Here is a 110,419-nt window from a genome sequence, read left to right as displayed (position 1 = left end):
CACCATCACCACCATCAGCACCAACACCCGCGACACCGTCGCCGCCCTTGGTGCCGGTGGCGCCCCCACCGGCACCGCCGCTGCCGCCTGCGCCCACCGCACCGGCGTCGCCGCCCTTGCCGCCGGCGCCGCCGTCGAGCACACCGGAAGTCGCGCCGTCCGCGCCGCGGCCACCGTCGCCGGCGGTCCCGGCGTCGCCGCCGGCTCCACCGGTGCCGCCGTTGCCGTCGGCACCCTTGCTGCCGGTAGCGCCACCGGCCTTGCCGCCGGTCCCGCCGGCGCCGCCGTCGCCGCCCTTGCCACCGGCCCCGCCGTTGCCGCCGGAGTTGCCGGCCGCACCGGCAGCCACCGCGTCGGCACCGGTCAGGCCGGCCCCGCCGGAGCCTGCCGCGCCGCCGGCGCCACCGGAGCTCGCCGCCCCGCCGTTGCCGTCCTTGCCCGCACTGGCGCCGGTACCGGCACCGGCCTGGCCGCCGACCCCGCCGTCGCCGCCGCTGCCGCCCTTGCCGCCGGCGCCACCATTGCCACCGGCGAACCCGTGGCCCGCGCTGGCCGCGGTTCCGTCATGACCCTGGCCGGCGGCGCCGCCCGCGCCCGCGGTGCCGGCCGCGCCACCGTTGCCGGCCGCGCCACCACTGCCGGCATTACCGTCCTTGCCGCCACCGGTTCCGCCGCTGCCGGCGTCACCGCCCTTACCGCCGGCCCCACCGTTGCCGCCGTTACCGGCGTTGCCACCGGCCTGCCCCGCCGTACCGGCCCCACTGGTGATCTTGCCGTCGGCACCGCCCACACCGGAACCGCCGGCACCGCCGGCCCCGCCCTGACCACCGGCACCGCCGTTACCGCCCACGGTGCCCGCACCGCTGGCGGTACCACCGGCGCCACCTTCGCCACCACGACCGCCGGCAGCACCGTCTTTACCGCTGGCACCCGCACCGACGCCGTTGTCGCCGTTGGCGCCGGCCGCGCCGTCGCCGCCGGCGCCGCCGTGCCCGCCGTTGGCGCCGTTGCCGTCCACACCGGTCGCGCCCTTGCCGCCGGGTCCGTCTCCACCCGCACCGCCCTGGCCGACCGCGCCAGCGTCGCCGCCCTTACCGCCCGCGCCGCCGTCGAGGACTCCGTTGGCGACCCCGTCGGCGCCCCGACCACCGTCACCGGCGGTGCCCGCATTGCCACCGGCGCCACCGGCTCCGCCGCTGCCGTCCTTGCCGGCGTTGGTGCCCGTTCCGCCGCTGCCGCCCTTACCGCCGGCGCCACCGGTACCGCCGGCACCGCCGTCACCACCGTCGGTTCCGGCCGCACCCGCGGCCGCCGCGTCGGCGCCTTCGAGGCCGGCGCCGCCCGCACCGGCCGCGCCGCCGGCGCCACCGCTGCTGGCGTTGCCGCCGTCGCCGGTCTTGCCGGCAACACCGCCGGTGCCGGCGCCTGCTTGCCCACCGGTACCGCCGTTACCGCCGTTGCCGCCGTTACCTCCAGCACCGCCTTGGCCGCCGGCGTAGCCGTCGCCGCCGTTGCCCACCGTGCCCACCGCACCGGCCGCGCCGATACCGCCCTTGCCGGCGGTGCCGGCGTCGCCACCGTTGCCACCGGCGCCACCGGATCCGGAGTTGCCCGCGTTGCCGCCCTGGCCGGTGCCGCCGGCCGCGCCGCCTTTACCACCGGCGCCACCCTCGCCGCCGCTGCCCGCGTTGCCGCCGGCCGTGCCGGAACCGCCCGCACCGGCGGTCGCGGCACCGTTCTCGCCGTCGAGGCCGTTGCCACCTTTACCGCCGGCGCCACCTTTACCACCGGCGCCGCCGTCACCGCCGACGGTGCCTTTGCCGCCGGCCGCGCCGCCCGCGCCGCCCTCGCCGCCCTTGCCGCCGGCCAGGCCGTCGCCGCCGTGCCCCCCCGCGCCGGCCCCGTCGGCGCCGGTTGCGCCTGTCGCGCCGTCACCACCGGCCCCGCCGGTACCGCCGTTACCGATGCTGCCGCCGGCGCCACCGGCCCCGCCGTCACCGCCGTCGGCGCCGGGAGTCGTCGCGGTGAAGCCCGCACCACCGTTGCCGCCGTTACCGGCCGGCCCGACCACCGAAGCACCGCTCTTCCCGTCGGCGCCGGTGCCGACGGTGCTGCCGTTCAGGCCGCCCTTGCCGCCGCCACCCGCGGTTCCGGCGTCACCGCCGGCGCCACCGGCACCGCCGTCGATATGAGCGGCGTTGCCGTCGGCGCCCGTGCCACCTTCACCGGGCCGCCCGGCCGCACCGCCGTCACCGCCGGTGCCTCCCGCGCCGTCGCCGGCCGCGGCGCCTTTGCCCAGCACCTGTCCGGCCTTGCCGCCGGCGCCACCGTTGCCGCCGGATCCGCCGTCACCGCCGTCGCCGCCCGCCAGACCTGCCTGCCCGGCGGCGGTGCCGTCCTTGCCGTCGATGCCGAGCCCGCCGGTGCCGCCCTTACCGCCCGCGCCACCGGCGCCACCGGCGCCGGCGTTACCGCTGATCGAACCGCCATTACCGCCGACACCGCCGGAGCCACCGCGACCGCCGTCGGTACCGTTGCCGCCGCTGTCACCCGGGTTGGCGCCCGCGGTGCCGTCCGCACCGGCCGCGCCGTTGCCGCCGGCCCCGGCGGCGCCACCGTTGCCGTAGTTGCCGCCGTTACCGCCGTTACCGCCGTTGCCGCCGCTGGCGCCGGCCACGTTGCCGGTCGAGGCGTCATAACCCGCCCCGCCGTTGCCGCCGTTACCGCCGGCGAGGAGGGTCCCGCTGCCGGACTTGCCGTGCGCACCGATGACCGAGCCGTAACCGCCGGTGCCGCCGGCCCCGCCCGCGCCCTGGCTGTTGCCGCCGTTTCCGCCGTTGCCGCCGTGCGGATTGGCCGCGTTGCCGGCCGCGCCGTTGCCGCCGTTGCCCGCGCCGCCGCCGGTGCCACCGTCACCGCCGGCGCCACCGCGCCCGAGAATGCCCGACTCACCGAAGAGCAGACCCCCGCGGCCACCGGCCCCACCATTGCCGCCGTTACCGCCGGTCGCACCGGCCCCGCCGTCACCGCCGTCACCGCCGTCGCCGCCGGGGAAGGTCCCGTCCGCTCCGTTGGCGCCCTGGATCCCGGTGCCGCCCCTACCGCCGATGCCGCCATTGCCGCCGTTGCCGCCGTCGCTGAACAGCAGGCCGCCTCGACCGCCGGTGCCGCCGTCGCCGCCGTGCCCGCCGTTCACACCGAGGGCGCCGATGCCGCCGTTTCCACCGTTGCCGCCAACCCCGCCCTGGCCGTACAGCCAGCCAGCGCTGCCGCCCGCGCCACCGGTGGCGCCGTTGTAGCCGCCGCCACTGGTGCCGCCGGTTCCGCCGGAGCCACCGGTGCCCAGCAACCAGCCGGCATTGCCGCCGCGACCGCCGACACCGCCGATCGCGGCACCGGTCCCACCGGTGCCGCCGGCCCCGCCGGGTCCGTACAGGCCGCCCGAGCCGCCGGCCCCGCCGAGGCCGCCGTTGTCGACGTTGCCGATGCCGCCGACACCCCCGGCGCCACCCGAAGCGCCGGAAAGCCATCCCGCGTCGCCACCGGCACCGCCGCTACCGCCGATGCCCGCGGTGCCGCCCGCACCGCCGGCACCGCCCGCACCGGCGAACAGACCGCCATGACCGCCGGCACCACCGAAGCCGGCTTGACCACCGCCGGACGGACCGGTGCCACCGGCACCACCGGTGCCGCCCGCGCTGATCAGCCAGGCGTCGCCACCGCGTCCGCCGGTACCGCCGTAGCCGGTGGGACTCGTGTTGCCGCCGCCGGCCCCGCCGGCGCCACCGTCGCCGTAGAGCCAACCGCCGGCGCCGCCGGCCGCGCCTGTCCCGCCGTTGGCCCCGATGCCGCCGGCTCCGCCGATCCCGCCGGCGCCGAGTAGCCAGGCACGGCCACCGGCACCGCCGATGCCGCCGGTGCCCAAACCGTTGAGGTTGGCGCCGCCGATGCCGCCGGCGCCGCCGCTGCCGTACAGCCATCCGCCGTTGCCGCCGGCCCCGCCGGCTCCGCCGTTGGCGATCGTCGAGGCCCCGCCGGCCCCGCCGACACCGCCGTGTCCGATCAACCCGGCGTTACCGCCGCGCCCGCCGGCCTGTCCGGCCGCGCCGCCGGCGCCCGCACCGCCGTTGCCCCACAGCAGACCGCCTTCCCCGCCGGCCTGGCCGGGCAGAGTTCCGTTGGCGCCGTCACCGATCAGCGGACGACCGAGCAGCACCTGAGTGGGGGTGTTGATGACTCCGAGCACCGCCTCGCCCAGTCCGGCCAGCGGCGCCGCGTTAGCGGCCTCGGCCAGGGCGTAGGAACCCGCGCCGGCCGACAAGTTCTGCATGAATTCGCTGTGGAAGGCCGCGGCCTGGGCGCTGATGCTCTGATAGGCCTGCCCGTGGGTGCCGAACAGCGCCGCGATGGCGGTGGACACCTCGTCCTGCGCCGCGGCGAGCAGGTTGGTGGTCGAGGCTGCCGCAGATGCGTTGGCCGCTTCCAGAACGGCGCCGATACCGGCCAGGTCCGAAGCCGCGGCATTCAGGACGCTCGGCGCTGCGATGAAGTACGACATAGGAAACCGCCATTTGCTAGGTCACGGCCTGTTAAGGCCGACGTTCGCATGTCCCCCAGTCATGCTGATCATCAAAGCCGATACGAACGATAACTCGACTTGTGTCTAATCAAACTATGTTTCCGTCAAATTCGCCAAAACTCATACAAAAAGTCTCCGAAAGAGCCCGTTGAAGCACTTCGAGAGCGACAATCGGCGGTTTGCAGTGGCCTGCGTCACGCTTCCGCCGGACGGATGATGACTGTCGGTCGTGAACTTGGCGCGTTATCCGGATAGGCCGGCGGTCCCGGGCTGGCCGAAGAACCCGCCGCGGCCGCCGTCGCCACCCGTACCGTCGGCGCCATCGGGGTTGCCTTTGCCACCGGCTCCGCCGACACCGCCGTTGCCGCCGTTGCCGATGAAGGTGGCGTTGCCGCCGTTGCCGCCGCCCCCGCCCGGTCCACCGGCCGCGCCACTCGGGTTCTCGCCGCCGGCACCTCCGGCGCCGCCGACTCCGCCGTTGCCGTAGATGAACCCGCTGTTCCCGGCCGCTCCGCCGTGGCCGCCGGCCGCACCGACTCCGGCGACGCCACCGCCACCGGCTCCGCCGGACCCACCGGCACCACCATGGCCGAGCAGCAGGGTCGATGCGCCGTTACCGCCGGCCCCACCGGCCCCGCCGGCCGACAATTGCCCGCCGGTTCCGCCGTAGCCGCCGGCCCCGCCGGCCGCACCGTTGCCGTAGAGGAACCCGCTGCCCCCGGCGTGACCGCCCTGACCACCGGTTCCGCCCGAGGTTCCGGCCCCGGCCTGGCCTCCGGTCCCGCCGCTGCCGCCGGCGCCGCCGCTGCCGAGCAGTACCGCCGTGCCACCGTTGCCGCCGGTACCGCCGGCGCCGCCGGTCGCACCGGCGATCCCGACACCGCCGGAGCCGCCGTGCCCTCCGGCACCGCCGCGACCCCAGATCCACCCGGCGTCACCGCCGGCACCGCCACCGCCGCCGTTGCCGTAACCGGCCGCCGCGACCAACCCGCCGCCTCCGGCTCCGCCGTCGCCACCGAACCCGAACAGGATCCCGGCGTCGCCGCCGTTGCCGCCGTACCAGCCGTTCCCGTCGGCGATGGCGGCGATTCCGCCGCTACCGGCACCACCGTGACCGCCGCTGCCGAGCAGCCAGGACCGGCCGCCGTTACCGCCGTGGGACGGAAGCTCGAAGCCGCCGTCGCCGCCGTTGCCGCCGTCGCCGAACAGCAGGCCACCGTTGGCGCCCGGACGCCCGGTGCCGCCGTCGCCTCCGTGGCCGATCAGGAACCCGGCCCGGCCGGCGGTCCCACCGATCACGCCGGTGCCGCCGTCGCCGCCACTGCCGAACAACCAGGCGTTGCCGCCGCCGCCGCCGATCCCGTCGCCGATACCGGCCACCCCGGTGCCGCCGTTGCCGCCGTCGCCGCCGCAGCCGAACAGGAATCCGCCGGTGCCGCCGTTGGCGCCGTTGGCGGCCAGCCCGCCGCCGGGGGCGCTACCGCCGCTGCCGCCGTGGCCGCCGTGGCCGAGCAGCCAGGCGCTGCCGGCGGTGCCGCCGCTGCCCGCGGCGCCGGTGGCGAAGGCGGTCGAGCCGCCGGCGCCGCCGGACCCGCCGGAGCCGATCAACACCCCGCCGTTGGCTGCGGTACCACCGGCACCGCCGTCACCGCCGACGCTGGATCCTCCGGCTCCGCCGCTGCCGCCGTTGCCGAGCAGCCAGGCGTTGCCGCCGGTGCCGCCAGCCCCGCCGTTTCCGCTGCCGCCCAGGCTGTGGCCGCCGGCCCCGCCTGCTCCGCCGCTGCCGATCAGCAGTCCGCCGGTGGCTCCGGCGCCACCCGCCCCGCCGTACCCGATCGAGCTGGTGCCGCCCGCGCCGCCGCTACCACCCGGGCCCAGCAACCAGGCCGCGCCGCCGGCGCCGCCGGCTCCGGCGTCGGCACCCAGGCTGTTGCCGCCGTTGCCACCGTTGCCGCCGTGACCGGCCAGCCAGGCGTTGCCGCCGACTCCCGCGGCGCCGCCGGCGCCGGTACCGGTGGCGTTACCGCCGTTGCCGCCGGCCCCGCCGTGGCCCAGGAACAGCGAATTGCCGCCGTCACCGCCCGCGCCGGCAGCGCCCAGACCTGCGGAGTCTCCGCCATTCCCGCCGAAGCCGCCGGGGCCCAGCAGCCATGCATTGCCGCCGTGGCCGCCGGCGCCACCGGTCCCGCTGCCGCTGGCGTTGCCGCCGTTGCCGCCGTGACCTGCGTGGCCCCACAGCAGACCGGAGCCGCCGCCGTCCCCGCCGGCCGCACCGGCGCCGCTGGCGCTGGACCCGCCGGCACCGCCGAACCCACCACTGCCGATCAGGCGTGCGCTGCCACCGAGACCGCCCAGGCCACCCGCTCCCAGGCCGCCGGTGTTGGCGCCGCCGGCCCCGCCCGCACCGCCGTTACCCCACAGCCAGCCGCCGTTGCCGCCGGCGCCGCCGAACCCGCCGGTGCCGGTCGGCGAAGCCCCGCCCGCACCGCCCACGCCACCGTTGCCGATCAACCCGGCCGACCCACCGGCCCCGCCGGCCTGACCGGCCGCACCGGAACCGCCGCGGCCGCCGTTGCCGTACAGATACCCGCCAGGCCGGCCGGCGGCACCGGTTCCGTCCAGGCCGTCGGCGCCGTCGCCGATGATCGGACGTCCGAACAAAGTCTCGGTGGGCCAGTTGATCAGGTCGATCAAGGGCTGCAGCGGACCGGCGGCGGCCGTCTCGGCCAGCGCATACGAGTTCGCGCCGGCCGCCAGCGCCCGCAGGAACTGGGCCTGGAAGGCCTCCGCCTGTGCGCTGATGCTCTGGTAGGCCTGCCCGTGGGTGGCGAACAGCGACGCGATGGCGGTGGAGACCTCGTCCTGCGCCGCGGCGAGCACGTTGGTGGTCGAGGCTGCCGCTGCGGCATTGACCGTTTCCAGCGTGGCGCCCAGACCGGCCAAGTCGGAAGCCGCGGCACTCAGCACGTCCGGCGCTGCAAGAAGATACGACATCGGGGAACCATCCACTAGCTGGGTCACGAACCTGTTCAGGCCGCGTTTACATGTCCCCCGGTCATGCTGGTCGGCAAAGCCGATACGAACGATAACTTGATTTCCGTCAAAACAAACTGCATTCCCGTCAAAAACTTAGAAATCATCCGGATAGTCTCTGCATACTGGCACTTCTTGTACCCCAGTCGGTCGCGCAGGACCGGCCCCGCGCCCACCTCCAGCGGGATGCGCGCAACCATGGTGTGGTGAGTGTCCAATGGGCCGGCAGCGGGCTGGCCTGCCTGACCGGTCCGGCCGACGGGCCACCCGACTTCTCCCGGGCGGCCGTGTTGGACCGCGCCAGCCAGATCGCCCCCGACGCGGCCACGTTGCTGACCGGGCGGGCCGCACTGCTGGGTCTGACCCGCGCCGGTCGGGTGTCGGCCGGCGGTGCCACCCGGCTGCTCGCGGCCCGCGACGGTTGGTGCGCGCTCACCCTGTCGCGTCCCGACGACGTCGCCGCCGTTCCCGCGCTGCTGTGCGTCGACGTGCCGCCCGCCGACCCGTGGCCGCCACTGGGCCGCTGGGCCGAGGCGCGGCCGGTGAGCGAGATCCTTGAGCGCGCCGAACTTCTCGACCTTCCCGCCGCCGCACTGGGCGAGGCCGCCGCCGCGCCGCCGGTGGTGCGTCGCATCGCACCGCGGGTGTCGGCGCGCTCGCCCGCCGGACTGTTGGTCGCCGATCTGACGTCGATGTGGGCCGGCCCGCTGTGCGGTCGGCTGCTGGCCCGGGCCGGGGCCACCGTGGTCAAGGTGGAAAGCCCCGCCCGCCCGGACGGGACCCGGGCCGGCAACCGGGTCTTCTTCGACTGGATCAACGGCGCCAAGCTGTCCTACTGCCTGGATTTCGACCGCCACAGCGTCGAGCTGCGCGAGTTGCTGACGGCCGCCGATGTCGTCCTGGAGGGATCCCGGCCCGACGGACTGGCGCGACGCGGACTCGGGCCCGACGACCTGGCCCCGCGGGCCGGACGGATCTGGCTGCGGATCTCCGGGCACGGCGCAGGGTCCCGGCGTCCGGCGTTCGGCGACGACGCCGCGGTGGCCGGCGGGCTGGTGGGTCGCGGGCCGGTGTTCTGCGGCGACGCGATCGCCGATCCGCTCGCCGGGTTGGAGGCGGCGCGCGCGGTGACCGATTCGCTGCAGCGTGGCGGCGGGGAGTTCATCGAGGTCGCGATGGCCGCCGTCGCCGCGACCTACGCGGCACTCCCGGCCAGCGCGGCGGAGTCGGACCTGCCCGCCGCACCGCCGCGGCCACCGGTGGTGACGACGGCGGCCGCCGACCTCGGTGCCGACAACGACGCCGTCCGCCGCCTGGTCGCCGAAAGGTTCCGCGTGCCATGTTGACGTCGCCATGTTGATCCAGAGGGCGACCCTGTTGAACGGCAACAGCGTCGACATCCGGGTGAGCGCGCGCATCGAAGAGGTCGGCACGGCGCTGCGGCCCCGACCGGGGGAGGGGGTGCTCGACGCCGGCGGCGGGACGGTACTGCCCGGACTGCACGACCATCACGTCCATCTGCGCTCGGCGGCCTCAGCGCTGGACTCGCTGTCCGTCGGTCCGCCCACGGTGCATACCAAAGAGCAACTGGCGCAGGCATTGTCGACGGCCGTGCCGGGACCCGACGGCTGGATTCGCGCCGTCGGCTACCACGAATCGGTTGCCGGCGAACTCACCCGCGCCACGCTGGACGCCGTGCTGGCGCACGTGCCGCTGCGTGTCCAGCACCGCAGCGGCGCCCTGTGGGTGCTCAACTCGGCGGCGTTGGGGCGCGTCGGGCTGGCCGCGCATCCCGACGGCCGGCTGCGCAGCGCCGACCCGTGGACGCAGGCGCTGGCGCGGCGCGAGACCGATCTGGCCGAACTGAGCCGCCGGATCTCCGCGCGGGGCGTCACCGGGGTCACCGACGCCACCCCGGACATCGACGCCGGCGACTTGATCTCGCTGATGATGGCGCATCGCAACGGCGAGTTCCGACCGGGCGTGCGGCTGCTGTCACCGGGCAAGAGGATCCTGCACGACGACCGACTGGACCTCTACGCCCTGACCGGGTGGATCGCCGAGCGGCACGGGCTGGGTCAACCGGTCGCCGTGCACTGTGTGACGGCGGCCCAACTGGTGGTGACCATCGCCGCGTTGCGGGCGGCAGGCAGTCATCCGTTCGACCGGATCGAACATGCCGCCGTGGTGCCCGACGACAACCTCGCCGACCTGGCCGAGCTGGGCGTCACGGTGGTGACGCAGCCCAACTTCGTCGCCGAGCGCGGCGATCAGTATCTGTCCGACGTCCCGGTCCACGAACACGACCAGCTCTGGCGGGTCGCCTCGTTGCTGCAGGCCGGCATCCCGGTGGCGCTCTCCACCGACATGCCGTTCGGCAGCGGTGACCCCTGGGCGGCGATGCGGGCCGCGGTATCGCGCGCCACGCCCAGCGGGGCGGTGCTCAATGCGGCCGAATCCGTCTCGGCGCGAACCGCTTTGACGATGTTCCTGGGTTGGCCCGATCGTCCCGACCGGCCGCGGACCGTCGAGATCGGGGAGCCGGGAGACCTGTGCGTGCTCTCCGAGCCGCCCGAGGTGGTGCTGGCGGAGTTGGATGCCGCGTTGGTGGCGGCCACCCTGATCAAAGGCGAACTCGTCTACTTCGCGACGTGACCCGCCAGCGCAGGTCGCAGCGCGTCACACTGCATGGCGAAAAACTGTTGTGACACACCAACTTTCGGTGCCACCAAGTCGAATCCGTGGAACGCGCCCGGAATGGTTTCGAGCCGGCACGGCACCCCGGCCTCGGTGAGCCGTCGCGCATATTCGACGTCCTCGTCGTGGAACAGGTCGTGGGTGCCGACCCCGATCCATGCCGGCGGCAGCCCGCTCAGGTCGGCGCGCCGTGCCGGGACGGCGATCTGCGGGTCCGCGGTGCCCAGATAGGAGTCCCAGCCGAACCTGTTGGCCGCCGGGTCCCACAACCGGAAATTCGGGCTGGCCGGCGACGACGCGCTGCGATCGTCCAGCATCGGGTAGACCAGCAGCTGGAACACCGGCGTGATCTCGCCGCGGTCGTGGGCGAGCAACGCCAACGCCGCCGCCAGACCACCGCCGGCGCTGGCGCCCCCGATCGCCACCCGGTCGGGATCCACCGCGGGCAGCCCGGCCAGCCAGGTCAGCGCCGCATAGCAATCTTCCAGCGGCGCCGGGTAGGGATGTTCGGGCGCCAGCCGGTATTCCACCGAGGCGACGGTGATGCCCAGGGCCCTGCTGAACCCCAGGCAGATCCGGTCGTCCTGCTGCGCCGAACCGAACAGGTACCCGCCGCCGTGAATCCACAACAGCGCCGGCGCGGCCCCGGTGACCCCGACCGGCCGGTACAGCCGGACACCCACCCCGGAGGGCAGCGTGAGCACCTCGATGTCGCGGGGCACGCGGCTCAGCCGGGTGCGCAGCCCGGTCAGGCCGCGCATCGCCCGCAACGTCCGGGGACTGACCAATCGCGACGGCGCCAGGCGGGCGATCCGGCGCAGGTCGGGGTGGACGGCAACGTCTGGGGCATCGGCCATCGGTCCAGTATCCAGTTCCGCCCAACCTAGCGGGCCGGGGTACCGAATCACTTCGGTGAGCCTTTTACCGACGGTGAGCGAAACCGTTGACAGCGGGCGGTGTAGAGCGCTCGGGAACGGGGTACCGGGTGGGTGCCGGGAGCGGCGGATGTTGCCGGCGAGCGGCGCGTCTTCGCGCGACGTGGTCGAGCGAGTGCGAGGAGCGTGACGATGCTGGGGCAACTGTACGACCGTGCGCTCGGTGGTGAGCGATGTTGGATCCGCCACGACGACGACGACGGCGAGGTGTGTCAGCTGCCGGCCCAGCGTTGGCTCAGCGACCGGGTTCCCGACGCTTGTGACGACGCGTTCGACGACGCGGTCGCCCGGATGTGTGACGGCCCGACCATCGAATTGGGTTGCGGCCCGGCACGATTGGTGGCGCGGCTGGTTCAGCTCGGTATCCCCGCGCTGGGTATCGACCGGTCGGCGACGGCGATCCGGCTGGCCGCTTGTGGCGGTGCCCCGGCCATTCTGGGCGACGTGTTCGATCCACTGCCCGGCATCGGGCGCTGGCAGACGGTGCTGTTGGTGGACGGCAACGTCGGCCTGGGCGGGGATCCGCGCCGCATTCTGGGCCGGGCCGCGCAGCTGTTGCGCCGCGGTGGTCGCTGCGTCGCCGAGTTCGACGTCCGCGCCATCGGCGTCCAGGGCCGCCGGGTCCGACTGGAGTCGGGTCGCGAGGTCGGGCCGTGGTTCCGCTGGGCATCGGTCGGGGTGGACAGCGCCGCAGCGCTGGCCGCGCAGGTCGGTTTCAGCCTGACCGGGGTCTCGGTGATCGGCGGGCGAGCGGTCGCGACGTTGACGCTGAGATGACCCGGATCCGTTGCCGCACAATCTCGCCGCACTCTGTCGCGCCGAGATTTGCAGGTCGGTAGGTTTTCAGTCGAACTTCGGCTGCAGAGATTCGATGTGGCTCAGAAAAGATAGGGATTCGATGTTTTCCGCTGCCCGACCGCGACCCCCCGGGAATGCTGGGTTATTACCCGGCGGTAGGGGTACGCTCCCCTCCATGACGGCGACTGGACAGTCCAAATCCTGCGTCAAGCGGTTCCTGCGCGCCAGTCCTGCGGACCGGCTGCTGGCATTGACCCGCGCAAGTGCATCGCTGCCGGTGATCGGCAAACGCCTCGAGCCGCTGGGCACCGTCGCGGCCATGAGCGTGTGGGGCATGCGGATCGCGCCGGAACTCGTGTCGGAATCAGCCAAGAGCTGGTTTTCCTCCGGCGGTGGTGACGTACGCCGACAGGACCGGGAAAGCACCCACGAGGTGTCCATCGCGGCCCTGCGCGGCACGGTGTCGGCGGCCGAACTGGACCTGGAGTGGCCCGTCGCGGACCGCACGCCGCCGGTCTGGGCGGCGCTGCGCGGCAGCCGGTTCCTGCACCGCCGTGGCGTGCACTACGGCGACAATCCCGCCCAGAAGCTCGACGTGTGGCGCCGTGCGGATCTGCCTGTCTCGCCCGCCCCGGTGTTGATCTTCGTGCCCGGCGGCGCCTGGGTGCACGGCAGCACCACGATGCAGGGCACCGCCCTGTTGTCCCGGCTGGCCGAGCAGGGCTGGGTCTGCCTGGCCATCAACTACCGGGTCTCGCCGCACAACCGCTGGCCCAAGCACATCACCGACGTCAAGACCGCGATCGCCTGGGCACGTGCCAACGTCGACAAGTTCGGCGGCGACCGCAATTTCATTGCCGTCGCAGGTTGTTCGGCGGGTGGGCATCTGGCCGCGCTGGCCGGGCTGACCGCCAACGACCCGAACTTCCAGGCCCCGCTGCCCGAAGGTGCCGACAGCTCGGTGGACGCCGTGGTGGGGATCTACGGGCGCTACTGCTGGGAGGATCGTTCCACTCCCGAGCGGGAGCGGTTCGTCCAGTTCCTGGAGCGCGTGGTGGTGCAGCGCTCGATCGACCGTCGCCCCGAGGTGTTCCGGGACGCCTCGCCGCTGGCGCGCGCGCACCGAAATGCGCCGCCGTTCTTGGTGATTCACGGCAGCAGGGACAGTGTGATCCCGGTGGCTCAGGCCCGCAGCTTCGTCGAGCGGCTGCGTTCGGTGTCGGCCTCGCTGGTCAGTTACGTGGAGTTGCCGGGGGCGGGCCACGGTTTCGACATGCTCGACGGCCACCGTGCCGGCGCGATGGCGCACGCCACGGCGTTGTTCCTCAACCAGGTGCACCGCACCCGCACGCAGTTCGCCCAAGAGGTCATCTGACAGCGCTACGCTCACTCAATGAAGAGGGGACTGCGGTGAAACGGCTCACCGGCTGGGACGCGGTGCTGCTGTACAGCGAGACGCCGAATGTGCACATGCACACCATCAAAGTCGCGATCATCGAATTGGACCCGGACAGACGTGGATTCACCGTCGACGCCTTCCGCCAGGTCATCGCCAGCCGGATGGACAAGCTGGTACCGCTGGGTTATCAGCTGATCGACGTCCCGTTCAAATTCCATCACCCGATGTGGCGGGAGAACTGCGAAGTCGACTTCACCTATCACGTCCGGCCGTGGCAGCTGAGTGCCCCCGGGGGCCGTCGTGAGCTCGACGAGGCGATCGGCGAGATCGCCAGCACACCGCTGGATCGCACCCGGCCACTATGGGAGATGTACTTCGTCGAGGGCCTGGCCAACGACCGGATCGCGGTGGTGCTCAAAATCCATCACGCCCTGGCCGACGGGGTCGCCTCGGCGAACCTGATGGCGCACGGCATGGACATGATGCCGACCCCGCAAAGCTCTTCCTACACAACCGATCCGGCGCCCACCAGGCGCGAACTGATCAGCACGGCGTTCGTCGACCACATGCGCCACATCAAACGCATCCCGGGCACCTTCGCCTACACCGCCCAAGGCATCCGGCGGGTGCGCAGCAGCTCGTACAAGTTCTCCACCAAGCTCACCCGCCCGATCGACCCGCCCCCGTCGTTCATGAACCACAAGATCACCCCGGAGCGCAGGTTCGCCACCGCCACACTGGCGCTGGCCGACGTCAAGGAGACCGGTAAGAAACTCGGCGCGACGATCAACGACATGGTGTTGGCCATGTCCAGCGGCGCCCTGCACAACCTGCTGTTGCGCTACGACGGCAAGGCCGAGCCGTTGCTGGCGTCGGTGCCGGTCAGTTATGACTTCTCCCCGGAACGGATCTCGGGTAACCAGTTCAGCGGGATGATGGTGGTGCTGCCGACCGACCTGGACGACCCGCTGGAACGGGTGCGCGCCGCCCACGACAACGCCGTCTCGGCCAAGGAGAGCCACCAGTTGCTGGGACCGGAGTTGATCAGCCGCTGGGCCGCCTACTGGCCGCCCACGGCAACCGAAGCCATGTTCCGGTGGCTGTCGGGCCGCGACGGGCAGAACAAGGTGCTGAACCTGAACATCTCCAACGTGCCCGGGCCCCGCACCCGCGGCCAGGTGGGCGGCGCGCTGGTCACCGAGATCTACTCGGTGGGCCCGCTGACCGCCGGCAGCGGCCTCAACATCACCGTGTGGAGCTACGTCGACCAACTCAACATCTCGGTCCTGTCCGACGGATCGACCCTGAAAGACCCGCACGAGGTGACCGGGGCGATGATCGCCGAGTTCGTCGAAATACGTAGGGCCGCAGGGATTTCCGAGGAACTGACCGTCGTCCCGGAGGCGATGGCGCCGGCCTGAACCGACGTTACACACACCGGCCGATTCGTCACGCGCACCGGCGGCTACCATCTGCACTGTGAGCGACGAAGCCAACGAACCCGAGGTCCTGGTCGAACAGCGCGACCGGATCCTGATCATCACCATCAACCGGCCCCGGGCCAAGAACGCCGTCAACACCGCCGTGGCCCACGGGCTTGCCGACGCCATGGACCGTCTCGACGGCGACGCCGGCCTGTCAGTGGCGATCCTCACCGGTGCCGGCGGCTCGTTCTGTGCGGGCATGGACCTCAAGGCGTTTGCCCGCGGCGAACTGCCCATCGTCGAAGGCCGCGGCATGGGCTTCACCGAGCGACCCCCGGACAAGCCGCTGATCGCGGCGGTCGAGGGTTACGCCCTGGCCGGCGGTACCGAGCTGGCCCTGGCCACGGATCTCATTGTGGCGGCGCGGGATTCGGCGTTCGGCATCCCGGAGGTCAAGCGCGGTCTGGTGGCCGGCGGCGGGGGACTGCTGCGGCTGCCCGAGCGCATCCCGTATGCCATCGCCATGGAGTTGGCGCTCACCGGTGACAGCGTCTCGGCCGAGCGCGCGCACGAGTTGGGTCTGGTCAACGTGCTGGCCGAACCGGGTGGCGCGCTGGATGCCGCGGTGGAGCTGGCCGAGAAGATCGCCGCCAACGGACCGCTGGCGGTGGCCGCGACCAAGCGGATCATCGTGGAATCGCGCAGCTGGAGCCGCGAGACGATGTTCGCCGAACAGACCAAGATCCTGGGTCCGGTGTTCGCCTCCAACGACGCCAAGGAAGGCGCCATCGCCTTCGCCGAGAAGCGCCCGGCGCGCTGGACGGGTACCTGAGCACCCGCGACCCGCGGCCGGGGGCCCCTGGCACCCATCAGTTACACTACGGGCAAGATTTGTAAAGGGCGGGGCTGCGGAGAAGGATCGAGGATGAGCGTTTCGTTGCTTCTCGAGATGGCTGCGTCGAGCAACCCTGACCGCACCGCCGTGGTATCCGGCGAGCTGCGCCTGACGACGCAGCAGCTCAGCGACCTGGCCGACGGCGGCGCCGGCGTCATCGCGACATCGGGCGCCCAGCACGTCGTCTACGTCGGCACTGGCGGCGCGATGCTGCCGCTGCTCATCTTCGCCAGCGCCCGCGCCGGCTTGGCCTTCACCCCGATCAACTACCGACTGTCCGCCGACGGCATCCACGCCCTCATCGACCGGCTGCCCGACCCCCTGGTGGTCGTCGACGAGCGCTACCGGGAGATGCTCGGGGACGGGTCGAAGCGGCTGGTCACCTCCGACGATTTCGTGGCCGCCGCCCGCACCGCAGAGCCCGCCGCGGAATTCGCCGATCCGGACTCGGTCGCGATCGTGCTGTTCACCTCGGGCACCACGTCGGCGCCCAAGGCCGTCGAGCTCACCCACAACAACCTGACCAGCTACGTGATGGGGACGGTGGAATTCGAGTCGGCCGCACCCGAGGACGCCGCGTTGATCTGCGTGCCGCCCTACCACATCGCCGGCGTCGGGGCCGCGTTGTCCAACTTGTACGCGGGCCGAAAGATGGTGTACCTGCCCAACTTCGACGCCCACGAGTGGGTGCGGTTGGCCGACGACGAGAAGGTCACCACCGCGACGGTGGTGCCGACCATGCTGGACCGCATCGTGACCGTGCTGGAGACCGGCAAGCATCGCCCGGCCGCGTTGCGCAACCTGGCCTACGGCGGTTCGAAGGTGGGGCTACCACTGGTCCGCCGGGCCCTCGAGTTGTTGCCGGGAGTCGGATTCGTCAACGCCTACGGCCTGACGGAGACCAGCTCGACGATCGCCGTGCTCACCCCCGACGACCATCGGGACGCGATGAGCGCCACCGATCCCGCAGTGGCCAGGCGACTGGGCTCGGTGGGACGGCCGGTGCCCGGCATCGAGCTGCAGATCCGCGACGAGGACGGCACGGTGCTGGGACCCGGCCAAACCGGTGAGCTGTTCGTGCGGGGCGACCAAGTGTCGGGCCGCTACACCGGGATCGGCTCGGTGCTCGACGAGAACGGCTGGTTCCCCACCAAGGACATCGCCGCCCTCGACGACGACGGCTTCCTGTTCATCGGCGGCCGCAGCGACGACACCATCATCCGCGGTGGCGAGAACATCGCGCCCGCCGAGCTGGAAGAGGTGCTGATCGAGCATCCGCACGTGCACGACGTGGCCGTGGTCGGGGTCGAGGATCCGCAGTGGGGCCAGGCCATCGTGGCCGTGGTGGTGCCGCGCGCCGGTGCCGAACCCGACCCCGACGAACTGCGCGAGTATGTCCGAAAGAGTTTGCGGGGGTCGCGTACTCCGGATCGAGTAGTGTTTCGCGACGAGCTGCCGACCACCGCCACCGGCAAGATACTTCGCCGGGAGATCATCGAAAACCTAGCAGGGGCGCAATCATGATCAAGAACGGAACCCGCCTGGCCAGCCAGGTGTGTGACACCCAAGTCATCGTCGTCCGCAGCGCCGACAGCCTCGACGACCTGCGCTGCGGCGGCGCACCGATGGTCGAGATGGGTGGTGAGCGTTCGGGGGAGATCGACCCGGAGTTCGCCGACGGCAGCGTGATGGGCAAGCGCTACGTCGACGAAACCGGTGCCGAGTTGCTCGTCACCAAACCGGGCCAGGGCAGTCTCAGCGTCGGCCAGACCAAACTGGCGCTCAAAGAGGTCAAGCCGCTGCCCGCCAGCGACTGACTAGCGCTGCTCGCCCAACCCGGTGCGGCGCACGAATTCCCTTGCCTTGAACAGGAATTCGAGCTGATCGGCGACCTCGCGCAGGGGTGTCGCGGTGCGCGTCGAGCGGCACAGCATGATGGCGCCTTCCAGGGCGGCGATCGACGTCACGGCCAACGACGCCGCGCCGTGTTCGTCAAAACCGTCGGCGACGAAAGCGCGGGTCATCGCGCCACACCAGCGGTCCAGGATCTCGCCGGCCTCGGCCTTCAGTTCGAGTTCGTCGTCGGCTGACCCGAGCGCGGCGGCGGCCACCGGGCAGCCGGCCGTGAATCCGCCCTCGTTGAGCAGATGTTCCCAGAACTCGACGAACTCGCGCAGCAGGGCGCGGGCGCCACGCTCGGCGGCGCGGTCGATGACGGAGGTGATCGAGTCGCCGGCGTAACGCAGCGCCTCGGTCAGGATCTGGTTGCGGCCGTCGGGAAAGTGGTGGTACACCGAACCCCGCGGAGCGCCGCTGCGGGCGAGTACGGAGTCGATGGTGACCCCGGCGGCGCCGCGCTCACGCATCACTTCAGCGGCGCTGACCAGCATTTTGTCCCGGGTGCCGCCCCGCTTCGTGGTGGCCGGCGTCATGCGGCGTGCGACGGCTCGGGTGCGGGTCCGCCCGAGGCCCAGTGCAGGTGGCGCGGGGTGAGCCGGGGCCGTCTGCGACGCAGGTCGGGCAACTCACGCTTGTATCGGAGGCCGGCGATGTTGAGCTCGATAATCCACATGGTTTCTCCCGGCAGTGCTCTCATGCGCCCTGTCGCCCGCATGTTGGAGGCTGTGGCCCATGAATATGTTAAGTATCATATAAGACGGTCGTTTAGTAAGCAACTGCTCACTATCTAACTGTGACTTACGCCGCATCCAGTTGGAAAGAATCAGTAATGTCTCTATGTACTATTGCATAATCCATAAAACTACCGTTCAATGGGCCGATGACAACCGTGTCTCTCGAGCGGGATGGCCATGTCCTGCTGATCGGCCTGAACCGACCGCACAAGCGCAACTCCTTCGACCGGGCATTGCTCGCCGACCTGTCCCGTGCCTACGCGCTGCTGGAATCGGACGACGAGCTGCGCGCCGGCGTACTGTTCGCCCACGGCGAGCATTTCACCGCCGGACTGGACCTGGTCGACGTCGGCCCGGGCATCGCCGCCGGGGAATCGCCGATGCCCGAGGACGGGCGCGACCCGTGGCGGCTGGACGGCTCCTGGACCACTCCACTGATCGCCGTCGCGCACGGCTGGTGCATGACGCTGGGCATCGAGCTCCTGCTGGCCGCCGACATCCGCATCGCCGCCGCCGGAACCCGGTTCACGCAGCTGGAAGTGCAGCGCGGCATCTATCCGTTCGGCGGCGCGACCATCCGGCTGCCCCGCGAAGCGGGTTGGGGCAACGCGATGCGCTGGCTGCTCACCGGCGACGAGTTCGACGCCGCCGAAGCGCACCGCATCGGTCTGGTCCAGGAGGTGGCCGACGACGGCGCGGCCGCGTTGGGGCGGGCCCGCGAGATCGCCCGGACCATCGCCGAGCACGCCGCGCCGCTGGGAGTGCGGGCCACGCTGGCCTCCGCGCAGCTTGCCCGCGCCGAAGGTGAGGCCGTTGCCATCGAGCGGCTGCGGCCCGTGGTCACCGAGTTGTTCGCCAGCGCGGACGCCGCCGAAGGCGTGCGGTCGTTCGTCGAGCGTCGCCGGGCCCACTTCCGGGGTTGCTAGCTTCGCGCGGTCTCGAAAACCGTTGTCTCGCAGAAGTTGTGGATTACCCCGAGCCACATTTATTGCGTTCGTTCCCCGAGGGTGCTTGACTGGTTGATGCTGAGAGGGTGCTCAGCATCGCGTCTAAAGCTGAGACCGATCTGTCTGCGCAGTTCGTCCGGGGGGCAAAGGTGCGTGAAGCCGAGACATGGGCAATACCGGCACGATTCGCTCGGGGCTGGCATTGCCTGGGCCTGGAACGGGATTTCAGCGACGGCCAGCCGCACGCGGTCGACGCGTTCGGCACCAGGCTGGTGGTGTTCCAGGACAGCCGCCGTCAGTTGCGCGTCCTCGACGCCTACTGCCGCCACATGGGCGGCGACCTGAGTCGTGGTTCGGTGAAAGGCGATGCGGTCGCATGCCCGTTTCACGACTGGCGATGGAACGGTGCCGGTCGCTGCGAGTTGGTGCCGTACGCCAAACGCGTCCCGAAGCTCGCTCGCACGCGGGCGTGGACGACCTGCCAGCGCAACGGTTTGCTTTTCGTGTGGCACGACCACGAGGGCAATCCCCCACCTGCGGACGTGGAGATTCCTCGCATCGACGAAGTCTCGACCGATGACTGGACCGACTGGTCGGTGAAGGGCTGGCTGATCGAGAATTCGCACAGCCGCGAGATCGTCGACAACCTGGCCGACACCGCGCACTTCTTCTATGTCCACGACGGGTTTCCTACCCGCTTCAAGAATGTGTTCGAGGGACACGTCGCCAGTCAGTACCTGACCAACCGTGGTCGCGGTGACACAAACCTGGGACCGGGGTTCGCGAAGTCTGTCCTGCAGAGCGAATCGTCTTACTACGGACCGGCTTACGTGGTCACATTTCTGCACAACAACTACAGCGGTTATCGCACCGAGGCGATCCTGATCGCCTTTCACTACCCCGTGGACCACGACTCGTTCATGGTGCATTCCGCTGTCTCGGTGCAGAAACCGCAGGGCCTCGACGAGCAGACCACCGCCAAACTCGCCCATATGGTCGCCGACGGCGTCACGGCCGGGTTCGAGCAGGACATCGAAATCTTCAAGCACAAGGCCAAGATCGACGATCCGCTGTTGTGCGACGAGGACGGCCCGATCAGCCAGTTGCGTCGCTGGTATTCGCAGTTCTACGTCGACGTCGCCGACATCACGCCGGAGATGACGGCGCGCTTCGAGTACGAACTCGATACCAGCTACCCCGTCTCGGTGTGGACCCGCGAGGTGGCGGACAACGTGGCCCGTCAATCCATGGCTGCTGCCGGCGTTTCCGCAACTCAGACCTAGGAGTCAGGCGTGCACAGGCTCGGTGGGTTCGACGCGACCATGCTGTTGTTCGAAAGTTCGGTGCAGCCCATGCACGCGTGTTCGCTTGCGGAACTGGACACTTCGACCATGCCGCAGGGATACAGCTTCGAAGCATTCCGCGACATGCTGGCGCAGCGGACCCACGCGTTGCCGGAGTTCCGCGCGAAACTGGCCGACAGCGCGCTGAATCTGGATACCCCGGTGTGGGTGGAGGATTTCGACTTCGACATCGATCGGCACGTGCACCGCATCGAGTTGCGCGCCCCGGGTGGTCGCCGTGAATTGTCCGACGTGGTAGCGCATTTGGCCGCCACCCCGCTGGACCGCTCCAGACCGCTCTGGGACATCACGCTGGTAGAAGGCGTGTCGGGGGCCGACGCGCAGACTCGGATCGCCGCCGTCATCCGAACGCACCACGTCTTCGCCGACGGCTTGACTGCTGGGAATCTGTGGGCTCAGTTGTATGCGGCGGATGCGGTTACGGCACCGGCGCATCACGTCGAGGGCTTCGGGGACATCAGCAGGCGACAGATCGCGGTCGACGGGTTGGCGCGATTAGTCCGCCGACCGTGGTATCTGGTCTCTCGCGTCGTGCCCGCGATGTTCCTGGCCCTGCTCCGGACCATCGTCCGGGTCGCGCGCGGACGGGCGATGTCGGCACCGTTCACGGCTCCGCGAATCCCGTTCAACGGCAACCTCACTGAGCGGCGGACCATTGCCTACACCCGGCTGGACCTGCAGGACGTCAAGGCCGTCAAGGACCGGTTCGGGGTCAAGGTCAACGACGTGCTGTTGGCGGTGGTGGCCGGTGCCGCGCGCGAGTTCCTACTCGCCAGATCCGCTCTGCCGGATGCCCCGCTGATCTCGTTGATCCCGATGTCGGTCTACGAGGAGAGCAGTCCCAGCCGTAACCAGTTCGCGCCGATATGGTCGAGTCTGCACACCGACATCAGCGATCCGGGGGAACGGCTGCGGGCGATCGCCGCTTCGAGCGCGATTGCCAAGGAACACAGTTCGGCAATCGGATCGACCCTGCTGATCGATGTCGCGCAGTTCTCTCCGGGGTTGCCGCCGGCGATCATGCGTCTTTACACGCTGATCGGTCTCAGCGGCCGACGCCCCGTCTACAACGTGTCGTTGTCCAACGTGGTCGGCGTGCAGGAACAACTCCTCGGTGCGAGGATCATCGCGAACTACCCGTTCGGCCCGGCGATGAACGGTGCAGGGCTGAACGTCACCGCGGCCTCACTCAACGGCAGCATCGACTTCGGGTTGATCTCGTGTCCCGAATTGCTGCCCGACCTATGGGATCTCGCGGAGGGCTTCCCCGTCGCGCTCAAAGAGTTGATGGATGCGGTTTGACGAAATCGTACATCCGGTAGGAGACTTCGCCGCTGTCCAGCGCTTCGTGCAGTCGTCCCGCGCCGAGCTTGACCAGTCCGCGGAAAGCCGCGGGCGTGCGGCGATCCACCAGATTGTTCTTTTCCGTTGCACTCCAGAGCTTCTCGAGCCCACGCACAACTTCCCGATGGATGTCGTGTTCGGCGATCACGGTCAGCGGAGCCGCGGCCAGATCGGCTTCCCAGGCTGGAACGTGACTGCGGTTGCGGATGTCGGCGTAGAGGAAATGCCCGCCCGGCGTGAGCACCCGGGCCACCTCGCGCAGAAACCCCGGAAAATCCGAATAGCAGTGTGAGGACTCGACATTGAGCACCGCGTCGAACGATTCGTCGGGAAAGGGGAGGTCCTGGGCGTCGCCCTGCACGAAGTCCAGTCCTGGGATTTCGTGCAGTCGTCTGCATAGTTCGATACCGCGCGGATTCAGGTCCATCCCGGTGTAGGACTTCGGGTGCAGGTAGCGGGTCAGATAGGAGGCGCCGCCGCCGTGCCCGCAGCCGACCTCCAGCACCCGCTTGCCGCCGATGTCGGTCTGGGCGGCGACCCGGTGATACAGCTGGATGGACGCGCGATTCGGTTCGTCGACCTCCTGCAGCGGTACGTTCATCGCCGGATCTTCTTCATAACCGAAGTTGAAGAACGCTACGTCGTCTGCTTCCATCCACCGGGTGGCCAGGGGGTAGATGAACTTCGCCGAAATGCGGAAGGCGAGCGGGTTGAACGCAACGCGAAACAGCACACCCATGTTCGAACCCTAGCAAACGGCCCGGTTGCGGTCACCGAAACAGCAAGCGGGCAAAGGTATTTCAAGCCGCCCGGACCGGCCCCGGTAGACACTCACGGTTTGACGAAGTCGTCGATCCGGTAGCACAGGGTCCCATCCTGCACGGCACGGTAGAGTCCCGGACCGGGCGCGCCCATCGCCCCTTTGATGGCACCGCGCAGCGGCGCCGGCACTACGCGTTTGAACACTTCGCGGGTCTTCGGCGAAACCCACCATTGGTCGAACCCGCGGACCACCTCGGCGTTGATGTCCTGCCGGGTCAGCATCTCCAGCGGGGCGGCGGCCAGTTGGGCTTCCCATTTCGCGACGTGGTTGCGGTTGCGGAAGTCGGCGTAGAGGAAATGGCCGCCCGGGGTGAGGACGCGGGCCACCTCGTCGAGGAATCCCGGAAAGTCCGGATACCCGTGCGACGATTCGACATTGACCACCGCATCGAAGGATTCGTCGGGAAACGGCAGGTCCTGGGCATCGCCTTGAACGAACTCGACACCCGGCACCCGGTGCTGCCGTTGGCAGAACGCGATACCGCGGGGATTGAGGTCCAGCCCGACGTAGGTGGCCGGGTTCAGGTAACGACCGATGTAGGCCGCCCCGCCGCCGTGCCCGCAGCCCACCTCCAGCACGCGCTTGCCGCCGATGTCGGTCTGGGTGGCGGTGCGGTGATAAAGCTGGATACAGGCACGATCCGGCTCGTCGGCCGCGTCCAGCGGCAGACCCAGCGGGGGATCTTCCTCGTAGCCGGCGCTGAGGAAGGTCACGTCGTGGTCGGTGCCGATACGACGGGTCAACCACGGATAGTGGTATTTCGGCGAATGTTTCAGGACGAAACGGCTGTAGCTCAGCCGGAAGACCAAGTCGGCGGGAGCGACCTTCATCCGGCGAAAGCTGCTCTGCCGGGCGGACACTGAATCGGGCATCCGGGAATTGTGTTGTACTCGTGCGAAATAAGAACGAACGGTATGTCCACCACGGCCCTTCTGGTCCCCAGCGCGTCCGGTCCGGTCCATCCGCGCTCCTCGCCGAAACCAAATCTTAGTCCCGACCGACGCACCACGACAATGCGCAGACGCACAAATGTTGCGGCAGGACGCAATTGGACAACCGCCGGTACAACACGCTCGACCGGGCCGGGCGGACAAACGGTAGAGTCGTCGGCCATGACGGCATTGGCGTATCGCCGGGCGTGGGTGCGGGCGCGGTGAGTATCGATGCGTTGCCGCCCGGGCCGCGGCTTCCGGTTGCTGTTCAAACCGCCGCATGGATAACCCGCCCTTGGGAATTCATGCAGCGGTCGGCCGCGCGCTACGGCGACATGTTCACCTTGCGGCTCGCCGGCGAGTGTCCGTGGGTGATGGTGTCGCATCCGGACGTGGTGAAGGAAGTGTTCACCGGCCCGCCCGAACTCCTGCACGCGGGGGAAGGGAAAAACATCCTGGTGCCGGCGCTCGGGACCAACTCGCTGCTGCTGCTCGACGACGACGCGCATCGGCAGCAGCGCCGCCTGCTGATGCCGCCGTTCCGGGGCAACCATTTGACGTCCTACGCCGACAAGATGACCAGTGTCGCTCAGGCCGAGATCGCGAGCTGGCCGCGCGGCAAGCCGGTCCGGCTGCATCCGCGGATGCAGGCCCTGACGCTGGAAATCATCCTGCACACCGTGTTCGGGCTCAGCGAGGGTAAGCGGCTGGATCGGTTGCGCACCGAGATGATGCGGATTTTCACCAGGACCTCCGGCGTCTCGACGCAACTGTTCCTGGTGGCGCTGGGACCCCAGCGGATCCGGGCGGAGCTGGTGCGCAGGCTGCTTCTCGGGGTCGACCGGTTGCTCTACGCCGAGATCGCCGAACGACGCCGGGCCGACGACCTCCAGGAGCGCTCGGACGTGCTCTCGGTTCTGCTGCAGGCCAGACACGAAGACGGCCGGCCGATGAGCGATGTCGAGATGCGTGACGAACTGATGACCCTGCTGTTGGCGGGACACGAAACCACGGCGACCGCGCTGGCCTGGGCCGTCGAACGGCTGATCCGCCACCCCGATCATCATGCCCGACTCGCCGCCGAAATCCGTTCCGGCCAAGAGCAATTCCTCGACGCCGTAGTCAAGGAGACATTGCGGCTGCGGCCGGTGATATCGGTGGTATCCAGGCGACTCAAAGCGCCGCTGCGTATCGGCGGCGTGCCGCTGCCCGCCGGGGTGAACATCATGCCGTCGATCTATCTGATGCACCGGCGGCCGGAGATCTACCCCGACCCCGAGCAATTCCGGCCCGAGCGCTTTCTGGAGAAGCGCGGCGGCACCTACACCTGGATTCCCTTCGGCGGGGGCGTACGCCGTTGCATCGGCGAGGCATTCGCCGAATACGAGATGCGCAAGATCATTGCCGCGCTGTTCGATCAATGCGAGGTGCGACCCGCCGACGAGCGACCCGAACGGGTGCGGCGCGGCGGGATCAGTCCGGTGCCGGCCCGAGGTGCCACGGTAATCCTGACGTGAAGCGCGCCTGGGCCATTCATCTGGCCACGAGGCGAACGGGAAGCCCGTCGGCCAGCGCGGTGGAGATTCGGAGCTTGGGCTTCGGAGTCCAGCCGGGCTGGAACTCGAACTCGTAGCGCTGCAGGATCGCGGCCAACGTCATCACCCCGTCGATGTAGGCCATTCGCCAACCCATGCACTTGCGTGGCCCGATGCTGAACGGAATGTAGGCGTTCCGGTTGATCTTGTCGTGCAGGAAGCGGCCGGGTTCGAATTGCTCTGGCCGCCTCCAGAATCGCGTGTCCCGGTGCAGCCGGTACGGCGATATCAGGACGTGCGAGCGCGCCGGGATGAAGTATCCGTCGATCTCGTCGTCTTCGTTGGTGGTGCGCAGCACGCCCATCGGCGCCGCGATCCGCAACGCTTCGTCGAAGCAGGCGCGCAGATACGGCAGCCGCTCCAGGTGTGCGTACTTGATCGGGGCGCCGCCCAGCGCGTCGACCTCCGCGTACGCTTGCGCGAAAGCTGTTGGATTACTGTGCAATAGCGCGAGGGTCCAGGACACCGACTCCGCGGTGGTCTCGAAGCCGGCGAACACCAGCGAAGACAACTCGGTGCGAAGCCTGCGATAGCGCGTGTCGGCGGGCCATTCCAGCGACATCCCCAGCAGCGCGTCCAAGACGTCGGGTACCGGCCGCGGACCGTCGGCGCTGCGCCGGGCGATGATCTTGTCCAGCTCGCCGAGCATGAAGGCCTGCGCCGCCTCGCCGCGTCGCTCGAAGGGGCGCGGCAGGAACTTCGGGAAGGACGACAGGAAGGCACGACTGATCGTGTAGGCGCCGACATTCCGCGCGGCAACGACGTAGCGGCTCAGCGCTTCTGGCTCCAGTGCGGAGCTGAACATGGACCGCATCAGCGAATCCATCACGACCATGCCCAGTTCCTGTTCCAGATTGATCCACTGCCCGGAGGCGGTGTACTGCGCCCAGGCCTCCATACCCGCAGCGACCGCCGCCGACATCGCATCGCTGAGCGCCGCCAGCGAGCTCTCGGTGAAGAACGGGTTCAGTACCCGGCGCCACCGCTTCCATTCCTCGCCTTCCAGGACGGGCAACACGTCCGGTTCGCCCGGGACCAGGTCGGCGGTCAATTCGTTGCGCAGGTAACGGGTGTGGTTGCGGACCATCACGTAGTCGACGTGGTCGGGATGACTCAGCATGGTCATCGTCCAGCCCGGGATCGGCAGTGGAATGTCCGCCACGTCGCCGAACTCGTCAGCGATCTTGGGCACCAACGCAAATGGATTCGGTCCGTGCCGCAGGCACCAGGAGCCCATCCGCAGCAATCCGGGTCCGGGCGGGCGGCCCTTACTCGACGTACGTGCGATTGTCGGCATCAGGTGAGTTCCCGGGCCACGATCTCGTCGTAATCCCACCGCGTCGCCGGCCGCATTCCCGGCGGGGTCCATCTGGTGAACCACACGCCATCGGGATGCGCCTCCCGCGTCGGGGTCACCCCGAGTCGGGCGCGGACTTCGTCGAGGGGTTTGTCGAGGAGTTGTTCCCACGGTGCGGCCATGATCTTGTCGGCGCGGCGGCCACGGTCGACCGCCTGCCGGTAGACCCGCAACTTGTGCCGTAGCGGAGCGCCCGGGAGACTGGCCGCTACGGCCAAGCCGAGTTGCTCCAGCGCCCCGGCGGGTTCGTTTTGGCCGCACTGGAATCCGATGCCGATGATCTCACCGGCCAGGTCCGGGCCATAACCGGTGATGACGTGTTGCAGGTCGTGCACCGTGTTGCAGCGCAGCAAAAAGTAGTAGTAGTCCTCATGCCAGTTGCGCGACTCGGCGTAAGGACGTACGACGGCGGCCTCGTCGAACACTCCCGCGTCGAGCCTGTTGGTGGTCAGGAACGAGCGGTAGGCGTGCCCGACGGTGCCGATCGGCAACGATGCCAGGTAGGCGTCGTCGCGCAGCAGCGCCAGCAGGTCGGGCTTGTCTTTCAGGACCTTGGCGCCCTCCGGATGAGCGCGAACCTGGTGGAACAGGCGCGGGGTGGCGGGTATCGAGATTTCCAGGGACGCAAGGTAAAAGGTCTCGTACATGCGCTTGCCCCTGCGGGTGAAACCGCGTGCGGCGCCGACGATCGTGCGCCACGAGCGTCGCTCGGGCACGACGCCGTCCGGGCGGCGGTACTGCGCGAGTGGTGTTTCTTGTTCGGGCATGGAACTCCCCTCCCGGTCCGTCAAGAAATCCTCGACCCCCATGGAATCTTAGGGTGATTCAGACCCGTCGGTGCAACAGTAGGGCTTGCGAATTGGTCCGCCGCACGTTTGAGTTAGACGCGGGAGGAGGTCGCTATGGCCACAGAGGCCGACGTGAAAACAAGTTTCGAAGCCCAATTGCCGTTCGAGCAGGACGGGCCGTTTCAGATCGCCCCGGAACTGCGCGAGCTGCAGGCCCGAGGTCCGATCCATCGGGTGCGTACCGCGTTAGGTGATTCGGCGTGGCTGGTCACCCGTGACGCCGACGTACGGCGCCTGCTGGCCGACGAGCGCCTGGGACGGGGCCATCCCGAGCCGGAAACCGCACCGCGGCTGGGCGAGTCGTTGTTATTCGGCGGGCCAGTAGGCAATTTCGACACCGAGAAGGCCGATACCGCACGCATGCGCGAACTGCTGCAACCCCATTTCGCCCCGCGGCACATGCGCGCGCTCGCCCCGCGGATCGAGGCCCTGACAACGCAACTGCTCGACGAACTCGAACAACACGGATCCCCGGCCGACCTGCACGCGATGCTGGCGGTGCCGCTGCCGATCCTGGTGATCTGCGAATTGCTCGGCGTGCCGTACGAGGACCGCGACAAGTTCCAGGGCTGGGTGGACGACGTCGCCAACACCGTCGACCGGGCACGCTCCGAACAGGGTGTATTCCAGCTCTTCACCTACGGTCAGCAGTTGGTGACCGCCAAACGCGAGCACCCGACCGACGACGTGATCTCCCGGCTCGCCGCCGTGGACGGGGTATCCGATCTGGAAGTGGCCGGGATGTCGATGGCTCTGCTGTTCGCCGGGCACGAGACCACCGTGGTCCAAATCGGGCTCACCGCAATGCTGTTGCTGGCCGACCCCGCCCAATGGCAGGCACTGGTCGACAATCCCGCACTGGTGCCGACCGCGATCGAGGAAACCATGCGGGTCGCACGCACCCGCGGCTTTCCGGTGCCACGGTACGCGCGCACCGACTTCGAAACCGACGGCGTCCAGATCAAGGCGGGGGAACTCGTGCTGCTCGATCTCGGCGCCGCCAACCTCGATCCCAGAACCTTTGAAGACCCCGGCCGCATCGATCTATCCCGTTCGGGCGCAAGCCATCTCGCGCTCGGCTTCGGAATCAGGTACTGCCTCGGCGCGCCGCTGGCGCGTGTCGAATTGCAGACGGTGTTCAGTCAGTTGGTGTCGCGGTTTCCGACGTTGCGCCTGGCCGTGGACGTATCGGAGCTGAAGTTGTCGCCCGACGCGCTGACCGGCGGGCTTACCGAACTCCCGGTGCAGTGGTAGTCGGCTGACGGTGCTGCGAGGCATCGCCCGGTCGGCGATCGCGGCGCCACGCTGGATCGTTTTCGTGGCCGCGCTGCTCACGACGGGACTGGGCGTGCTCGCCATCCCGGTGACCCAGAGTCTGTCAGCGGGCGGCGTCTACGATCCGGAGTCGCAGTCGGCCCGGGCGGACGGCATCATGGCGCAGAAATTCGGTCAGAGCCAGCAGCAACTGCTGATCACCGTGACGGCACAGACCGGCTGGATCACCGGCCCGGCCCGTGCGGTCGGTCTGGACATAGTCGCCGGCCTGGCCCGGTCGCCCCATGTGGCAAGCGTGACTTCGGCATGGACCGTGCCGACCGGCCAGGCGGCGGGCCTGATCAGCGACGACTACACGTCGGGACTGATCGTCGCCAACATCACCGGCGACGAGAATCACGCGCCCCGCTACGCGAGCGAGTTGGCCGAGGAGTTCGCACACGACCGCAACGGGGTGACGGTGCGCGCCGGCGGGGTGTCCATGCTTGCCTCGCAAGTCACCGACACGGCCGCCAAGGATCTGGTGGTGATGGAGTCGGTCGCCATTCCGTTGAGTTTCCTTCTGCTGGTGTGGGTATTCGGCGGTCTGCTCGCCGCCGCGTTGCCGATCGCCGTCGCGATGATCGCGGTCACCGGTACGCTCGCCGCGCTGCGGCTGATCTCGCTTGCCACCGAGGTGTCGACATTCGCGCTGAATATCAGTGCCGGCCTGGGTTTCGCGTTGGCGGTCGACTACACCCTGCTGATCGTGAGCCGTTACCGCGACGAAATCGCCGACGGGGCCACACGCGACGACGCCGTCGTCACCACGATGGTGACCGCCGGCCGAACGGTGCTGTTCTCGGCCGCCACGGTCACCTTGGCGACGGCGTCGATGGTGCTCTTTCCGATGAGTGCGTTCAAATCGCTTGCCTACGCCGGGGTTGCGACGGTGGGTTTCGCCGCCCTGGCCGCGCTGACGGTGACACCCGCGGTCATCGTGTTGCTGGGAAACCGGTTGAACTCACTGGATGTGCGCCGGTTTGTCTCCAGGCTGCTGCGTCGCCCACATCCGGCGCACCGGCCGGCCGAAGAACAATTGCTGTACCGATCGACGAAATTCGTTATCCGCCATGCGATCCCGTTGAGCATCGGTGCCACGGCAGTGTTGGTGTTATTGGCGCTGCCCGTCACCGGCCTGAAACTCGGGGTCGCCGACGACCGGATACTGCCGACGTCCGCGTCGGCCCGCCAAGTGGGCGATCAACTCCGAAACGAGTACCCGCGCGAGGGATTCGACGGTGTCACCGTCGTCATTCCGGACGCCACCGGGTTGTCGCCGCAGGACCTGGATCGCTACGGCGCCGCATTGTCTCGGGTACCTGGCGTGACGAGTGTGTCGGCGCCGGGCGGCAGCTACGTCGACGGGCTCCGCAGCGGGCCGGCGTCGGGGGCCAGTGCGATGAGGGACGGGGCCGCGTTCCTGACCGTCGCCAGCAGCGCCGAACTGCTGTCCGCAGAGTCGGACAGGCAACTGGACCGGCTGCACGACGTCGCACCACCAAACGGGCGGTCTGCGGTCTTCGGTGGGCTCCCACAGATCAACCGCGACAACATCGACGCGATGACGAAACCGCTGCCGTGGGTGCTGGGGATCACGGTGGTAGCGATGCTGGTCCTGCTGTTCCTGCTCACCGGAAGTGTCGTCGTTCCCCTGAAAGCGTTGGCGCTCAACGTGTTGTCCCTGACCGCCACCGTAGGTGCGTTGGTCTGGGTGTTTCAGGATGGGCATCTGGGTGGGCTGGGGACGACCTCGATCGGAGCGCTGCCCAGCGTGGTGCCCCTGCCGTTGTTGTGCATCATGTTCGCGTTGTCGATGGACTACGAGGTGTTCCTGGTTTCCCGGATCCGCGAGTACTGGTTGGCATCTGGGCGCACCCAGGCGGACAGCGACGAGAGCGTGGCGCTCGGGCTGGCGCGCAGCGGCAAAGTGGTCACCGCAGCCGCGATCTTGATGGCGGTTCCGTTCGCCGCGCAGATCGGCACCAGCGTGCTGCGGATGTTCGGGGTGGGACTCACCTTGGCGATCCTGGTGGACACCACTGTGGTGCGGATGGTGCTGCTGCCGGCCTTGATGCACCTACTCGGCCGGTGGAACTGGTGGTCGCCTTTCGGGCGGCGCGAAGCTACTCGACCGTGTAGCCCATCGGCATCAGCACGCTCTTCTGCTGCGTGAAGTGCTCGACACCCTCGGGCCCGTTCTCCCGCCCGATGCCGGAGTTCTTATAACCGCCGAACGGACAGCACGGGTCGAAGGCGTACCAGTTGATGGCGTAGGTCCCGGTTCGGATCTTCTCCGAGATCTCGATCCCCTTGGGCACGTCGGACGTCCACACGCTGCCGGCCAGCCCGTACACCGAGTCGTTGGCGATCTTGACCGCGTCCTCCTCGGTGTCATACGGGATGATGCTCAGCACCGGCCCGAAGATCTCTTCCTGAGCGATGGTCATCTTGTTGTCGACGTCGGCGAAAACCGTTGGCTGCACGAAGAATCCGTTATCGAGGCCCTCGGGACGGCCGCCGCCGCAGACCACCCGGGCGCCTTCCTCGACGCCCTTGGCGATGTAGCCCTCGACGCGTTCGCGCTGCTTCTCCGAGATCAGCGACCCGATCTGAGCGGTCGGGTCCGACGGCGGCCCCACCGGCAATGCCTGCACGAAAGTGCTTACCGCATCGACGATCTCGTCGTACCGGGAGCGCGGCGCCAGGATGCGGGTCTGGCCCACGCAGGCCTGCCCGGTGTTCATGATCCCGGAGAACACCATCATCGGGACCGCGGACGCCAGGTCGACGTCTTCGAGGACGATGGCCGCCGACTTGCCGCCCAGTTCCAATGTGCACGGCTTTAGCAGTTCGGCTGCGCGCTTGCCGATCTCCTTGCCGACCGCCGAACTGCCGGTGAAGGTGAACAGGTCGACGTCGGGATTGGCGGTCAGCGCCTGGCCGGTCTCCACGCCGCCCGGCACCACCGACAGCACCCCCTCGGGCAAACCGGCGTCTGCGAACACCTCCGCCAAAGCGTTTGCGGTCAAAGGCGTTTCGGCCGCCGGCTTGAGCACCACCGTGCAGCCGGCCAGCAACGCCGGGCCCAGCTTGTTGACCGCCAGGAACAGCGGCACGTTCCACGCCACGATGGCCGCGACCACGCCGATCGGCTCGCGATGCACGATGGTCTGACCGTAGGAGCCGGTGCGGACCTCACGCCACTTGACCTGCTCGACCGCCGGTCCGGCGAAGAAGTTCAACGCTCCCATCGTCCCCAGCCAGTGCATGGTCTCGATGGTCATCGGCGGCTGGCCGGTCTCGTCGGCGAGCAGCTTGGCGAAGTGCTCCTTGCGCTCTTCGAGTAGCTGCAGCGCCTTGGCGATGACGGCGGCGCGCTCCTGGGGCGGGGTGGTGGGCCAGGGGCCGCTGTCGAAGGCCGCCCGGGCCGCGGCGACCGCGGCATCCACGTCGGCCGCCGTCGCCAGTGGCACCTTGCCGACGTAGTCGCCGGTGGCCGGGCAGTGCACCTCGATGACCTCGTCGGTGGCCGGCTCGGTCCATTTGCCGCCGATGAAGAGCTTGTCGTACTCGGTTGTAGCGGTTGTAGCGTTAGTCACAGCCGCCACCCTACCCAAGCCGGCGCGGAATTAGAACATGTTCCATTATCGCGGTGACAGGACCAGCACGAGATTGCTCACCAGGAACTCCCGCAGCACCGGCACCGACGTCAGCCACCACGCCCATCTCGGGTGGTAGCGCGGGAAAGTCGTGATCAGAGCCCCCGTGCCGGCGGCCCAGTCCAGGCCGTCGGCGGCCGACACCGCAAACAACGACGACCCGTAGTCGTTCTTGGCGCGATGCCCGTGTTTGCGCGCGTATCGGGCGGCCGCGCGCGTTCCGCCGAGGTAATGGGTCAGACCCATCTCGTGCCCGCCGAACGGTCCGAGCCAGACCGTGTAGGACAGCACCACCAGCCCGCCGGGTCTGGTCACCCGCAGCATCTCGTTGCCGAGCTGCCAGGGCCGCGGCACATGTTCGGCGACGTTGGACGACAGGCAGATGTCCACCGAGTCGTCGGCGAACGGCAGGGCCATGCCGGAGGCGCGGACGAACGCACCGCAAGCGCGTCCCCAAGCCGGTCCGGCAGCATGCATTTCGGCCGGGTCCGGTTCCACGCCGACATACCGCGCGCCGGCATCGGTGAACGCGGCCGCGAAGTATCCGGGTCCGCCGCCGACGTCGAGCAGGGTGACGCCGGTCAGGCCGCGGCCTTGTCGGGACAACCACAGGTCGGCGACCATCGCCGCGGTGTCGGCGGCCAAAGCGCCGTAGAACCGCGCCGGGTCCGGCTGTTCGTAGCGGAACTCCGAGAGCAGTCGTACCGACCGGCCCAAGGTGGCCCGTCGCGCGAAGATGTCGGTGACTTCCACGCCGGAAACCCTACGGTCACCGACTACTTGGACACCTTGGCCGCGATCGCCTCGGCGATGACAATCCCCTCGTCGGTCAGATTGGTGTGGCACGCCTGCACGTTGACGACGACGTTGTTGGCCGCCCGCAACGCTTGCTGGCAGCGCCAGCTGCCGCCGGTCACGACGCTGTGCAAGGTGCCGTTGGTGACGCTGACCGGCCCTGCCGACCATTCTTTGGCCTCGCCGGACGGCTTGGTGACGGTATAGGTCCGGTTCACGCAGGCGGCCCATTTGGGCCGGGCTTCGGTCACGAAGGCTGAAGCAGCCTGCGCGGTCGGGAACCGCGCGACGGCCTGGTCGAGCCAGTGATAGGCCGGATTTTCGGTGACCTGTTCCTCGACCGAGTCGGTCATGCCGCTGCCCGCGTAGGTGTCGGCTTCCACCGTGTCCACGACGCGACATTCGGCCGGCGACACCTGGTACGGGTTGTTGGTGATCGGGTGGGGGCCCCCGGACGAGCTCATCCCGCTGGTCGCCATCGTCCGGTTGACCTCGGCCACGGTGAGCAGCAACCCGTTCAATGCCGACGCGGAGACGGGTTTGACCGTTTCGCTCGTGGTGGTCTCACTGGAGCTGGCCGTGGTGAAATCCTCGTCGGAGCCGCCTGAAAAGGCGAGGACGCCGACGATGGCGATCACCAGGACGACCGCGGCCGCCACTCCCGCCCACAGCCATACGTTGGTGTTTCCCCGCCGGGGCGGCGGGGGACCCCCGAAACCACCGCTCATCGGCGGCGGGCCCGCGAACGGCGCGGCCCCGGCCATCTGTGTGGGACCGCTCGCGTACGGGTTCGGTGGCGGTTGCTGGTGCGGTGGTGGCGGATAGGCCGGGCGGGGAGGCTGGTGGATGGGGCCGGACGGCACCGGTGCCTGCATAGTGGGGGCCTGGGTCTGGGGCTGAGGCTGGCTCGGCGACGGTGGGGGCTTGGGTATCGGGCTGGTGATGGCGCTGCGCGCCGCGGTGGTCAGTTCTTTGGTGGTGTTGTAGCGGTCGTCGGGGTTCTTGGCCATGCCTTTGGCGACGACCTGGTCGAGTTGGGCGGGGACGCCGGCGCGCAGCGCGGACGGCCGGGGCGGCGGCTGGGTCAGATGCCCACCGAGTTGCTGTTCGAGGCTGTCGCCGGGAAAGGGTTGGCTGCCGGTCAGGCATTCATGCATCACGCAGGTCAGTGCGTAGATGTCGACGCGGTGGTCGGTGTTGTCCCTGGTCATGCGTTCCGGCGCGAGGTATGCCCAGGTGCCCATGACGCTTCCGGTGCTGGTGAGCGAGGTCTCCCCGGAAGTACGGGCGATACCGAAGTCGATCAGGTAGGCGAAGTCGTCCTCGGCGACCAGGATGTTGGACGGCTTGACGTCGCGGTGCACCAGGTTGATGCGGTGCGCGGCGTGCAGCGCCGAGGCCACCTGGTCGATGATGTGGACGGCGCGGGCGGGATCCAACGGCCCGTCGGCCAGGATGCTCTGCAGGTCGCGGCCCACGATCAGGCGCATCGTGACGAACAGCCGTCCGTCGATCTCGCCGAAGTCGTAGATCGGGACCACATGGGGTTCGTCGAGCCCGGCCGCCGATCGGGCTTCGCGCCGGAACCGTTGTTGGTAGGTCTCGTCGTCGGCGAGCTGCGCGGGCAGCACTTTCAGGGCGACCACGCGCTCGGTGACGGTGTCGAACGCCCGCCAGACCTCGCCCATGCCGCCGCGGCCCAGCAACTCGATCAGGCGGTAACGGCCAAAGGGTGTTCCGTCCACAGCAACTTCTCCTTCTGCGCTCAACCCTAGGAGCTGTTGACGTGTTAGCCGAGCGATTCGCGGAATTGGTGCGCCGCAGCGCCCGGCTCCGCCGTGCTCGCGATCGCCCGGCTCCGCCGCGCTCGCGATCGCCACCTAGGCTGGTGGGCGATGTCTGAGCTGCGCGCCGTACTGCTGTTGTGCTGGCGCGATACCGGGCACCCCCAGGGCGGTGGCAGCGAGACCTATCTGCAGCGCGTCGGCGCGCAGCTGGCCGCCGGCGGCATTCGCGTCACGCTGCGCACCGCGCGCTACCCCGGCGCCCCCCGCACCGAAGTCGTCGACGGCGTGCACATCGACCGCGCCGGGGGCCGTTACACCGTCTACGTCTGGGCGATGCTGGCGATGGCCCTGGCCCGACTCGGTCTGGGACCGCTGCGCCACGTCCGTCCCGACGTGGTCGTCGACACCCAGAACGGCCTGCCGTTCCTGGCGCGACTCCTCTATGGACGGCGGGTCGTGGTGCTGGTGCACCACTGTCACCGCGAGCAGTGGCCGGTGGCCGGACCGGTGCTGTCCCGGGTCGGCTGGTTCGTCGAGTCGACGCTGTCACCGCGGCTGCACCGGCGCAATCAGTACGTGACGGTGTCGCTGCCGTCGGTGCGGGATTTGGTCGCACTCGGCGTCGACAGCGAGCGAATCGCGGTGGTACGCAACGGCCTCGACGAGGCACCTGCGCAGACGTTGTCGTCCCCGCGTGCGGCCGCGCCGCGCGTGGTGGTGTTGTCCCGGCTGGTGCCGCACAAGCAGATCGAGGACGCGCTGGAGTCGGTGGCGGGATTGCGGGCCCGGATCCCGGATCTGCACCTCGACGTCGTCGGCGACGGATGGTGGCGCCGGCGGCTCGTCGACCACGTACACCGGCTCGGCATCTCCGATGCGGTGACTTTCCACGGCCACGTCGACGACATCACCAAACACCTTCTGCTGCAACGTGCCTGGGTGCATGTGCTGCCGTCGCGCAAAGAGGGGTGGGGCCTGGCAGTGGTCGAGGCGGGACAGCACAGTGTCCCCACGATCGGGTACCGATCCTCCGGAGGTCTGTCCGATTCGATCATCGACGGGGTCACCGGCATGCTGGTCGACGACCGGGCCGGGCTGCTCGATCGGTTGGAAGAGTTGCTTCGCGATCCGGTGCTGCGCGACCAACTGGGCGCCAAGGCACAGGCGCGCAGTGTGGAATTCTCCTGGCGGCAAAGTGCCGACGCGATGCGCACGGTGCTGGAGGCCGTGCAGGCCGGCGGACGGGTCAGTGGTCTGGTCTAGGACCTAGCGCCCGTCGGCCTGGGATTCACGCACTGGCCGTGGCCATTTCGGCGATTCGTCGCACCGGGAAGGCGGCCCGGACCCGCCGCGTGTGCAGCGAATACGACGTCGCGATGACGACGCAGAACGCCGCGGGCACGAGCAATGCGTAACCGCCGACCCGCGCTCCGATCAGGATCCCGGCGGCGCCACCCACCAGGAAGAGCACCAGCGTCGCGGTCAGGACCGCCGCCTTCCACTTCTCCACACCGTGCCGGCGGATGCGTCCGAGCATCAGGCCGAGGTCGGTGACGGTGCCGGTGAAGTGGGTGGTGCGGATGGCCATCCCGCGGAAGCTGGACGTCAACCCGTTCTGCATGCCGAGCGCTGCGGCGGCGAACAGCGCCTGTATGACGGGTTGTTCGACACCCAGTGCGTCGATACCCGCCTTCAGCGGGGTCTCTTCGACCCCGAAGGCGGCCATGATCAGCAGTATTGCCTCCATGGTCAGCACGGTCGCGTGGTGCGGCGCCCGCGGGTGCTGCGCGGTGCCGAGTGCGGCTCCGGCCGCGATGGCACCGAGCCAGAAGCCGATCAGGATCGCTACCAGCAGGTGGCCTTCGTAGAGCCACGGGTTGGCGGTGTTCATACCCAACTGAGTCGTCACCCCGGTCAGGTTGCCGACCGGGAAAGCAAGGATCGAGATGGCTACGGCGTTGACGAAACCCGCGATGAAGGCCAGGGACGCGCAATAGCCGAGCAGCGTCCGTGGCGACGAGAACGGACGCTCGCGGTCGGTGTCGATGGTCATCGGAAGGTCGCTTTCAGCGTCGGTGTTCCGGGGAGTGGTCAGCGGGCTTCGGCGCCCTGAACGAAGGCTATTGAACGAAATTTTCTTCATCAATACCTTTTCGTATGAGTCTGGCAAGAGTCGCGACCCGTGAAAACGCACGATGTTTCGGTTGTATGAATTAACGAAGTCATTTACGCGAAAACTCACCGCGAGTAAAATGGTGGGCGTGCCGAGCAAACCCGGTGGCTCCGACCGTGGTTGGACATTTTTGACCAACCACGGCCATGTGCTGCTGTGTGTCTCGGCCGGTCAGTCCCTGACCGCGCGGGAATTGTCACTGCGCATCGGCATCACCGAGCGGTCCGTCCAGACGATCCTGGCGGACCTGACGGATGAGGGTTACCTGGTCAAATCCAAGGCCGGCCGTCGCAACGTGTACACGCTCAATCCCAAGGGGCGGTTGCGTCACCCGCTGGAAGCCAGCCACACCGTGGGTGAACTCATCGAGGCGCTGTCGTAGCCACCCGCCGCCGCGTCCACAGCGCGCCCGCCCCACCCACCAGCAACATCGCCAGCCAGGCCAGATGCGCGGTCACGACGGCACCGCGGCGGGCAGCAGGCAAAGGTGCGCTGCTCCCGCCGATCCGATACAGCGTCAGGTCCCGGTCCTGGAACACCGGTGTCAGCTGCGCCAGGGTGCGATCAGCAAACCCCATGTCGCCGGGGGTGCCGGATTCCACGACCAGCCACGCCACCCCGGCCGATGTCAGGGCCGACGGTTCCGGCCCGGACAGCAGCAACTCCTGCACCCGCCGCGCGTGCGCGCCCTCCCCAGGCACCGTCACCCCGGAGATCACCAGATCGCCGGTGGTCAACACCTCGGAGCGAACCCAGCGGGGCAGCGGGTCAAGCACCGGCGCCGGCCCCGACCATGCGAAGCGCCGCATGGTCCCGGCGGGTAGCACCGCAACCGGCCCCCGCTCGCTGTCGATCCGTGCGGCCACCGCCGCCCAAGCCCGCGGGTAGTGCACCGGCGTCACCTTTGCCCACACCCCCCACGCCAGGTCGGGTAACGCCAGCAACAGAGCCAGGCAGCACACCAGCGCCGCCACGCCGGGCCGCAACCAGCGCCGCAACGTCACCACCGCGCCCGCACCGGCCAGCGCGTACCCCGGCATCGCCAGCGCCACCCACTTCTGGCCGTCGCGCAACACCCCCGAGGGCGGCACCGCCTCGATCAGCGACCGCAACACATGCAGACCCAGACCGGTGGCCAACAAGGCCGGCACCAGCACCGCCGCCCCGGCCAACACCAACAACGGAATCACCGCCGGTCGTCGCGCCACCACCGGTAGCCCGGCCGCCACCACGCCCAGCAGCACCGCCGTCGACACCACAGCGAAAAGCGTTGTCCGCGAAGCGGGTACCGCTTCGCCGTTCCAGATGCCACCCAGGCTGGCGAGGCTGCCCAGGGTGCCCAGAGCCGGCTCGGCGCGCGGGGCGAACACGTCGACCCCGGCCGTATCGGTGCCATCCAACGACGGGCCCAGCACCGCGGCCGTCAGCCACGGCAGCGCGACCAGCACCGCACAGCCCAAGGCCGCTGCCCCGCACCACCACCGCGGACGTCCCTGCCCCGGGACCGTCACACACACCAACGCCACAACCGCGGCCAGCAGCAACCCGGTCGGGGTCAACCCGGCCAGCGCGATCCAGAACGCCAACCCGAACATGCCCCGCCACCCAGCGTCCGAGCGCAGCTCCATCATTGCCGAGGCCACCCACGGCAGACATCCATAGCCGAGAAGCAGACTCCAATGACCCTGCAGCAACCGCTCGCCGACATAGGGATTCCACACCGCCAGCGTGCAGGCCGCGAAGCCGCCGGCCAGCCCCGCCTCGGGCAGCACCACGGCCACCAGCCGCGCCGCTCCCCAGCCCGCCAGCCACAGCCCCAACACCAGCAGCGCCTTCACCAGCACACCGCCGTCGACAGCGCGAGAGGCCAGCGCCAGCGCGAAATCCTGCGGCGTCGCGCGCGGGGCCGCGGTCAGCCCCAGCGCGGCGTCGGACAGATACGACCGCGGCGTGGACACCGCGTCGCGCAGCAGCAGGTAGCCGGGCCGCAGCAACGGCGCGGCCACCAACAGCGCCAGCAGCAACGCATACGCCGGCCGGGCCCCGCCGGCCCGCACGGCGATTAGCCCCGTTCGGTCGGGCCCGGCGGTGGCGGCTCGGGTGGTCCCGGCTCGGTCGGGGCCGACGCACCCGCATCCAGCTGGGGCGGATCCGGCGGCGGCTCACCGGGCGGATCCGGCCGCTGAGCGGGAATCTTCTCCGTCACCGCTTCCGCTCCGGGCACCGGTGGCTCGAGGCCGACCCGGCGCAGGAAGTCGGTGTCGTCGCGGTCCAGGCCCGGATCGGTCAGGGCGCTCTCGGTGCGCAGGCTGAACGAAGCCAGCACCCCGCCGCCGATCAGCGCGATCAGCCCGGTCGCGGTGAGCGTGATCGGCAGCACCCGTGACCACAACGCCAGCCGGTCGCGCTCGTCACGGGCCGAGTTGACCTGGGATTCGACGGTCTCCGGGGTCGAGGTCACCTTGTAGTCGACCAGCGTCACCTCGGGCTTGAGCCCGTCGCGGGCGTAGTAATGGTGGGCCTGGTCGCTCTGCTTGACGATCGTGCCGGTGACCGGATCCACCCAGAAGACGCGCTTGGCGGTGTAGTAGCGGGTCATGGTGATCTGCTCGGCCGGGTCCCCGGGCACACCCCACATGCCGGCGCTGGTGGTGATCTTGCGGTCCTCTTCGCCGGCATACAGCGACGGGTAGGTGACCGGAGCCACCGGCTTGCCTTCGGAGTTGACCCCGACGGTCTGGGTGAAGCGATAGGTCGTCAGACCGTTGACGTCCTCTTCGCCGTCGTAGTTGGCGTCGAACGCCTTCTGTGCGATCGGGTCGAAGTACGGGTAGGTCTTGCGCTCGGTGTTGAACGGGAATCGGTACGACAGGCCCTCGTGGCGCAGCGGGATCGGTGTCGGCGGGCTCTCGTCGCCGAAACCGCGTGGTTTCTGCACCGAGCCGCCCGGATGCGTATCGTCGGCGACCGCGACGGCGCTCTTACGGTTCAACGTCACGTTGTCGACGATGGCCAGCAGCAAACCGCTGTCCTTCTGCTTGTCGCTGCGCCGCAGCGACGACCCGACCTGCAGGGTGACCACCTGCGCGTTGGCCGGCAGCTCGACACTGACCTGCTGCTGGGACACCAGCGGCACGTTCTGGTTGACCACGACGCGCTCACCGGACAGCGACGCCGCGTCCAGCGCGGTTCCGTTGCCTTCACTGATCAGCGTCGCGTCGATGTTGAGCGGAATCTTCTCGATCCTGCTGCTGGTGTAGGTCGACAGCAGCAACGCCGCAATCAGCAGCGCGGCTCCGAGTCCGATGGTGCCGCAAGCGGCGATACGCAACATGACTGCTCGATTCACGTTGCAGTGACCTCCTATAGGTCCAGGGATTCGCAACCAGTGCGGCAGACTTGATTGACCCTAACAGCAGCGGTTAAGGGACAACCGGACCGAAGGCAGACTGTGACCGTGACCGATGCCCAACAGGTCGGCGGCACCCGCAGTTTCCTGCCCGCCGTCGAAGGTATGCGCGCCTGCGCGGCGATGGGCGTGGTCGTCACGCACGTCGCCTTCCAGACCGGGCACTCCAGCGGGGTGGACGGCCGGTTGTTCGGGCGGTTCGATCTGGCCGTCGCGGTGTTCTTCGCGTTGTCGGGGTTCCTGCTGTGGCGCGGGCACGCGGCGGCGGCGCGCAACCTCAAACCCCGCCCGCGTACCGGTCACTATCTGCGGTCGCGGGTGGTCCGCATCATGCCGGCCTATCTGGTGGCGGTGGTGGTGATCCTGACCCTGCTGCCGGACTCCAATCACGCCAACCTCACCGTGTGGCTGGCCAACCTGACGCTGACCCAGATCTACGTGCCGCTGACGCTGACCGGCGGGCTCACCCAGATGTGGAGCCTGTCGGTCGAGGTCGGCTTCTATCTGGCTCTGCCGGCTCTGGCGTTGTTGGCGCGCCGGCTTCCGGTCGCCGCGCGGGTGCCGGCGATCACGGCGGTAGGCGCGCTCAGTTTGGCCTGGGGGTGGTTGCCGCTGGACGCGCTCGGACGGGGCCCGGGCGCCAATCCGCTGAACTGGCCGCCGGCGTTCTTCTCCTGGTTCGCCGCGGGCATGGTGCTGGCCGAGTTGGTGCACAGCCCCATCGGTCGGGTGCACCGGCTGGCCCGCCGGCGGGTGCTGATGGCGGTGCTCGCGGTGGGCGCCTACCTGGTGGCTGCCTCCCCGCTGGCCGGCCCGGCGGGCCTGGTGACCAGCACCGCGTCGCAGTTCTCGGTGAAGACAGCGATGGGTGCGATGGTGGCGTTCGCGCTGGTGGCGCCGCTGGTCCTGGACCGGCCCGACACCCCGCACCGGCTGCTGGGCAGCACGCTGATGGTCACGCTGGGCCGCTGGTCGTACGGGTTGTTCATCTGGCACCTGGCCGCGCTGGACATGGTGTTCCCGGTGATCGGCGCGTTCGCGTTCGACGGGCGGATGCCGACGGTGCTGACGCTGACGCTGGTGTTCGGCTTCGCGATCGCGGCGGTGAGCTACGCGCTGGTCGAGTCGCCGTGCCGGGCAGCGTTGCGCCGGTGGGAGAAACGCGCGAAACCGGGGGAGCCGCAAGACCGCGAGGCGGACGCGATCGCGCCCTAGCTGTGAAGAACACCTAGCCACACCCGGCGCCGAGCGCGCTCATATGTACGCCGAAACACGGCTTTCCGCGTACATATGAGGACTCTCGCGTCCCCCTAAGCGGCGGGGGACACGTTGATCACCAAAGCGGTGATGTTGTCCGGCCCGCCGCCTTCCCGGGCCGCGGCGATCAACGCCGCGCAGGCGTAACCGGGAGCGAGGTTGTCGTCCAGGATCCGGCCCAGCTCCGGCTCCTTGACGACGCCGTGCAGACCGTCGCTGCACAGCAGGATCCGGTCCCCGGCCCGCAGTTCCAGAGCGCTGGAATCCGCCCGCGCCGGTGGCTTCATCCCCATGTACTTGGTCACCACACTGCGCGCCTTGTGCCGCCCGGTGTCCGCGGCGTCGACCTGGTGCGCGTCAACCAGCGCCTGGACCAGGGTGTGGTCGCGGGTGAGCCGTTGCAGCTGGCCGTCGCGCCGCAGATAGGCGCGGCTGTCGCCGAGGTGGGCCACCAGTGCGCGCGGACCCGCGATGACCACGGTCACCAGCGTGCTGTTGGCGCCCTGGTAGCGCGCGTCGGCCTGCGACTTGGCGTGCAGGTGATCGGAGAGCTCGGAGACAGCGCGCCCCAGCCGCTCCGGAGCATCCGGCTCGTCGCGCTGATCCAGCGGAATGTGGTGGGAGACGTAGTTGGGCAGTACGTCGACCATCGTCTGGGCGGCCAGCGCACCGTCGCGGCTGCCGCCCACGCCGTCGGCCACCATGAACAGGAACTGGTCGGCATCGGCCCCCCAGCGGTCCTGGTTGTTGCTTCGTTCGCAACCGACGTCGCTGAGCGCGGAGTATTCCAGGGCAAACATGGTCTAAGTCTGCAACCGCGCGACCACGACGTCACGTACCGCCGTGCGACGCGCCTTGCCCGCGTCGTCGCGCAACGGCGTGTCGACGAACTCCACGGTGCGCGGCACCTTGTAATGGGCGAGCCGTTCGCCGACGAACGACTGCACACCCGCCTCGTCCAGACCCGAACCGGGCACCGTGTGCACCAGCGCGTAGGGCACCTGTCCTAGATCCTCGTCGGGAACGCCGACGACCAAGCAGGACAACACATCCGGGTGGGCGGACAGCGCGTTCTCGATCTCGGCCGGGTAGACGTTGCGGCCGCCGACGGTGAACATGTCGACCCGCCGATCGGACAGGTACAGGAAGCCGTCGGCGTCGAAATAACCCAGATCGCCCAACGAATCCCAGCCGTCGCGGCTCTTGGCCCGGACGCCGACGTAGCGGTACGTCGCGGCACTGCCCGGGTTCGGCCGCATGTAGATCTCGCCGACCACCCCGGGCGGGCACGGGTTGCCGTCGTCGTCGAGCACCTTCATCTGCCCGGTGACCACCTGCCCGACCGAACCCGGGTGGGCCAGCCACTGCTCGCCGTTGATGAACGTCAGCGCCTGCAGTTCGGTGCCGCCGTAGAGCTCCCACAGCGCCTCGGGTCCCAGCAGCTTGATCCAGGCTTCCTTGACCGCCGGCGGGCACGGGGCGCCGACGTGCCAGAACCGCCGGATCGAGGACAGGTCGTAGGCCTCCGGGTCGGCGTTGTAGACCGGTAGCGCCCGCTGCATGATCGTGGGCACCGCGGTGACGAACGTGACCCGGTACTCGGCGATGAGCCGCAGGAACTCGTGCGGATCGAACCGCGGCAGCAGCACCAGGTGGTGGCCCATCAGCAGCGCGATGGTCGCGGTGCTGAACCCGGTGTTGTGGCTGAGTGGCACCGGCACCAGGTTGACGTCGCCCTCCTGCACGCCCAGCGGATGGCCGATCGCCGGCGGGATCCGGCTGTCGCTGCCGGCCTCGATCAGCTTGGGTCGTCCGGTGCTGCCGCCCGAGGCCAGCGACTTCCAGCACGGCGACACCGCTTCCGGCAACGGCTCGTCGGAGCATCCGTCGGGTATGAAACCGGTTGGCACGCTTGGAATCCGGCCGCCGGGATCGTCCCGGCCGATCAGCAGCGCCCGCGGCTTGAGCGCCAGCAGACCTTCGAACTCCGCGTCCGGCATCCGCGGCGACAGCGGCTGCGGGACGGCACCCAACTTCCAGCACGCCACCGTCGCTTGTACCCACTCGATCGAGTTGGGCAACACGATGCTGACGTAGTCGCCGACGCCGACGCCGCGTTCGGCATAGGCGCGGGCCAGCCGGTTAGTCAACGTGTCGAGTTCGGCGCGGGTGATGGTCCGCCCGCCGCAGCTGACGGCGGGCGCATCGGGGGCGAGCGCGGCCAGCCCGGAGAGCTGGGTTCCGATCGGTGGGACGCTCACTGATAGGCGCCCTGCCGGTCGAAGATCTTGCGCGGGTTGTCGACGAGCATGGTGCGCAGCTGCTCGTCGGTGACGCCGCGCTCTTTCAGCGCCGGGATGACGTCGTTGTGGATGTGCAGGTAATGCCAGTTCGGGGCGGCGACGGCGAGCATGTCCTCGGGCAGCGCGTCGAAGTAACAGTTGGCGTCGTGGGAGAGCACCATCTTGTCGGCGTGCCCGCGCTCGCACATCTTGGCGACGATGTCGACGCGCTCCTCGAACGGCAGGATGACGTCGATGCCGAATCGGTCCATGCCCAGGTAGGAGCCGGCGGAAATGAGCTCTTCGAGGTAGCCGACGTCGGTGCTGTCCCCGGAGTGCCCGATGACCACCCGGCTCAGGTCCACGCCTTCCTCTTCGAAGATGCGTTGCTGTTCCAGCCCGCGCCGTAATCCGGCGTGGGTGTGGGTGGAGATCGGCACCCCGGTGTGCTTGTGCGCCTGGGCAACCGCGCGCAGTACCCGCTCCACCCCCGGGGTGATGCCGGGTTCGTCGGTGGCGCACTTGAGGATTCCGGCCTTGATGCCGGTGTCGGCGATGCCCTGCTCGATGTCGCGGACGAACATGTCCACCAGCACGTCCGGACCGTCCAGCAGCGTGCCCGGGCCGGTGTAATGGAAGCGCAGCGGCAGGTCGTTATAGGTGTAGAACCCGGTCGCGACGACGATGTTCAGCTCGGTCTGTGCGGCGACGCGGGCGATGCGCGGGATGTAGCGGCCCAGCCCGATCACGGTCAGGTCGACGATGGTGTCCACGCCGCGGGACTTGAGTTCGTTGAGCCGGGTGACGGCGTCGGCCACCCGCTGGTCTTCGTCGCCCCAGGCTTCGGGATAGTTCAGCGCGATCTCGGTGGTCATGATGAACACGTGCTCGTGCATGAGCGTGACGCCGAGGTCGCCGGTGTCGATGGCGCCGCGGGCGGTATTGAGTGCTGACACGTCACTGATGCTAGGTCGCCAAGCCGGTCCGCCGACAGAGGCGTTTGCAGTACGGTGCGCTCATGCTGCTCAACCCCAATAACCTGCAACGCAAGTATCCGGACGCCCGCTCGGGCGAGATCATGCAGGCCACGGTGGACTTCTTCGAGAACCGCGGCAAGGCGAAGCTCAAGCACGACGACCACGAACGTGCCTGGTACTCAGAGTTTCTCGACCACATCGCCCGCGAGCGCATCTTCGCCTCTCTGCTGACCCCGTCCGAGTACGGCGCGGACGACTGCCGTTGGGACACCTACCGGATCAGTGAGTTCGCCGAGATCATCGGCTTCTACGGGTTGAGCTACTGGTACCCGTTCCAGGTGACGGCGCTGGGTCTGGGCCCGATCTGGATGAGCGACAACGAGGACGCCAAGCGCAAGGCCGCGGCGCAGCTGGAGCAGGGTGAGGTGTTCGCGTTCGGCCTGTCCGAGCAGACCCACGGCGCCGACGTCTATCAGACCGACATGATCCTCACCGAAGCCGAACACGGCTGGGTCGCCAACGGCGAGAAGTACTACATCGGCAACGCCAACGTCGCGCGGATGGTCTCGACGTTCGGCAAGATCGACACGGCGTCGGGGGATGATGCAAAGGATTACGTGTTCTTCGCCGCCGACTCCCAGCACGACCGGTACGACCTGAAGAAGAACGTCGTCAACTCGCAGAACTACGTCGCCAATTACGCGCTGCGCGACTACCCGGTCACCGAAGCCGACCTGTTGCACCGCGGCATGGGCGCGTTCCACGCGGCGCTGAACACCGTCAACGTCTGCAAGTACAACCTGGGCTGGGGCGCGATCGGCATGTGCACCCACGCCTTCTACGAATCCATCACCCACGCCGCCAACCGGCACCTGTACGGCACCGTCGTCACCGACTTCAGCCACGTGCGACGGCTGCTCACCGACTCCTACGTCCGGCTGGTCGCGATGCGGCTTGTCGCCACCCGCGCCAGCGACTACATGCGCAGCGCCTCGGCCGAGGACCGCCGCTATCTGCTGTACAGCCCGCTGGTCAAGGCCAAGGTCACCGGTGAGGGCGAGCGGGTGATCACCGCACTGTGGGACGTGATCGCGGCCAAGGGTGTGGAGAAGGACACCTTCTTCGAGACCGTGGCCCGCGAGATCGGGCTGCTGCCCCGGCTGGAGGGCACCGTCCACATCAACATCGGGCTGCTGGCCAAGTTCATGCCCAACTTCCTGTTCGCCCCGGACACCGCGCTGCCGCTGATCGGTAGGCGTGACGACGCCGCCGATGACACGTTCCTGTTCAACCAGGGACCCACCGGCGGTCTGGGTAAGGTGCGCTTCCACGACTGGCGAGCGTCATTTGCCAGCTACGCCCACTTGCCGAACGTCGCGCTGCTTCAGCAGCAGATCGACGTGCTGTCCGAGATGCTGGCCTCGGCCACTCCGGATGCTCGGCAGCAGAAAGACATCGACTTCGCGTTCGGCGTGGTTCAGATCTTCGCGCTGGTGCCGTATGCGCAGCTGATCCTCGAGGAGACCGCGGTTTCGGGTGTGGACGATGCGTTGCTGGACGAGATCTTCGGGATCCTGGTACGCGACTTCAATGCCTATGCCGTCGAATTGCACGACAAGGCGGCGACGACGGACGAGCAGGCCCGCTTCGCGCTGCGGATGATCCGGCGTCCGGCCCACGACCCGGCGCGCTATGAACAGGTCTGGACCCAGCACGTCCTGCCGCTCAGCGGCGCGTACCAGATGCGCCCCTGACACCGTCCGTACCCTTGACTGTGAACTGGCTCACAGTAAAATGACCAGTGGTCATATCAGCAAGGGGGATGCATGCCGACCGTTACCTGGGCTCGTGTCGACCCGGCTCGTCGAGCGGCCGTCATCGAGGCCGCCGAGGCCGAGTTCGGCGCGCACGGGTTCTCCAACGGCAGCCTGAACGTCATCGCCCGTCGCGCCGGGGTCGCCAAGGGCAGTCTGTTCCAGTACTTCGCCGACAAGCGCGACCTCTACGCGTTCATCGCCGACGTCGCCAGCCAGCGGGTGCGTGCCTATGTCGAGTTGGTCATCCGCGAACTCGACCCGGGTCGGCCGTTCTTCGACTTTCTTACCGACCTGCTCGACGCCTGGGTGGCCTATTACGCCGAGCACCCCCGGGAGCGTTCGTTGCACGCCGCCGCGACCCTGGAGGTCGACGCCGACGCCCGCGTCAGCGTGCAGAAGGTGCTGCACCGCCACTATTTGGAAGTGCTGCGTCCGCTGGTCTCCGAGGCGCACCGGCGGGGGGATCTGCGTGCGGACGCGGACACCGACGCGCTGTTGTCACTGCTGCTGATGATCTTCCCGCACCTGGCGCTGGCCCCCTACATCCACGGCCTGGACCCGGTGCTCGGTCTCGACGAGCCATCGCCCGAACAGCCGGCGCTGGCGGTGCGCAGGTTGGTCGCGGTGCTGTCCGCGGCGTTCTCGCCCGTCCCAGCCCCAGCCCGATCAGAGGAGATTCCATGACACGCACACACTCCGGCTCGATGGTGGCGGGCGGTCTCAACTGGGACAGCCTGCCGCTCAAGCTGTTCGCCGGCGGCAACGCGAAATTCTGGAATCCGGCCGACATCGACTTCTCCCGCGACCGGGCCGACTGGGAGAAGTTGACCGACGACGAGCGCGACTACGCCACCCGGCTGTGCGCCCAGTTCATCGCGGGCGAGGAGGCGGTGACCGAGGACATCCAGCCGTTCATGGCGGCGATGCGCGCCGAGGGCCGGCTGGGCGACGAGATGTACCTGACCCAGTTCGCGTTCGAGGAAGCCAAGCACGTCCAGGTGTTCCGGATGTGGCTCGACGCGGTCGGGATGACCGAGGATCTGCACCCGTATCTGGACGGACTGCCCACCTACCGGCAGATCTTCTACGACGTGCTGCCCGAGTGTCTGAACGCGCTGACCGACGACCCGTCGCCGGCGGCCCAGGTGCGGGCGTCGGTCACCTACAACCACATCGTCGAAGGCATGTTGGCGCTGACCGGCTACTACGCCTGGAACAAGATCTGCGTCGAACGCGGCATCCTGCCCGGCATGCAGGAGTTGGTGCGGCGCATCGGGGACGACGAACGACGCCACATGGCGTGGGGCACGTTCACCTGCCGTCGGCACGTGGCCGCCGACGACAGCAACTGGAGCGTTTTCGAAGCGCGGATGAACGAGCTGATCCCGATGGCGCTGCGGCTCACCGAGGAGGGTTTCGCCCTCTACGGTGACCCTCCGCCGTTCGATCTGTCGCCCGAGGACATGCTGGCCTACTCCACCGACAAGGGCATGCGCCGGTTCGGCACCATCAGCAGCGCCCGCGGTCGCCCGCTCGGCGAGATCGACCTGGACTACTCGCCCGTGCAGCTCGAGGACGACTTCGCCGACGAGGACGAGCGCGCGCTGGCCGCGGTCTGATCCCCTAGTACCGCGAACCGCGTACCGCGTACCGCGAACCGCGTACCGCGAACCGCCTACCGCGAGCAGACGCAGAATCGCATAAAAACGCGAGTTCGCGTGCGATTCTGCGTCTGCTCGCGCCGAGGGCCTCAGCCCACCCACACCGTCTTGGCGTTGACGAACTCGCGGATGCCCAGCCCGGCCAGCTCGCGGCCGTACCCGGAGCGCTTGATGCCGCCGAAGCCGAGTTCGGGGTAGGACACCGTCATGCCGTTGATGAACACCTGACCGGCCTCGATCTCGTCGACGAAGCGCTGCTGCTCGGCTTCGTCGTTGGTCCACGCGTTGGACCCGAGGCCGAAGCTGGTGGCGTTGGCGATCTCGATCGCCTCGTCGATGTCGGCGGCGCGGTACACCGAGGCCACCGGGCCGAACACCTCCTCTTTGTACAGCGGCATGTCCTTGCTGATGTCGGTGATGACCGTCGGCGGGTAGAACCAGCCCGGGCGGTCGGGGCGTTCTCCGCCGCACCGGACCTTCGCACCTGCCTTGACGGCGTCCTCGACCTGCTGGGCGATCTCGTCGCGGCCGGACTCGGTGGCCAACGGACCCACGTCGGTGTCCGGATCGGTGGGGTCGCCGACCTTGAGCGCCTGCATCTGTTCGACGAACTTGTCCACGAACGAGTCGTAGATGTCGGTGTGAATGATGAAACGCTTTGCGGCGATGCAGGATTGGCCATTGTTCTGCACCCGGGCCTTGACCGCGGTGGTGACGGCCTCGTCCAGCTCCGCGGACGGCATCACGATGAACGGGTCGCTGCCCCCGAGTTCGAGCACGGTCGGCTTGATCTCGTCACCACAGATGGCGGCGACGGACTGCCCGGCCGGTTCGCTGCCGGTCAGGGTGGCGGCCGCGACGCGCGGATCGCGCAGGATGCGCTCGATCGCACCCGACGGGACGAGCAACGTCTGGAAACAGCCGTCCGGGAAACCGCCGCGGGAGATGACGTCGGCCAGATACAGCGCGGACTGCGGCACGTTCGAGGCGTGCTTGAGGATCCCGACGTTTCCCGCCATCAACGCCGGCGCGGCGAACCGGACGGCCTGCCAGAGCGGAAAGTTCCACGGCATGATGGCCAGCACCACGCCGAGCGGTTGATACCGGACGTAGGCCTGCTTCGCGCCGACCTTCGAGGCTTCGGCCGGCTCGTCGGCGAGCAACCTTTCGGCGTTGTCGGCGTAGTAGCGAAAACCCTTGGCGCACTTCAACGTTTCGGCTTTGGCCGAGGACAGCGTCTTGCCCATCTCCTGGGTCATCATCGCCGCGACGTCGTCGGCCTCCTTCTCCAGCAGGTCGGCGGTGGCGTTCGCCCATTCGGCGCGCTGCGCGAAGGTGGTGGAGTGCCGGTAGTCGAGGAAGCGCTCGTACGCGCGGGCGATCGCTGCGTCGACGTCGTCGTCGGTGGCCGGGTCGAAGGTCTTGACTGTCTCCCCGGTGGCCGGGTTGATGGTGGCGATAGGCACGCTGAATCCTTCGTCTGGTGGGTACAAGAAACCTGTCCTATATCTAGCCTGCCACTAACAGTGGCGAAGTGGAGACGGGGAGGTCCAGCGGATGAGCACAGCGGCTGAGCTGATCGTGAAGTGCCTGGAGAACGAGGGAGTCCAGTTCGTCTTCGGGATACCGGGGGAGGAGAACATCCGTCTCATCCAGGCGCTGGCCGCGTCGGACATCCGCTACGTGCTGACCCGGCACGAGCAGGCCGCGGCGTTCATGGCCGAGATGTACGGCCGCGTCACGGGTCGCGCCGGGGTGGTGTCCGCGACGCTGGGGCCGGGGGCGATCAACATGCAGCTCGGCGTCGCCGACGCCACCACCAACAGCACCCCGGTGGTCGCGATCTCGGCGCAGGTCGGACAGGACCGCGAGTACAAGGAGTCGCACCAGTACGTGGACCTGGTGTCGATGTACGCGCCGATCACCCGGTGGGCCGCCGACATCCCGACCGCGCGCGCCATCCCGGAGATGGTCCGCAAGGCGTTCAAGACCGCCGAGACCGAACGCCCGGCCGCGGTCTACCTGGCGGTGCCCGAACACATCGACCAGGACGAGGACGACTACGACCTGACGCCGTTGCCGCGCAGGGTCGTTCGCGCCGACGCACCGGCGCCGCGGCAGATCGCCCGCGCGGTGGACATCCTGCGCAACGCGCAGCGTCCGGCGGTACTCGCCGGGCATGGCGCCGCCCGCAGCGACGCCACCGAGGCGCTGGTCCGCTTCTCGGAAAAGACTGGCATCAAGGTGGCCAACACCTTCCACGGCAAGGGCGTGATGCCCGACGATCACCCCAACAGCATCGGCACGCTGGGCTTCATGACGCACGACTACGTCAACTTCGGATTCGACAACGCCGACGTCGTGATCGCGGTCGGATACGAACTGCAGGAGTTCGATCCGGCCCGCATCAATCCCAAGGGCGACAAGAAGATTCTGCACGTCCACCGGTTTCCCGCCGAGGTCGACGCGAACTACACCGTCGAGGTGGGGATCATCGGCGACATCACCGACTCGCTGAACGAACTCACCGATGCCCTGGACGGGAAGCGCTTCGACGACAACGAGGTTCCCGGGTCCGGACTGCTGGAAGAGGAATTCGCTCGCGGACAACAGGATTCGCGTTTCCCGGTGACGCCGCAGCGGCTGGTCGCCGATACCCGGGAGGCGCTGGGGCGCGACGACGTGGTGCTGGTGGACACCGGAGCCACCAAGATGTGGATGGCCCGCCTGTATCCGACCTACGAACGCAACACCTGCCTGATCTCGAACGGCTTGTCCACCATGGGCTTTGCGCTGCCCGGGGCGCTGGGGGTGAAGCTCGCCCGGCCCGACGCGAAGGTGCTGGCGGTAGTCGGCGACGGTGCGTTCCTGATGAATTCGCAGGAGATCGAAACCGCGGTGCGGGAGAAGATTCCGCTGGTGGTGTTGATCTGGGACGACGGCGGCTACGGGCTGATCGAGTGGAAGATGGACCTCGAGCTCGGTGAGCACCACCACGTCTCATTCGGCAACCCGGACGTGGTGCGTTACGCAGAAAGCTTCGGCGCCAAGGGGTATCGGATCGAAAGCGCCGAGGATCTGCTGCCAACGCTGCGGACGGCGCTGGAGGACGACGGCGTGTCCATCATCTCCTGTCCGGTGGACTATTCGGAGAACCTGCGGCTCACCGACCGGCTCGGGGAGCTGGACGAGACGCTGTAGCTTTCTCGGCATCCGACTTGTCCACAGTCAGAGGTCTATGCACAGGAGCGTCGTCGGGGCCGGGGAGTTGTCGGTGCCGGTTCCTAGAATCTGAGGTATGGCAGCGAGCACGCGTGAAGAGATCGTGGAGGTCTTTGACGCACTCGATGCGGATGTGGATCGTCTGTGCGCGTTGTCCTTTGAGGTGTTCACCACCCCGGAGCGGATGCGGGCTCTGCAGCGCCTGGAACGGGCAGCCCGCCAACTGCGCACACCCCAGCACGCGGTGATCAACCAACTCGCCGCCCACGCCGCCGAGGAGGAGTTGGGCGGCAAGCTGCGCAGTGCGTTGGCGGATCGGTTGCGGATCTCTAAAGCCGAAGCCGGCCGCCGTATCGCCGAAGCCCACGATCTGGGGCCGCGGCGGGCGCTGTCGGGGGAGGCGTTGGCGCCGCTGCTCACCGCGACCGCGACCGCCCAAGGCGCCGGACTCATCGGTGATGAACACATCCGATTGATCCGCAAATTCCTGGCCCATCTGCCCGACACGGTCGATGCGTTGACCCGGCAGGACGCCGAAGCCGACCTGGTCGACAAGGCCACCCACTTTCGCCCCGAACAAGTGCAGACCTATGCCCAGGAAGTGATGGCCTATCTGCACCCCGACGGCAACTACAGCGATGACGAACGCGCCCGCCGGCGCGGCCTGATGCTGGGCAAGCAGGAGTTCGACGGGATGTCGCGCCTGAGCGGGCTGGTCACCCCCGAGCTGCGGGCCGCGATCGAAGCGGCGTGGACGAAGTTGGCCGCACCGGGGATGTGCAACCCGACCGATGAGGCACCGCGCGTGGACGGCGAACCCGATACCGAGGAGGCGCAGCGCGATACCCGCTCGGGACCCCAACGCCAGCACGACGCGCTGCTGGCCGGGCTACGCGCACTGCTGGCCTCCGGGAAGCTAGGCAAGCATCGCGGGCTGCCGGTCACCATCATCGCCACCACCACCGTGGCAGAACTGGAAGCCGCCGCCGGGTGGGCGCGCACCGGCGGCGGCTCCCGCCTACCCATGAACGATCTGATCCGCATGGCCGGCGGCGGCGCCAACCACTATTTGGCGATCTTCGACGGCGCCAAACCCCAAGCCCTGTATCACGCCAAGCGGTTGGCCTCCCCGGCCCAGCGGATCATGCTGTGCGCCAAAGACCTCGGCTGCACCAGACCCGGCTGCGACGCCCCGGCCTACCACTCCGAAGTCCACCACGTCACCGCATGGCGCAAAACCGGGCGCACCGACATCAACGACCTCACCCTGGCCTGTGGCCCCGATAACAGACTGGCCGAAAAAGGCTGGACCACCCGCACCAACACCCAAGGCCACACCGAATGGATCCCCCCAGCACACCTCGACCACGGCCAACCCAGAATCAACACCTTCCACCACCCCGAGAAACTGCTGATCCCCGAGGACGACGACGAACCTTAGTGGCGCAGTGACATCGGCGGCACATAGCTCCCGATCAGCGTCCGATGCCACCACGCGCGATCGCGCCGCAACTCAGCCGGCGTAGTGAACCGATACACGTAAAGCTGCGCACGCACATACCGCGGCGGCGCATCCGGAAATGGGTTGTGCCGCAACAGCCGTAGCGTCGCTGCGTCATTGCGTAACAGCCGGTGCAAAAACGGTGTCATCCACGCCAGCGCGTAACCGGGCGAGATGGCGGCGAACCACATCAGCCAGTCCAGCCGCAGATGGTAGGGCGCGAATTGCCTTGGCAGCCGCCGCAGTCCGGTGGGCTTGCCCTCGAACTCGTACTCGCGCCACACCGCATCGTCGGTGGGATCGGCAGAATCGGTGCCCTCGATCACCACCTCATGCCGGGTGCGGGAAATGCTGCCGAAGGCACCATAGGTGTTGCCCAGGTGAAAGGCGTTGAACGAGGCGTTCATCCGTTGCCGCGCCGACAGCATGTTGCGCGTCGGCCAATAACCCAAGACCACCATCGCCGCGGCAGCGACGATCACCACGGCAACAAACCACATCGGCGGCGTTGGCAAGTCGGGATGCTCGGGCACCGCGACCGCACTGAACGCCAACAGGATCGTCACCCAGTTGAGCCAGGCGAAGTTCCCCGACAGCACCAGCCACAATTGCGTCAAGATGATGATCGCCGCGGCAATCCCGGCCACCGGCTGCGGCGCGAACAATCCGAACGGCACCACCAGCTGCGCAAAATGATTGCCCGCCACCTCGATCCGATGCAACGGTTTGGGCAGGTGATGGAAGAACCAGCTCAGCGGACCGGGCATCGGCTGCGTCTCGTGGTGGTAGTACAGGCACGTCAAGTCCCGCCAGCAGCGGTCGCCGCGCATCTTGATCAAGCCGGCCCCGAACTCGACCCGGAACAACAGCCAGCGCGCCAGCAACAGCGTCAGCAGCGGCGGCGCCACCCGCTCGCCGCCGAGAAAGATCATCAGGAACCCCGCCTCCAAAAGTAGGGACTCCCAACCGAACCCGTACCACGTCTGCCCGACGTTGACGATCGACAAATACAGCGCCCACAGCACTAGCCAGACCAGCATCCCTGCCCACAACGGCGCGACCCGCGTCACGCCGCAGACCACCGCCGCCGACAACACGGCGCCCGTCCAGCACACGAAGGCGAAAAGCCGGTCCGAGTAACGGAAGTGGAAGATGCTCGGCGCGCGCCAGAACGACCGTCCGGCCAGATATCGCGGCACCGGAAGCATGCCGTCTTCCCCGATGAGTGCCCGGAACTGTCGCGCCGCCGCCACAAAGGCGATCAGATAGATCAGCGCCACGCCACGCTGCAGCACCGTAGTGCCCAGCCAGTATTCGGGCGCCGAAAACCATCCCATGGCGGTATCCAGTCAACCAGCCCCGAACTACTCGTCGCCACCCTGTCGCAACACCACCACCGAAGCGGCCACCGTGGCCAACGAAATCAGCGCCAGCAGTTGGACACCCGCGGAGTGACCCGCGTACCCGTCCACCGAGCGCCACGGGTGCCGCGACAACACGGCCCCGGCCGCGATCAACCCACCGGCACTGAACGCCACGGTGAAGCGATCCCGCAACGCGTACCGCACGGCCAGTGCTGCTCCGAACACCACGACTCCCACGAGACCGGAGATCAACGCCCCGGCCCCTAGCACGGGAATCGCCGCCCATCGTCCAGGTGTCCACGGCACCGCGGCGGGATCCCCCGGATCGCCGCGCCGGCGCCAGAATGCCAGCATGGCCAGCAGCGGCAGCAGAGCAAGGCCGCCGAAAAGTCCGGCGCGGTAGAGGGTGTCGGCGGCGTACGTCAGCGTGATGGTGCCGGGATCCCCCGCCGGCACCACCCAACCCTGCTGCCACCCGTTGACCGCTACCGGTGTCAGCCGCGCCCCGCTACCGTCCCGCGCCACCCAGCCGGGGTTGATGCTCTCCGGAATCACCAACACCCGAGACGTGCCCGACGCCGCCGCCCGCACCTCGCGACGGGACGGACCCCAGTCCCCGACGGGAGCGAAAGCAACTGCGGCACCGGAAGTTTCGGGACCAATCGCCAACTGGACGCCGTCGACGACGAACGCCGCGCCCGGACTGATCAGCAATTCCTGCTGTCCGGCCGGCAGTGCGATCGGTTCGGTCTCACACGGTTGCGCCACCACCGGCCGGCCGTCCAACAGCGCCCCCGCGGTGGTCCGGACGGAGGTATGCACGAACCGGCCCGCCACCGCGATCACCGGCCCGTGCTCACAGTCGACGAAAACCTGCCGGTCCCGGTCCGGGGCGGCCGGCGCGATCGGCCCACCGTCGGTGCCCAACGCGACGATCTCGGCCAGCCCGGGGGGCTTGAGCTGGTCGAAGCCCAGCGCGTTGCGGTCGATGATGTCGTCCCAGTCGAGGAGGCTGACGGTGACGGTGTCGGTCACCTTCGGCTGCAACGACAGGTCGCCACCGGAGAGCGCCCGCACCTGCGGGCCGTCACCCAGGTCGACGGCCACCAGCGTCGGGTGCGCCGGCAGCACCGACCGGCTGGGGGTCAACCGCAGCCCGGCCACCTCGGTGGGCCGCGGCAGCGTCAAAGTGAGCGTCGGCGGCGTCTTGTGCTGCACCACCCGTTGCGGGGCCGTCCACGCGGTGCCCGGATCGCCGTCGGTGGCCGCGTACGCCGAGCCGAGGATCTCGACCACATCGGAATCACCGCGGGCGCGGGCGGTGCCGGGTTCGGCGATCAGGTCGGCCAGCTTGGGGCCCTGCCGCGGGCGCACCCACACCGTCGGCCGCACCGTAACCGGCCCCGGCACGGTCAGCGTGCGGCTCAGGTTGACCGGCTCCTCGGGCGTCAGCGCCATCGACGACGCGCACCGCACATTGTCCGGCCCCGCCGCACACCCCGGCCGGCCCAGCAGCTCGGCGCCCAGATCCCAGCCCGCAATCGCGGCACCCGGCGGCGGCCCGGGCACTGACACCGTGTGCCGCAACGTCACCGGATGGGCGAACCCGGACGCGTCGTACTGGGTGACGCTCAGGTCGGTGATGCCGAACTGGACGCCGGGTGAGCCGTCGTCGGTGGCGGCAGCGGTGATCTTCACCCACGGGGTTTCGCCGTACGGCAGCGCGGCGGTCAACGGTTCGCCGGCTTCGTCGAAGCGCAGCGTGGTGCTGCCGTTGGCGGTCTCGACCAGGATGCGTCGCACCTGGGCGCCGACGGCCGTCGCGCTGGGAGTCAACGTGAGGACGGCATTCGTCACCGGATGGTCGAAGTCGACCCGCAGCCACTGCCCGACGGCGGCCTGCAGCGCGTTGGACACCCAGGCGGTCGCCGGGTCGCCGTCGATCGCGGCGGCCGGTGCGGTGGCCGGTGCGACGTCGGGCAGCGCGGTGGCATCCGAGGACGAGCTGGACGCCGTGATGCGCCCGCCCGTCCAGGCTCCGTAGACCGTCTGCGCGCCCGGGACGGGGTAGTCGGGCACCCGGTTGTAAGTGTGCCGGGCGTCGTCGGGCGCGCGGATCGCCGACGAATGCAGATCCACTCGGCCGTAATCGGTTTCGCGGGCCAGCGGGGTGTCGGTGACGGTGACGAGCGGCGTCGGCAGGCCGGCGGTCTGAGCGTCCGCGGTCATCAGCACCGGCCCCAGCGGCGGCTGGCCGAGCAGGCGCCGCCGCTCGTCGAGGCGCAGCAGCACCTCCGGGCCGCCGTCGACGCGCGCGAGTCGGTCGGTGTCGACGAAGTAGGGCGCACCCGGCCCACCCGGCCCACCCGGATCGCCGCCCGAACCGACCCGGTAGATCTCCACCGCCGGATAGCGTGGCCGCAGCCCGCTGTCGTTGACGAAGCCGGCCAGTGTGCCCGGTCCCACCGGCGCCCCGAACTCGGCCACCTTGTCCAGTCCCGGCGATCCCGTGACGGCGCGATGCACCAGAATCGGTCGCGCCGACCGCGACGACTCCGGGTCCAGATCATTGCGCACCACGACATACGAAATACCTTGGCGGGCAAGGGTATCGGCCAGCCCGGCGGACGGGCGCCCAGCGGCGAACAAGCGTTGCACCGAGTCCAGCGCGCGGATGGTCTGCGGCGGCGTCAGCGGGATCGAGTCGCGCACCCCCCACGGACCCGAACTCAGCACCTGCAACGGCTCGTCGTGGCTGGTACCCCACACCTGGGTCGCAAACGGTGCGCCGGGCACCACCAACGCCCGGCCGCCCGGGTGGCCGGCAAGCCAGTTGGCGGTCTGATGCCAGTAGTCGGGTATCGCGCGGAACGTTCCCGGCGGCGTCAGCCGGCCGGTCCACGCCAGCGAGGTGCTCACCATCAGCGCGACGAGCGCCACGATCCCGACGGCGACCCGCCGGTCGCGCTCCGGGTGTGCGAACGCGCGCAGCCACACCGGCCTGGGCGCACTGCCCGGTAACGGGATCCGGCCCAGTAAGTGCGCGAAGCCCAGCACCAGCGGGATCCGGATCACCGGCCCCAACTTGTGCACGTTGCGCAGCGGCGTGCCGGCCGCGTCCAGGAACGCCTGTACCTGATGGGCGATCGGCGAGCCCAGCCCGCCGCTGTAGCCGATCGCCAGCAGCACGACCCCGACCAGCAACATCGTCACCAATCGGCCGCGCGCCGGCATCCCGGGCAGGGCCAGCCCGGCCAGCCCGACGGCCGCGACCAGACAGGTGCCCAGGATCGCCACGGTCCCGGTGACCAGCGGCGCGCCCGCCGTCGCGGTCGGCGCCACGAACGGCGTCCAGCTGTCGGTGCCGCGCAGCAGCTCCACCAGCGACGACCATTGGGTGGTCACCCCGGAGGATTCGATGAAGTCCAAAAACGGCGGACTGACGTCACGCAACTGGCTGAGCGCCACCGCCCACCACAGCACCGCCACGGCCACCGCCGCCAGCAACCAGCCGACGTAACGCCACCACCGCCGGTTCGGCCGGTGACAGGCCAGCCAGATCAACGCCGGCAGGCAACCCGCGGCCGTCGCGATCGCGTTCACCGCGCCCATCAGCGCCACCGCCAGCCCGGCCTGACCGGCCAGCACCCGCGCCGATCGGCCGGGATCCGAACGCAGCGCCAGGATCGTCGGCAACAGCACCCACGGCGCCAGCATCATCGGCAACGTTTCCGACGAGATCGACCCGATCGTCGTCAGCACCCGCGGCGACAACGCGAAAGCGACCGCGCCCAGCACCCGCGACGATGGGCTCCCGATGCCGAGGGCCTCGGCGACGCGCAGCAACCCCCAGAATCCGGCCGTCAACAGCAGCGCCCACCACAGCCGCTGGGTGACCCAACCGGGCACCCCCAGCAAATGCCCGGCCACAAAGAAGCTGCCGTGCGGAAACAGGTAGCCGTAGGCCTGGTTCTGCGACTGCCCGAACGGCAGGTCGCTGTTCCACAGGTGGGTGGCGCGCGCCAGAAACCGCAGCGGGTTGGCGGTGAGGTCGAGTTTGGTGTCGGGGGAGACCTGCCCGGGAGATTGGGCGAAGCTCAGGACGAGCGAGACGGCCCCGACGAGCAGCAGCCAAAGACGCGACAGGGCCGACTGGCCGGTCACACCCTGACTAGCTGCGGTTGCCGTACTCGACCCGGTTGAGCACCGACGACGACGGATCGCCCCCGGGCAGTGGCGGCTTCGTGTCCTGCTGGACCATCAGCGTGATCCCGAAGATCGCGGCCGCACCGAGCAACAGACCCACCACCACACTTGCGGCGGCTGGCGCGACGATCCGGTTCATAGTGATCGAACCTAGCAGAACGGCCCGCGCCCCCCGCACCTCGCGGCGAAACGCCCCGTGACAGCATGTCCGGATGGCTTTTCCCCGTACTCTGGCCGTCCTTGCCACCGCGTCGATGCTGGTGGCGGCCTGCAGTGACAGCGGCACCAAACACGGGCCGGCATCGTCGACCAGCACGCCCACCCCGGCGCCCACCAGCTCGACCCCGGCCGCGGCACCCGGCAACAAGTTGTGTGTCGATCCCCGCGAAGTGCCGGCGAAGATCACGAACCTGCGCGACAAGCTGGCCCAGCTGCTGATGGTCGGGGTCAAAGACGCGGCCGACGCCAAAGCCGTCGTCAGCCAGTTCCATGTCGGCGGCATCATCATCGACAGCGACACCGACCTGACCATGCTGCCGGGCCCGCTGACCGAGGTCGCCAATGCCGCGGCGCCGCTGCCGCTGGCGGTCGGCGTCGACGAAGAGGGCGGCCGGGTGTCCCGGTTGCGCACGCTGCTGGACGGCAGGGGGCCGACGGCCAAGGAGATGGGCCAGACCATGACGCCGCAGCAGGTCCACGACCTGGCGCTGACCCGCGGCCGCAAGATGAAGGACCTGGGCATCACCGTCGACTTCGCCCCGGTCGTCGACGTCACCGACGCCCCGGACGACACCGTGATCGGGGACCGCTCGTTCGGCTCGGACCCGGCGAAGGTGACCGAATGGGCCGGGCAGTACGCGCAGGGTCTGCGGGACGCGGGTTTGCTGCCGGTGCTCAAGCACTTCCCCGGGCACGGGCACGGTTCCGGGGATTCCCACACCGGCGGTGTCAGCACGCCACCGCTGGGCGAGCTCATCGCCAACGACCTGTTGCCCTACCGGACGCTGCTGGACAAGAGCCCGGTGGCGGTGATGATCGGCCACATGCAGGTGCCGGGCCTGACCGGCACCGAGCCGGCCAGCCTGAGTCCGAAGGCCGTCGAATTACTGCGTACCGGAACCGGTTACGGCGGCCCGGCGTTCGACGGCCCGGTGTTCAGCGACGACCTGTCCAGCATGGCCGCCATTTCAGACCTGTTACCGGTGACCGAGGCGGTCTTGAAGACGCTGCAGGCCGGCACCGACATCGCGCTGTGGATCACCACCAAGGAGGTGCAGGCCGTCCTGGACCGCCTCGAGCAGGCGGTGAACACCGGTGACCTGCCGGTCCAACGGGTCGACGCATCCCTGATCCGGGTGGCCGCCATGAAGCACGTCACCCCGACGTGCGGTCGTTAGCTCTAGAGTCGGAAGGACAGGCGAGAGAGGCGCAGGACCAATGGCCGGTGGCAGCAAACGGTTACCGCGTGCTGTGCGCGAGCAACAGATGCTCGACGCTGCCGTCCAGATGTTCTCGGTCAACGGCTATCACGAGACCTCGATGGACACCATTGCCGCCGAGGCGCAGATCTCCAAGCCGATGCTGTATCTGTACTACGGCTCCAAGGAAGACCTGTTCGGCGCGTGCCTGAACCGGGAGATGGGCCGGTTCATCGACGCGCTGCGCGCCGACATCGACTTCACCCAGAGCCCAAAAGACCTGCTGCGCAACACTATCAGCTCGTTCCTGCGTTACATCGACGAAAACCGCGCCTCGTGGATCGTGATGTACACCCAGGCCACCAGCTCGCAGGCGTTCGCCCACACGGTGCGCGAGGGCCGCGAGCAGATCATCGAACTGGTCGGAGGTCTGGTGCGTGCCGGCACCCGCAGCCCCCGCACCGATTCCGAGATCGACGTCATGTCAGTCGCTTTGGTGGGGGCGGGGGAGGCGATCGCGAACCGGCTCAGCACCGGCGACATCGACGCCGACGCCGCGGCACAGCTGATGATCGACCTGTTCTGGGCGGGTCTGCGCGGGGCGCCCGCCGATCGTGACGTGGCGTCCAACACCGCGACGGGGTAGATCCCGGTGCCTCGCCGGAACCTCGAGTTCTTCTGCGCGACAGTCATTACCGGCCTGCTGGCCGGCCTTGCCGGATTGGCGACGACGGTCGTGCTGCGCTCCGTCGAACACCTCACCTATCACTACACTTTCGGCTCGCTGCTCGACGGCATCACCGCCAGCAGTCCCATCCGCCGCGCGCTCGGGCCGATGGTGGGCGCCGCGCTGGCCGGTCTGGGGTGGTGGCTGCTGCGACGCCGGGCGGACGTGCCGCCGCTGGCCGGAACCATTGCGAACCGGCAGCCGATTCCGCGGGCCGCCTGGAGCGTCGACGCGGTGCTGCAGGTGCTGCTCGTCGGATCCGGTGCGTCGCTGGGACGCGAAGGTGCGCCGCGTCAATTCGCCGCTGCAGCAAGCGATTTCGGCACCGGATCGCTGCGCAGGCTGTCGCGCGACGATCGCGAGATCCTGCTGGCCTGCGCGGCCGGTGCCGGGCTGGCCGCGGTCTATGCCGTTCCGACTGCCGGCGCGCTGTTCGCCCTGCGGATTTTGCTCAACACCTGGCGCCTGCGGGCGGTCGGTGCGGCGCTGATCACCTCCAGCCTGGCCGTCGCCGTCGCGTCGGTGATCACCCACGATCACCACGAATTGCAGTGGCCCAGCGCCGAACAAACCCCTTTGCTCAGCGCGCACGGCCTGGCCCTCGCGCCGCTGGCGTTCGGGGTGGGGTGGGCGTTCAACAAGATCATCGCGGCCGCCCGGCCGGCCGAGCTGATGCGGTCCTGGGCGGTGATCCCGGCGCTCGCCGCGGCCGGCCTGCTCACCGGCATCTGCTCGCACTGGTGGCCCGAACTGCCCGGCAACGGCAAGAGCGTGCTCACCGTCAGCCTGGCCGCCGGCATGACGCTCACCTCGGCGGCGGTGATTCTGGTGCTGAAGCCGCTGCTGACCGCGCTGTTCCTGCGGGCCGGCGGAGCGGGTGGTCTGCTCACGCCTTCGTTGGCAACCGGCGCCGCGGCCGGGTCGCTGTTGGTGCTGGCGCTCAACCAGGTGGCCGGCACCCATCTGCACGGACCGGTGATCTCGCTGGCCGCGGCCGCCGGCGTGCTGGCGGTGACGCAGGGATCGCCGGTGTGGTCCGCGATCTTCGTCTGGGAACTGGCCCGGCCGCCGATCTGGATGCTGGTGGTCTTCGCGGTCACCGCCGTCGGCGCGCACGAGATCAAGACACTCGTCCTCGGCCGCCGCCCGCCGCCCCACGACCACCGGGCCGGGTGAAAACTACAGCGGCTTGACGCTCCCGGTCAGGTGCGGATAGCCCTTGGAAAGGTTGCGCAGCGACAGATCCCAGCCGCCGTCGGCCTGCTCGACGTACAGTCCCACCTTCGCCGGCAACAGGATCGGCTTGCCGAACCGCACCGAATACTGCACCGCGTCCGGCAATTTGCCCTCGATGTTCGCCAATACCGCTGCGGCACTGAACATTCCGTGCGCGATCGAAGTCGGGAAGCCGAACAGCTTCGCGGCGACACCATTGGTGTGGATCGGGTTGAGGTCACCGCCCACCACGGCGTACCGACGAATCTGTGCCGGCGAAATGCTCAGCACGGTCGACGGCGGCGGCAGCTTGGGTTCTTTTTTCGGCGGCGGCTTGGGTTCGTCGGACAAGCTGGTGCGTTGCTGGTGCAGGAAGGTCGTCACCTGCTGCCAGGCCAGGTCGTTGCCGACGTGCACGTCGGTCAGCAGGTCGACCAGCAGGCCCTTGCGATGCTCGCGCAGGTTCTCGGCATGAACCTGCACACTGACCGTGTCGGTCACCGCGATCGGCCGGTGCTGGGTGATCTGGTTCTCGGTGTGCACCGAACCCATTGCGGAGAACGGGAAGTCGAACCCGGACACCAGCGACATGATCGACGGGAACGTCAGCGCGAACGGGTAGGTCAGCGGCACGTTGTTGCCGTAACTCAGCCCGGTGACCGCGGCGTAGGCGGCGACGTTGGCCTGGTCGATGGGCAGCTCCTCGACCGTCACCGTGCGGGTGGGCAGCTTGTCCGATCGGGGCACCACGGGTAGCGCCCCGGCCACCGCGCGCAGCATGTTGCGAAGCCCGCTGGGTTGACCCATCTCAGGCCCCGATCATGGCTTGGCCGCAGACCCGAACGACGTTGCCGGTCACCGCATTCGACGCCGGGCTGGCGAAGTAGGCGATGGTCTCAGCCACGTCGACGGGTTGGCCACCCTGCAGCAGCGCGTTCAGCCGGCGACCCACCTCGCGGGTGGCCACCGGGATCGCCGCCGTCATCTGGGTCTCGATGAATCCCGGTGCCACGGCGTTGATCGTGATGTCCTTCTCGGCGAGCACGGGCGCCAGTGCCTGGGTGAGGCCGATCATCCCGGCCTTGGTGGTGGCGTAGTTGGTCTGCCCACGGTTACCGGCAATCCCGGCCATCGAGGACAGGCCGATCACCCGGCCGCCCGCGCCGATGGTTCCGTTGTCCACCAGGCCCTCGGTAAGACGTTGCGGGGCAAGCAGATTGACAGCCTGCACGGAGTCCCAGCGGCCGTCGTCCATGTTCGCCAGCAGCTTGTCGCGGGTGATCCCGGCATTGTTGACCAGGATGTCGGCCTTGCCGCCGTGGTGGTCGCGCAGGTGCTCGGTGATCTTGTCCACGGCGTCCTCGGCGGTCACGTCCAGCCACAGCGGGGTGCCGCCGACATTGTTGGCGGTCTCCGACAGCGCGTCTTCGGCGGACTCGACGTCGATCGCCACCACCTTCGCGCCGTCCCGGGCGAACACCTCGGCGATGGTGCGGCCGATGCCCCGGGCCGCGCCGGTCACGATGGCGACCTTGCCGTCCAGCGGCTTGTCCCAGTCGGCGGGCGGCGTCGCGTCCTCCGCGCCGACATAGAACACCTGGCCGCCGACGTAGGCCGACTTGCCCGACAGGATGAAGCGCGCGGTGGATTCCAGCCCCGTGGCCGCCGGTTTGGCGTCGGGGGCCAGGTACGCCAAGTTCACCGTGGCTCCGTTGCGAACTTCCTTGCCCAGCGAGCGGGTGAAGCCCTCCAGCGCGCGCTGCGCGATGCGCTCGTCGGTGCTGCCCGCGGCCTCCGGCGTGGTGCCGATCACCAGCACGCGCGCGTTGGGCTCGAGGTTGCGCAGCAGCGGCGTGAAGAATTCGTGCAGTGCCTTCAGCCCGGCCGGGGTGGTGATCCCGGTGGCGTCGAACGCCAGCCCGGCGAACTTGTCGGCCCAGCGTCCGCCCAGGTTGTTGCCCAGCAAGTCGTAGTCGTCGGCCAGCGCCGCACGCAGCGGCTCCGCCACCCGGCCCTCCCCACCGATCAGCAGCGATCCGGCCAGTGGGGGCTCGCCGACGCTGTAGCGCCGCAACGGCTGAGGTTGCGGGACGCCCAGCTGTTTGGCCAGAAACGATCCGGGTCCGGAGTTCACGACCTGCGAGAACAGGTCGGGCGCGCGCTTGGTGGCCACTGAGTTGCCTTCCGTGTCAGGGACGAACTTACTTCGGAGTAAGAACAGTGGGTAGTATTGCCTGCCGAGGCGGGTACCCCAAAATCATCCCCGACCAAGCGGCGACACACGGAGAATAAATTGGCCACTGGAAGTTCAGAGTCAAGGCGGCGCGTCGCCGTGCTGGGCGGCAATCGCATCCCGTTCGGCCGATCGGACCGCAGCTACGCCGAAGCCTCCAACCAGGACATGTTCACCGCCGCCCTCGGCGGGCTGGTAGACCGGTTCAACCTGTCCGGTGAGCGACTCGGCGCGGTGATCGGCGGGGCGGTGCTCAAGCACAGCCGCGACTTCAACCTGATGCGCGAATGCGTGCTGGGATCGGACCTCTCACCTGACACTCCTGCCTTCGATATCCAGCAGGCCTGCGGCACGGGTCTGCAGGCGGCCATCGCCGCCGCGGACGGCATCGCCGCCGGCCGGTACGAGGTAGCCGCCGCCGGCGGGGTGGACACCACCTCCGACGCGCCCATCGCGCTCGGCGACGACCTGCGCCGCACCCTGCTGAAGGTGCGCCGCGCCAAGTCCAACGTGGAACGTCTCAAGCTGGTCGGCACGCTGCCGGCCAATCTCGGCATCGCGGTGCCGGCCAACAGCGAACCCCGCACCGGACTCTCGATGGGTGAGCACGCGGCGCTGACGGCCAAGGAGATGGGCATCAAACGGGTCGATCAGGACGAGCTGGCCGTTGCCAGCCATCGCAACATGGCCGACGCCTACGACCGGGGCTTCTTCGACGACCTGATCACCCCGTTCCTCGGCCTCTACCGGGACGACAACCTGCGCCCGGACGCCAGCGTGGAAAAGCTGGCCAAGCTCAAGCCCGTCTTCGGCGTCAAGGCCGGCGACGCGACGATGACGGCCGGAAACTCGACGCCGCTCACCGACGGCGCTTCCGTCGCTTTGCTGGCCACCGAGCAGTGGGCCGCCGACCATTCGCTGACGCCGCTGGCCTACTTCGTCGACGCGGAGACGGCCGCGGTCGATTACGTCAACGGCAACGACGGTTTGCTGATGGCACCCACCTACGCGGTACCGCGGTTGCTGGCGCGCAACGAGCTGACGCTGCAGGACTTCGATTTCTACGAGATCCACGAGGCGTTCGCCTCGGTGGTGCTGGCGCATCTGCAGGCGTGGGAGTCCGACGAATACTGCAAGGGCCGGCTGGGTCTGGACGCCGCGTTGGGTTCGATCGACCGGTCCAAGCTCAACGTCAACGGATCGTCGCTGGCCGCCGGGCACCCGTTCGCCGCCACCGGCGGACGGATCCTGGCGCAGGCCGCCAAGCAGCTGGCCGAGAAGAAAAAGGCAACCAAGGGGAAGGGCACGGTGCGGGCGCTGATCTCGATCTGTGCGGCCGGTGGTCAGGGCGTAGCGGCGATCCTGGAGGCCTGACCCGCGGTTTTCGCCCGCCCGGAAACATCCCAAGGGAATTGAAATCGGGTGGTTTGGTACCGGAGCGTTTGGGTATCCGTGAGTCCGGATGGCCCCGTGTTGTGGTCTGACCCCCCGACCCCGACGGCAACGCGGGGCAATCCCTGGTCGACCGCCGGTCAGCGGAGACGGGCGAACGAAAAGGGCCGCCGCTGGTTTGAGGGGATCCAGCGGCGGTCTTTTTGGTCGTTGTCAGCGTACGCGGCGCGATTGGCCCACCGAGTGCGATCGGCCCACTGAGTGGGAATCCTGCGACGCGACACGCGGTGTATGCGTCGCAGGATTCACAGTCGCGGCAGTCGGCGTGAGCCGGCTCAGAAGGCGGCTTCGTCGAGCTCCATGATGTCGTTGTCCAGCGTCTCGATCACCTCGCGGGTGCTGGCCAACAGTGGCAGGAAGTTCTTCGCGAAGAACGACGCCACCGCGATCTTGCCCTCGTAGAAGGACCGCTCAGACCCGGTCGCACCGGCGTCCAGAGCCTCGATCGCCACCGCTGCCTGACGCTGCAGCAACCAGCCGATGACCAGGTCGCCGACGCTCATCAGGAAGCGCACCGAGCCCAGACCCACCTTGTAGAGGCTGGTGACGTCCTCCTGCGCGGCCATCAGGTAGCCGGTCAGCGAGGCGGCCATCGCCTGCACGTCGGTGAGCGCCTTGGCCAGCAGTGCCCGCTCGCTCTTGAGTCGGCCGTTGCCGGACTCGCTGTCGACGAACTTCTGGATCTCGCCGGAGACATGCGCCAGCGCCACACCCTTGTCGCGGATGATCTTGCGGAAGAAGAAGTCCTGCGCCTGGATGGCGGTGGTGCCTTCGTAGAGCGAGTCGATCTTGGCGTCCCGGATGTACTGCTCGATCGGGTAGTCCTGCAGGAAGCCCGAACCACCGAAGGTCTGCAGGCTTTCGGTGAGCTTGGCGTACGCCTGCTCCGAGCCGACACCCTTGACGATGGGCAGCATCAGGTCGTTGATCTTGGCGGCCAGCTCAGGCGTGACGTCGTGCACCACCTTGGCCACCCCCGCGTCCTGGAAGGTGGCGGTGAACAGGTACAGCGCCCGCAGCCCTTCGGCGTAGGCCTTCTGGGTCATCAGCGACCGACGTACATCGGGGTGGTGGGTGATGGTGACCCGCGGTGCGGTCTTGTCGGTCATCTGGGTCAGGTCGGCACCCTGCACCCGCGACTTGGCGTACTCCAGCGCGTTCAGGTAACCGGTCGACAGGGTGGCGATGGCCTTGGTGCCCACCATCATCCGGGCCTGCTCGATCACCTCGAACATCTGCGCGATGCCGTCGTGCACCTCGCCGACCAGCCAACCCTTGGCGGGCACGTCGTGCTGGCCCAGGGACAGCTCGCAGGTGGTCGAGACCTTCAGGCCCATCTTGTGCTCGACGTTGGTGACGAACACGCCGTTACGTTCGCCCAGCTCGCCGGTCTCGGGGTCGAAGTGGAACTTGGGCACGAAGAACAGCGACAGCCCCTTGGTGCCGGGGCCGGCGCCTTCCGGTCGCGCCAGCACCAGGTGGAAGATGTTCTCGAACAGGTCACCGGAGTCGGCGGAGGTGATGAACCGCTTGACGCCGTCGATGTGCCAGGAACCGTCCTCCTGCTGCACGGCCTTGGTCCGGCCCGCGCCGACGTCGGATCCGGCGTCCGGCTCGGTGAGCACCATGGTCGAGCCCCAGCCGCGCTCGGCGGCCAGCACGGCCCACTTCTTCTGCTCCTCGGTGCCGAGGTGGTAGAGGATCTGGGCGAAGCCCGCGCCACCGGAGTACATCCAGACCGCCGGGTTGGCGCCGAGGATGTGCTCGTGCAGCGCCCACATCAACGATCGTGGCATCGGCATGCCGCCGAGTTCCTCGTCGAGGCCGGCCTTGTCCCAACCGGCGTCCATGACCGCGCGGACCGACTTCTTGAACGACTCGGGCAGCTCCACCGAGAAGGTCTTGGGGTCGAAGACGGGCGGGTTGCGGTCACCGTCGACGAACGATGCGGCGACGGGTCCCTCGGACAGCCGCGCGGCCTCGGCGAGCATCTCGCGAGCGGTGTCGGCGTCCAGATCGCTGAACTCGCCTTGGCCTAAAGCCTGGTCAACGCCAAGTACCTCGAACAGGTTGAATTCCTGGTCACGGACGTTGCTCTTGTAGTGGCTCACTACGGGTCCTCCTCATTGAGAATGCCACCTGTGGTTGGGTACTAGGGCTAAGTTACCCACCAGTAACACGTTAAAACTATACCGATCAGTAACTTGACGCAAGCCAGTGTGAGCTAAATTGCACTGTCTAACTAACCAACCGGTTGGGATGCCGGTGAGCGAATCCCTGGCAACCCCGCTCACCTGCGGCGATGATGGGCATGTGGGGAGCGTCACGACACCACCGGTGGTGGATTTGCGCGCCGATCCCACCCTGCTGCGCGAAGCTCTTCGCGACGTGGCCCACCGGGTCGGCTTCTTCTACCTGACCGGCCACGGGGTGCCGGAAGCCTTGACCGGCCAGGTGCTCAGCGCGGCGCGCCGCCTGTTCGCGCTGCCGCAGGCCGACAAGGACGCGGTGGCGATGGTGCACAGTCCGCACTTCCGCGGCTACACCCGGCTGGGCGGTGAGTACACCCGCGGCGAGGTCGACTGGCGTGAGCAGATCGACATCGGTCCCGAGCGACCCCCGATCGGCGGCCCCGGCCGACCGGACTACCTCTGGCTGCAAGGGCCGAATCAGTGGCCCGCCGGTCTGCCTGAGCTACCAGGGATCGTCGCCGAGTTCGACGCCGCGCTGTCCCAGGTGTCGCGCAGCTTGCTACAGCACTGGGCGGCGTCGCTGGGCAGCCCACCCGAGGTGTTCGACGCGGCCTTCGCCGACGCACCCGCGACGCTGATCAAGGTGATCAGGTATCCGGCGTGCCCGGCCGGCCCGCAGGGTGTGGGCGCGCACCAGGATTCCGGGGTGCTTACCCTGCTGCTTGCCGAACCGGGCAGCCGTGGGTTGCAAGTGCGTCCCCCAGGTTGCCGGGACTGGATCGACGTGCCGGCGTTGGACGGCGCGTTCGTCGTCAACATCGGGGAGCTGCTGGAGTTCGCGACGGGCGGTTACCTGCGGGCCACCGAGCACCGGGTGCAGCTGGACGAGGCCGGCGCCCAGCGGATCTCGGTGCCCTACTTCTTCAACCCGCGGCTGGACGCCCAGATACCGGTGCTCGACCTGCCTGCGCACCTGCGTGCAGGCCCGAAACACGATCCGAGAGATCCGATCTACCCCGTCTATGGACGCAATGCCTGGAAGAGCCGGCTGCGGGCGCACCCCGATGTGGCTTCCCGGTATGGCTACGTGCCGGGGGCCGGGTAGGCTGCGGAAGCGAGAATCCCGTTCTCGGCTCGAGGAGCGAATGAAGTCCGGTGAATTCGAACAACAAGCTGACGCCGACGTCGCTGCGTGAGGCTTTCAGCCACTTCCCCACCGGGGTGGTGGCCATCGCTGCCCAGGTCGACGGAATCCGCCACGGTCTGGCGGCCAGCACTTTCGTCCCGGTGTCACTGGACCCGCCGTTGGTGTCGTTCTGCGTGCAGAACACGTCGACCACCTGGCCGAAACTCAAAGACGTGCCGACGCTGGGCATCAGCGTGCTGGGAGAGGCCCACGACGTCGCCGTCCGCACCCTGGCCGCCAAGACCGGCGACCGGTTCGCCGGCCTGGAGACCGTGTCCAGCCAGACGGGCGCCGTCTTCATCCAGGGCACCGGCCTGTGGCTGGAAAGTGCGATAGAGCAACTGATCCCGGCCGGAGATCACACCATCGTGGTGCTGCGGGTCAGCGAGGTGACGGTGGATGCGGGCATCGCGCCCATCGTCTTCCACCGCAGCGAACTGCGCCGCCTGGGCGTCTAGGTCGGCGAGCGCTCGGCGAGCCGTTCCCGCAGACCCTGCATGTGCTGCTCGATCTCGGTCGCGTCGTCGTTCCGGCCCTCTTTGCGCGCGAGTTCCGCGCGCTGCGTCATCTCGTCGATGGCCGTCTTGAGTTCGTCAATACTGGTGGGATCTAGCATCAATTTCGGATACCCGATCCCGCCGCCGGCTTAACGTCAGCGCCGGAACAGCTTGTTTCCCAGCCACACCACCGGGTCGTACTTGCGGTCGGCAACGCGTTCCTTCATCGGGATCAGCGCGTTGTCGGTGATGGTGATGTGCTCCGGGCACACCTCGGTGCAGCACTTGGTGATGTTGCAGTAGCCCAGACCGAAGTCCTCCTGAGCCATGTCGCGCCGGTCCACCGTGTCCAGCGGGTGCATCTCGAGCTCGGCGATCCGCATCAGATAGCGGGGGCCGGCGAACTCCTGCTTGTTCTCGTCGTGGTCGCGGATCACGTGGCACACGTTCTGACACAGGAAGCACTCGATGCACTTGCGGAACTCCTGTGAACGCTGCACGTCGACCTGCGCCATCCGGTACTCACCCGGCTGCAGTTCCTTGGGCGGGGTGAACGACGGGATCTCGCGGGCCTTCTCGTAGTTGAACGACACGTCGGTCACCAGGTCGCGGATCACCGGGAACGTCCGGATCGGGGTAACGGTGACGACCTCGTTCTCCTCGAACGTCGACATCCGGGTCATGCACATCAGCCGCGGCCGGCCGTTGATCTCCGCCGAGCAGGAGCCGCATTTACCCGCTTTGCAGTTCCACCGCACCGCGAGGTCCGGCGTCTGGGTCTGCTGCAGGCGGTGGATGACGTCGAGCACCACCTCGCCCTCGTTGACCTCGACGGTGAACTCCTGCAGCGCACCGCCGCTCACGTCGCCGCGCCATACCCGCATGCTCGCGTTGTACGCCATTACGCTCTCCGTTCCGGATGCTCGGCCAACTCGTCGTCGGTGTAGTACTTCTCCAATTCCGAGAGCTTGAAAAGCTCCAGCAAGTCCTGGCGCATCGGAATCTGCTGCTGCCGCTCGATGGTGATGTGGTTGTCCGGATCGTCCTGCGCCTCGCTGCACACCAGCAACGTGTTGCGCCAACCGGAGTCCATGCCGGGGTGGTCGTCGCGGGTGTGGCCGCCGCGGCTCTCGGTGCGCTCCAGCGCCGCCTTCGCCACGCACTCGCTGACCAGCAGCATGTTGCGCAGGTCAATCGCCAGGTTCCAGCCCGGGTTGTACTCCCGCTGCCCGTCGACCTGCACGTTCTTGTACCGCGCCCACAGCTCCTTGAGCAGCGTCAGCGCCTTGGAAATCTCGTCCTCTTTGCGGATGATGCCGACCAGGTCGTTCATCACGTGCTGCAGGTCCATCTGCAGGGCATACGGGTTCTCCGGCGCCGAGCCGTCCGTCGGGCCCTCGAACGGATGCAACGCGAACTCGGCGGCGGCATCGACGGCTTCGGACGAGACCTTCGGCCGGTTGTCCAGCGCGGCCACGTACTGCGCGGCCCCCAGGCCGGCGCGGCGGCCGAACACCAGCAGGTCGGACAACGAGTTACCGCCGAGCCGGTTGGAGCCGTGCATGCCGCCGGAGCACTCGCCCGCGGCGAACAGCCCGGGCACCTTGGCCGCGCCGGTGTCGGCGTCGACCTCCACCCCGCCCATCACGTAGTGACAGGTCGGCCCGACTTCCATCGCCTCCTTGGTGATGTCGACTTCGGCCAGCTCCATGAACTGGTGGTACATCGACGGCAGCCGGCGCTTGATCTCGGCCGGGGTCAGACGCGAGGCGATGTCCAGGTAGACCCCGCCGTGCGGGGTGCCGCGACCGGCCTTGACCTCGGAGTTGATCGCCCGAGCGACCTCGTCACGGGGCAGCAGGTCCGGGGTGCGACGGGCCGAGTCGTTGTCCTTGAGCCACTGGTCGGCTTCCTGCTCGGTCTCGGCGTACTGACCTTTGAACACCGGCGGGATGTAACCGAACATGAACCGCTCGTTGTCGGAGTTCTTCAGGACGCCGCCGTCACCGCGGACACCCTCGGTGACCAGGATCCCCTTCACACTCGGCGGCCACACCATGCCCGTCGGGTGGAACTGGACGAACTCCATGTTGATCAGCGTGGCGCCGGCCCGCAGCGCCAGCGCGTGTCCGTCGCCGGTGTACTCCCACGAGTTCGAGGTCACCTTGAACGACTTGCCGATTCCGCCGGTGGCCAGCACCACCGCCGGGGCCTCGAACAGCACGAACTTGCCGGTCTCGCGCCAGTAGCCGAACGCTCCGGCGATGGCGTCACCGTCTTTGAGCAACTCGGTGATGGTGCACTCGGCAAACACCCTGATTCGGGCCTCGTAGTCGCCGAACTCGGCGAAGTCCTCCTGCTGCAGCGAGACGATCTTCTGCTGCATGGTGCGGATCAGTTCCAGGCCGGTGCGGTCGCCGACGTGCGCAAGCCGCGCGTAGGTGTGCCCACCGAAGTTGCGCTGGCTGATCCGGCCGTCCTTGGTGCGGTCGAACAGCGCGCCGTAGGTCTCGAGCTCCCACACCCGGTCCGGGGCTTCCCTGGCGTGCAATTCGGCCATCCGCCAGTTGTTGAGGAACTTTCCACCGCGCATCGTGTCGCCAAAGTGGGTCTGCCAGTTGTCTTTCGGGTTGGCGTTCCCCATCGAAGCGGCGCACCCGCCCTCGGCCATCACCGTGTGGGCCTTGCCGAACAGGGATTTGGTCACCACCGCGACCTTCTGGCCCTGTTCCCGCGCCTCGATCACCGCACGCAATCCTGCGCCGCCGGCACCGATCACGACTACGTCGTAGGCATGCCGTTCGACCTCAACCATGAAACCTCGCTAAGTCCTCTAATTATGAGTTGGCTTGTCAGCCAACGAATCTCAAGTCGGAGATGGTGCCGCTGGCCACCAGTGCGACGTAGAAGTCGGTGAGCATCAACGTGCCGAGCGTGATCCACGCAAACAGCTTGTGCCGGGTGTTGATCTTGCTCACCTGCGTCCAGATCCAGTACCGCACAGGATGTTTGGAGAAGTGCTTGAGGCGTCCGCCGGTGACGTGCCGGCAAGAGTGGCAGGACAGGGTGTAAAACCACAGCATGATGACGTTGCCGAGCAGGATCACGTTGCCCAGGCCGAAGCCGAATCCGCCCGGCCCCTCATCGGAATGGAACGCGACGATCGCGTCGTAGGTGTTGATCAACGAGATCAGCACGGCGATGTAGAAGAAATAGCGGTGCGTGTTCTGGATGATCAGCGGGAACCGCGTCTCACCGGTGTAGTGCACGCGCGGCTCGGCGACTGCGCAGGCAGTGGGCGACTGCCACACCGTGCGGTAATAGGCGCCGCGGTAGTAGTAGCAGGTCAGCCGGAACAACAGCAGGAACGGCAGCGTCAGCGCCGCGTAGGGCACCAGCGACAGCAGCCCCGAAGCGGGAAAGATCTGCGGCCAGAACTCGCTGGCCGGGCCACACTTCTCGTTGAGGCACGGCGAGTAGAACGGCGTCAGGTAGTGATACTTCTCGACGTAGAAGTGATCCCGCTGAAACGCACGCACCGTCGCGTAGATGACGAATGCGGCAAAGCCGAGGTTGATCCGCAGTGGCTGAAGCCACCACCTATCCGTGCGGAGCGTCTTCTGCGCGAGCTGTGCGCGAGATGGAGAAAAGACGCCGGAGTCAGAACGACTCGCCGTGGGTGCGCTCATCTATTTGTGTTCCTCTTCGAACGGGCTGTAAACCGAAGGGTACACAGAGCAAACGCCCGCTATTTAGTCGGGCTTCGACGTCAGGAGCGGTTGTGACCCCCGACACCCTCGTCGTCGACATCGCGCCAGAAATCGCTGTCGTACTGGGTGTCCGGGATGGCGATCTTTTCCCCGGATTGGTGCACGGTGGCCCGGGCGAGGTCCAATTCGGCGACGTCGCTGTCGAGAAGCTGGATGTCGCTCAGGATGCGGTCGGCGTCGATCGCGATGCGACGCGTCGCCGGGTTGTCTCCGTAGCGCGCCTTGAGAGAACTCACGCACCGCCGCAGCCCGCCCATCAGGTCGTGCAGTTCGGCGAGTTCAGTAGTGGTGGACAAGAGATCTCCCTGGGCTGAAGGTGTTGCGGATCACAGTCTGCAACCAGATACTATCCGCTGTTTTCCACCGACGTCGGGCAAGACGTCCGTCACGTCGTCCACCGCGATCAGAAAGCACTGGACATGCCGCAACTCGCCGAGCGCGCCCGGGCGCTGCTGGAACTGCATCAGCCCGGTAACCCGGTCATCCTCCCGACCGTGTGGGATGCCTGGTCGGCAAACCTGGCGGTAGACGCCGGTTTCGCCGCGCTGACCGTGGGCAGCCACCCGCTGGCCGACTCGATCGGCAAACCCGACGGCGAGGGGATGTCGTTCGACGACGTGCTGGCGCGCGTCGCCCAGATCTGTACGGCTGTGGACGTGCCGGTATCGGTCGACATCGAATCCGGCTACGGGCTGCCCGCGCAGCGACTGATCGAGGGTCTGCTGCAGGCGGGTGCCGTCGGGCTGAACATCGAGGACACCGTGCATTCCGAAGGCGGCCGGCTGCGTTCTTCCGCCGAACACGCCGAGCTCGTGGCGGGATTGCGCGCGGCGGCCGACGCGGCGGGGGTGCACGTCGTGCTCAATGCCCGCACCGACCTGTTCCTGCGCAAGGACGGCGACGATGCGGACCGTGTCGAACGCGCCGTGGCACGGTTGACGGAAGCCGCCGACGCCGGCGCGGACGTTCTGTACCCGGTGGGGCGCCATGACCCAGAGACGTTGCGCCGCTTGGCAACCGAGCTACCGCTGCCGATCAATGCGATCGCCTTGCCGGATCAGGACGACCCGGCGTCGTTCGGCCCCCTCGGTGTCGGCCGGGTCAGCTTCGGGCCGTATTTCCAACGGGCCCTGTCGGCCCGCGCCAACGAGCTGCTGGCCGGCTGGGTTTGATGCCGAGCAGACGTAAAAGCCCCTCATTTCGGTACGAAATGGGGGCTTTTACGTCTGCTCGCGCTACTTGGTGATGGCGATGCGCTGCGGCTGAGCACCCGCGTACGCGCCGGTGACGCGGACGGTCAGCACACCCGCGTCATAGGAGGCCGAGATGGCCTCGCCGGTGACGTGCGCCGGCAACTGGAACGACCGGCGGAACGACCCGTAGCGGATCTCCCGCAAGGTGCGGCCGTCCTTCTCCTCGGCGTGCTCGTCGCGGTGTTCGCCGTGAATGACCAGGCGGCCCTTGTCCACCTCGACGTTGACGTCCTTCTCGACGTCCACGCCGGGCAGCTCAACGCGGACTACCGCGTCCTCGCCGTCCTTCACGATCTCGGCCGCGGGGTTGAACCCGCTGCTCACCGGCTTGGTCGAGTCCGCTTTCCAGTCCGAATAGGTGGGACCGAAAAAGTCCCGTAACCACCGGTCGGTGTCCCACGCCGGACGCGACCACAAGGCGACATTGCTCATGGATGACTCCTTATTCTTCGTTGTGAGTTGGCTGTGCCCGACGCTGTGTTGGTCGGCTACCCGGTAAAACTTGAGTCGCCTGCACTAAAGTTCCACCTGGGTGTTCGCCGTGAGCGAACGCGGGTCACACAGGGACTTCCCAGGTGTGAGGACGCTTTGATGCCGGTGTCACATTCGGCGTCATTTTCGGCAACATCGCGTTCGTAGGGTCTTGGGCATGTCTCCTTCAGCCGGCGTTACTTCCGTGCGCGCCGGTGCCCGGCGTGTCGTGGTGGTCGGCCACGGCATGGTGGGGCACCGCTTCGTCGAGGCTCTGCGCGCCCGCGACACCAGCGGTTTGTGGCAGATCACCGTGTTGGCCGAGGAAGCCGACGCCGCCTACGACCGCGTCGGCCTGACGTCGTATACCGAGAGCTGGGACCGCGGCCTGTTGGCGCTGCCCGGCAACGACTACGTCGGCGACGGTTCGGTGCGGCTGCTGCTGAACACCCGGGTCACCGAAATCGACCGTGCGGCAAAGGCTGTGGTCGCCGCCGACGGCGAACGGCACACCTATGACACCCTGGTGCTGGCCACCGGGTCCTACGCCTTCGTCCCGCCGGTGGCCGGTCACGATCTGCCGTCCTGCCACGTCTACCGCACGCTGGACGACCTGGACGCTATACGCGCCGGAGCCCAAGCCGCGGCGACATCCGGCAGCGCCGGGGTCGTTATCGGGGGTGGTCTGCTGGGCTTGGAAGCGGCGAACGCGTTGCGCCAGTTCGGCTTACCCACGCATGTCGTCGAGATGATGCCCCGACTGATGGCCCAGCAGATCGACGAGGCCGGCGGTGCGCTGCTGGCCAGGATGATCGGTGAGCTCGGCATCGAGATCCACGTCGGGACCGGCACCGAATCGATTGTCTCCGGCCACGATTCGGTTCAGGTCCGGCTGAGCGACGGGCAGGTCGTCGACGCGGGCGTGGTGGTGTTCGCCGCAGGCATCCGACCTCGCGACGAGTTGGCGCGCGCGGCCGGCCTCGACATTGCGCCGCGCGGCGGGGTCAGCACCGACTTGGCCTGCCGCACCAGCGATCCCGACATCTTCGCGATCGGCGAGGTCGCCGCGATCGACGGCAAGTGTTACGGGCTGGTCGGGCCCGGCTACACCAGCGCCGAGGTGGTGGCCGACCGATTGCTCGACGGAACCGCCGAATTCGGCGAGGCCGACCTGTCCACCAAGCTCAAGCTGCTCGGCGTCGACGTCGCCAGCTTCGGCGACGCGATGGGCAGCACGCCGAACTGCCTCGAGGTCGCCGTCAACGACGCGGTCAACCGCACCTACGCCAAACTGGTGCTCTCCGACGATGCCAAGACCCTGCTCGGTGGAGTGCTGGTGGGCGACGCGTCCTCGTACGGGGTGCTGCGGCCCATGGTCGGCAGCGAATTGCCTGGTGACCCAATGACTTTCATCGCCCCCGCGGGCACCGGCGACGGCACCGCAGCACTGGGCGTCGGGGCACTGCCCGATTCCGCGCAGATCTGCTCCTGCAACAACGTCACCAAGGGCGACTTGACGTGCGCCATCGCCGACGGCTGCGCCGACGTGCCCGCGTTGAAGGCGTGCACCACCGCCGGCACCTCCTGCGGGTCCTGCGTTCCGCTGCTCAAGCAACTGCTGGAAGCTCAGGGCGTAGCGCAGTCCAAAGCTTTGTGCGAGCACTTCAGCCAGTCCCGTGCCGAACTCTTCCAGATCATCTCGGCCACCGAGATCCGCACCTTCTCCGGGTTGCTGGACCGCTTCGGCAGCGGAAAGGGTTGCGACATCTGCAAACCCGTGGTCGCCTCGATCCTGGCCTCCACCGGCTCGGACCACATCCTGGACGGCGAGCAGGCTTCGCTGCAGGACTCCAACGACCACTTCCTGGCCAACATACAAAAGAACGGCAGTTACTCGGTGGTGCCGAGGGTGCCCGGGGGGGACATCAAACCCGAGCATTTGATCCTGATCGGCCAGATCGCACAGGATTTCGGGCTCTACACCAAGATCACCGGCGGCCAGCGGATCGACCTGTTCGGTGCGCGGGTGGATCAGTTGCCGGCGATCTGGAAGCGCCTGGTGGACGCCGGCATGGAGTCCGGACACGCCTACGGCAAGGCGCTGCGCACCGTGAAGAGTTGCGTGGGCAGCGACTGGTGCCGCTACGGGCAACAGGATTCGGTGCAGCTGGCCATCGACCTGGAACTGCGCTATCGCGGTCTGCGGGCCCCGCACAAGATCAAGCTGGGCGTTTCGGGTTGCGCGCGGGAATGTGCCGAAGCGCGCGGCAAGGACGTCGGCGTGATCGCCACCGAGCAGGGCTGGAACCTCTACGTCGGCGGCAACGGGGGCATGACGCCCAAGCACGCCCAGTTGATCGCGAGCGACCTGGACACCGAGACCCTGGTCCGCTACATCGACCGGTTCCTCATGTACTACATCCGCACCGCCGACCGGTTGCAGCGCACCGCACCCTGGGTGGAATCGCTGGGCCTGGATCACGTGCGGGAGGTGGTCTGCGACGACTCGCTGGGCCTGGCCGAGGAATTCGAGGCGGCGATCCAGCGCCACGTCGACACCTACCGGTGCGAATGGAAAGGCGTGCTGGAGGACCCGGACAAGTTGTCGCGGTTCGTCTCCTTCGTCAACGCCCCGGACGCCGTCGACGAGACCGTGACATTCACCGAACGTGCCGGACGCAAAGTGCCTGTGTCCCTTGGCCTCCCACGAGTCCGATGAAGCAAGGAGCAATTGTGACGATCAGCAACGACATCCGGGTGTGGACCAGCGCCTGCGACTACGCCCACCTGATCCCCGGTCGCGGGGTCGGCGTACTTCTCGACGACGGCAACCAGGCCGCGTTGTTCCGCCTCGACGACGGCTCGGTGCACGCGATCGGCAACGTGGACCCGTTCTCCGGTGCCGCCGTGCTCTCACGGGGCATCGTCGGCGACCGCGGCGGGCGCGCCACCGTCCAATCGCCAATCCTGAAGCAGGCTTTCGCGCTGGACGACGGCAGCTGCCTGGATGACGAGCGGGTGTCGGTACCGGTCTACCCGGTGCGGGTCACCGCCGACGGCCGCATCCAGGTGGGGCGATTCGCCGCGCGCCTGGCGGCCTGAGCGGGCTCAGTCGATCTTGCCGACGAGATAGCGCTGCATCGTCGGACCGATGGCGTCCACGATCTGCGACACCGTCATGGAATGCAGCGGTTCGGAGCGCACACCGTAGCGCATGATGCCCAAACCGACGAGTTGCGAGGCGCACAACGACGCACGAACCGCGACCTTGTCGGCGCCGAGCGTCTTGAGCAGCGGGTTGAAGACCGGCCCGATGAACATGGACTGCACGATCTCGGCGGTCTTCGACAGCCCGGTGGACGCGATCGCGCTGGCGGCGAACGGGCCGCCGCCGGCGGCGTCCCACGTGGTGATGAGCATGTACAAGGTGCGCCGGCCGACCTGATTGACCGATCCGGTGACTATCCGGTCGATGAACTCCGGTGTACTGAAAGGCAGGCGCAGCATTTTCGCTACGTCGTCGAGGAGCCCACGCGAGGGCTCTTCGTTGCGGGCCATGCTGCCAGGATTACCCGATTTTCAGGAAAGATCAAATGCTGCGGCGTAGGGCGAGCCCAGTCGGCACAGCTCCCGGATGGGCGTCGCGCTGCGGAATCGGTTCGCAATCAAGCGCACCAAGCCCGGATGGGTGGCCAGGGGCCGGGTGACCAGATCGGCACCGCTTTCCTGCAGTCGCTGTTGGAACAAGCCGTCGGCCAGCAGGTAGGAGACGACCACGACGCGCCGCGCACCCCGGTGCCGCGCAGCCGCGACGGCATCGGGTACTGCCGGAGCACCGACCGCGGCAAACGCCAGCTCGACCCGCGACCCGATGAGCACCGACAGCGCCGCGGCGGCGTTGCGCAGGTCGGCGCGAGCGCGGTGATCGGAGGTTCCGGCCGCCGCGAGAATCACCGAATCACCGGGCTGCCAACCGGATTCGACCAGCACGTGACCCAGGACCGCCGAGATCTCCGGACCCGGACCCAACGCCTGGGTGACGGTGACGTTCGGGTGGCCGCTGGCCGCGACCTCGGGCGGCAGGTCGGCGCGGACGTGGTAGCCCCGAGACAGGAACGCGGGCACCACGATTGCGGGTTCTCGACCGGACATCCGCGACAGCACCTCGCCGGGTGACGGACCCAGCACGTCGACGAAGGCCACCCGCACGGTGCGGTCCAGCAAGCGGCTCACCCGGTCGGCGAGATCGCCGATCATCGCCACGCCTGACGACCGGCGGGTGCCGTGTGCCGTCAAGATCGGGTTCATGCGGCGTCGTGCTCGTGGTCGAGGGCCAGCCGATAGCCACGTTTGACCACGGTCGCCACGATGTTCTTGTCACCCAGCGCGGTTCGCAACCGCAGCACGGCGGTGTCGACGGCATGGGTGTCGTCGCCGTTGCCCGGTAACACGCGAAGGAGCTCGGTGCGCCCGACGACGTCGCCCGGGCGATGGGCCAGGGCGCGCAGGATGGCCATTCCCGATCCCGACACGGTCTTGACCGAGCCGTCGACCAGCACGCAGGTACCCCGGATGTCGACCACGTGACCCGCGGCCTTGACGCTGCACGAACCGAGCGTCGGCAACTCCTGGGCGATATGACGGGCCAACGCGCCCAACCGCATTCGCTCGGGGGACGACGTCGGTACGGATCGCCTGATCAACGGCCGCGCCGTCACCGGGCCCACGCACATCGCGTGCACGCCGCCGCGCAGCGCGTCCAGTACCTGTTCCTCGATGCTCAGTTCGCGGCCGCGTTCCAGCACCGCCGCGGCCGCCGGCGCCGATGTGAAGCTGACCGCATCGAACTGCCGGCGGGCGATACCGGCGACCAACTGATCGAATTCACCGCCCAAAGGCGTTGGCTTCCAACGATATACCCGGATCGGCACCACCTCGGCGCCGGCGGCGCGCAATCCGGCGAGAAATTCCGGAAACGGGTCCCACGCGTCGGCGGCGCCGTGCAACTGGATCGCGATGCGCTTACCGGCGACACCGGTGGCGAGCAGGTACTCCAGAACTTCTTGCGAGGACTCCGATTCCGGGGACCACTCCTCGCGCAGTCCCGCGGCGCGCAACGCACCGGTCGCCTTCGGGCCGCGTGAAACGACCCGTGCACGCGACAACGACTCGTTGAGTTCGGCGGCCAGCCCCCAGCCCTCGGCCGCGGCGATCCAACCACGGAAACCGATGCCGGTGTGTGCCACCACGATGTCGGGTGGATCACTGATCAGCGCCTCGGTGTTGCTGTGCAGTTCGTCGTCGTCGGGCAGCGCGATCATGCTGATGGCGGGCGCGCTGAATACCTCGGCACCGTGCCGGCGCAACAACGCGCACAGTTCCTCCGCGCGGCGCGCTGAGGTCACTGCGATTCGGTAGCCGGTCAGTGGCGCAGACGGTTCCTGGGCCATGTCACATGTGTATGCCTGCTCGGTTTCCGGGACGTTACCTGGCAATTGCTGCGGCATTGCTCGCACCTGCGTTCTTGCTCACATCGAACAGCGGTGTGACTACACGTAAGCCAGCCCGGCCGGTGCGTGCGCCGTTGCCTGCAGCGGCTTGCGCACATAGGTCACCCAGGTCAGCGCCGAGGCGCCGACGTAGAACGCGACGAACACCCAGAACGCCGAAGTCGCGGTGCCGTCGGACAGATACGACTGGCGCAGCGCAAGATTGACGCCCACACCGCCCAGCGCGCCGATCGCCCCCGCGAACCCGATCAACGCACCGGACATCGCGCGCGACCAGTGCCGGCGCTGCTCCTCGTCGACCGGCAGCGAGTGGCTGCGCGCCTCGAAGATCGACGGAATCATCTTGTACACCGAGCCGTTGCCGATTCCGGACAGGATGAACAGCGCCACGAACCCGGTGACGTAGCCCACCATGGTCGCGGCCGGCGCCGGCCCGGTGTGGTGTTCGGCGAAAGTGCTGACGCTGACCAGGATTCCGGCCGCCAGGATCATCGCGCAGAACACACCGAGGGTGACCCGTCCGCCACCCACCCGGTCGGCCAGCCGTCCGCCGTACACCCGGGACAGCGAACCCAGAAGTGGCCCCAGGAAAGCGATCTGGGCGGCATGCAGCGCGGCCTGCCCGGTGCTCTGTCCGCCCGCGATGAAGTTGATCTGCAACACCTGACCGAAGGCGAAGGAGAAGCCGATGAACGAACCGAAGGTGCCGATGTAGAGCAGCGCGATCACCCAGGTGTGCGGTTCGGCCAGCACCGCACGCATGGTGCGCATCTCGATGCTGAACTGGGCCAGGTTGTCCATGTACAGCGCCGCGCCGACGCCGGCGACAGCGAGCAGCACCAGGTACACCGCGCACACCCAATAGGGTTCGCGGTCACCGACGGTGGCGATCACCAGCAGGCCGACCAGCTGGATCATCGGGACACCGAGGTTGCCGCCGCCGGCGTTGAGGGCCAGCGCCCAGCCCTTGAGGCGCTGCGGATAGAACGCGTTGATGTTGGTCATCGACGAGGCGAAGTTGCCGCCGCCCAGCCCGGCCAGCGCCGCGCACACCAGGTACGGCCACAGCGGCAAACCGGGGTTGGCCAGCAGGAAGATGCTGCCGATGGTGGGGATCAGCAGCACCACCGCGGAGAAGATGGTCCAGTTGCGACCGCCGAATTTCGCGGTGGCGAAGGTGTAGGGGAAGCGCAGGCAGCCGCCGACCAGGGTGGCGGTAGCGCCCAGCAGGAACTTGTCGCCCGCAGAGAATCCGTACACCGATGCGGGCATGAACAGCACCATCACCGACCAGATGGACCAGATGGAGAAGCCGACGTGCTCGGCAGCCACCGACCAGATCAGGTTGCGGCGCGCGACGTACTTGTTGCCGGCTTCCCAGGCCACCACGTCCTCGGGATCCCAGTCGGAAATGGTGTGCGAACGGCGCGCGAGCTTGGCGAACACGAAGACTCCTAACGTTTGCGACCTTGTCGGTAACGCTAGAAATCTTTTGTTGCCCGGGCGCTTCCCGCGATGACCCCGGTTGTGAACTTCCGCTCACCGCAACGCTTCAGGCCGTGTGAGGGCTACCAGACGTCGCCGTCGCGCCAGTCGCACATCAGCCCCGCCGAGGTGTCCAGGCTCACACTTACCGGCAGTACGAACACCGTCCCGTCGTCCTCGGGCGTGCGGGTCGGGCCGGCGGGGGACAGCGCCGACGTCGGGCCGAGCCAGGGTAGCCAGCCCCGCCGGGCGTACAGTCCGCGGGCGGCGAGCGAAGAACTCAGCGCGCCCAGTTGATAGGCGCCGCGCATCACCTGCTCGACGCCGTCCAGCAGCGCGCTCACGAGTCCATTTCCGCGCCAATCCTCGCGTACCGCAACACCTTCGACGTAGCCGCAGCGCAGCGCGGTGTCCCGGTAGATCAACCGCCGCTGCACCACCGAGGCGTGCGCGATGATCGCGCCGTGGTGCCAGATCAGCGCGTGCATGCCGCCGAGCGCGTGTTCCCAGTCGGCCTCGGAGAAGTCGCCGTCGAACGCCTCGGTGACCATGCGGCAGATACGCTGCCGGCTGTCGTCGTCCAGATCGGCGGTGTGGACCAGACGTGCGGTGTGCACCGTCCCTGTCTATCAGGTCAGGACCGGGGTCGGGCCCAGTGCAGTCGCACGTACTGGCCGGGCCGCACCTGGGCGACCTTGTCGATGTCCTCGTCGGTCACCACGCCGACCACCGGGTAGCCGCCGGTGATCGGGTGATCGGGTCCCAGGATCACCGGTAAACCGTTGGGCGGCACCTGGATTGCGCCGCGGACGGTGCCCTCGCTGGGCAGCTGCCGACCCGGCCAGCGGTGCTCGATCGGCCGGCCCTCCAGGCGCATGCCGACCCGATCGCTGCGGTCCGACGCCATCCAGATGGTGTGCACCAGGGCATCGGGATCGACGAACCAGTCGTCACGCGGCCCGGGCACCACCATGAGTTCCACGATGTGGCTGTCGATCGCGGCGACCGGGGCCTGCTCGAGTTCGGGGTAGTCGGCGGTGTGCTCACCGACCGGCACTACGTCGCCCGGCTGCAGGGGCAACGGCCCGATCGCCGACATCACGTCATAGCTGCGCGAACCCAGCACCGGGGTGACACCGATGCCGCCGCGCACCGCGAGGTAGCTGCGCAAGCCGGCACGCGGCGTGCCCAACGAGATCACCTCGCCGTCGCGGACATGCGCAATGCTGTTGCTGCCGAACTTGGTTCCGTTCACCGTCGGTTCGGCGTCGGCGCCGGTCACCGCGATGTCGAGGTCGCCACCGCGGACCCGGGCCGCGAAGCCGCCGAAGGTCACTTCGACGGTGGCCCGGTCGTCGGTGTTGGCGACCAATCGGTTGGCCAGCGTGTGCGAGCGACGATCGGCCGCCCCGGACCGGCCGACACCGAGGTGGGCCAGCCCGGCGCGGCCCAGATCCTGGACGACGGCCAATGGTCCGGTGCGCAGGATCTCCAGCGTGGTGGTCATCGCGTCTCCTTCACACGGCCCGGAACCGGACCCACATGCCCCGCGTCAGCAGCGCCGGGTCGGGTTTGTCGATGTCCCACAGCACCGCGTCGGTGCGGCCGATGAGCTGCCATCCGCCGGGCGACCGGCGCGGGTACACGGCGCTGAATTCGCCGGCCAGACCCACCGATCCGGCCGGTACCGACGTCCGCGGGTCCGAGCGCCGCGGCACCCGTAGCCGCTCGTCGCCGCCGATCAGGTAGGCGAAACCGGGCATGAACCCGCTGAACGCCACCCGCCATCGACTGCTGGTGTGGGCGTTGATGACCTGGGCGGGAGTCAGGCCGGTCGACGCGGCGACCTGGGCCAGATCCGGTCCGTCGTACACCACGTCGATGACGACGTCGCGCGCCGGGTCGCCGTGCTCGGTGTCCGAACCGGGCGTGACCCGCAACCCGCGGAGCCGTTGCCGGGTGATCGCCTGCAGGCGGGGTCCGGCGAGTTTCACCAGCACAGTGGTCGAGGCCGGGACGATGTCGATGACACCGGGCAATTGCGCGGCGCGCAACGCATCGGCCCACGCCAGTACGTCGGCGGTGCCGTCACATTGCAGCATCAGCGCCTGGTCGCCGTAATCGAGCACGGCGCACGCCATGTCGGGTTCCCTCGGGATATCGGTGATCTCGGTCACACTCATATTTCGACGTTAGCGCCGGTTTCGGGCGTTGGGCAGCGATCTTCGAGCACTGCCAGAGGCGCCTTAGCGAATGCTCAGTCAGCCCAGGATCTTGGCGATCTGAGGAGGCAGTTGGTCGGCGACGACGGGATAGCTCAGCGGCGACGCGAACGCGATCGCGCCGGCCAGGTCCTTGCCGGTGAAGATGTGGCGTTGGCGGGTGGTCGTCTGCGCCGCCGCCACCTCGGGGTCGGCCAGCAACGCCTGCTGATCCTCGGGGCTCTCCGTGGACCAGATCACGACGTCGGCGGAATCGAGCACTTCCTTGATGCGGTCGCGGGGGATCATCGCGCGGTGGTCGGTGATGTAGGCGTTGACGGCCTCGGACACGACGAGCCCCATCTGGGTGAGGAAGTCGGTGCGCCAGCCCGGGGCCGTCGCGACCACGGTGCCCTGCCACAACCGGCCCTGCATCAGCAGTACTTTGCGGCCTTTCCAGGACGGGTTCTTCTGGGCGACGTCGGCGAACTTGGCGGTGACGGCGTCGACCAGCGACTTCATCTGGTCCGCCTGCAAGACGGCCTGACCGATCGTGGCGGCCTGGTCGCGCCACGGCTCGAAGAACGCGTCACCGCCGGACTGCGCGATGGTCGGGGCGATGTCCGACAGCTTGCGATAGGTGTCGGCGTCCAGGCCGGCGTTGGTCGCCACGATCAGGTCCGGCTTGAGGCCGGCGATCTGGTCGACCTGGATCCCGTTGTCCAGGTTGAGCACAACCGGTTGTGCCGCACCGAGTTTGGGCTGCGCCCACGGCCACACCGCGTAGGGCTGGTCACCGAACCAGTTGGTGACCGCGATGGGCACCACACCCACCGCGAGCAGATCGTCCTGTTCGGTGTACCCGGCGCTGACCACCCGCTTGGGGGGTTCCTTGACGACGGTCTGACCGAACAGGTGGGTGACCGTCACCGCCCCGCCGCCGGGCGTGCCCGGCTTGGGCTTGTCCGAACACGCCGTGAGCAGGCCCGCAGCGGCGGCGACCTGCAAGAATCCCCGTCGACTCATCGCCGTCACAGCGTGAGAGTAGCGCGTGGGTTACCAGACCGTCAGTTACGTGGTCGGGGTTTCGGTGTGTAGCCCTCCCAGGGCGAATAGTCGGCGATCAGTTCTTCCTGCGCGGGACGCTCGCCGGTCGGCACGTGTTGCAGGTTGATCCGGATCCGGTACCAGATGGAGCTGGGTCCGCGCATGCCGTCGACCAGGACGTCGGCGGGATGCAGCCGCTCGGCGGCGGCGGGATGGCGGGCGCGCCAGGTGTCCAGGGCGGCCATCGCCTCGTCCCTGGTCTTGGTGCGGGCGATCTCGATCAGCGGCTTGACGGACTGACGCCGGCCGTCGGCGCTCTTGCGGGTGCCGCGCGGCGCTTTCTCCGGCGGGCCCAATTCCTCGGCCAGCGCCAGCAGCTGGTCCAGGCTCCCGGTCGCGTCATCCATCCCGGCCCACGGATCACCGAGCTCCGCAAAGCGGCTCGGCACGGTGTCGATGGTGAACTGCGCCGGGTCGCAGCCGGGGACCTCGTCCCAGTGCAGCGGCGTGGAGACCCGCGCGTCCGGGGTGGCGCGCACCGAGTATGCCGAGGCCACGGTGCGGTCGAACGCGTTCTGGTTGAAGTCGACGAACACCCCTTCGCGTTCCTCTTTCCACCACCGGCTGGTCGCCAGGTCGGGCGCGCGACGCTCGACTTCGCGGGCGACGGTCTGCGCGGCCAGTCGGACCTGCCGGAACGGCCAGCGCGGGGCGATCCGGGCGTAGATGTGGAAGCCGCGCGACCCGGAGGTCTTCGGCCACGCGGTCAGTCCGTGGTCTTCGAGCACCTCGCGGGCCACCAACGCGACATCGACGATGCGGCGCCAGTCGACTCCGGGCATCGGGTCCAGGTCCACCCGCAGCTCGTCGGGATGATCGAGGTCGTCGGCCAGCACCGGGTGCGGATTCAGGTCGACGCAGCCCAGGTTGACCGCCCACGCCAGTCCGGCCGGGTCGTGGATGACGGCCTCGTCGGCCGAGGTGCCCGACGCGTAGCGCAGGGTGGCGACGTCCACCCAGTCCGGCCGATTGGCGGGGGCGCGTTTCTGGAATACCGCCTCTTCGGCGATCCCCTTGACGAATCGCTTCAGGATCATCGGGCGGCCCGCGACGCCGCGCAGCGCGCCGTCGGCCACGCTCAGGTAGTAGCGGACCAGGTCGAGCTTGGTGGTGCCGCGGTCAGGGAAAACGACCTTGTCCGGGTGGGTGATGGTGACCTCGCGGCCGCTCACATCCAGCGAGACGGGTTTGGCCATAGAAGCCGATGGTAATTCGAGGGAAACCTATCGGTCGCATTGCGACCTCCGTCACATATGGTGAGGAACATGCCTAGCCTGAGCGATGTACCCGGGGTCGGAAAAATCCAGCAATATGTGGAACGCGGCGCCGCCGAACTCCATTACGTGCGCAAGATCTTCGAAGCCGGAGCATTCCGGATAGAGCCCCCGCAGAATTACGCCGCGCTGGCCACCGGCATCGTCAAGTGGGGCGAATTCGGCATGTTGCCCGCGCTCAACGCGGCCCGCACCCCCGACCGCGCGGCGTGCATCGACGAAGACGGCGAATTCAGCTTCAAGGAGCTCGACGAAGCCGCCCACGCGGTCGCCAACGGCCTGCTCGAGAAGGGTGTCAAGGCCGGCGACGGTGTCGCCATCCTGGCCCGCAACACCCGCTGGTTCCTCGTCGCCTACTTCGGTGCAGCCCGCGTCGGCGCCCGCATCATCCTGCTGAACAGCGAGTTCTCCGGCAATCAGGTCAAAGAGGTGTCCGAGCGCGAGGGCGCCAAGCTGATCATCTACGACGACGAATACACCAAGACCGTCAGCAAAGCCGAGCCGGAATTGGGTTTCCTGCGCGCCCTGGGCACCAACCCGGACAGTGACGAGGACTCCGGCAGTGACCACGAAACGCTGGCCGAGCTGATCGAGCACAGCAGCAAGGATCCGGCGCCCAAAGCCGGCAAGCACGCGTCGATCATCATCCTGACCAGCGGCACCACCGGTACCCCGAAGGGCGCCAACCGCAGCACCCCGCCGACGTTGGCGCCGGTCGGCGGCATCCTGTCGCACGTTCCGTTCAAGGCCAACGAGATCACCTCGCTGCCGGCGCCGATGTTCCACGCGCTGGGTTTCCTGCACGCCACGATCGCCATGTTCCTGGGCTCGACGCTGGTGTTGCGGCGCAAGTTCAAGCCGCCGCTGGTGCTTGAAGACCTCGAAAAGCACAAGGCGACCGCCATGGTCGTGGTGCCGGTGATGCTCTCGCGGCTGTTGGACGCCATCGAGAAGATGGACAAGAAGCCCGATCTGTCGAACCTGAAGATCATCTTCGTGTCGGGTTCGCAGTTGGGTGGCGAGTTGGCGGCGCGCGCGCTGGAAGATTTCGGCCCGGTCATCTACAACATGTACGGCTCGACCGAGATCGCGTTCGCCACCATCGCCCGCCCGGAGGACCTGGAGAAAGACCCGTCGACGGTCGGACCGGTGGTCAAGGGCGTCAAGGTCAAGATCCTCGACGACAACGGCAAGGAGAAGCCGCAGGGTGAGGTCGGTCGGATCTTCGTGGGCAACGCCTTCCCGTTCGAGGGCTACACCGGCGGCGGCCACAAGGAGATCATCGACGGCCTGATGTCCTCGGGCGATGTCGGTTACTTCGACGAGGACGGCCTGCTCTTCGTCAGCGGCCGCGACGACGAGATGATCGTCTCCGGCGGCGAGAACGTGTTCCCCGCCGAAGTCGAGGACTGCCTGAGCGGGCATCCCGAGGTGGTCGAGGCCACCGCGATCGGCGTCGAGGACAAGGAGTACGGCCACCGGCTGCGGGCGTTCGTGGTCAAGAAGGACGGCTCCGACGTCGACGAGGACACCCTCAAGAAGCACGTGAAGGAGGAGCTGGCCCGCTACAAGGTGCCGCGCGAAGTCATCTTCCTCGACGAGCTGCCGCGCAACCCGACCGGCAAGATCCTCAAGCGCGAACTGCGCGAGCTGGACGTCGACGATAAGGAAGAGGCCAAGGACAAGGCGAAGGACCTGAACGAGAAGTCCGAGAAGAAGGGTTCCGACAAAAAAGGCGCGGACAAGAAGGGCTCGGACGAGAAGGGCTCGGACGAGAAGGGTTCGGACGAGGACGGCGACGACGCCGAGGACGGCGACGACGCCGAGTAGGGCGAGCAGACGCAAAAGCCCCCAATTCCGGTGGAATTTGGGGGCTTTTGCGTCTGTTCGCGCAGGGGGCGCAGGGGCGTCACGGGTCGCGGGGGAGGCCCAGCAGCCGTTCGGCGATGATGTTCAACTGCACCTCCGACGTGCCGCCGTAGATCGTGGTGGCCCGGCTGGCCAGCAGGTAGTCACCCCATTTGCCTTGCGGCGTTTCGGGATCCGCGATCACCGCATCGGAACCGAAGGACGACACCGCGAATTCGGCATAGCCCTGCCCGGTGCGCATCGACAGCAGTTTGGAGATAGCCGCCGACGGCATGGCGTCGCCCCCGGCCAGCGTCAACAACGTGGAGCGCAGGTTGAGCACCTTGGCGGCGTGCCCCTCGGCGATCAACTGGCCGGCGCGGTGCCGAGCGGTCTGGTCGAACTGCCCGTCACGGACGAACTCGACGAATGCCGGCAGGCTGGCCAGGAAGTTCAGATCGCTGCCGCCGATCGAAACCCGTTCGGCGGTAAGGGTATTGCGGCTGACCTCCCAGCCCCGGTTCGCCTCACCCAGCACGTTCTCGTCGGGCACGAACACGTCGTCGATGTAGACGGTGTTGAAGAACTCCTGCCCGGTGAGCTCACGCAGCGGCTTGACCGTCACCCCCTCGCTCTTCATGTCCAGCAGGAAATAGGTGATGCCGTTGTGCTTCGGAGCGCTCGGGTCGGTACGAGCCAATAACGCACCCCATTGCGAGAACTGCGCGGCCGTCGTCCAGATCTTCTGTCCGGTGATGCGCCAGCCGCCGTCCACCCGCGTGGCCTTGGTGGACAACCCGGCCAGGTCGGATCCCGCGCCGGGCTCGGAAAACAGCTGGCACCACACCATTTCGCCACGGAAGGTCGGCGGCAGGAACCTCTGCTGCTGTTCCTCGGTGCCGAACGCGACGATCGACGGGATGACCCAGGCCGCGATGCCGATCTGCGGCCGCTTGACCCGTCCGGCGGTGAACTCCTGGGCGATGATCACCTGCTCGACCGGACTGGACGCCCGGCCCCACGGCTTGGGCAGGTAGGGCAGCACCCAGCCGGCCTCCGCGATCGCGACTGTGCGCGCCGCCCGGTCCATGTCCTTGAACGCGGTCACCTCGGCCCGGATCTCGGCCCGCAACTGCTCGGTTTCCGGGTCCAGGTCGATGTCCACCGCGCGCATCCCGGTGCTGGTCGCGGTGTCCACCACCCGCTGCGGGTACTCCGAGCTGCGGCCGAACGACGCGGCCAGCATCAGCGCCCGGCGGTAGTAGACGTTGGTGTCGTGCTCCCAGGTGAAGCCGATGCCGCCGTGCACCTGGATGCAGTCCTGGGTGCAGCGCTGGGCGGCGGCCGGAGCCAGTGTGGCGGCCACCGCCGCGGCGAACTCGACGTGCTCGCTGCCCTCGTCCAGGGCGCGGGCGGCGTCCCATACGGCGGCGGTGGCCCGTTCGGTGTCGGCGACCATCTCGGCGCATTTGTGTTTGATGGCCTGGAACTGCCCGATCGGCCGACCGAACTGCTCACGGATCTTGGCGTAGCCCGACGCGGTGTCGGTCGCCCAGCGCGCCACGCCCACCGCCTCGGCCGAGAGCAGCGTGGTCATCAGCGCGTGGGCGGTGGTCATGCTCAGGTTGTCCAGCACCACGTCGTCGCCGACCTCGACGGCGTTGGCCCGCACGTGGGCGACGGGCCGCAGCGGATCGATACTCTGCACCGGCTCGATCTCGAGCTGGTCGGCGCGTAGCACCACCCACTCTTCGCCGCTGTCGATCGCCACCGGCAACACCAGGATCGACGCCTGTGCCGCGGCCGGCACCGCGCGGATCTCGCCGCGGATCACCAACGCGTCCCCGTGCCGGGTGGCGGTCAGGGTGGAGTCCAGCGCGTAGGCGGCGATGGCCGCCCCGGATGCCAACTCGGCCAGCACCTTGGCCTCGGGGTCGTGCGCGGCGATCAGCGCGCTGGCGATCGTCGACGGCACGAACGGTCCGGGTACCGCGCCGTATCCGAATTCGGCCAGCACAATGGCCAGCTCGAGCACACCGAACCCCTGCCCGCCGACCGACTCGGCCAGGTGCACACCCGGCAGGCCCTGGTCGGCGGCGGCCTGCCAGTACGGCGGCGGGTTCTGCACCGGCGTTTCCATCGCCTCGTGCAGCACCTCCGAGGGCGCTACCCGTTCGACCAGGGACCGCACCGAGTCGGCCAGGTCTTGATGTTCAGGGGTGATTGCGATCGGCATTGTTCGCCTTCCCGTGCGCGGTTTCCTCCAAGCTAACAACCGGTCGGTTGGGCGCGACTCAACCCCACCGGTTGGCGATCCAGTCGGCGATGGTGTCGGCCTGCTGGTCGCGGGCGCCGGGGGTGGTGAAGTAGTGGTCGCTGTCGATCGCGGCCTGCGTCTTGTCGGTGCCGGCCAGCCCGTCGTAGATGCGCTGCGCGTCGGACGGGAACACGCCGGTGTCGGCCTCGGCGTTGATCACCAGCGCCGGCACCGTGATGCGGGCCAGATGCGGCTCGGCGCGGGTCTGGGCCGTCCGCAGACTCCACATGCCCAGCCAGTTGCGCAGTGTGGTCGCCGCGGCGATGCCGCGCGCCGAGCGGTTCGCCTTCTCCGGCGTACCGGCATAACACGAGTTGGGTTGGCGCTTGGTCGGTTCGATATCGGGGTCGACCATGCGCGGGTCGGCCCAGGTGCGCATCACGGTGAACGGTCGATCCGAGAAGCCCGCGGCGCGAACACGTTTCAGCTCGGCTTCGGCCCAGTCGGTGATGGCGTCATTGCGCGCCACCTGCGCGGCCCGGTAACGCTCGACGAACTCCGCCGGGTACGGCGGTCCGTTGTCCCCGTCGAACAGATCGAGCTCGGGATCGGTTGCGACGGGATCGTTCTCGTCGACGACCGCACCGTCCATCCAGGCGGTCAGCACGTCCGGTCGTCCCGGATGGGCTGCCGTCGCGACGTAGCCGTCGGCGGCCGGCAACTCGGTGACCCCGTCGGCGGGGCGCATCCCGTCCAGCGGGGTGACATTGGGATCCACCGCCTGCGACTGGTAGGCCGCCATCAGCGAACCACCACCCGAATTACCAAGCAGCACAACTGTTTCCGCACCGGCCACGACACGCAGCCAGCGCACCCCCACCCCGATGTCGACCAAGGCGTGGTCGAGCAGGAAACTGCTCTCGAAGCCGCGAAACCGGGTGTTCCAGCCCAGGAACCCGATACCGCGGGCCGCGGCGTACTCGGCGAGGTAGTGCTCGGAGAAATCGATCTGGTAGTGGGTGGCGATCATCGCCACCTTCGGTCGATGCCCGGATGCGTGGTGATAGAGCCCCTGGCACGGGTGTCCGCCCGCCCCGGCACGCCCGGCGGTGGGCGACGGCAACCCGATGAACTCGCGGATGACCTCGGTCAACTCGAGCGATCCTCCTCGCAGTAGATGGCCCGGTAGTAGATGTTGGCGAGCGTCCGGATGCAAGCCTGATCGTCGGGTTCCTGCGTCCGGGTCAGTTGGATGTAGCAGAACTGGTTGAACATCGCCACGATCGCCTCGGCCAGCAGCAGTGGGTCGTCGTCCGCGCAATAGCCCTGCGCCTGCGCGCGTTTGACCGATTCGGCGATGAAAGAGATTGGCAACGAACACATTTCGGCCCAGTACTGGGCGAAGTCCTCGTTGACCGTCGCCAGTTGGGACACGCCGATCATCTCCGCGAGGCGATGCCGGTAGGTGTGCCAGTGCGCCGCCGCGGCCTGGTGGGCGCGTTCGCGATCGGACAGACCGTGCTGGGTCACCGTCTGCGCGCGCTGGTTGGCCTCGTCGCGGAAACGCAGCGCCCACTGCCGGACCATCGCCTCTTTCGAGTCGTAGTAGTTGTAGAACGACGCCGCGGAACGGCCCGCTTCGGCGGTGATGTCCGCGATGGTGGTAGCCAGAACTCCCTTGCGCGCGATGACTTTTCGGGCGGCAGCGTCGATGGCGGCCTGGGTCCGCCGACCGCGGTGAGTCGGGAACGTGGCGGGACGGCTGCTGGGTTCTGCCGCGGCCGTCACCTCATGCACCTCCCGCAGACCTGAATCTGATGTTAGATTCAGTTTTGGACGATCATAGGTAGGGAGGCGCACGATGATCAAGCCGCACAACGTCAACACCGAGTTCGAACTCGGCGGGATCAACCACGTCGCGCTGGTGTGCTCGGACATGGCCCGCACCGTGGACTTCTACAGCAACGTCCTGGGCATGCCGCTGATCAAGTCGCTCGACCTGCCCGGTGGCGCGGGGCAGCACTTCTTCTTCGACGCGGGCAACGGCGACTGCGTGGCGTTCTTCTGGTTCGCCGAGGCCGCCGACCGGGTGCCGGGGCTGAGTTCGCCGGGCGCGCTGCCGGGCCTGGGTGACATCACCAGCGCGGTCAGCACCATGAACCATCTCGCGTTCCACGTGCCGGCCGAGAAGTTCGACGCCTACCGGCAGCGGCTGAAGGACAAGGGCGTACGGGTGGGTCCGGTGCTCAACCACGACGAAAGCCCGATGCAGGTCGCCGCCAAGGTGCACCCCGGCGTGTACGTGCGCTCGTTCTACTTTCAGGACCCCGACGGGATCATGTTGGAGTTCGCCTGCTGGGTGCGGGAATTCACCGATGCGGACACGCCGGCGGTGCCCAGGACGGCGGCCGACCGGCGACCGTCGGTAGCGGCTGCGCCTTAGGTGGCGACTCCGGCCTTCCCGATCAGGCCGTACAGGCCCGGGTTGGTGAGCTCGCTGACCAGCAGCGTCAATTGGTCGACGAGTTGATCGGGCTCGAGCCGGATGTCGCTGGCCAACCAGGCACTGATGGCCTGTCCGACGCCGCCCACCGCGAAGTGCGCACCCATCTTGAGGCGCTCGTTTGCTGCTATCTGCAGTGCGCTGGCCGCGTACTGGCCGGACAGCAGGGCGAACAGGGCGGTGGACTCGGCGCGTTTGCGGATCACCACGGGGTCCGCGAGTTGGTTGCTGAACACCAAGCGGCCGACACGCGCGTCGTCGGCGATGGTGTTGACGATATTGGCCATCCCGGCGCGGGACTGCTCGTGCGGCGGGGCCGCCATCACCGCGGCCTGCGTCTTTCCCGCCAGATCGGCGATGATCCAGTCGAAAACAGCGCCGATGAACTCGTCTTTCTCGGTGAAGTTCTCATAGAAATAGCGGGTGGCCACCCCGGCCTCTCGGCAGATGCTGCGAACGGTCACCGTGGACAGATCCTGCTGCTCGGCGCCCAGCAGGTCCAGACCCGCCGCCAGCAGCTTTCGCCGCCGCTCAGCTGAGCGCACCGCGGCGTCGATGCCGCGGTACGGCCGCGCGCGGGCACCCTCACTGTCCGGAGCCATGGGACACATCTTGACACATGTGCAAGAGCGGACAAATATCTGAGAACACATGTTTTTACAATTTGCGGACAAAAAATGTGCGAAAGGGCCGTCAAATGGCGATTCATGAGGCGGCTCCGCAGCGGCGTCGACATGTCGAGCGGGCCGTGTCGGATCCGGCCCGGACGGTCCGAACGTCCGGCAAGCGACGGTCGGGTATCGACGACGGCATGATGGGAGTGGCGCTGCTGGCCGGGCCTGCCAACGTGATCATGCAATTGGCGCGGCCGGGGGTCGGCTATGGCGTGATGGAGAGCCGCGTCGAGAGCGGGCGCATCGACCTGCATCCGATCAAGCGGGCGCGCACCACCTTTACCTACCTGGCTGTTGCCACGGCCGGAAGTGACAGCCAGAAGGCGGCCTACCGGCGCGCGGTGAACCGGGCCCACGCCCAGGTTCGCTCCACTCCCGAGAGCCCCGTGTCGTACAACGCCTTCGATCCCGCGTTGCAGCTGTGGGTGGCCGCTTGCCTCTACAAGGGCGGTGTAGACGTCTACCGCACGTTCGTCGGAGAGCTCAGCGACGAGGACGCCGACCGTCACTACCAAGAGTCGATGACGTTGGGCACCACCTTGCAGGTGCCACCGGAGATGTGGCCGGCCGACCGTGCGGCCTTCGACGAGTACTGGCAGGAGTCGCTGGGCAAGGTGCACATCGACGACGCGGTGCGCGCCTATCTGTACCCGATCGCCGTCGCGCGCATCAAACGGCTGCCCATGCCGGGCCTGCTGCGCGCGATCCCGGAGAACATCGCCCTGCTGATCACCACGGGCTTTCTGCCGCAACAGTTCCGCGACGAGATGCAGTTCCCATGGGACGCCGGCCGGCAACTCCTGTTCGACCAGTTGATGGCGTTGATAAAGATCAGCAACGGCCTGATGCCGCGGTTCGTCCGGCAGTTCCCGTTCAACGTGTTGCTGTGGGACCTCGACCGGCGGATCCAGGCCGGTCTCCCGCTCGTCTAGCACCGCACGGACTTCGTCCGAACCCAGCCGAATTCGGCCGCCGACACTTCCCGTACAGGACTTGCGCTCGATCCTGCCATGGTGTCGAATGGCTGATAATGAAAATCATATTCATCAACCGGTCTGGCTGAGATGCCGGTCTGGCTCGCGTCGCCGCCGGAGGTGCACTCGGCGTTGCTCAGCAGTGGACCCGGACCGGGCCCGCTGCTGTCGGCCGCCGCGGCATGGTCGGCGCTGAGCACCGAATACACCGAGGTTGCCGACGAACTGATGGCGCTGCTGGGTGCGGTGCAGGGCGGGGCCTGGGATGGACCGACCGCCGTGCAATACGTCGCGGCGCACGTGCCGTACCTGGCTTGGCTGACGCAGGCCAGCACCCACAGTGCCAATGCCGCTGCCCAGCACGAGACCGCGGCCGCCGCTTACACCACCGCACTGGCCGGGATGCCGACGCTGGTCGAGTTGGCAACCAACCACGCGGTCCACGGGATCCTGGTCGCGACCAATTTCTTCGGAATCAACACCATCCCGATCGCGCTGAACGAGGCCGACTACGCGCGGATGTGGGTCCAGGCGGCTACCACGATGGCGTCCTACGACGCGGTGGCCGCCGCCGCGGTCGCGTCGACGCCGCAGACCACCGCCGCACCGGAGATCGTCCACGCCGACGACGACCACGACCACGACGACGAGCACGAGGGTGAGGACGGCCACGAGGGTCACGACCACGGCGACCCGACCCAACTGGACTACCTCGTCGCCGACCTGCTGCGCGCCCTGACCAACGGGCAAATCGACTGGAATCCCCTGGAAGAGACCCTCAACGGGATCCACATGCACGACATCACCGACGCCACGCAGCCCATCTGGTGGGTAGCCCGGTCGTTGGAGTTCGGGCAGCAGTTCGAAACGTTCGTCCAGGAGCTGTTCACCGACCCCGCCGGTGCCATCGAGTACGTGGTTCAGCTGGCCGAATTCGACTGGCCGACCCACCTGGCCCAACTTGCGCCGCTGCTGCAGTCCCCGCAGTTGTTCGCCGCCGCGATGGGCGGCGCCGTCGCCAATCTGGGTGCGGTCTCCGGTTTCGCCGGCCTGGCCGGTCTGGGCGCCATCCAGCCCGCCGCGATCCCGGTCGCGCTCGCACCGGTGGGCGCGGGACCCGTGCTGCCCGCTGTCGGGACCGCCGCCCCGTCCGTCGTCGCCTCGGCCGCACCCGCGGCCCCGGCGCCGACGACCTCGACCGTGGCCGGCTCGGTCACCAGCGCCGGACCGCCGCCCCCGGCGCCCGCCGCAGCCGCCGGCCCGGGTTTTCCCTTCCTGGTCGGTGGGGGGCCCGGCATCGGCTTCGGTTCGGGAATGAGCGCCGGCGCCAGCGCCAGCAGGAAGGCTTCCGAGCCCGACGCCGCCGCGGTCGCCGCGGCCGCCGCCGCACGCGAGCAGGCTCGCCAACGCCGACGGCGCCGTTCGGCGCTGCACGAGCACGGCGACGAGTTCGCCGACATGAATGTCGATGTCAACCCGGACTGGGGCGCATCGCCGGAAACCGAATGGGTCGGTGCTTCGGATCGCGGCGCCGCAAACCTGGGCTTCACCGGCACCGTGCACCGCGAAGCAGCCGGTGCGGCGGCCGGGCTGACGGCCCTGGCCGGCGACGAATTCGGCGGCGGTCCACGGGTGCCGATGCTGCCCGGCAGCTGGGATGCGGATCGCGGCTGAACTTCGGCGGGCACGCGTAAGGTCGGGCGGGTGCGAAGCGAAGGTGACAGCTGGGACATCACCACGAGCGTGGGGTCGACGGCGCTGTTCGTGGCCACCGCGCGGGCGCTGGAGGCGCAGAAGCCCGACCCGCTGGCCGTCGACCCGTACGCGGAATTGTTCTGCCGCGCCGTCGGCGGTTCCTGGGCTGAGGTCCTGGACGGCCAGGCACCCGACCACGAGTTGCTCAGCGAAGACTTCGGCCGGCACTTCGTCGACTTCCAGGGCGGTCGCACCAGATATTTCGACGCGTACTTCCAGCGCGCCGCCGCCGCCGGCGCCCGACAGGTCGTCATCCTGGCGGCCGGACTGGACTCCCGGGCCTACCGGCTGCCCTGGCCCGACGGGACGACGATCTTCGAGCTGGACCAGCCGCAGGTGCTCGACTTCAAGCGCGAGGTGCTCGCCGAGCACGGTGTGCAACCCCGCGCCGAGCGCCGGGAGATCGCCGTCGATCTGCGCGACGACTGGTCACAAGCGTTGCAGGACAACGGATTCGACCCCACCCAGTTTTCGGCCTGGATCGCCGAGGGACTGCTGATCTATCTTCCGGCCGCCGCTCAGGAGGCGCTGTTCACCGGCATCGACGCGCTGGCTGCCCTCGGCAGTCACGTCGCCGTCGAGGACGGCGCTCCGCTGCCCCAGGACGAATACGAAGCCAAGGTCGAAGAGGAGCGCGCCGACCCGGAAGCCAACCAGCGTCCCTTCTTCCAGTTGGTCTACAACGAACAGTGCGCCCCCGCCGCCGAGTGGTTCGGTCAGCACGGGTGGACGGCCGTCGGCACGCCACTGAACGACTACCTGCGTGAGGTGGGCCGGCCGGTACCCGGGCCGGAGTCCGAGGCCGCGCCGATGTTCGCCCGCAACACTCTGGTCAGCGCCGCCAAGCCGTAGCCGGCCCCCGGCGCGGGCAACGACCCCCGCCGTTGTTAATGAAAATCATATTCAGTAAGCTGTGTACCCGGGCGGCCGCTCAGTGCGGCCAGCGCAAGAAATGCTGGTCAGACGTGCCAAGACGGGAATTGATGTGGCGAAGCGCACGCGATCGACCGCCTCGACAGTTAGCTTAGGGAATGCTAACTTCGTGAGGCTAACCGCAGGCGGAGTCGGCCAGCGGTGATCTTTTCTTCCAAAAGAAGGCGGGGCGTGAACGCGGTGATATCGGCATGATTGGGGCTCAGCCCCGCGCATCCCGGACCGACGGCAGGGTCGACGAGGACGTGGTCAGCAGATTCGCCACGTGCTGCCGCGCCCTGGGCATCGCGGTCTACGAACGGCAGCGCCCGGCGGATCTGAGCGCGGCGCGATCGGGATTCAGCGCGCTCACCCGGATCGCCCACGACCAGTGCGACGCGTGGACCGGCCTGGCCGCTTCCGGCGACACGTCCAAGCGTGTGCTGGAACAGGTTTCGCGCACCGCGGCGACGGCCGGAGTGTTGCAGCGGCAGGTCGAGCTGGCCCGCGGTGCCCTCGGGTTCCGCTACGACACCGGCCTGTATCTGCAGTTCCGTGCCACCAGTCCCGACGACTTCCACCTCGCCTACGCGGCCACCCTGGCATCCGAAGGGGAGTTTGCCCAGGCATACGACATCGTCAGCCGCATCGCCGAGCGCCGCCCCCAGTCGCGTGAGGCCCGCTGGATCGCGGTGGTCATCAACTACCGGGCCGAACGCTGGTCGGACGTCGTCAAGCTGCTCACCCCGATCGTCAACGACGCCGACCTCGACGCGGCGTTCGCGCACGCGGTGAAGATCGCCCTGGGTACCTCGCTGGCCCGGCTGGGGATGTTCGCTCCCGCGCTGTCCTACCTCGAGGAGCCCGAGGGTCCGATCGCCGTGGCGGCGGTCGACGGCGCGCTGGCCAAAGCTCTCGCGCTGCGGGCGCACGTCGACGAAGAAGCCGCCAGCGACGTGCTGCACGAGCTCTACGCGGCCAACCCGGAGAACGAAGAGATCGAGCAGGCGCTGTCCGACCCGAGCTTCGGAATGGTCACCACCACCGCGGCCCGCATCGAAGCGCGGACCGACCCGTGGAACCGCGACACCGAACCCAGCGACGCCGACTTCGTGGACCCGGGCGCACGGGAACGTAAGGCCGCGTTGCTGGCCGAAGCGGAGGTGGCGCTCAACGAGTTCATCGGCCTGAACGAGGTGAAGAATCAGGTTGCCCGGCTCAAGAGTTCGGTCGCCATGGCCGTACTGCGCCAGCAACGCGGACTCACCGTCGCCCAGCGCACCCATCATTTGGTGTTCGCCGGCCCGCCCGGGACGGGTAAGACCACCATTGCCCGAGTGGTGGCGAAGATCTATTGCGGCCTGGGACTGCTGAAGCGGGAGAACATCCGCGAGGTGCACCGCGCCGACCTGATCGGCCAGCACATCGGCGAGACCGAGGCCAAGACCAACGCGATCATCGACAGCGCGCTGGACGGGGTGCTGTTTCTCGACGAGGCGTATGCACTGGTGGCCACCGGAGCCAAGAACGACTTCGGTCTGGTGGCCATCGACACGTTATTGGCGCGCATGGAGAACGACCGCGACCGGCTGGTGGTCATCATCGCCGGATACCGCGCCGACCTCGACAAGTTCCTGGACACCAACGAGGGTCTACGGTCCCGGTTCACCCGCAGCATCGACTTCCCGTCGTACCAGCCGTCGGAGTTGACTGAGATCGCGAATCTCATGGCGCAGCAACGCGACAGCATGTTCGAACAGGCGGCACTCGACGACATGCAACGGCTCTTCACTCACCTGGCCGAGACGTCGTCGCCGGACAGCAACGGGATAGACCGGCGCAACCTGGACATCGCCGGCAACGGCCGGTTCGTACGGAACGTGGTCGAGCGTTCGGAAGAAGAGCGTGAGTTCCGGCTCGATCATTCCGAACAAGCCGGCACGGGTGAGTTCACCGACGAGGACCTGATGACAATCACCGCACAAGACGTCGGCAATACGGTGGCCCCGCTGCTGCGTGGCCTCGGGCTGTCGGTGCCGGCATGAGCAAGAACGACTCGGACAACGAATGGGGTGACGACCGCCGTTCGTTCGCGTCCCGGACTCCGGTCAACGACAACCCCGACAAGGTCGAGTACCGTCGTGGCTTCGTCACCCGCCACCAGGTGACCGGCTGGCGGTTCGTGATGCGCCGCATCGCCTCGGGAATCGCGTTGCACGACACCAGGATGCTGGTCGACCCGCTACGGACCCAGTCCCGGGCCGTGCTGATGGGTGCGCTGCTGCTGATCACCGGATTGCTTGGCTGCTTTGTGTTTTCGCTGATCCGGCCCAACGGGCAGGTCGGCAACAACGCGGTCCTGGCCGACCGGTCCACCGCCGCGCTCTATGTGCGGGTCGGCGACCAGCTGCATCCGGTGCTGAACCTGACCTCCGCCCGCCTGATCGCCGGTCAGCCGGTCAACCCCACCACGGTGAAAAGCGCTGAGCTGGACCGCTTTCCGCGCGGCAACCTGGTCGGCATCCCGGGCGCCCCGGAACGCATGGTGCAGAGCAGCGCCCGCGACGCCGCCTGGACGGTGTGTGACGCCGTCACCGGGCAGCCCGGCCGCGGCGCGCGCAGCACCGGCGTGACCGTCATCGCGGGCAAGCCGTACAGCGACGGCACCCGCGCAGCCGCGATCGGCTCGACCCAGGCGCTGCTGGTGGACGCAGCCTCTTCGGGAGGGAACGGAACCTGGCTGCTGTGGGACGGCAAGCGCAGCCGGATCGACCTGGCCGACCGCGCGGTCACCAACGCGCTGGGCTTGGGCACCGAGGTGCCCGCACCGCGACCCATAGCCGCCGGATTGTTCAACGCCATACCGGAATCGGCGCCGCTGACCGCACCACCCATCCCCAACGCGGGTGCTCCGGCCGGCTTCGCGGTCCCCGCGCCGATCGGCGGGGTCGTGGTGGCCTACTCGCTGGACAAGGCCGGCTCGGACACGTTCTACGCCGTGCTGCCCGACGGTCTGCAGTCGATCTCACCGGTGCTGGCCTCGGTCTTGCGCAACACCAATTCCCATGGCCTGCAACAGCCGCCGCGGCTGGGTGCCGACGAGGTCGCCAAGCTGCCGGTGTCGCGGCTGCTGGACACCTCGCGCTACCCCGCCCAACCGGTCACCGTCGTCGACGCCGCCAGCAGCCCCGTTGCCTGCGCGTTCTGGAGCAAGCCGAACGGCGCTGCCACCAGCTCGCTGACGTTGCTCTCGGGTTCGGCGCTGCCGGTCACCGAGGGTGTGCGGACCGTCGAACTGGTCGGCGGCGGGGCGAAAGTCGCGCTCACCCCCGGCACCGGATACTTCACCCAGACCGCGGGCGGGGGTCCGGCGGCGCCGGCCACCGGTTCGCTGTTCTGGGTATCCGACACCGGTGTCCGGTACGGCATCGACACCGAGTCCGACCGGTCCGGGGTCAACGGCAAAACGGTTGAGGCGCTTGGCCTCAAGTCGCCGCCGCTGGCCATCCCCTGGTCGGTCCTGTCCTTGTTCGCAACTGGCCCGACGCTGTCGCGCGCCGATGCGCTGCTGGCGCATGACGGTTTGCCGCCGGACAGCCGACCGGGCCATCCGGTAGCCGCCGAAGGGGAGCCCCGATGAGCAGACTGATCTTCGAGGCGCGCCGGCGGTTGACGCCGCCGAGCGCCCGCAAGGGAACCATCACCATCGAGGCGCCGCCGGAGCTGCCGCGGGTGATCCCGCCGTCGCTGTTCCGGCGGGCGATGCCGTACCTGATCGGGATCCTGATCGTCGGCATGATCGTCGCGTTGTTCGCCACCGGCATGCGGTTGATCTCGCCGCAGACGCTGTTCTTCCCGTTCGTGCTGCTGCTTGCCGCGACCGCGCTCTACCGCGGCGACAGCAACAAGATGCGCACCGAAGAAGTCGACGCCGAGCGGGCCGACTATCTGCGGTACCTGTCGGTGGTCCGGGACAACATCCGCGCCCAGGCCGCCGAGCAGCGCGCCGCCGCGCAGTGGTCGCACCCCGAGCCCGAAGCACTGGCCGCGGTGCCCGGATCCCGTCGGCAGTGGGAGCGCGACCCGCACGACCCGGACTTCCTGGTGCTGCGCGCCGGTCGGCATTCCGCGCCGCTGACCACGGCGCTGCGGGTCAACGACACCGCCGACGAGGTCGACCTGGAACCGGTGTCGCACAGCGCATTACGCAGCCTGCTGGACACCCAGCGCACCGTGCCGGACGTACCGGCCGGCATCGACCTGAGCAAGGTCTCCCGGATCAGCGTGCTGGGCGACAGCGCAGACGTCCGCGGGGCGGTACGTGCCTGGATCGCCCAGGCGGTGACCTGGCATGACCCGACGGTGCTCGGTGTGGCGCTGGCCTCCCGCGATCTGGAGACCGACGACTGGTCGTGGCTGAAGTGGTTGCCGCACGTCGACATTCCCGGCCAGGTCGACGGTGTCGGTCCGGCCCGCTACCTCACCACCGATCCCGACGAGCTGATAGACCTGTTGGAGCCTGCCCTCGACGAGCGCCCCGCGTTCACCGGGCAGCCGGTGGATGCGTTGCGGCACTTGCTGATTGTCGTCGACGATCCCGACTACGACCTGACCGGTTCGCCGCTGTCGGCCGGTCGGGCCGGCGTCACGGTGCTGCACATCTCGGCCACGGCGCCCAACCGCGAGCAGTACTCGGACCCGGAGAAGCCGATCCTGCGGGTCGCCCAGGGCAGCATCGACCGGTGGCAGACCGGCGGCTGGCAGCCCTATATCGACGCCGCCGATCTGTTCGGCGCCGACGACGCGGCACACCTGGCCCGTCGGCTGTCCCGGTGGGACTCCAACCCGACGCATACCGGGCTGCGCTCGGCGGCCACCCGCGGCGCGAATTTCACTACCCTGCTGGGCATTTCGGATGCGTCCCGGCTGGACGTCCCCGCCCTGTTCGCGCCGCGACGCCGTGACGACGAGTTGCGGGTGCCGATCGGCGTCACCGCCACGGGTGAGCCGCTGATGTTCGACCTCAAGGACGAGGCCGAGGGCGGGATGGGTCCGCACGGCCTGATGATCGGTATGACCGGCTCGGGCAAGTCGCAGACGTTGATGTCGATTCTGTTGTCGCTGTTGACCACTCACTCCGCCGACCGGCTGATCGTCATCTACGCCGACTTCAAGGGTGAGGCCGGGGCCGACAGCTTCCGCAACTTCCCGCAGGTGGTCGCGGTCATCTCCAACATGGCCGAGAAGAAGTCGTTGGCCGACCGGTTCGCCGACACGCTGCGCGGCGAGGTGGCGCGGCGCGAGATGCTGCTGCGCGAGGCGGGCCGCCGGGTGCAGGGCAGCGCGTTCAACTCGGTGACCGAGTACGAAGCCGCTCAGGCCGGCGGGCATGACCTGCCGCCCATCCCAACGCTTTTCGTGGTCGCCGACGAGTTCACCCTGATGCTGGCCGACCACCCGGAATACGCGGAGTTGTTCGACTACGTGGCCCGCAAGGGGCGCTCGTTCCGCATCCATATCCTGTTCGCGTCGCAGACACTGGACGTCGGCAAGATCAAGGACATCGACAAGAACACCTCCTACCGGATCGGTCTGAAGGTGGCCAGCCCCAGTGTGTCGCGCCAGATCATCGGGGTGGAGGACGCCTACCACATCGAGTCGGGCAAGGAGCACAAAGGCATCGGGTTCCTGGTGCCCGCACCCGGGGCCACCCCGATCAAGTTCCGCTCCACCTACGTCGACGGCATCTACGAGCCGCCGCAGGCGGCGAAAACCCTGGTGGTGCAGTCGGTTCCGGAGCCCAAGCTGTTCAGCGCCGGCCCGGTGGAGCCCGATCCGGGCACCGTGATCACCGGGGCCGAGGACGACGAGCCGATCGGTCCGCCGCGCAAGCTGATCGCGACCATCGGCGAGCAACTGGCCGCATACGGGCCCAAGGCGCCGCAGCTGTGGCTGCCGCCGCTGGACGAGCCGATCCCGCTGACCTCGGTGCTGGCGCGGGCCGGCGTGCCGGCCCGGCAGTGGCGCTGGCCGCTCGGCGAGGTGGACAAGCCCTTCGAGATGCGCCGCGACCCGCTGGTGTTCGACGCGACGTCGTCGGCCGGCAACGTGGTGATCCACGGCGGCCCCAAGTCCGGCAAATCCACTGCGCTGCAGACGTTCATCATGTCGGCTGCCAGCCTGCACTCGCCGCGCGACGTCACCTTCTACTGCCTGGACTACGGCGGCGGACAGCTACGCGCGCTGGAAGGCCTGGCGCACGTCGGCAGTGTCGCCTCGGCGCTCGAGCCCGAACGCATCCGCCGCACCTTCGGCGAGCTGGAGCAGCTGCTGCTGTCCCGTCAGCAGCGCGAGGCGTTCCGGGACCGTCCCGCGAACGGACACGGCCACCGGCTGGACAAGGACGACGGGTTCGGCGAGGTCTTCCTCGTCATCGACAACCTGTACGGCTTCGGCCGCGACAACGTCGACCAGTTCAACACCCGAAACCCGTTGCTGGCCAAGGTGACCGAACTGGTCAACGTCGGCCTGGCCTACGGCATCCACGTGGTCATCACCACGCCCAGCTGGCTGGAGGTGCCGCTGGCGATGCGCGACGGGCTTGGTCTGCGCCTGGAGCTCAAGCTGCACGACGCGCGGGACAGCAACGTGCGGGTGACCGGGGCACTGAGCCGTCCGGCCGACGCCGTCCCGCACGACCTGCCGGGTCGCGGATTGACCATGGCCGCCCAGCATTTCCTGTTCGCCGAACCGGAGTTGGAGCAGATCCCGGCGATCAACGCCCGCTACCCGGGCCAGTCGGCGCCGCCGGTGCGGTTGCTGCCCACCGACCTCGCACCGGCAGCGGTGGGTTCGCTGCACCGGGGACCGGAGCAGGTGGTGATCGGCCAGCGCGAAGAGGACCTCGCGCCGGTGGTGCACGACTTCGCCGAGAATCCGCTGCTGATGGTGTTCGGCGACAGCAAGTCGGGCAAGACCACCCTGCTGCGCCACATCATCCGCACCGTCCGGGAGAACTCGACTTCCGACCAGGTGGCCTTCACCGTGCTGGACCGCCGGTTGCACCTCGTCGACGAACCGCTGTTCGCCGACAACGAGTACACCGCCAACATCGACCGGATCACCCCGGCGATGATCGGGCTGGCCAACCTCATCGAGGCACGCCGGCCACCGGCCGGTCTGTCACCGGCCGAGTTGTCGCGCTGGACATTCCAGGGCCACACGCACTACCTGATCATCGACGACGTCGACCAGATCCCGGACTCCGCCGCGACCTCCGGCCCTTACCTCGGACAGCGGCCCTGGACCCCGCTGATCGGGCTGCTGGGGCAGGCCGCCGACCTGGGACTGCGGGTGATCGTGACCGGCCGGGCGTCCGGGTCGTCGCACGCGTTGATGACCAACCCGTTGCTGCGCAGGTTCAACGACCTGCAGGCGACGACATTGATGCTGGCCGGAAACCCGCAGGACAGCGGCAAGATCCGGGGCCAGCGGTTCAGTCGGCTACCGGCGGGGCGGGCCATATTGCTCACCGACAGCGATTACCCGACCTACGTGCAGCTGGTCAACCCGCTCGTCGGTGCGGCGGCGATATCCGGTGAGACGCAACAGAAGGGAAGTCAGTCATGACGCTGCGAGTGGTTCCAGAAGGATTGGCCGGCGCCAGCGCCGCGGTGGAGGCGCTGACGGCGCGTCTGGCCGCCGCGCACGCCGCCGCGGCGCCGTTGATCACCGCGGTGGTGCCGCCGGCGGCGGACCCGGTTTCGCTGCAGACCGCCGCCGGGTTCAGCGCGCAGGGCCAGGAGCACGCCGCGGTGGCGGCCCAGGGTGTCGAAGAGCTGGGTCGTGCCGGCGTCGGTGTCGGCACGGCCGGCGCCAGTTACCTCGCCGGTGACGCGGCGGCCGCCGCGACCTATGGGATTGCCGGCGGCTAGCCGGAACCGGAATTCGAATCGAAAGGGAGAGTCATGAGTTTGTTGGATGCGCATATTCCGCAGTTGGTGTCCTCGCAGTCGGCGTTCGGCGCCAAGGCCGGGTTGATGCGGCACACGATCGGTCAGGCCGAGCAGGCCGCGATGTCGGCGCAGGCGTTTCACCAGGGGGAGTCCGCGGCGGCGTTTCAGGCCGCGCACGCCCGGTTCGTGGAGGTCGCGGCGCGGGTGAACACGTTGCTCGACATCGCCCAAGCCAACCTGGGCGAGGCGGCCGGTACCTATGTGGCCGCCGATGCCGCGGCCGCGTCGACCTACACCGGCTTCTGAGCCGGCTCAGACGAGAAAGGGGTTTCTGATGTCGCAGATCATGTACAACTACCCGGCGATGCTCGCTCATGCCGGGGACATGGCGGGCTATGCCGGCACCATGATGGGTTTGGGGGCCGACATCTCCGCCGAGCAGGCCGCGTTGCAGAACGCCTGGCAGGGTGACACCGGTCTGACGTATCAGGCCTGGCAGGTGCAGTGGAACCAGGCCATGGAGGACCTGGTGCGGGCCTATCAGTCGATGGCCAGCACCCACGAGGCCAACACCATGGCAATGCTGGCCCGCGACGGTGCCGAAGCCGCCAAGTGGGGCGGCTAGCCATCGGTTGCTGTCCGACAGTCTCGTAAATCCGGGTGCCTCATCAGAAGATCCCGGCCGGGATCGTCGGCGCCATGGCTCGCACCTCCGGATCGACCAGTAGGTTCAGCGCGCCCAACGTGCCCGGCTGCTGCTGAGCGAGACCGTCCACCACCGTCAGGAACCGTTGCTGCTCGGCACGGGCGATGACGCCCTCGGCCAGGCCGGAGAACTTCCCGATGTAGTCCTGACGCTCAAATGGCTTGGCGCCCAATGGGTGCGCGTCAGCAACGGCGATCTCGTCGACGATCACTTCCCCGTTTTGCATGGTCACTTCCGCACGGGCGCCGAAGGCTTTCTCCAGCGGGTCGCTGGAGTGATATCGCCTGGTCCACTCTGGGTCTTCGACGGTGGATATCTTGTGCCACAGTTCGACGGTGTCCGGTCGGTGCGCCCGCTCCGATGCGTACGACCGTTCATGGTGCCAACTACCGTCCTGCAGAGCCACCGCGAAGATGTACATCACCGAGTGGTCCAGCGTTTCACGCGAGGCGTCCGGATCCATCTTCTGCGGATCGCCTGCGCCGGTGCCGATTACGTAATGGGTGTGGTGGCTGGTGTGGAGCACGATGGTGGCGATCTGCTCGGCGTTGCCGATCCGCTTACGCATCCGGCGGGCCAGGTCGATCAGAGCCTGACTCTGATATTCCGCCGAGTGTTCTTTGGTGTAGGTGTCCAGGATGGCGCGCTTAGGTTCGCCCGGCTCAGGCAACGGGACCTGGTAGGTATGCCCGGGTCCCGACAGCAGCCAGGCGATCACGCCGTCCTCCCCCTCCCAGATGGGTGCCGGGGCACCTTCCCCGCGCATGGCGCGATCGACGGCTTCGATGGCGACCTTGCCGGCCCAGGCGGGAGCGTAGGCCTTCCAACTCGAGATCAATCCCTTCCGCGACTGCCTGGTGGACGTGGACAGGTGTAACGCCTGGCCTACCGCCTGGTAGATGGTCTCCTTGTCCAGCTTCAGCATGGTGCCCAACCCGGCCGCCACCGACGGTCCGAGGTGTGCGACGTGATCGATCTTGTGCTCGTGCAGGCAGATTCCTTTGGTCAGCCCGACCTGGATCTCGTAACCCGTTGCGATGCCACGGATTAAGTCGGCGCCGCTGATACCCAGATGTTGGGCCACGGCCACCAGAGCGGGAATGTTGTCACCCGGATGCGAGTACTCGGCGGCCAGAAACGTGTCGTGGTAGTCCAATTCGCGCACCGCGACCCCGTTGGCCCAAGCGGCCCACTCGGGCGCGTAGTCATCGTCGACACCGAACACCTTGGCTCCTCGTGCCGTATCCGGATGTGCCAGCGCCTGGGACCGTGCGACGGTGACCGGACGGCGCAGGAAGGAGGCCGCCGACACCGCGGCGTTGTCGATGATCCGGTTGATCACCATGGACTCGGCATCGGCAGGGACGGCCACCGGGTCCGCAGCGACCTCCGCGATCTTCCAAGCCAACTGCTCATTGCGGGGAAAATCGTCCGCGCTGCGCCGTGTTCGAACGTCGTGGATACGCACAGTCGCACAGTATGCAGAATGTCGATTGGCCGGCCCACAACCGCAATCTTGGGAGAAGCGGGCCAACTCGCACTTCTATCGGTGTAGCTTCCTGCTGGGACGTGCCACGGTCATCAAGGGAGTCAGGCATGACGGATGTCGACTATTGCGTGGTAGGTGCCGGATTCGCGGGGATGACGGCCGCGCTGCGGTTGAAACAAGCGGGTCGCTCGGTGGCTCTGCTGGAGGCCCGCGATCGGGTCGGTGGCCGCACCTTCACCGTGACCCGCGACGACGGGGTGTGGATCGACCGCGGTGGCGCCTGGATCGGCCCGGGCCAGGACCGGATCTACGCGATGATGAAAGAGTTCGGCGTACCGGAATACAAGCAGCACAACGACGGTGACGCGATGATGGTTGTCGACGGCAAGAAACACCGCTACGGCGGCAAGCTGCCGTGGACGATGAGCCCTTGGGCGGTGGCCAATCTCGGCGTGGCGCTGTTGCGGGTCGAGCAGATGTGCAAGGCAGTCCCCCGCGAAACCCCTTGGACGGCAAAGGATGCCACCGAGTGGGACCGGATGAGCGTCGGCGACTGGCTGGAACACAACGTGCCGTCCGCAGCGGCCCGCGAGATGCTGGACATGGCATTGGGCGGTACCTACACCTGCACGGCGTCCGAGGTGTCGATGCTGTGGATGTTGCTGCAGATGTCCTCCGGCGGTGGTCCTGGATTCGTCATCGGCGGCAAGGGCGGCTCTCAGGATGCCCGCCCGGTCGGCGGGATGGGTGCCGTCTATCGACCGATAGTGGCCGAGATCGGCGATGCGCTGCACTTGTCGCGTCCCGTGCGCGAGATCTCGCAGGACGCCGACGGGGTCACGGTCAGCGCCGACGGTCTGACGGTGCGCGCGCGACGGGTGATCGTGGCGATTCCGATGGCGATCGCCAGTTCGATCGTCTACGAGCCGACGCTGCCGGTGGACCGCGCAATGCTGAACCAGCGCATGCCAAGCGGTGCGGTTATCAAGATTTCCGTCGTCTACGACGAGCCGTTCTGGCGGGCCGACGGTTTCTCGGGCCAGTCGGCCGCGCCCGGCACTCCGGTGACGCTGAGCATCGACGCCTGCACCGACACCGGGGACCCGGGCATCATGTGCGCGATCATCGAAGGACCCGCAGCTCGGCGACTCACCCAGCTCGACGAAGCCGAACGCAGGGCGATCATCATCGGTGAGCTCGTCGACCGGTTCGGCGAAAAGGCAAGTACGCCAGCGGAATACCACGAACAGGACTGGACCCAGGAGCGGTATTCCGGCGGCGGGATGATCAGTCACACCGGCACCGGCGTACTGACCGAGTTCGGCTCGGCCCTGCGGGCACCGTGCGGCCGTGTGCACTGGGCCGGCACCGAGAGCTCGGCCGTGATGTGCGGGTGGATCGACGGTGCCATTCGGTCCGGAGAGCGGGCGGCGGCCGAGGTGCAGGCGGCGGATTAGGCTCTGCGGCGAAATCCTCTGTGGCGCTGGGTTATCCACAGTTGAAGCTTTATACACAGGTGTGTCTTCGGGGCCGGGGAGTTGTCGGTGCCGCTCCCTAGAATTTGGGGTATGGCAGCGAGCACGCGTGAAGAGATCGTGGAGGTCTTTGACGCACTCGATTCCGACGTGGATCGTTTGTGCGCGTTGTCCTTTGAGGTGTTCACCACCCCGGAGCGGATGCGGGCTCTGGAGCGCCTGGAGCGGGCAGCCCGCCAACTGCGCACACCCCAGCACGCGGTGATCAACGAACTCGCCGCCCAAGCCGCCGAGGAGGAGTTGGGCGGCAAGTTGCGCAGTGCGGTGGCTGATCGGTTGCGGATCTCTAAAGCCGAAGCCGGCCGCCGTATCGCCGAAGCCAAAGACCTCGGCGCGCGCCGGGCGCTGTCCGGGGAGGCGCTAGGGCCGCTGCTCACCGCGACCGCGACCGCTCAAGGTGCCGGGCTCATCGGTGATGAACACATCAGGTTGATCCGCAAATTCCTGGCGCACCTGCCCGACACGGTCGATGCGGGCACCCGCGCGGACGCCGAAGCCGACCTGGTCGACAAAGCCACCCACTTTCGGCCCGAACAAGTGCAGACCTATGCCCAGGAGGTAATGGCCTATCTGCACCCCGACGGCAACTACAGCGAGGAGGAACGCGCCCGCCGACGCGGCCTGGTGCTGGGTGAGCAGAAGTTCGACGGGATGTCGCGCCTGAGCGGGCTGGTCACCCCCGAGCTGCGGGCCGCGATCGAAGCGGCGTGGACGAAGTTGGCCGCACCCGGGATGTGTAACCCGAACGATGAGGCACCACGGGTGGACGGCGAACCCGACGCCGAGGAGG

Annotated in this window: 89 protein-coding genes and 1 pseudogene; 44 read left to right on the top strand and 46 right to left on the bottom strand. The window is 68.3% G+C overall.

The features are described 5' to 3' along the window. The 3 genes from AC5Y46_RS18945 to AC5Y46_RS18935 all read right to left on the bottom strand — a co-directional run. Positions 1-4,558: PE family protein (locus AC5Y46_RS18945; RefSeq protein WP_499992500.1), on the bottom strand; the 4,558-nt coding region annotated here is incomplete at its 3' end. Positions 4,559-4,822: 264 nt separating this feature from the next. Further along, the gene (locus AC5Y46_RS18940; RefSeq protein ID WP_499992499.1) at positions 4,823-7,573 is read right to left on the bottom strand and encodes a PE family protein; all 2,751 of its coding nucleotides are present in this window, start codon (positions 7,571-7,573) and stop codon (positions 4,823-4,825) included. A gap of 35 nt (positions 7,574-7,608) precedes the next feature. After that, the gene (locus AC5Y46_RS18935; RefSeq protein WP_499992498.1) at positions 7,609-7,812 is read right to left on the bottom strand and encodes a hypothetical protein; all 204 of its coding nucleotides are present in this window, start codon (positions 7,810-7,812) and stop codon (positions 7,609-7,611) included. Between the two features lie 6 nt (positions 7,813-7,818). Between AC5Y46_RS18935 and AC5Y46_RS18930 the strand changes: the two genes are divergently transcribed. Further along, positions 7,819-8,958, top strand: a complete 1,140-nt coding sequence (locus AC5Y46_RS18930) for a CoA transferase (protein WP_499992497.1) — start codon at positions 7,819-7,821, stop codon at positions 8,956-8,958. Positions 8,959-8,965: 7 nt separating this feature from the next. Then, positions 8,966-10,267 carry an amidohydrolase family protein gene (locus AC5Y46_RS18925; protein ID WP_499992496.1) on the top strand — a complete coding sequence of 434 codons (1,302 nt, stop codon included), beginning with the start codon at positions 8,966-8,968 and terminating at the stop codon, positions 10,265-10,267. Here AC5Y46_RS18925 and AC5Y46_RS18920 read toward each other — a convergent pair. Then, positions 10,252-11,166 (bottom strand): alpha/beta hydrolase, encoded by a 915-nt coding sequence (locus tag AC5Y46_RS18920; RefSeq protein ID WP_499992495.1) that lies wholly within the window; start codon positions 11,164-11,166, stop codon positions 10,252-10,254. The genes AC5Y46_RS18925 and AC5Y46_RS18920 overlap by 16 nt on opposite strands. A 210-nt stretch (positions 11,167-11,376) precedes the next feature. Here AC5Y46_RS18920 and AC5Y46_RS18915 point away from each other — a divergent pair, with 210 nt between their 5' ends. The 6 genes from AC5Y46_RS18915 to AC5Y46_RS18890 all read left to right on the top strand — a co-directional run bounded on the left by AC5Y46_RS18915 (position 11,377) and on the right by AC5Y46_RS18890 (position 17,577). After that, complete coding sequence (locus AC5Y46_RS18915) at positions 11,377-12,021, top strand: class I SAM-dependent methyltransferase (RefSeq protein WP_499992494.1); 645 nt, start codon at positions 11,377-11,379, stop codon at positions 12,019-12,021. Between the two features lie 196 nt (positions 12,022-12,217). Continuing rightward, on the top strand, positions 12,218-13,417 hold the full coding sequence (locus AC5Y46_RS18910; RefSeq protein WP_499992493.1) for an alpha/beta hydrolase fold domain-containing protein: 1,200 nt from the start codon (positions 12,218-12,220) through the stop codon (positions 13,415-13,417). 35 nt (positions 13,418-13,452) lie between these two features. Continuing rightward, a complete protein-coding gene (locus tag AC5Y46_RS18905; protein ID WP_499944032.1) occupies positions 13,453-14,862 on the top strand; it encodes a WS/DGAT/MGAT family O-acyltransferase in 1,410 nt (469 codons plus the stop codon). A gap of 58 nt (positions 14,863-14,920) precedes the next feature. After that, positions 14,921-15,697, top strand: coding sequence for a crotonase/enoyl-CoA hydratase family protein (locus AC5Y46_RS18900; RefSeq protein ID WP_499992492.1), 777 nt, complete (start codon positions 14,921-14,923; stop codon positions 15,695-15,697). 93 nt (positions 15,698-15,790) lie between these two features. Continuing rightward, entirely contained in the window at positions 15,791-17,284 is a 1,494-nt protein-coding gene (locus AC5Y46_RS18895; protein WP_499992491.1) for a class I adenylate-forming enzyme family protein, read from the top strand. Next, positions 17,281-17,577, top strand: coding sequence for a hypothetical protein (locus AC5Y46_RS18890; protein ID WP_499944029.1), 297 nt, complete (start codon positions 17,281-17,283; stop codon positions 17,575-17,577). The genes AC5Y46_RS18895 and AC5Y46_RS18890 overlap by 4 nt, the downstream gene beginning before the upstream one ends. Here AC5Y46_RS18890 and AC5Y46_RS18885 read toward each other — a convergent pair whose 3' ends face one another. Then, positions 17,578-18,192 (bottom strand): TetR/AcrR family transcriptional regulator, encoded by a 615-nt coding sequence (locus tag AC5Y46_RS18885; protein ID WP_499992490.1) that lies wholly within the window; start codon positions 18,190-18,192, stop codon positions 17,578-17,580. Beyond that, positions 18,189-18,332 carry a hypothetical protein gene (locus tag AC5Y46_RS18880; protein ID WP_499992489.1) on the bottom strand — a complete coding sequence of 48 codons (144 nt, stop codon included), beginning with the start codon at positions 18,330-18,332 and terminating at the stop codon, positions 18,189-18,191. Before AC5Y46_RS18880 ends, AC5Y46_RS18885 begins: the two co-directional genes overlap by 4 nt. A gap of 207 nt (positions 18,333-18,539) precedes the next feature. Between AC5Y46_RS18880 and AC5Y46_RS18875 the strand changes: the two genes are divergently transcribed. From AC5Y46_RS18875 to AC5Y46_RS18865, 3 genes are all read left to right on the top strand, one after another. Beyond that, the gene (locus AC5Y46_RS18875) at positions 18,540-19,319 is read left to right on the top strand and encodes a crotonase/enoyl-CoA hydratase family protein (RefSeq protein ID WP_499992488.1); all 780 of its coding nucleotides are present in this window, start codon (positions 18,540-18,542) and stop codon (positions 19,317-19,319) included. Between the two features lie 140 nt (positions 19,320-19,459). Further along, positions 19,460-20,623, top strand: coding sequence for a 3-ketosteroid-9-alpha-monooxygenase, oxygenase component (locus tag AC5Y46_RS18870; protein WP_499992504.1), 1,164 nt, complete (start codon positions 19,460-19,462; stop codon positions 20,621-20,623). Positions 20,624-20,632: 9 nt separating this feature from the next. Then, complete coding sequence (locus AC5Y46_RS18865) at positions 20,633-22,006, top strand: WS/DGAT/MGAT family O-acyltransferase (protein WP_499992487.1); 1,374 nt, start codon at positions 20,633-20,635, stop codon at positions 22,004-22,006. Here AC5Y46_RS18865 and AC5Y46_RS18860 read toward each other — a convergent pair. Further along, complete coding sequence (locus AC5Y46_RS18860; RefSeq protein WP_499992486.1) at positions 21,981-22,787, bottom strand: phthiotriol/phenolphthiotriol dimycocerosates methyltransferase; 807 nt, start codon at positions 22,785-22,787, stop codon at positions 21,981-21,983. The genes AC5Y46_RS18865 and AC5Y46_RS18860 overlap by 26 nt on opposite strands. 92 nt (positions 22,788-22,879) lie before the next feature. Next, on the bottom strand, positions 22,880-23,743 hold the full coding sequence (locus tag AC5Y46_RS18855) for a phthiotriol/phenolphthiotriol dimycocerosates methyltransferase (protein WP_499992485.1): 864 nt from the start codon (positions 23,741-23,743) through the stop codon (positions 22,880-22,882). Between the two features lie 266 nt (positions 23,744-24,009). Here AC5Y46_RS18855 and AC5Y46_RS18850 point away from each other — a divergent pair, with 266 nt between their 5' ends. Beyond that, positions 24,010-25,320 (top strand): cytochrome P450, encoded by a 1,311-nt coding sequence (locus AC5Y46_RS18850; RefSeq protein WP_499992503.1) that lies wholly within the window; start codon positions 24,010-24,012, stop codon positions 25,318-25,320. 16 nt (positions 25,321-25,336) lie between these two features. Here AC5Y46_RS18850 and AC5Y46_RS18845 read toward each other — a convergent pair whose 3' ends face one another. After that, positions 25,337-26,695, bottom strand: a complete 1,359-nt coding sequence (locus AC5Y46_RS18845) for a cytochrome P450 (RefSeq protein WP_499992484.1) — start codon at positions 26,693-26,695, stop codon at positions 25,337-25,339. Then, positions 26,695-27,522 carry a Coq4 family protein gene (locus AC5Y46_RS18840; RefSeq protein ID WP_499992483.1) on the bottom strand — a complete coding sequence of 276 codons (828 nt, stop codon included), beginning with the start codon at positions 27,520-27,522 and terminating at the stop codon, positions 26,695-26,697. The genes AC5Y46_RS18845 and AC5Y46_RS18840 overlap by 1 nt, the downstream gene beginning before the upstream one ends. A gap of 135 nt (positions 27,523-27,657) precedes the next feature. Here AC5Y46_RS18840 and AC5Y46_RS18835 point away from each other — a divergent pair, with 135 nt between their 5' ends. Next, on the top strand, positions 27,658-28,857 hold the full coding sequence (locus AC5Y46_RS18835; RefSeq protein ID WP_499992482.1) for a cytochrome P450: 1,200 nt from the start codon (positions 27,658-27,660) through the stop codon (positions 28,855-28,857). A gap of 10 nt (positions 28,858-28,867) precedes the next feature. Then, positions 28,868-31,093: an MMPL family transporter gene (locus tag AC5Y46_RS18830; protein WP_499992481.1), complete on the top strand. Its 2,226-nt coding sequence runs from the start codon at positions 28,868-28,870 to the stop codon at positions 31,091-31,093. Here AC5Y46_RS18830 and AC5Y46_RS18825 read toward each other — a convergent pair. From AC5Y46_RS18825 to AC5Y46_RS18815, 3 genes are read right to left on the bottom strand one after another with little or no spacing between them, the layout of a single operon-like run. After that, positions 31,044-32,519 carry an aldehyde dehydrogenase gene (locus tag AC5Y46_RS18825; protein ID WP_499944017.1) on the bottom strand — a complete coding sequence of 492 codons (1,476 nt, stop codon included), beginning with the start codon at positions 32,517-32,519 and terminating at the stop codon, positions 31,044-31,046. The genes AC5Y46_RS18830 and AC5Y46_RS18825 overlap by 50 nt on opposite strands. Before the next feature lie 45 nt (positions 32,520-32,564). Next, positions 32,565-33,332: a class I SAM-dependent methyltransferase gene (locus AC5Y46_RS18820; RefSeq protein WP_499992480.1), complete on the bottom strand. Its 768-nt coding sequence runs from the start codon at positions 33,330-33,332 to the stop codon at positions 32,565-32,567. Positions 33,333-33,355: 23 nt separating this feature from the next. Then, complete coding sequence (locus AC5Y46_RS18815) at positions 33,356-35,119, bottom strand: serine/threonine-protein kinase PknH/PknJ (RefSeq protein ID WP_499992479.1); 1,764 nt, start codon at positions 35,117-35,119, stop codon at positions 33,356-33,358. 150 nt (positions 35,120-35,269) lie between these two features. On the opposite strand from AC5Y46_RS18815, the gene AC5Y46_RS18810 reads away from it, so the two are divergent. Further along, positions 35,270-36,424, top strand: coding sequence for a glycosyltransferase family 4 protein (locus AC5Y46_RS18810; RefSeq protein ID WP_499992478.1), 1,155 nt, complete (start codon positions 35,270-35,272; stop codon positions 36,422-36,424). Between the two features lie 25 nt (positions 36,425-36,449). Here the strand turns inward: AC5Y46_RS18810 and AC5Y46_RS18805 are convergent, their stop codons facing one another. Beyond that, the gene (locus AC5Y46_RS18805) at positions 36,450-37,214 is read right to left on the bottom strand and encodes a YoaK family protein (protein WP_499944013.1); all 765 of its coding nucleotides are present in this window, start codon (positions 37,212-37,214) and stop codon (positions 36,450-36,452) included. Positions 37,215-37,422: 208 nt separating this feature from the next. Here AC5Y46_RS18805 and AC5Y46_RS18800 point away from each other — a divergent pair, with 208 nt between their 5' ends. Further along, entirely contained in the window at positions 37,423-37,716 is a 294-nt protein-coding gene (locus AC5Y46_RS18800; protein ID WP_499944012.1) for a helix-turn-helix transcriptional regulator, read from the top strand. Here AC5Y46_RS18800 and AC5Y46_RS18795 read toward each other — a convergent pair. Both AC5Y46_RS18795 and pgfA read right to left on the bottom strand, forming a co-directional pair. Continuing rightward, the gene (locus tag AC5Y46_RS18795) at positions 37,697-39,391 is read right to left on the bottom strand and encodes an MmpA family trehalose lipid delivery protein (protein WP_499992477.1); all 1,695 of its coding nucleotides are present in this window, start codon (positions 39,389-39,391) and stop codon (positions 37,697-37,699) included. The genes AC5Y46_RS18800 and AC5Y46_RS18795 overlap by 20 nt on opposite strands. Positions 39,392-39,396: 5 nt before the next feature. Further along, positions 39,397-40,683, bottom strand: a complete 1,287-nt coding sequence (pgfA, locus tag AC5Y46_RS18790; protein WP_499944010.1) for a cell envelope lipid trafficking protein PgfA — start codon at positions 40,681-40,683, stop codon at positions 39,397-39,399. Positions 40,684-40,785: 102 nt separating this feature from the next. Here pgfA and AC5Y46_RS18785 point away from each other — a divergent pair, with 102 nt between their 5' ends. Next, on the top strand, positions 40,786-41,958 hold the full coding sequence (locus AC5Y46_RS18785) for an acyltransferase family protein (RefSeq protein ID WP_499992476.1): 1,173 nt from the start codon (positions 40,786-40,788) through the stop codon (positions 41,956-41,958). Positions 41,959-42,053: 95 nt separating this feature from the next. On the opposite strand, the gene AC5Y46_RS18780 is transcribed toward AC5Y46_RS18785, so the two are convergent. Genes AC5Y46_RS18780 through AC5Y46_RS18770 form a run of 3 tightly spaced genes read right to left on the bottom strand, consistent with a single transcriptional unit; the run spans position 42,054 to position 45,238 of the window. Then, positions 42,054-42,800 (bottom strand): PP2C family protein-serine/threonine phosphatase, encoded by a 747-nt coding sequence (locus AC5Y46_RS18780; RefSeq protein WP_499992475.1) that lies wholly within the window; start codon positions 42,798-42,800, stop codon positions 42,054-42,056. Positions 42,801-42,803: 3 nt separating this feature from the next. Further along, positions 42,804-44,261 (bottom strand): AMP-binding protein, encoded by a 1,458-nt coding sequence (locus AC5Y46_RS18775; RefSeq protein ID WP_499992474.1) that lies wholly within the window; start codon positions 44,259-44,261, stop codon positions 42,804-42,806. Then, positions 44,258-45,238 carry a phosphotriesterase family protein gene (locus tag AC5Y46_RS18770; RefSeq protein ID WP_499944006.1) on the bottom strand — a complete coding sequence of 327 codons (981 nt, stop codon included), beginning with the start codon at positions 45,236-45,238 and terminating at the stop codon, positions 44,258-44,260. Before AC5Y46_RS18770 ends, AC5Y46_RS18775 begins: the two co-directional genes overlap by 4 nt. A 62-nt stretch (positions 45,239-45,300) precedes the next feature. On the opposite strand from AC5Y46_RS18770, the gene AC5Y46_RS18765 reads away from it, so the two are divergent. From AC5Y46_RS18765 to AC5Y46_RS18755, 3 genes are all read left to right on the top strand, one after another. Beyond that, on the top strand, positions 45,301-47,013 hold the full coding sequence (locus tag AC5Y46_RS18765; RefSeq protein WP_499992473.1) for an acyl-CoA dehydrogenase family protein: 1,713 nt from the start codon (positions 45,301-45,303) through the stop codon (positions 47,011-47,013). A 72-nt stretch (positions 47,014-47,085) separates the two neighbouring features. Then, on the top strand, positions 47,086-47,760 hold the full coding sequence (locus AC5Y46_RS18760) for a TetR/AcrR family transcriptional regulator (RefSeq protein ID WP_499992472.1): 675 nt from the start codon (positions 47,086-47,088) through the stop codon (positions 47,758-47,760). Then, the gene (locus AC5Y46_RS18755; protein ID WP_499992471.1) at positions 47,757-48,695 is read left to right on the top strand and encodes a R2-like ligand-binding oxidase; all 939 of its coding nucleotides are present in this window, start codon (positions 47,757-47,759) and stop codon (positions 48,693-48,695) included. The genes AC5Y46_RS18760 and AC5Y46_RS18755 overlap by 4 nt, the downstream gene beginning before the upstream one ends. Before the next feature lie 131 nt (positions 48,696-48,826). On the opposite strand, the gene AC5Y46_RS18750 is transcribed toward AC5Y46_RS18755, so the two are convergent. Further along, positions 48,827-50,203, bottom strand: a complete 1,377-nt coding sequence (locus tag AC5Y46_RS18750; RefSeq protein ID WP_499944002.1) for an NADP-dependent succinic semialdehyde dehydrogenase — start codon at positions 50,201-50,203, stop codon at positions 48,827-48,829. 91 nt (positions 50,204-50,294) lie between these two features. On the opposite strand from AC5Y46_RS18750, the gene AC5Y46_RS18745 reads away from it, so the two are divergent. Next, a complete protein-coding gene (locus AC5Y46_RS18745; RefSeq protein ID WP_499992470.1) occupies positions 50,295-51,938 on the top strand; it encodes an acetolactate synthase large subunit in 1,644 nt (547 codons plus the stop codon). Between the two features lie 97 nt (positions 51,939-52,035). Further along, a complete protein-coding gene (locus AC5Y46_RS18740; RefSeq protein ID WP_499992469.1) occupies positions 52,036-53,400 on the top strand; it encodes an HNH endonuclease signature motif containing protein in 1,365 nt (454 codons plus the stop codon). On the opposite strand, the gene AC5Y46_RS18735 is transcribed toward AC5Y46_RS18740, so the two are convergent. Genes AC5Y46_RS18735 through AC5Y46_RS18725 form a run of 3 tightly spaced genes read right to left on the bottom strand, consistent with a single transcriptional unit; the run spans position 53,397 to position 59,169 of the window. Beyond that, positions 53,397-54,797: a lipase maturation factor family protein gene (locus AC5Y46_RS18735; protein WP_499992468.1), complete on the bottom strand. Its 1,401-nt coding sequence runs from the start codon at positions 54,795-54,797 to the stop codon at positions 53,397-53,399. The two genes, AC5Y46_RS18740 and AC5Y46_RS18735, sit on opposite strands and share 4 nt — an antisense overlap. Positions 54,798-54,824: 27 nt before the next feature. Continuing rightward, a complete protein-coding gene (locus AC5Y46_RS18730; protein ID WP_499992502.1) occupies positions 54,825-58,970 on the bottom strand; it encodes an alpha-(1->3)-arabinofuranosyltransferase domain-containing protein in 4,146 nt (1,381 codons plus the stop codon). A 25-nt stretch (positions 58,971-58,995) separates the two neighbouring features. Next, complete coding sequence (locus AC5Y46_RS18725) at positions 58,996-59,169, bottom strand: DUF2613 domain-containing protein (RefSeq protein ID WP_023369784.1); 174 nt, start codon at positions 59,167-59,169, stop codon at positions 58,996-58,998. Positions 59,170-59,242: 73 nt separating this feature from the next. Here AC5Y46_RS18725 and AC5Y46_RS18720 point away from each other — a divergent pair, with 73 nt between their 5' ends. From AC5Y46_RS18720 to AC5Y46_RS18710, 3 genes are read left to right on the top strand one after another with little or no spacing between them, the layout of a single operon-like run. After that, on the top strand, positions 59,243-60,427 hold the full coding sequence (locus AC5Y46_RS18720) for a glycoside hydrolase family 3 N-terminal domain-containing protein (protein WP_499992467.1): 1,185 nt from the start codon (positions 59,243-59,245) through the stop codon (positions 60,425-60,427). Between the two features lie 40 nt (positions 60,428-60,467). Further along, positions 60,468-61,094, top strand: coding sequence for a TetR/AcrR family transcriptional regulator (locus AC5Y46_RS18715; protein ID WP_499943996.1), 627 nt, complete (start codon positions 60,468-60,470; stop codon positions 61,092-61,094). Beyond that, positions 61,095-62,351, top strand: a complete 1,257-nt coding sequence (locus AC5Y46_RS18710) for a chloride channel protein (RefSeq protein WP_499992501.1) — start codon at positions 61,095-61,097, stop codon at positions 62,349-62,351. It begins immediately after the preceding gene. 3 nt (positions 62,352-62,354) lie between these two features. Here the strand turns inward: AC5Y46_RS18710 and AC5Y46_RS18705 are convergent, their stop codons facing one another. Together AC5Y46_RS18705 and AC5Y46_RS18700 are read right to left on the bottom strand one after the other, a co-directional pair. Next, entirely contained in the window at positions 62,355-63,197 is an 843-nt protein-coding gene (locus AC5Y46_RS18705) for a MaoC/PaaZ C-terminal domain-containing protein (RefSeq protein WP_499992466.1), read from the bottom strand. A 1-nt stretch (position 63,198) separates the two neighbouring features. Beyond that, positions 63,199-64,563, bottom strand: a complete 1,365-nt coding sequence (locus AC5Y46_RS18700; RefSeq protein ID WP_499992465.1) for a 3-oxoacyl-ACP reductase — start codon at positions 64,561-64,563, stop codon at positions 63,199-63,201. Between the two features lie 120 nt (positions 64,564-64,683). On the opposite strand from AC5Y46_RS18700, the gene AC5Y46_RS18695 reads away from it, so the two are divergent. Then, positions 64,684-65,997 (top strand): acetyl-CoA C-acetyltransferase, encoded by a 1,314-nt coding sequence (locus tag AC5Y46_RS18695; protein ID WP_499992464.1) that lies wholly within the window; start codon positions 64,684-64,686, stop codon positions 65,995-65,997. A 353-nt stretch (positions 65,998-66,350) separates the two neighbouring features. On the opposite strand, the gene AC5Y46_RS18690 is transcribed toward AC5Y46_RS18695, so the two are convergent. Then, complete coding sequence (locus AC5Y46_RS18690) at positions 66,351-68,186, bottom strand: acyl-CoA dehydrogenase (RefSeq protein ID WP_499992463.1); 1,836 nt, start codon at positions 68,184-68,186, stop codon at positions 66,351-66,353. 148 nt (positions 68,187-68,334) lie between these two features. Between AC5Y46_RS18690 and AC5Y46_RS18685 the strand changes: the two genes are divergently transcribed. Continuing rightward, positions 68,335-69,372, top strand: a complete 1,038-nt coding sequence (locus AC5Y46_RS18685; RefSeq protein ID WP_499992462.1) for an isopenicillin N synthase family dioxygenase — start codon at positions 68,335-68,337, stop codon at positions 69,370-69,372. 50 nt (positions 69,373-69,422) lie between these two features. Continuing rightward, positions 69,423-69,911 (top strand): flavin reductase family protein, encoded by a 489-nt coding sequence (locus tag AC5Y46_RS18680; protein WP_499992461.1) that lies wholly within the window; start codon positions 69,423-69,425, stop codon positions 69,909-69,911. Here the strand turns inward: AC5Y46_RS18680 and AC5Y46_RS18675 are convergent. From AC5Y46_RS18675 to AC5Y46_RS18655, 5 genes are all read right to left on the bottom strand, one after another. Beyond that, the gene (locus AC5Y46_RS18675) at positions 69,908-70,069 is read right to left on the bottom strand and encodes a hypothetical protein (protein ID WP_499943988.1); all 162 of its coding nucleotides are present in this window, start codon (positions 70,067-70,069) and stop codon (positions 69,908-69,910) included. The genes AC5Y46_RS18680 and AC5Y46_RS18675 overlap by 4 nt on opposite strands. A gap of 36 nt (positions 70,070-70,105) precedes the next feature. Continuing rightward, positions 70,106-70,852 carry a succinate dehydrogenase/fumarate reductase iron-sulfur subunit gene (locus AC5Y46_RS18670; RefSeq protein WP_499943987.1) on the bottom strand — a complete coding sequence of 249 codons (747 nt, stop codon included), beginning with the start codon at positions 70,850-70,852 and terminating at the stop codon, positions 70,106-70,108. Then, complete coding sequence (locus tag AC5Y46_RS18665) at positions 70,852-72,765, bottom strand: fumarate reductase/succinate dehydrogenase flavoprotein subunit (protein ID WP_499992460.1); 1,914 nt, start codon at positions 72,763-72,765, stop codon at positions 70,852-70,854. The genes AC5Y46_RS18670 and AC5Y46_RS18665 overlap by 1 nt, the downstream gene beginning before the upstream one ends. Positions 72,766-72,802: 37 nt before the next feature. Beyond that, entirely contained in the window at positions 72,803-73,639 is an 837-nt protein-coding gene (sdhC, locus tag AC5Y46_RS18660; protein ID WP_499992459.1) for a succinate dehydrogenase subunit SdhC, read from the bottom strand. A gap of 80 nt (positions 73,640-73,719) precedes the next feature. Further along, the gene (locus tag AC5Y46_RS18655; protein ID WP_499943984.1) at positions 73,720-74,016 is read right to left on the bottom strand and encodes an Rv0250c family protein; all 297 of its coding nucleotides are present in this window, start codon (positions 74,014-74,016) and stop codon (positions 73,720-73,722) included. Positions 74,017-74,139: 123 nt separating this feature from the next. Between AC5Y46_RS18655 and AC5Y46_RS18650 the strand changes: the two genes are divergently transcribed. After that, complete coding sequence (locus tag AC5Y46_RS18650; protein WP_499992458.1) at positions 74,140-74,892, top strand: isocitrate lyase/PEP mutase family protein; 753 nt, start codon at positions 74,140-74,142, stop codon at positions 74,890-74,892. A gap of 63 nt (positions 74,893-74,955) precedes the next feature. Here AC5Y46_RS18650 and AC5Y46_RS18645 read toward each other — a convergent pair whose 3' ends face one another. After that, positions 74,956-75,405: an Hsp20/alpha crystallin family protein gene (locus AC5Y46_RS18645; protein WP_499943982.1), complete on the bottom strand. Its 450-nt coding sequence runs from the start codon at positions 75,403-75,405 to the stop codon at positions 74,956-74,958. 217 nt (positions 75,406-75,622) lie between these two features. Here AC5Y46_RS18645 and nirB point away from each other — a divergent pair, with 217 nt between their 5' ends. Both nirB and nirD read left to right on the top strand, forming a co-directional pair. Next, positions 75,623-78,163, top strand: coding sequence for a nitrite reductase large subunit NirB (nirB, locus tag AC5Y46_RS18640; RefSeq protein WP_499992457.1), 2,541 nt, complete (start codon positions 75,623-75,625; stop codon positions 78,161-78,163). Between the two features lie 14 nt (positions 78,164-78,177). Continuing rightward, positions 78,178-78,546: a nitrite reductase small subunit NirD gene (gene nirD / locus AC5Y46_RS18635; protein ID WP_499943980.1), complete on the top strand. Its 369-nt coding sequence runs from the start codon at positions 78,178-78,180 to the stop codon at positions 78,544-78,546. Positions 78,547-78,552: 6 nt separating this feature from the next. Here nirD and AC5Y46_RS18630 read toward each other — a convergent pair whose 3' ends face one another. From AC5Y46_RS18630 to AC5Y46_RS18590, 9 genes are all read right to left on the bottom strand, one after another. Beyond that, positions 78,553-79,002: a TetR/AcrR family transcriptional regulator gene (locus AC5Y46_RS18630; protein WP_065146645.1), complete on the bottom strand. Its 450-nt coding sequence runs from the start codon at positions 79,000-79,002 to the stop codon at positions 78,553-78,555. Positions 79,003-79,023: 21 nt separating this feature from the next. Beyond that, positions 79,024-79,752 carry a sirohydrochlorin chelatase gene (locus AC5Y46_RS18625; RefSeq protein ID WP_499992456.1) on the bottom strand — a complete coding sequence of 243 codons (729 nt, stop codon included), beginning with the start codon at positions 79,750-79,752 and terminating at the stop codon, positions 79,024-79,026. Continuing rightward, a complete protein-coding gene (locus AC5Y46_RS18620) occupies positions 79,749-80,894 on the bottom strand; it encodes a uroporphyrinogen-III synthase (protein ID WP_499944090.1) in 1,146 nt (381 codons plus the stop codon). Before AC5Y46_RS18620 ends, AC5Y46_RS18625 begins: the two co-directional genes overlap by 4 nt. A 99-nt stretch (positions 80,895-80,993) precedes the next feature. Then, positions 80,994-82,400 carry a nitrate/nitrite transporter gene (locus tag AC5Y46_RS18615; RefSeq protein ID WP_499943977.1) on the bottom strand — a complete coding sequence of 469 codons (1,407 nt, stop codon included), beginning with the start codon at positions 82,398-82,400 and terminating at the stop codon, positions 80,994-80,996. A gap of 122 nt (positions 82,401-82,522) precedes the next feature. Then, positions 82,523-83,056: a GNAT family N-acetyltransferase gene (locus AC5Y46_RS18610; protein ID WP_499992455.1), complete on the bottom strand. Its 534-nt coding sequence runs from the start codon at positions 83,054-83,056 to the stop codon at positions 82,523-82,525. Positions 83,057-83,073: 17 nt separating this feature from the next. Next, positions 83,074-83,946, bottom strand: coding sequence for a 5-oxoprolinase/urea amidolyase family protein (locus tag AC5Y46_RS18605; RefSeq protein ID WP_499992454.1), 873 nt, complete (start codon positions 83,944-83,946; stop codon positions 83,074-83,076). 10 nt (positions 83,947-83,956) lie between these two features. Beyond that, a complete protein-coding gene (locus AC5Y46_RS18600) occupies positions 83,957-84,622 on the bottom strand; it encodes a 5-oxoprolinase subunit B family protein (RefSeq protein ID WP_499992453.1) in 666 nt (221 codons plus the stop codon). Positions 84,623-84,700: 78 nt separating this feature from the next. Continuing rightward, the gene (locus AC5Y46_RS18595) at positions 84,701-85,666 is read right to left on the bottom strand and encodes an ABC transporter substrate-binding protein (RefSeq protein ID WP_499944089.1); all 966 of its coding nucleotides are present in this window, start codon (positions 85,664-85,666) and stop codon (positions 84,701-84,703) included. Positions 85,667-85,707: 41 nt separating this feature from the next. Then, positions 85,708-86,943, bottom strand: a complete 1,236-nt coding sequence (locus AC5Y46_RS18590; protein ID WP_499943973.1) for a DNA polymerase domain-containing protein — start codon at positions 86,941-86,943, stop codon at positions 85,708-85,710. A gap of 69 nt (positions 86,944-87,012) precedes the next feature. Between AC5Y46_RS18590 and fadD2 the strand changes: the two are divergent. Beyond that, positions 87,013-88,674: pseudogene (fadD2, locus tag AC5Y46_RS18585) on the top strand (long-chain-fatty-acid--CoA ligase FadD2); the annotation flags it as partial. A 256-nt stretch (positions 88,675-88,930) separates the two neighbouring features. On the opposite strand, the gene AC5Y46_RS18580 reads toward fadD2, so the two are convergent. From AC5Y46_RS18580 to AC5Y46_RS18570, 3 genes are read right to left on the bottom strand one after another with little or no spacing between them, the layout of a single operon-like run. Further along, positions 88,931-91,105: an acyl-CoA dehydrogenase family protein gene (locus tag AC5Y46_RS18580; RefSeq protein ID WP_499992452.1), complete on the bottom strand. Its 2,175-nt coding sequence runs from the start codon at positions 91,103-91,105 to the stop codon at positions 88,931-88,933. A gap of 58 nt (positions 91,106-91,163) precedes the next feature. Beyond that, positions 91,164-92,279 carry an alpha/beta hydrolase gene (locus tag AC5Y46_RS18575; protein ID WP_499992451.1) on the bottom strand — a complete coding sequence of 372 codons (1,116 nt, stop codon included), beginning with the start codon at positions 92,277-92,279 and terminating at the stop codon, positions 91,164-91,166. Next, entirely contained in the window at positions 92,276-92,914 is a 639-nt protein-coding gene (locus AC5Y46_RS18570; RefSeq protein ID WP_499943970.1) for a TetR/AcrR family transcriptional regulator, read from the bottom strand. The genes AC5Y46_RS18575 and AC5Y46_RS18570 overlap by 4 nt, the downstream gene beginning before the upstream one ends. Positions 92,915-92,987: 73 nt before the next feature. Between AC5Y46_RS18570 and AC5Y46_RS18565 the strand changes: the two genes are divergently transcribed. Further along, positions 92,988-93,569: a VOC family protein gene (locus AC5Y46_RS18565; protein ID WP_499992450.1), complete on the top strand. Its 582-nt coding sequence runs from the start codon at positions 92,988-92,990 to the stop codon at positions 93,567-93,569. Here AC5Y46_RS18565 and AC5Y46_RS18560 read toward each other — a convergent pair. Further along, positions 93,566-94,231 (bottom strand): TetR/AcrR family transcriptional regulator, encoded by a 666-nt coding sequence (locus tag AC5Y46_RS18560; RefSeq protein WP_499943968.1) that lies wholly within the window; start codon positions 94,229-94,231, stop codon positions 93,566-93,568. The two genes, AC5Y46_RS18565 and AC5Y46_RS18560, sit on opposite strands and share 4 nt — an antisense overlap. Before the next feature lie 95 nt (positions 94,232-94,326). Between AC5Y46_RS18560 and AC5Y46_RS18555 the strand changes: the two genes are divergently transcribed. The 9 genes from AC5Y46_RS18555 to AC5Y46_RS18515 all read left to right on the top strand — a co-directional run bounded on the left by AC5Y46_RS18555 (position 94,327) and on the right by AC5Y46_RS18515 (position 106,524). Further along, the gene (locus AC5Y46_RS18555) at positions 94,327-95,235 is read left to right on the top strand and encodes an oxygenase MpaB family protein (RefSeq protein ID WP_499943967.1); all 909 of its coding nucleotides are present in this window, start codon (positions 94,327-94,329) and stop codon (positions 95,233-95,235) included. Positions 95,236-95,367: 132 nt separating this feature from the next. After that, the gene (locus AC5Y46_RS18550; RefSeq protein ID WP_499992449.1) at positions 95,368-96,951 is read left to right on the top strand and encodes a PPE family protein; all 1,584 of its coding nucleotides are present in this window, start codon (positions 95,368-95,370) and stop codon (positions 96,949-96,951) included. A 30-nt stretch (positions 96,952-96,981) separates the two neighbouring features. After that, complete coding sequence (locus AC5Y46_RS18545) at positions 96,982-97,884, top strand: class I SAM-dependent methyltransferase (protein WP_499992448.1); 903 nt, start codon at positions 96,982-96,984, stop codon at positions 97,882-97,884. 272 nt (positions 97,885-98,156) lie between these two features. Further along, positions 98,157-99,989 (top strand): type VII secretion AAA-ATPase EccA, encoded by a 1,833-nt coding sequence (gene eccA, locus AC5Y46_RS18540; protein WP_499992447.1) that lies wholly within the window; start codon positions 98,157-98,159, stop codon positions 99,987-99,989. After that, positions 99,986-101,584, top strand: coding sequence for a type VII secretion protein EccB (gene eccB, locus AC5Y46_RS18535; protein WP_499992446.1), 1,599 nt, complete (start codon positions 99,986-99,988; stop codon positions 101,582-101,584). Before eccA ends, eccB begins: the two co-directional genes overlap by 4 nt. Continuing rightward, positions 101,581-105,573, top strand: a complete 3,993-nt coding sequence (gene eccCa / locus AC5Y46_RS18530) for a type VII secretion protein EccCa (RefSeq protein ID WP_499992445.1) — start codon at positions 101,581-101,583, stop codon at positions 105,571-105,573. Before eccB ends, eccCa begins: the two co-directional genes overlap by 4 nt. Beyond that, on the top strand, positions 105,570-105,878 hold the full coding sequence (locus tag AC5Y46_RS18525; protein ID WP_499943961.1) for a PE family protein: 309 nt from the start codon (positions 105,570-105,572) through the stop codon (positions 105,876-105,878). The genes eccCa and AC5Y46_RS18525 overlap by 4 nt, the downstream gene beginning before the upstream one ends. A 33-nt stretch (positions 105,879-105,911) precedes the next feature. Continuing rightward, on the top strand, positions 105,912-106,205 hold the full coding sequence (gene esxG / locus AC5Y46_RS18520) for a type VII secretion system protein EsxG (protein ID WP_499943959.1): 294 nt from the start codon (positions 105,912-105,914) through the stop codon (positions 106,203-106,205). A gap of 28 nt (positions 106,206-106,233) precedes the next feature. Then, complete coding sequence (locus AC5Y46_RS18515; RefSeq protein WP_499944803.1) at positions 106,234-106,524, top strand: WXG100 family type VII secretion target; 291 nt, start codon at positions 106,234-106,236, stop codon at positions 106,522-106,524. Between the two features lie 43 nt (positions 106,525-106,567). Here AC5Y46_RS18515 and prpD read toward each other — a convergent pair whose 3' ends face one another. Next, positions 106,568-108,073 carry a 2-methylcitrate dehydratase PrpD gene (prpD, locus tag AC5Y46_RS18510; RefSeq protein WP_499992444.1) on the bottom strand — a complete coding sequence of 502 codons (1,506 nt, stop codon included), beginning with the start codon at positions 108,071-108,073 and terminating at the stop codon, positions 106,568-106,570. A gap of 128 nt (positions 108,074-108,201) precedes the next feature. Between prpD and AC5Y46_RS18505 the strand changes: the two genes are divergently transcribed. Then, complete coding sequence (locus AC5Y46_RS18505) at positions 108,202-109,551, top strand: flavin monoamine oxidase family protein (protein ID WP_499992443.1); 1,350 nt, start codon at positions 108,202-108,204, stop codon at positions 109,549-109,551. 111 nt (positions 109,552-109,662) lie between these two features. Beyond that, the coding region (locus tag AC5Y46_RS18500; RefSeq protein ID WP_499992442.1) for a DUF222 domain-containing protein at positions 109,663-110,419 on the top strand (757 nt) is incomplete at its 3' end.

This window comes from Mycobacterium sp. NGS59 (assembly GCF_059812345.1).
The sequence above is the reverse complement of the archived record's forward strand: the minus strand, read 5'-3'. Positions and strand labels throughout refer to the sequence as shown.

Coding starts and splice junctions, on each gene's coding strand:
- AC5Y46_RS18940 (WP_499992499.1), bottom strand. CDS start 7,573: ATGTCGTATCTTCTTGCAGCGCCGGACGTGCTGAGTGCCGCGGCTTCC.
- AC5Y46_RS18935 (WP_499992498.1), bottom strand. CDS start 7,812: ATGGTTGCGCGCATCCCGCTGGAGGTGGGCGCGGGGCCGGTCCTGCGC.
- AC5Y46_RS18925 (WP_499992496.1), top strand. CDS start 8,966: ATGTTGATCCAGAGGGCGACCCTGTTGAACGGCAACAGCGTCGACATC.
- AC5Y46_RS18920 (WP_499992495.1), bottom strand. CDS start 11,166: ATGGCCGATGCCCCAGACGTTGCCGTCCACCCCGACCTGCGCCGGATC.
- AC5Y46_RS18915 (WP_499992494.1), top strand. CDS start 11,377: ATGCTGGGGCAACTGTACGACCGTGCGCTCGGTGGTGAGCGATGTTGG.
- AC5Y46_RS18910 (WP_499992493.1), top strand. CDS start 12,218: ATGACGGCGACTGGACAGTCCAAATCCTGCGTCAAGCGGTTCCTGCGC.
- AC5Y46_RS18895 (WP_499992491.1), top strand. CDS start 15,791: ATGAGCGTTTCGTTGCTTCTCGAGATGGCTGCGTCGAGCAACCCTGAC.
- AC5Y46_RS18890 (WP_499944029.1), top strand. CDS start 17,281: ATGATCAAGAACGGAACCCGCCTGGCCAGCCAGGTGTGTGACACCCAA.
- AC5Y46_RS18885 (WP_499992490.1), bottom strand. CDS start 18,192: ATGACGCCGGCCACCACGAAGCGGGGCGGCACCCGGGACAAAATGCTG.
- AC5Y46_RS18880 (WP_499992489.1), bottom strand. CDS start 18,332: ATGTGGATTATCGAGCTCAACATCGCCGGCCTCCGATACAAGCGTGAG.
- AC5Y46_RS18875 (WP_499992488.1), top strand. CDS start 18,540: ATGACAACCGTGTCTCTCGAGCGGGATGGCCATGTCCTGCTGATCGGC.
- AC5Y46_RS18860 (WP_499992486.1), bottom strand. CDS start 22,787: ATGGGTGTGCTGTTTCGCGTTGCGTTCAACCCGCTCGCCTTCCGCATT.
- AC5Y46_RS18855 (WP_499992485.1), bottom strand. CDS start 23,743: ATGCCCGATTCAGTGTCCGCCCGGCAGAGCAGCTTTCGCCGGATGAAG.
- AC5Y46_RS18845 (WP_499992484.1), bottom strand. CDS start 26,695: ATGCCGACAATCGCACGTACGTCGAGTAAGGGCCGCCCGCCCGGACCC.
- AC5Y46_RS18840 (WP_499992483.1), bottom strand. CDS start 27,522: ATGCCCGAACAAGAAACACCACTCGCGCAGTACCGCCGCCCGGACGGC.
- AC5Y46_RS18835 (WP_499992482.1), top strand. CDS start 27,658: ATGGCCACAGAGGCCGACGTGAAAACAAGTTTCGAAGCCCAATTGCCG.
- AC5Y46_RS18810 (WP_499992478.1), top strand. CDS start 35,270: ATGTCTGAGCTGCGCGCCGTACTGCTGTTGTGCTGGCGCGATACCGGG.
- AC5Y46_RS18805 (WP_499944013.1), bottom strand. CDS start 37,214: ATGACCATCGACACCGACCGCGAGCGTCCGTTCTCGTCGCCACGGACG.
- AC5Y46_RS18780 (WP_499992475.1), bottom strand. CDS start 42,800: ATGTTTGCCCTGGAATACTCCGCGCTCAGCGACGTCGGTTGCGAACGA.
- AC5Y46_RS18765 (WP_499992473.1), top strand. CDS start 45,301: ATGCTGCTCAACCCCAATAACCTGCAACGCAAGTATCCGGACGCCCGC.
- AC5Y46_RS18760 (WP_499992472.1), top strand. CDS start 47,086: ATGCCGACCGTTACCTGGGCTCGTGTCGACCCGGCTCGTCGAGCGGCC.
- AC5Y46_RS18755 (WP_499992471.1), top strand. CDS start 47,757: ATGACACGCACACACTCCGGCTCGATGGTGGCGGGCGGTCTCAACTGG.
- AC5Y46_RS18745 (WP_499992470.1), top strand. CDS start 50,295: ATGAGCACAGCGGCTGAGCTGATCGTGAAGTGCCTGGAGAACGAGGGA.
- AC5Y46_RS18740 (WP_499992469.1), top strand. CDS start 52,036: ATGGCAGCGAGCACGCGTGAAGAGATCGTGGAGGTCTTTGACGCACTC.
- AC5Y46_RS18735 (WP_499992468.1), bottom strand. CDS start 54,797: ATGGGATGGTTTTCGGCGCCCGAATACTGGCTGGGCACTACGGTGCTG.
- AC5Y46_RS18725 (WP_023369784.1), bottom strand. CDS start 59,169: ATGAACCGGATCGTCGCGCCAGCCGCCGCAAGTGTGGTGGTGGGTCTG.
- AC5Y46_RS18720 (WP_499992467.1), top strand. CDS start 59,243: ATGGCTTTTCCCCGTACTCTGGCCGTCCTTGCCACCGCGTCGATGCTG.
- AC5Y46_RS18715 (WP_499943996.1), top strand. CDS start 60,468: ATGGCCGGTGGCAGCAAACGGTTACCGCGTGCTGTGCGCGAGCAACAG.
- AC5Y46_RS18705 (WP_499992466.1), bottom strand. CDS start 63,197: ATGGGTCAACCCAGCGGGCTTCGCAACATGCTGCGCGCGGTGGCCGGG.
- AC5Y46_RS18685 (WP_499992462.1), top strand. CDS start 68,335: ATGCCGGTGAGCGAATCCCTGGCAACCCCGCTCACCTGCGGCGATGAT.
- AC5Y46_RS18675 (WP_499943988.1), bottom strand. CDS start 70,069: ATGCTAGATCCCACCAGTATTGACGAACTCAAGACGGCCATCGACGAG.
- AC5Y46_RS18670 (WP_499943987.1), bottom strand. CDS start 70,852: ATGGCGTACAACGCGAGCATGCGGGTATGGCGCGGCGACGTGAGCGGC.
- AC5Y46_RS18665 (WP_499992460.1), bottom strand. CDS start 72,765: ATGGTTGAGGTCGAACGGCATGCCTACGACGTAGTCGTGATCGGTGCC.
- sdhC (WP_499992459.1), bottom strand. CDS start 73,639: ATGAGCGCACCCACGGCGAGTCGTTCTGACTCCGGCGTCTTTTCTCCA.
- AC5Y46_RS18650 (WP_499992458.1), top strand. CDS start 74,140: ATGCCGCAACTCGCCGAGCGCGCCCGGGCGCTGCTGGAACTGCATCAG.
- AC5Y46_RS18645 (WP_499943982.1), bottom strand. CDS start 75,405: ATGAGCAATGTCGCCTTGTGGTCGCGTCCGGCGTGGGACACCGACCGG.
- nirB (WP_499992457.1), top strand. CDS start 75,623: ATGTCTCCTTCAGCCGGCGTTACTTCCGTGCGCGCCGGTGCCCGGCGT.
- AC5Y46_RS18630 (WP_065146645.1), bottom strand. CDS start 79,002: ATGGCCCGCAACGAAGAGCCCTCGCGTGGGCTCCTCGACGACGTAGCG.
- AC5Y46_RS18625 (WP_499992456.1), bottom strand. CDS start 79,752: ATGAACCCGATCTTGACGGCACACGGCACCCGCCGGTCGTCAGGCGTG.
- AC5Y46_RS18620 (WP_499944090.1), bottom strand. CDS start 80,894: ATGGCCCAGGAACCGTCTGCGCCACTGACCGGCTACCGAATCGCAGTG.
- AC5Y46_RS18605 (WP_499992454.1), bottom strand. CDS start 83,946: ATGACCACCACGCTGGAGATCCTGCGCACCGGACCATTGGCCGTCGTC.
- AC5Y46_RS18600 (WP_499992453.1), bottom strand. CDS start 84,622: ATGAGTGTGACCGAGATCACCGATATCCCGAGGGAACCCGACATGGCG.
- AC5Y46_RS18595 (WP_499944089.1), bottom strand. CDS start 85,666: ATGAGTCGACGGGGATTCTTGCAGGTCGCCGCCGCTGCGGGCCTGCTC.
- AC5Y46_RS18590 (WP_499943973.1), bottom strand. CDS start 86,943: ATGGCCAAACCCGTCTCGCTGGATGTGAGCGGCCGCGAGGTCACCATC.
- AC5Y46_RS18580 (WP_499992452.1), bottom strand. CDS start 91,105: ATGCCGATCGCAATCACCCCTGAACATCAAGACCTGGCCGACTCGGTG.
- AC5Y46_RS18565 (WP_499992450.1), top strand. CDS start 92,988: ATGATCAAGCCGCACAACGTCAACACCGAGTTCGAACTCGGCGGGATC.
- AC5Y46_RS18560 (WP_499943968.1), bottom strand. CDS start 94,231: ATGGCTCCGGACAGTGAGGGTGCCCGCGCGCGGCCGTACCGCGGCATC.
- AC5Y46_RS18555 (WP_499943967.1), top strand. CDS start 94,327: ATGGCGATTCATGAGGCGGCTCCGCAGCGGCGTCGACATGTCGAGCGG.
- AC5Y46_RS18550 (WP_499992449.1), top strand. CDS start 95,368: ATGCCGGTCTGGCTCGCGTCGCCGCCGGAGGTGCACTCGGCGTTGCTC.
- eccA (WP_499992447.1), top strand. CDS start 98,157: ATGATTGGGGCTCAGCCCCGCGCATCCCGGACCGACGGCAGGGTCGAC.
- eccB (WP_499992446.1), top strand. CDS start 99,986: ATGAGCAAGAACGACTCGGACAACGAATGGGGTGACGACCGCCGTTCG.
- eccCa (WP_499992445.1), top strand. CDS start 101,581: ATGAGCAGACTGATCTTCGAGGCGCGCCGGCGGTTGACGCCGCCGAGC.
- AC5Y46_RS18525 (WP_499943961.1), top strand. CDS start 105,570: ATGACGCTGCGAGTGGTTCCAGAAGGATTGGCCGGCGCCAGCGCCGCG.
- esxG (WP_499943959.1), top strand. CDS start 105,912: ATGAGTTTGTTGGATGCGCATATTCCGCAGTTGGTGTCCTCGCAGTCG.
- AC5Y46_RS18515 (WP_499944803.1), top strand. CDS start 106,234: ATGTCGCAGATCATGTACAACTACCCGGCGATGCTCGCTCATGCCGGG.
- AC5Y46_RS18505 (WP_499992443.1), top strand. CDS start 108,202: ATGACGGATGTCGACTATTGCGTGGTAGGTGCCGGATTCGCGGGGATG.